This window comes from Mycobacterium sp. HUMS_12744610 (assembly GCF_041206865.1).
Lineage (GTDB): Bacteria > Actinomycetota > Actinomycetes > Mycobacteriales > Mycobacteriaceae > Mycobacterium > Mycobacterium servetii.
Genome location: NZ_JBGEDP010000001.1, coordinates 625722 through 739566 on the forward strand (window position 1 = coordinate 625722; position 113845 = coordinate 739566).

Consider the following 113845-nt stretch of genomic DNA (forward strand, 5'->3'; position numbering starts at 1 on the left):
TGGTTCCGACGGCCCCGCAGACCGGCGCCGCTCCCGGGCCGGGTCCGGGTGCGGCGCCCGGCCCGCCCTCCGCGTTCGGTCCGCTGCCGGGTCCCGCGCCCGCCGCCGGGCAGGGTGGTGGCCGATGAGGCGAATGTGGTTGCGCGGCAGTGCGCTGGCGGTCGGCGGCGCGCTGTTGGCCGGTTGCCAGTTCAACGGGCTGAACTCGCTGTCGATGCCCGGCACCGCCGGTCACGGCAGCGGCGCCTACTCCGTCACCGTCGACATGCCCGACGTCGCGACGCTGCCGCAGAACTCGCCCGTCATGGTCGACGACGTGACGGTCGGCAGCGTCTCGGGGATCTCGGCCGTGCAGCGGCCCGACGGGTCGTTCTATGCCGCGGTGAAGTTGGCGCTGGACAAGAACGTCGTGCTACCGGCCAACGCGACCGCGAAGGTGGCCCAGACGTCGCTGCTCGGTTCCATGCACGTCGACCTGGCCGCGCCGACGGACAAGCCGGCGGTCGGCAGGCTGACCGACGGCGCGAAGATCCCGGAGTCGCGCACGGGTCGCTATCCCACCACCGAGGAAGTGTTGTCGGCCCTCGGCGTGGTGGTCAACAAGGGCAACGTCGGTGCGCTGCAAGAGATCACCGACGAGACCTACCAGGCCGTCGCGGGTCGGCAGAGCCAGTTCGTCGACCTGATGCCCCGGCTGGCCGAACTGACCGCGGGACTCAACCGGCAGGTCAACGACATCATCGACGCGGTCGACGGGCTGAACCGGTTCTCGGCGATCCTGGCGCGCGACAAGGACAACCTGGGCCGGGCACTGACCACGCTGCCCGAGGCGGTCGGCGTGCTCAACAAGAACCGGGACCACATCGTCGAGGCGTTCGGTGCGCTCAAGCGGCTGGCCACGGTGACGTCGAACGTGCTGTCGAAAACCAAAGTGGACCTCGCCGAAGACCTCAAAGGCGTGTACTCGGCGGCGAAGGCGCTCAACGACAACCGCAAGAACTTCGTCACCTCGCTGCAGATCCTGCTGACGTTCCCGTTCCCCAACTTCGGCATCAAACAGGCCGTGCGCGGCGACTACCTCAACGTGTTCACCACATTCGACCTCACCCTGCGCCGCATCGGCGAAACATTCTTCACCACAGCGTATTTCGACCCGAACATGACGCACATGTCCGAAATTCTCAACCCGCCCGATTTCTTGACCGGCGAACTGGCCAACCTGTCCGGACAGGCGGCCGACCCGTTCAAGATCCCGCCCGGCACGGCGTCGGGTTCGGACGGGCACTAGCGGGAGTTTCCGGCCTTCGTTGATCGACGGCCTGATTTGCCCTGGTGGGGTTGGGTTTTTGGGCAGGGTTGGTGTATTACCCAAGTCGTTGTGTTGGGCGTTGTTGGTCAGCGGGTGGGTGCGTATTGGTGGATTGCGAACAGGTCGGCGAGTCGCTGTTGGGTGGGGCTGGTGTCGGTGAGCATGCGCTGCACGCGGGGCCGTCCCTTGCTGCCGTCGTGGTAAATCAACACGGTCTCTTGGATGCCGGAGAGTTCGTCGAGTAGTTCGCGTACCGACAGGTGCAGCCCGGCGTGCTCGGTCTGGCGGCGCATCAGGTGGGCGACGGCCAGGGCGAGCACGCAGTAGAACACGTGCACCCGGATCTTGGAGTCGGTCCAGTGGTGCATCGGGCTGAACGAGACTACGTGGGGGTCTTTGAGTTGGCGGAACCCGAATTCGGCGTCGGATTGCGATCGGTAGGCGGCCACCACGTCGGGTACCGGCCAGTCGCGGTTGGTGAATAGGATGCGCTTGCCGAACAGCCGTTCTTGCAGGCGCTTTCGGGCCTTGGTGTCGGTGCGCCAGGACAGCCTCAATTGGGCGGGCGTGTCGCCGGTGAGGGTGGTGGTGATGATGTCGGCGACCCAGCGGGGTTTGAGGATCGCGGTGATCTCGGCCTGGACCTGGTCGCGGTCGCGGCGGGTGCGGCCGCGCGCGAGGCGGGCGGCCAGCTCGGCCAGGCGGCGCCGGGCCTTGGCCAGGGTCTGGTCCAGGCCGCGGGATTGTTTGGCCGCCAGGTTCGCCGAGTGGGTGAGTACCGCTCGGCGGGTGACGCCGAGCGCGGTGACGGTGGTGTCGACATAGCTCAGCTCGGGGTAGCGGTCGTCGTCCACGGGCCGGTAGTCCCGGGTCGGGATCTGCAGCAGTTCGGGGTGATCGCTGGGCGGCAGCGAACCGACGAACCCGATCCGGTGCGCCTCCACTACCGCATGGTTGTCGCTGCTGTTTTGCCCGGCGTCATAGACCACGGTCAGCGACTCCACGTGCTCGACCAGGTCCCGGTAGCGGGTGAGCAGTTCGTCGACGACGGTGCTGAACTGGGTGACATCGGGCCGGTCCCCGGGATAGGGGTGGCTGATCACGGGCACCCCGCCGTCGCGGGTGACGACCAGGGCCAGCCCGACCAACCGCAGATCGGTGCGTTTCTGCTTGGCCTTGCCCCGCTGCGCGATCGGCGCGCGGTCGTTGCCGGTGTCGATGAAGGTGGCGAAGTTGGTCATGTCCAACGCCAGCCCGGTCAAATCCAGCCCGAACTCGGTCACCATCCGCCGTCCCAGCCGGGTCTCGATCTCACGCAGTTCGGTCTGGCCGAGGCGGTCCATCGCGTCCCAGAACCGGCGATGATCCAGCGCGGCCCGGTCCAGCTTCACCCACCGTGACCCGGCCGTGGTGGCCCACCAGTCGGCGAAGCCACGCTTGGAACATGGGTCGACAATCCGGTTCGCGCACGCCAGGGCCACATAGGTGCCCACCGGTGCGGCCGCGTTCGCGTACCGGGGCGCCACGTCGTTGACGATGCCGGCCACATCCAGCCGGGCCAGCATCGACCACACCGCAGCCAGATCCCCGAACTGCTTGTGCTGGCTACGGATCGGCTGCCCGGCCGGCGTCGCCGACAGCTTCGCCATCACCTCCTCCGCGCTGCCCAAATACTGCTGCGAAACGATGCGCGGCTTACCTTGCACGCGGGCCGATTCCACCAGGTAGTAATAGGTCTGCTTGCCGCGCCGCTTACCCACGATCGACGCCATATATGGGTAATACACTCCAGCCCCACAAACATCAAGCACCACAACGCAAGACACGCCGATCAGCTACAAAGGCTGGAAACTCCCGCTAGGGGGCGGCACGGATGCTCGACAGACTGACCAAGGTTCAGCTCGCCATATTCGCGGTGATCACGGTGATCACGCTGACCGTGATGGCGATCTTCTATCTGCGGCTGCCCGCCACCTTCGGCCTCGGAACCTACGCCGGCACGGCCGACTTCGTCGCGGGCGGCGGCCTGTACAAGAACGCCAACGTCACCTACCGCGGCGTCGCCGTCGGCCGGGTGGAGTCGGTCGGGCTGAACCCCAACGGCGTGACCGCCGAGATGCGGCTGAACAGCGGGACGCCCATCCCGTCGAACGTCACCGCCACCGTGAAGAGCGTGTCGGCGGTAGGCGAGCAGTACATCGACCTGGTGCCACCGGGACCTCCAGCATCGACCAAGTTGCACAACGGGTTCCGCATCGCCCGGCAGAACACCCGGATCGGCCAGGACGTCGCCGATCTGTTGAAGCGGGCCGAGACGCTGGTCAACAGCGTGAGCGACACCCGGCTGCGGGAGGTGCTGCACGAGACGTTCATCGCGGCCAACGGATCGGGCCCCGAGCTCGCCCGGTTGTTCGAGTCCGCGCGGCTGCTGGTCGACCAGGCCAACGCCGACTATCCGCGGGTTTCGGAGCTGATCGACCAGGCGGGCCCGTTCCTGCAGGCCCAGATCCGCGCGGGCGCCGACATCAAGTCGCTGTCGGACGGGCTGGCGCGGTTCACCGCCGAGGTGCATCAGGCGGACCCGCAACTGCGCTCCACGCTGGCCACCGCCCCGGGCGCAGCGGACGAGGCGAACACCGCCTTCTCCGGCATCCGGCCCTCCTTCCCGGCGCTGGCCGCCAGCCTGGCCAACCTGGGCCGGGTCGGCGTCATCTACCACAAGTCGATCGAGCACCTGCTGGTCGTGTTGCCGGCGTTGTTCGCCGCGATCATCACCGCCGCCGGCGGCGAGCCGCAGGACGAGGGCGCCAAGCTCGACTTCAAGCTCGACCTGAACGACCCGCCGCCGTGCTCGGTCGGCTTCCTGCCGCCGCCGCTGATGCGCACACCGGCCGACGAGACGCTGCGCGAACTCCCGCCCGACCTGTACTGCAAGGCCGCCCAGAACGATCCCACCACCGTGCGCGGCGCCCGCAACTATCCGTGCCAGGAGTTCCCCGGCAAACGCGCGCCGACGGTCCAGCTGTGCCGGGACCCGAAGGGCTACGTGCCGGTCGGCCGCAACCCCTGGCGCGGCCCGCCCGTGCCCTATGACACACCGGTGACCAACGGGCTCAACGTGTTGCCGCCCAACCACTTCCCGTACATCCCGCCAGGCGCGGATCCGGATCCTGGCACCCCGATCGTCGGGCCGCCACCGCCGGGTGTGGTGCCCGGTCCCGGGCCGGCGCCGCATCAGCCGGCCTACGACCCGCCGCCGCCCAACGACAACGGGCCGCCGCCGCCGTTCACGTCGTGGCAGCCGCCCGGGGTGCCGCCGGTTCCGCCGCAGGTTCCGTATCCGAAGTGGCTGCCGCCGCCACCACCGCCGGAGGGCACCGGCGCGGCACCCGAAGCCGCCCCGGCGCCCGGACCGCCGCCGCAGGCCAGCGGTCCGGCCTACACCACCTACGACCCGAAGACCGGCGCGTTCGCGGACCCGGCAGGCGGCACTGGTATCTTCGCGGCCGGTGCGAACGGCGCGTCGGGCGCCGAGAATTGGGTGGAGCTCATGCTCGACCCAAGACCCATGTGATGGATCCGGTAGTGACAGACGAGCAGACCAAACCGACACGCGTCCGGCGGCGGGCGTCCCGCGCGGCGGGACCCGCCAGAAGTGAGTCCGCCGACGGCGCGACGGGACGGATCGACCTCCCGGTCGAGCCGAAGCAGGCGGGGCCGCCCGTCAGGACCTTCAAACCCGTCAAGCCGCCGCCGCGGCGGCGGCCGCACCGGGTCCTGGTCGCGTGGGTCTCGGTTGCCGCCGCGGTCGTGGCGATCGGCGCGCTGGCAGCCTGCCTGACGGCGCTGGTCGTCCAGCATCGGAAGGCCAGCGCCGAGCAGGCCCGCGACCAGCGGTTCGTCGACACCGCCACCCAGACGGTGGTCAACATGTTCAGCTACAAGCAGGACAACATCGACGAGAGCGTGAACCGGTTCTACGACCAGACCAGCGGCCCCCTGCGCGGCATGCTGGGGGCCAACAACAACATCGAGAACCTCAAGGGCCTGTTCCGGTCCACCAACGCGACGTCGGAAGCCGTCGTCAACGGCGCCGCCCTCGAGGGCATCGACCCGGTCACCGACAACGCGTCGGTCCTCGTCTCGGTGCGGGTCACCGTCGCCGACATCGACGGGGTCAACAAACCGTCCATGCCGTACCGGCTGCGGGTCATCGTGCACGAGGACGAGTCCGGGCGGATGACCGGCTACGACCTGAAGTACCCCAACGGGGGCAACTGATGCGGCTGCGCCGGGGGCTGCGGTGGCTGCTGGCCGCCGCGGTCGTCCTACTCGTCGTCGGCTTCGTCGGGCTGGCCGCGGCGACCGGCTGGTTCTACTGGGACCGCGTGCAGGCCCGCGGCGAACAGGCGGCGCGGGCGGTCCTGCCCGGGCTGGCCACCAGGGAGATCCCCGAGGTTTTCGGCTATGACTACCAGACCGTCGAACGCAGCCTCGCCGACGCGTATCCGATGCTGACACCGGCGTACCGCCAGGAGTTCCGCAAGAGCGCCAACGCGCAGATCATCCCGGAGGCGAAGAAGCGTGAGGTGGTGGTGCAGGCCAACGTCGTCGGCGCCGGAGTGATGTCGGCCAAACGGGATTCGGCGTCGGTGATGGTCTATCTGAACCGCACCGTCACCGACAAGTCACGGCAGCCGCTCTACGACGGCAGCCGGCTGCGGGTGGACTTCCAGAAGATCGGCAAGCTGTGGCTGATCAACTACATCACGCCGATCTGATCAGTAGCACATCGCAATGTCGTTGCAGTACAACGGATAACGCTGGATCGGGCTCGGCGGAGGGCCGATGAGCCGCAGGGAGAACGGCTGCTTTGTCATCGCCGGCTGCAGGCCGCAGACCGCGCCGTGCAAGGTGGTGTGCGTGCCGGCCATCGTCTCGTTGTCGAAGGCGAACGTCTCGCTGGACTCCCCGGTGCCGCCGCCCGGGCAGGAGACTCCATCGGCCTTGCCCACCTGGAACGTCCAGAGCCCGCTCGTCAGCCGGGCCCTGCCGCTGTAATTCTGCAGCTTGTCCGCGCGGGTGGTCCGTTCGTTCGTGTAGCTGACCACGTTCAACGAGCAGAAGTCGGCCATGATGTCGGGGTTGGAGTAGTCCTTGTAGTACCGGCTCCCGTTGACCTGGTCGCACAGCGCCGTCACCTGCCAGGTCACGCCCGACACGCCCGCCTGGTCGAAGTTGTACAGGCCGTCCGCCGGCGGCGCGACCGCGCGCGCCGGGTCGCCGGATTCGAGTGCGATGCCCATCGCCACCACCGAGAAGACGCCGGCGCCGGCGGCCAGTCCGCGACGAATCTTCATCTTCGTCCCTTTCTGCTCACACCATCGCGCTGCTCTCGAGTATCACAGCGTTCGGGCGGTCACACCATGGCTTTCGCCGACTACGCGGTGCCGGGCGGGCGCGCCTCGGCGAGCGCGTCGAGGAACGAGCGCGCCCAGCGGTCGACGTCGTGGGCGAGCACCTGGCGCCGCATCGACCGCATCCGGCGCCGGCCGTCCTCCTCGGGCTGGTTGAGCGCCGCCTCGATGGCGTCCTTGACCCCTTCGAGGTCGTGCGGGTTGACCAGGTAGGCCAGCCGGAGCTCGGCGGAGGCTCCGGTGAACTCGCTGAGCACCAGCGCACCACCGAGATCGCTGCGGCAGGCGACGTATTCCTTTGCCACCAGGTTCATTCCGTCGCGCAGCGGGGTGACCAGCATGACGTCGGCGGCGACGAAGTACGCGATGAGCTCGTCGCGGGGAACCGGGCGATGCAGGTAGTGCACCACCGGATGCCCCACCTCGGCGTACTCGCCGTTGATGTGACCGACCTGGCGTTCGATGTCGTCGCGCAGGATGCGGTAGCTCTCCACCCGCTCACGGCTCGGGGTGGCCAGCTGGATCAGCACGGTGTCCTCGCGTTTTGCCCGGCCCTCGGCGAGCAGCTCCGAGAACGCCTTCAACCGGACGTCGATGCCTTTGGTGTAGTCCAGCCGGTCGACGCCGAGCAGGATCTTGCGGGGATTGCCCAGCTCGGCCCGGATCTCGCGGGCCCGGCGCCGGACGTTGCGGTCGCGGGCCTTGCGGTCGAGGTCGGCGGAGTCGATTGAGATGGGGAAGGCGCCCACCCGCACGGTGCGCGAATCCAGCTGGACTTCTCCGAAGCGCGACCGCACCCCGACTGACCCCCGGGAGGTCTCCACGCCGACCAGGCGGCGGGCCAGGAACAGGAAGTTCTGGGCCCCGCCGGCCAGGTGGAACCCCACCAGGTCGGCGCCCAGGAGGCCCTTGATGATCTCGGTGCGCCACGGCATCTGCATGAACAGCTCGACCGGCGGGAACGGGATGTGCAGGAAAAAGCCGATGGTCAGGTCCGGTCGCAGCGTGCGCAGCATCTGCGGCACGAGCTGCAGCTGGTAGTCCTGCACCCACACGGTGGCACCGTGCGCGGCGGCCCGTGCGGTGGCCTCGGCGAAGCGGCGGTTGACGTCGACGTAGCGCTCCCACCACTCGCGGTGGTAGATGGGCTTGACGATGACGTCGTGGTACAGCGGCCACAGCGTGGCGTTGGAAAATCCCTCGTAGTATTCGGCGACGTCGTCGGCGCTCAGGCGCACCTGATGCAGGGTGAGCTCGTCCTGCACGAACGGCCCATCTTCGGTGTCGCCGATCTCCTCGGCGGCGACGCCGGGCCAGCCGACCCATGCGCCACGCCTGCGCCGCAGGAGTGGTTCCAGGGCCGTGACCAGCCCGCCGGGGCTGCGCTTCCAGGACGTGCTGCCGTCGGGCAACCGCTCCATGTCGACCGGCAGCCGATTGGCGACCACGACGAAGTCGGAATCCCCGACGGGCGGGCCGTCGGCGTGCTCGACCCCGCTGGGAGTCATCTACGCATCGAGTTTCGAGGGTCCAATGCCGAGCATGGACAAGAAGACGCGGCACTCGTCGGCGTCGGTCGCATACGCGGCAACGACGCGCCGGGCCTGGCTGGCGGTGCTGTCGGCCAGCGGTTCCACATCGCCGAGGTCGCCAGGGTCGGATTTCGTAGGCATGGCACCACTGTATGCGACCCGCTCATCGAGCCGCAGCCGTCTTGCCTGGCCGGGGCGTCGCCGCGCTCCGGGGAGTGGTCGCGGACCGGCGCTATCGGCGGGGATCACGCACCGAAATCCGCACGAGCGCCTTCGTTGCCGCCGGCGAAGATCTGCCTGCTGCTCGCGGAGCTCGGCTTCGCGCTTGTCGAGCTGGGCTTGCCGCTATGCGAGCTTGGCTTCCTGACATTCGTACCCGGCTTCGTGTTCGCGAAGCTCGCCTTCCCACTGCCCGAGCTCGGCTTCCTGCCGCCGAAGCTGCTCCTCGTGCTGCTGGAAGCCGGGCCTCGTGCTGCGCGAGCTCGGCCTCGTGCTGGGCGATCTGGGATTCCCGCTGGGCCACCTGGGCTTCCCGATACCGCAACTGCGGCACCTGCTGGGGAAGCGGCGTGCCTTGCTTGACCAACTGGGCGGCGCGCTGGGCAAGCTGGGCTTCCTGCTGGCGGAGATGCTCCGCACGCTGGTGCGCTTCGTGCTCGTGCAGCTGGAGGGCGGCTTCGCGTGCGTTGAAAGGTATTTCGGCCCAACGCGGCGTCGCGTCACGTTTGCTGGCGGCCGGTTCTCGGGTGGTCCACGAACGGACCCGCGGGGCTGCGATCGACAGCGGTGGCCCGGCCGCGGCGTTCGACCGATCCGAGGTCGAGCTGTTGAAGGAAGAGAACGCGAACCTCAAGCGGTCGCTGGCGCTGCTCAAGTCTGCCACGGCGCTGCTGGCGGCGGCGCTGGAACAGTCCTGATCCGGCACTACGCCGCGGATCGGTGACGCGGGCAGTGCCGGTGCCGGCCGCGAATTGCCGGGAGCCGCTCAACCCACCCCGTGGCTCTCTTACACTCTGGCCGTAATGTGTAAACGGGTCGGAACCGGCCCGGAGCCGACAGGAAGCGAGGTGGGCGGATGACACTGTCTGATCAGGCCGGTGCTGCGGAGGCCGACGCCGACGCCCAGGAGCTGGTGTCCTACGAAACCCTCGACGAGGGCTGCATCGCCCGGATCTGGCTCAACCGGCCCGACGCCCACAACGCGCAGAGCCGCGGCCTGCTGGTTCAGCTCGACGAGGCGTTTCTGCGTGCCGAGGCCGACGACACCGTGCGCGTGGTGATCCTGGCGGCCCGCGGGAAGAACTTCTCCGCGGGGCACGACCTGGGTTCGGAGCTGGCGATCGCCGAGCGCGGCCAGCTTCCCAGCTTCCGCATCAACGGCGGTACCCGCGACCCGATCGCGGAGAAGCTCTACCTGCAGGAGTGGCACTACTTCTTCCAGAACACCTGCCGCTGGCGGGATTTGCGCAAAATCACCATCGCCCAGGTGCAGGGTAATGCGATCTCCGCAGGCCTGATGCTGATCTGGGCATGCGATCTGATCGTGGCCGCCGACAACGCCAAGTTCAGCGATGTGGTCGCGGTGCGCCTGGGCATGCCGGGCGTCGAATATTACGCGCACCCTTGGGAATTCGGTCCTCGCAAAGCCAAAGAGCTGCTGCTGACCGGCGATTCGCTCGACGCAGACGAGGCCTACCGGCTCGGCATGGTTTCCAAAGTCTTCCCCGCCGACGAACTGGCCGAGAAGACATTGGAATTCGCTCGGCGCATCGTCGAGCGCCCGACGATGGCGGCCCTGCTCGTCAAGGACTCGGTCAACGCCGCTTCCGACGCAATGGGTTTCACCGAGGCGCTGCGGCACGCGTTCCACATCCACGAGTTGGGGCATGCGCACTGGGCGGCCCACAACGAGAACCGGTATCCGGTCGGCCTGCCGCCCGACGTCGAGGACTGGCGCAACGCCAAGCCGACGAAGCTGGCGCGCCGCGATACACCCTAGCGGTCCGAGGGCGGACCGCTGGTGCGCGCACCCACGCTCGCATGGTTCGATAGCTAGAACCTGCTTCAGTTTCGGCGTGAGGGGCTTTGCGTGCAGCTTTCTTTCGAGGACCGGACCTATCTCGTCACCGGTGGTGGCAGCGGAATCGGCAAGGGGGTGGCCGCCGGGCTGGTCGCCGCCGGGGCCGCCGTGATGATCGTCGGACGCAACGCCGACCGGCTCGCGGCCGCGGTGAAGGAAGTCGAGGCGCTCGACGCGGACGGCGCGATCCGTTACGAGCCCACCGACATCACCAACGAGGAGGAGGCCGCGCGCGCGGTGGAGGCCGCGACGGCGTGGCGGGGCCGGCTGCACGGCGTCGTGCATTGCGCGGGCGGGTCGGAGACCATCGGCCCGATCACCCAGGTCGACTCGGAGGCGTGGCGCCGCACGGTCGACCTCAACGTCAACGGCACCATGTACGTGCTCAAGCATGCCGCCCGCGAACTGGTGCGCGGTGGCGGCGGTTCGTTCGTCGGGATCTCCTCGATCGCGGCCAGCAACACCCACCGCTGGTTCGGCGCCTACGGGGTGACCAAGTCGGCCGTGGACCACATGATGATGCTGGCCGCCGACGAGCTGGGCCCGTCCTGGGTGCGGGTCAACAGCATCCGCCCGGGCCTGATCCGCACCGATCTGGTGGCGCCGATCACCGGGTCGCCTGAGCTGAGCGAGGACTACCGGATCTGCACGCCGCTGCCCCGTCCTGGGGAGACCGAAGACGTCGCCAACCTGGCGATGTTCCTGCTGAGCGACGCCGCGAGCTGGATCACCGGCCAGTGCATCAACGTCGACGGTGGCCACATGCTGCGCCGCGGCCCGGACTTCTCGGCGATGCTGGAACCCGCGTTCGGCGCCGACGGGCTACGCGGGGTGGTCTGACCCCGTCCCGGCGTCCCGGTCGGCGAGCGTCGCCAGCGCCGACCAGTCCAGCTCGCCGCCACCGGTCGCCACCAGGGTGAGCAACCGGTCGCGCAGCAGGCTGGCCACCGGCAGCGGCACCTGCAGCTGCTCCGCGGCGGCCAGCACGAGCCGGATGTCCTTGAGGCCGAGGCGCGCGGCGAACCCCGCGGGCTCGAATTCCCGGCGCGCGATGAGCCCGCCATAGGTCTGATACGCCGGTGCGGAGAACAGCGTCGAGGTGAGGATGTCGACGTACTGCGACCTGTCGACGCCGGCTTTGGCGACCAGCGCCACGGCCTCGCCGACGCTCTCGATGACCGAGGCGATCAGGAAGTTGCCGCTCAGCTTCACCAGATTGGCGGTGTGGGGCTGCTCGGACACCACGAACGTCCGCCGGCCGATCGCCTCGAACAACGGCAGCATCGGCTCGAGGACCCGCCGGGCGCCGGCCGCGACCACGAAAAGCGTTGCGGCTGCGGCCGCCTCGGGCCGGCCGAACACCGGTGCGGCAACATAGTCCTGATCCGCCGCGGTGTGGGCCGCCGCCAGGCGCTCCGAGAGGGCGACGCTGATCGTGCTCGACGACACGTGCGTGGCCCCCGGCCGCAGCGAAGCCACCAGGCCGCCCGCGCCCAGCGTCACGTCCTCGACGGCCGGGTCGTCGGCCAGCATGGTGAACACGACGTCGGCGTCGGCGGCCTCGGCGACGGAGCCCGCCGCGTTCGCGCCGTGCCCGACCAGGGCCTCGGCCTTGCCCGGCGAGCGGTTGTAGACGGTGACGCGGTGGCCCGCCCGCAGCAGGTTCGCGGCCATGCCGCGGCCCATGTTGCCCAGGCCGATGAATCCGATTTCCATGCATCTACCTTGCCTCGTCCCGGCCCTGCGATGATGGGCACGCCTACGGACGAGACAACGGGAGCGGCAGATGAAGCGACTCGAGGGCAAACGCATCCTGGTGACGGGAGCGGGGTCGGGGATCGGCCAGGCAACCGCGCTGCGGCTGCTGGACGAGGGTGCCGCGGTGGTGGCCGCCGACATCGCCGCCGACGGCCTGGACGCTACGCGGGCCCGGGCGGCCCAGGACGGCACCGCCGAGCGGTTCGTGCCGTGCGAGATGGACGTCGCCGACGAGGGCTCGGTGACCGCCGGCGTGCGCGGGGCCGTGGATGCGCTGGGTGGCCTCGATTCGCTCGTCAACGCCGCCGGCATGCTGCGCGCCGCGCACACCCACGACACCACCCTGGAGTTGTGGAACAAGATCGTCGGTGTCAACCTGACCGGCACTTTCCTGGTGGTCCGCGAGGCGCTGCCGGCGCTGCTGGCCAACCCGCGCAGCGCGATCGTGAACTTCAGCTCCACCTCGGCGGCGTTCGCCCACCCGTACATGGCGGCCTACGCGGCCAGCAAGGGCGGGATTCAGGCCTTCACGCACTCGCTGGCGCTGGAATACGCGCGCAAGGGCCTGCGCGCGGTGTGCGTGGCGCCGGGCAGCATCAAATCGGGGATCACCGATGCCACCGGCGGGTACATCCCGCAGGACGCCGACTGGTCGCTGTTCTCCAGGCTGATGCCGATCCTGCCCACCACGGTGGAGTCCAGCGGTACGGGCATGGCCGATCCCGCGGTTGTCGCCGGGGTCATCGCCATGCTGGTTTCCGAGGACGGGGCGTTCATCACGGGCACCGAGATCCGGATCGACGGCGGCACCCACGCCTGAGCGAAGCCGCGCTCAGTTGACGCAGGGCACCCCGCCGCCGTCGATGGGCTTGCCGGGATCGGGCGAGGGGTAGGTGCTGGTGCTCCAGTATCCGTACGAACTGGCCTTGCCGGACGTCGTCGTGGTCGTGCTGTCGTCGGTGGTTTCGTCCTGGGCCGGCAGCGAGAAATTGGTGTCCAGGGTCACGCGGATGTGTCCGGGCTTGAGGTAGGGATCGGGGTTCTTCGGCGCGTCCAGGCCGAGCAGGGTGGCCACGTTGCGCGCATCGGTCTGCGCGCCGACACCGTAGTCGAGCGTCGTGGTGGTCGGCTCGCCGGACTCGCGGTCGCGGACCTGGCCCGCGGTGTAGCCCTGCTTCTTCAGTGCGTGGGAGACCTCTGTGGCCAGGCCGCTGATGCTGCCCGAGTTGATCACGTCGACGACGGTGTCGGGGCTGGGTTTGGCTGTGGTCGTGGTGGTCGGGGTCGTCGGCGGGGCGACGCCGATCGCACGGGCCACCTCGGCCTTGATCGCCGCCGGATCAACGATGTTGACGTCCAGGCCGTCGATGTTGTCGTAGCGCACCACGGGCAGGGTCCGGAATTCGACGTTACCGCCGGCCAGCTCTCCCAGACGTTGGATCAGCTCCTCGTTCCAGCCGGCCGACAGGACGACGTCTTTGCGCGCCACCGCCATCAGGCTCTTGAGCTTGTCCAGGTTGGTGAAGGTGCCCGACTCCTGCAGTTCGTGCATGACCGACGACAGGAACGCCTGCTGGCGGTGGGTGCGATCCAGGTCACCGTTTTCCAGGCCGTGACGTTGCCTGACGAACGCCAGCGCCTGGGCGGCGTCCAGTGTCTGGGGCCCGGCGGGGAAGTCGGCACCGGAATACGAGTCGTAGACCGCGTGCTTGAGGCACACCTGGACACCGCCCAGCGCCTTCGTCAAGTCGTAGAAGCCGGCCAGGTTGACCTCGGCGAAATAGTCGATGGGAACACCGGTCAGGTTTCGCACGGCGCGCAAGGTCGCCGCCCGGCCCGCTTCCCGACCCTTGGTCTCGAGTTCCTTCTGGCTGCTCACGCCCTGGTTGGCCAGCTTCTGCGCGACGTATTGCTTGGTCAGCCCGTACGCCTCTTTGATCTTGATGTGGTTGTAGCCGGGAACCCCGTTGAACCGCACCCAGTCGTCGCGGGGGATCGAGAAGGCGACGACTTTGTGGTCGGCGCCGACGTGCACCAGTATCAGCGTGTTGGTGTTGTAGCCGCCGTCGTCGGAATCACCCGCGTGCAGATGCTTCAGGATCGACCAGGGCAGGTCGTTGCCGTCCTGGTCTTTGCGCGAGTCCAGCCCGATGAGCAGGATGTTCATGCTGTCGCCGCTGGAATGCGGATCTTCCGGGCTGAGCGCCTGTGAAACGGTGATGCCGCCCAGCGCGCCGTGGGCGACGTAGTATCCCGCGCCGGTCAGCGTCACCGCGGCCACCGAGACCAGGGTCATCAAGCCACGCGTCAGCGCCTTGCGCAGCGCTGACGGCTGTTTGACCGCCCGGTGACGGTGGTGAGCGCCCGAGCGCGCCATCAGCGACCCCGAACCGTGGCCGGGGCACCGCCCGGCACCGCGTCGGCGATTTGCGGTGAGGTCACTTCTGGCACGGCTCCCAGTATGCGGTAGCTTGCTGCGAAGCCCCAAAGCAGAACGTCGCGACGGTACGGGGCTTCCCCTGGCGGATCGGCGGCCTTCGCAACCGCCGCAACTACGCTACCAGCAGGTTTCGCCGCGCACATCTCCGGAAAGTCTCACGGCGGCCACGCTATCCACGAGATCGGCGCCTGTCCGTTACCGGGCCGAGACACCGGGTCCGGCGCTGCCGGCGGCCCCGACCCGATGGGCCGTAACACGCCGGCAGGTCAGCAGTGCGGGTACTCGATGTGCCAGTGGCCGTTCACCCAGTCGGCGCGAAACTGCCCGCCCAGGCGCGGATCGGCGTCGGTGACCTTACCCGAACCCCCGACGTTCGGCTGGAAGCCCGGCGGGTCCCAGGCGACGGACTGCGGATTGGGCGACGCGTCCGGCTTGCACCCCTTCTCGTTGTCGACGTAGCCGTTCATGATCTGCCGCTCGGCGGTGCCTTGGTCCCCGCCGTCCGGGGCCGGGCCCAGCGGACACGGGGCGGTTGTGCCGCAGGCACTTTGGCGCACATCGGCCAGCGCGACGGGTGCGGGTGCGGCAAAGCCCAGCAGCGCAGCCACGCCCAGAGCCGGGCCGGCGGCGATGCGCACGCCTCGGGCGAGGTGGTGTCCCATGTGGTGCATGTTCCCTCCAGGAGCTCGAACATCGCGCGTGAACTGCGTTCGGGCGCAGCGAAACTGGAATCTCCGTGTAGCGGCGCCCGGCGGTGTGACCCCATGGTAATGGTGCGGCCCGCTGGGCGCATCCAGCATCCCGCTCACAAAGGATGCGACACTGGAGTGCGCAAACCGCACCGGCGATTCGACGCTACGCCGCAACCGGCCGGGCTGGATATGGAGGTAGCTGGGATGACCGGCGCCGCATCGCGTTACGACGTCATCGTGATCGGTCTGGGGGCATGGGCAGCGCCGCCGCCTGCCATCTCGCCGCCCGCGGGCGCCGCGTGCTCGGCCTGGAGCGCCACCAGCGCGCCCATGGCCGGGGCTCGAGCCACGGCGGGTCGTGGATCATCCGTCAGGCCTATTTCGAGGATCCCGGCTACGTGCCGCTGTTGCTACGTGCTTATGTCCATCGGCCAATCCATCACGGCAGCAGGGTTTCTGGGTACCGTCGCCGGCCTGGCCGTCGATCACCGCATCTCCGCCGCCGTCGATGCGTTCGCGGTCCTCTACGGGGTCCCGGTGTGGGGATTCGCGGTGTTGTGGATCGCGCTGGCCGCCGCGCTGACGGTGCGCCCGCTGCGGCACGGCATGCCGTTCGCCCTGACGTGGTGGAGCCTGGCCTTCCCGGTCGGAACCTTCGTCAACGGGCACGTCCCAGCTCGCCGCGCACACGCATCTGCCCGTCTTCACGGTCGCCGCGGCTATCGCCTATGCCGGCCTGCTCTTCACCTGGGCGGCAATCTGTGGCAGGCGCCGCAGAGCGCTGCGCCGGTCCGGGCGGGCAAGCAACAGGTGACTTAAGGCCATATCCGGTGCTGCCCGGACCGGCTAAAGTGCGGCGTGCACCAACAGCTTCGAGGACGGCGGTGACAGGCGATGACCAGCGCAACCCACCACACCCACGCCGGACACCAGCACGTGCACGGCGAGGGGTGCGGCCACGTCGCGATCCCGCACGGGGATCACGTCGACTACGTCCACGAGGGTCACCTCCACCGGCACCACGGGGACCACTACGACGAGTGTGAGGTGTCCGGCCACATCGTGCACGAACATCACGACCACGTCCACGGTGACGGGTGTGGCCACGTCGCGGTGCCCCACGGCGACCACGTCGACTACGTGCACGACGGTTGCCGGCACGCGGCGCACGGCGGGCACTACGACGAGCACTGACGCCGCTACGGCACCGGGCGGGTGGTCAGCGGGCCCTGGGTGGCGTTGCGGTCGACCGCGGCCAGGAACGAACGCGCGCCCAGGACCGGGCTCGCCGTCCCGTTGTTCCGGCGCCGGAAGTGGTTTGAGGACCGGGGACCGGCGGGTAGGCGGCGTCATCACGCCCAGCGTCACATAGGCCTCACAGGCCACCCTGGATTCGGGGTCGTGCGTCAAGCAGGCGTCCAATACCGCATCGGAGACTTGGTCGCAGAACTTGTCGGGATGCCCCTCGGTGACGACTCCGACGTGAAGAGCATGTTCGGCGGATGCATTCGCGTGGGTGGCATGGGTGGCTGCTCCGACTCGGAATCGTGACTGCGAATTAGTATCTCCTGATGGCCGCTGATCGGACCGGAGCTGTGCGGGCGCCAGAACCGTTCACGACGCGCGCGCCGGGCGGTGTGTGCATCGCCTGCGACCGGCTGGGGGATCCGGCGGCGCGCGCCGTGGTGTTCTTGCACGGCGGCGGACAGACCCGCCGATCGTGGGGCAAGGCGGCCGCCGCCGTCGCCGAACGCGGCTGGCAGGCCGTCACGGTCGACCTGCGCGGCCATGGGGAGTCCGACTGGTCCGGCGAGGGCGACTATCGCGTCATCAGCTTCGCCCGCGACGTGCGGGAAGTGCTGCGGGAATTGCCCCCGAAACCGGTGCTGGTGGGGGCCTCCCTTGGCGGGTTCACCTCGATGCTGCTGGCGGGAGAGCTCGCGCCGGGCATCGCCAGCGCGGTCGTGCTCGTCGACATCGTGCCGAACATGGAGCAGTCCGGGGCCAATCGGATCCATGCCTTCATGTCCGACCGGATGGAATCGGGATTCGGCTCCCTGGAAGAGGTCGCCGACGCGATCGCCGAGTACAACCCACACCGGCCCAGACCCACCGATCTGCAAGGGCTGACCACCAACCTGCGTCGCCGCGGTGACCGCTGGTACTGGCACTGGGATCCCCAGTTCATCAACGGCATCGCCGCATTGCCCCCGTTCGAGGTCACCGAGGTCGACCGCATGCACGCGGCCGTTGACACGATCCTGGCAGGCGGCGTGCCGATGCTTCTGGTCCGCGGCCAGGTGAGCGACCTCGTCAGCCAGGAGCGGGCCGACGAATTCCTCGCGCGATTCCCGCAGGTCGAGTTCGCCGACGTGCGCGGTGCGGGGCACATGGTTGCCGGGGATCGCAACGACGTCTTCGCCGGGGCGGTGTTGGATTTCCTCGGCCGCCACGTCGGCGGCGGTGGTGTCCAAAGACCCTAGGGCCTCTGCGGCGGGCGTCTTACCGTGGCTCCAGGCTCTCGACTCAAGGAGCGGCAGATGGTCCTTGACCGGGTGCGCGTGTTCAACAAACACGTGCTGAACCCGGTGATGAAGCTGGTCGCCGGCCAGAAGTATTGGTATGCAGGGGTAATCGAACACACGGGGCGCCGCTCGGGGAAGACGTACAGTACGCCGGTGGTGGTGGAGCGGGTCGGCGACGGCTTCATCATTCCGCTGCCGTACGGCACGAAAGTGGACTGGCTGCGCAACGTGCTGGCTGCCGGGCGGGCCACCGTGCGGGTCCACGGCGAAACATCCGGCGCCGTCGGGCCGGAGATCATCGACGCCGCGACGGCAGCCGGGCAGCTGTCGCCACGGCGACGACGCGAGTTCGCCCGCTTCGGGATCAAGAACTTTCTCAAGCTCGAGCGCGAACCCGTCGCGGCGCCCCGGGCGTGAACGCTTGGGGCCCGGCTGGCCGTGCCGTGCTGTCATTGGAAACGGCTGGGCCCCAGGGCATCAATTCGCGCCCCCGGGTGCGCGGTAGCGCAGAGCGCAGCCGCGGGCGCCTGTCGTTTCGCAGCCACTGGTACGGGGTATCCGCGGGAGCGGTCAGGACACCCGTGACCGGGCGGCGGGGCAGCGACACGAAGGAGAGCGGTAGTGAAGCGTGGGATCGCGATCGGGGTAACCGGAGTGGTCATGGTGGTCGCGGCCTGCACCGGCTGCTCGAGCAACAAGTCCACCAGTGGCGCGTCGAGCCCGGCGGCGGCGCCGGGCACCCAGGTCGTCGTCGGCGGTCAGAAGCAGAACGTCAGCGGACAGGTCTCGTGCACCCCGTCGGGCGCCAACGTCAACATCGGCATCGGCGACGCCTCCGACGGGGTTGGCGCGGTGGTCAGCAACGGCAATCCGCCGATCGTCCACTCGGTCGGCCTGGGCAGCGTCAACGGCGTCACGCTCGGCTTCTCCGATGCCGCGCCGAACCAGGCGGGCAACGCGGGGGCCGCCGTCAACGGCAAGTCGTACGCCATCAAGGGTACTGCCACGGGCGTCGACATGAGCAACCCACAGCACCCGAAGCCGGTGACCAAGCCGTTCGAGATGGACGTGTCCTGCCCGTAGCGCAGGCCACCAGCACGGTCGGGGCCCAAGCCCCAGAGGGGACGCAGGTATGTCTATGAAGCGTGTGGCCGGCGCGGCGGCGGTCGCGACGGGCGTCGGCATCTCGGCAATATCGCTGGCCTCTGGGCTCGCCCAGGCCGCGCCGCAGGACCCGCCCCCACCGCCGTGCCCGAACTGCCAGGGGGGCGGTCGTCCGGGCGGCCAGGGGCCGGGCGCCGGGGCGCCGGCTCCGCAGAACCCGCCACCGGGCGGGCCGCCGGGTGTGCAGGCTCCGGGTGGGCCGCCCGGTCAGCAGGCTCCGCCTCCGCCCCCGCCGGGTGTGCAGGCTCCGGGTGGGCCGCCCGGTCAGCAGGCTCCGCCTCCGCCCCCGCCGGGTGTGCAGGCTCCGGGTGGGCCGCCCGGTCAGCAGGCTCCGCCTCCGCCCCCGCCAGGTGTGCAGGCTCCGGGTGGGCCGCCCGGTCAGCAGCCGCCGCCGGGAGGCTGGCAGCCCGCTCCGGCCCTCCAAGCGCCGAGCACCCAGCCTCCCCATCCGGCTTACCGTCCGCGCGGCGCCTACGTCCGGCCGAACGAGCAAGTGGGCGGGCCCAGGGATGCGCCCCAGGGTTTCAGCGTGCCGGATCACGGGGCGCCGCCACCGCCACCGCCGCGAGGGTATGGCTGGAACGACGGACCGGCTCCCGGCCACCCGCCACCCAACTGGGGCGGCCCCCCGCCTCCGGGTGGATGGAACGGTCCGCCGCCGCCGGGCGGTTGGAACCGTCCGTGGAGCGGGCCGCCGCGCGACGTGGCCGCCGCCCGCAGTGACTTCGGGCCCTTCGCCTACAACACCTTCACCGTCACTCCCGTCTTCAACTCCCAGTTCGGGGGCTGGGGCTACTGGTTCTTCGGCGACTGGATCCCGCTCTACTGACGCCGCGGGGAGCGGCGAAAGTTACTTGCTTGCAACGCTTTCCAAGTCGCGGTTCGATGAGGGGCCAGCGCGCGGGGCGGGGCCCGGCCGTCCCCAGGTGACGAAAAGATAACGATTCCCCCGACATAGCGTCGCGATCCGGCACGCACGGCCGAACACGGCGCCTAATGACTCTATGGTGCCCATCGTGCGCCGCCGAGAGGTCCTGAAGTTGCCGCTGTTGCTGGCCGCAGGGACGGCGGTGATCCGGGTGCCCCGCGCGTCGGCGGACGCTGGCCGATGGTCACCGGACCGGGCCAACCGGTGGTATCAGGCGCAGGGCTGGCTCGTCGGGGCGAACTTCATTCCGTCGAATGCCATCAACCAATTGGAGATGTTCCAACCGGGCAGCTATGACCCGCGGCGCATCGACACCGAGCTGGGCTGGGCGCGCTCGGCCGGGTTCAACACGGTGCGGGTCTTCCTGCACGACCAGCTCTGGGCGGCCGACGCCCGCGGATTTCAGGGCCGGCTGGCGCAATTCGTCGCCATCGCCGCGCGCCACAACATCAAACCCCTGTTCGTGTTGTTCGACTCCTGCTGGGACCCGCACCCCAGACTGGGCCGGCAGCGCGCGCCCCGGCCCGGGATCCACAACTCCGGGTGGGTGCAGAGCCCGGGCGCCGAACGGCTCGATGACCGTCGCTACACGCGGGTGTTGTACGACTACGTCACCGGTGTGCTGGGCCAGTTCCGCAACGACGATCGCGTCCTGGGCTGGGACCTGTGGAACGAGCCCGACAATCCCGCGCGCGTCTACCGCTCGGTCGAGCGGAAAGACAAACTCGAGCGTGTCGCCGAGCTGCTCCCGCAGGTGTTCGGGTGGGCACGCACGGTCGACCCCAGCCAGCCGTTGACGAGTGGGGTCTGGCAGGGGCAGTGGTCGGATCCCGGGCGCCGCAGCGCCATCGCCGGCATCCAGCTCGACAACTCCGACGTGATCACCTTCCACTCCTACGCCGAGCCGGCAACCTTTGAGAGCCGCATCGCCGAACTCGCCCCGCAGGGGCGACCGATCCTGTGCACCGAGTACATGGCCCGCACCCAGGGCAGCACCGTCCAGGGCATCCTGCCGGTGGCCAAACGCCACAACGTCGGCGCCTACAACTGGGGCCTGGTCGCCGGCAAAACCCAGACCTACTTCCCCTGGGACTCCTGGGACCACCCCTACCCGGCCGTCCCGAAAGTGTGGTTCCACGACCTGCTGGGCCCGAACGGACGGGCCTTCCAGGACACCGAGATTCAAACGATCAAGGCTCTGGCCGCCCCCATGGCGTAAGCGTTGCCGGCAGCTTGCGGGTGCCGGTCGACGCGGTAACGGGGTCGCGAACCCCCGGTGCGCGCGATTTTGTCGAAACGTGCGTTTTCTTGCGGCCCCGACCCCATCATGGCTAGGTACACGCGGACTTGGGGGGAAGCGATGTCGTCTGTGCTTGTGGCGCCGGAGATGCTGGAGGGGGCCGCGGCGGATCTGGCGCGGATCGGTGCGGCGGTGCGCGCCGGCAATCTGGCCGCCGCGGTCCCGACGACGGGCATGGCGGCCGCGGGCGCCGACGAGGTATCGGTGATGGCCGCGGCGCTCTTCGGCGCGCACGCCCGCCAGTACCAGGCGGCGGCGGCGCAGGCCGCGGCGTACTACGAGCAGTTCGTCGGCACCCTGAACGCCGCCGCGGCGTCGTACGCCGATGCGGAGGTGGCGGGCAGCACGCTGCTCGGCGGTGTGCGGTCATTGGTCGCCGACGGCTTCCAGGCCTTGGTCTACGGACCGGCGCACGCCGTCGGCGAGGCCTGGATCGACAGCCCGGCCGGCCGCGTCCTGGACCCGATTATCAACGCGCCCATCGACCTGTTGCTCGGGCGCGCCCTGATCGGCAACGGTGCCGCGGGCACGGCGGCAGCCCCCATCGGCGGCGCCGGCGGCCTGTTGTTCGGCGACGGCGGCGCGGGCACGATCGATGCGGCCGGCGGGCGCGGCGGGTTGTTCGTCGGCAACGCCGGAACCGGTGTGGTCGCGCCATCCGGCGGCGGTGGGCAGCCGATCGTCATCGACTTCGTGCGCCACGGGCAGTCGATCGGCAACGCGCTGAACCTGATCGACACCGGTGTGCCCGGGACCGGGCTCACCCAGTTGGGTCAGCAGGAGGCAACGGCCGTCGCGCACCTGCTCGCGGGCCAGGGGCCCTACGCAGGGATCTTCGAGTCGCAGTTGACCAGGGTCCAGGAGACCGCGGCGCCGCTGGCTTCCCTGCTCCAGGTGACCCCGCAGGTGTTGCCCGGTCTCAACGAGGTCAATGCCGGACTCTTCGACGGCTTGCCGCAGCTGAGCCCGGCCGGTCTGCTGTACCTGCCCGGGCCGCTCGCCTGGACGCTCGGGTTGCCGCTCATGCCGATGCTGGCCCCGGGGTCCATCGACTTCAACGGGGTGGTCTTCGATCAGGGTTTCACCAACGCGCTGCAGACGATGTACGCCACGGCCATGGCCAATCCGGTGCATGCCGCCAACGGCCAGATCACCGACGTCGCGTACTCCAGCGAATTCGCCATCGAGGTCGGGACGCTGATGACCGTCAACAACCCCGATCCCTTGCTCATGCTCACCCACCCGCTGGCCAACACGGGCATGGTCGTGATGCAGGGCGATCCCCAGAGCGGCTGGACGCTGGTCAGCTGGGACGGGGTGCCCGTCCCGCCGGCGTCGTTGCCGACCGAACTCTTCGTCGACGTGCGCAACGTCATGGTGGCGCCGCAGTTCGCGGCCTTCGACGTCGTGGCGGCCCTGCCGACCGGCGATCCGGCGACCATCGTCGACGCGATCGGGAACGGTGCCGATCAGATCGGCGCGGCGGTGACGCAGTTCCCCGGTGCGGTGACCCAGGACATCGTCGACGCCGTCGGCGTGCCCGGCCCGGGCGCTCTGAGCAGCCTGCTGCCCTGACGGCCAGCGGGTTGCGCGTTTTGGCAGCGGATGTTCGCCGGGGGGTGACGCGTGGCTATGTAAGACCGCAGGAACTGCGTTCGACCGCTGTGTCACCGCCGGAGGCCATGACGATGAATCTGCAGCTGAGCGCGCTGGGGGTTGCGGCGTTCGCCGCGACCGGGGCCGGCTTCGCCGTGCCGGCATCCGCGGGCTGCGAGGCCCAGCCGTCCGCGCACTATTGCGACGGGCCGATCAGGGCCGACGGCACCTGGCAGCGCTGCCAGGTCGCGTTCGGGGGGCCGGTGTACGACGCCCAGTCGCGGCTGCAGGGCTGGAAGCCGGACACTTCGCGCCGCTATGAGATCAATCCGGCCGAGCCGTGGCCGGTGACACCGGCCGGGCAGCCGCGCTACCACATCGACCCGTAACCGGCCGCGGCCGGCGAAAAATTTCGCAAAGACGCCGGACGGTTCGGCCGGTCGCAGTACCATTTCGGTGCCATCGGGGGGAACGGCCGGTGGGAGGCACCCTTGTCCTACCTATTTGCGACCCCCGAAGTGTTGGCGTCGGCGGCGGCCGAAGTGGCCGGCATCGGCTCGTCGCTGCGGGCCGCCACTGCGGCGGCGGCGTCCTCGACGACGGCGATCGTCGCCGCGGCCGGCGACGAGGTGTCGGTGGCCGTCGCAAACGTTTTCGGCGGCTACGCCCGGGAGTTCCACGTACTGACCGCACAGACCGTCCTGTTTCACGGCCAGTTCGCCGGCGCGTTGAGCGGGGCGGCGACGGCATACATCGACGGCGAAATCCTCAATGTGTCGCTGCTGATCAAGGGGTTGGAGCAGCAGTTCTTCGACCAAGGGTTCTTCTCCCCCTTCACCTATCTGACGGGGCAACCGCTCTTCGGTAGAGATGCCGTCGGGCCCGCCGTCACCGGGACCACCGGGCCCGGTCTGCTGGGCAGGCTGCTCACCGGCTTCTTCAACGGCACCCTCAGTGCCAGCAGCAGCGGTGTGACGCAGGGAACGGGAACCCCCGGCCTGGTGACCGGGGTCAGGGAGGGGTTCTCCTATCTGCAGCTCGGGGTCGGGCCGCATGGCTATGACGCCCCGGCGCGCTGGTACTTCCCGACGCAGGCAAACGGCACGGTCGATGCGCGCGGCGTCATCTATCTGCAGCACGGCTTCCTGGGGACGGGCGGCTGGTACGGCAGCCTGGCCACCGCGCTGGCGTACGGCACCGACAGCATCGTGGTCGTCCCCACCGTGTCGTCGCTGCCGTTGCCCGGCGGCGCCTGGCTGAGCGGCACGCAGATGCAGCAGGCCGTCGGATCGTTGTTCCTGGGCAACGAGACGGCGCTGAACCTCAGCGCGAGCCAGGCCGGTTACCACGGCACCCTGCCGCAGAGTTTCATGATCACCGGGCATTCGGCCGGCGGCGGCCTCGCCACGATCGCCGCGGGCGACTACGTCGCCGACCTCGGGACGAACACCACCGCCAACCACCTTCTCGGTGTCGTGATGTTCGACGGGGTCGCCAACAGCTCCACGGCCTTCGCGTCCGCGATCGCCAACCTCAAGACGCTCAACATCCCCGACTATGTGGTGGCAGCGCAGCCCCAGGCGTGGAACGCCTATGGGGCCACCACGAATCAACTGGCCAGTCTTTACCCGCATCAGTTCGTCGGGGTCGAGCTGCTCAACGGCTCGCACGTCGACTCGCTGCTGGGCAACAAACCCGTCATCGACTTCATCTCGCAGCTGTTCACCCAGTACTCCCCGGGCGGCGACACCCAGGCCGTGTACACCCTGTCCACGGGCTGGATCAACGACATCTACACCGGGCACGGCCCGCTCAACCCGGACTACGGCCTGTACGGGACCACCGGCGGCTACGTGCCGCCCGGCGGCCAGCAGATCATCCTGGGCCCGGCCACCGGGGTTGTGTTGCCGTAATCGACCGCCGCGAACGGACGGCCCCCGCTGGGAACTACCGGCGGCGCCGGCGACGGAGTCGGAGCCAGATGCCGATTACGGCAACCAGGACCACCACGGCGACGATGCCGCCGAGTGCCAGGCGCTCGGGCTGCGTGGGGCCTCCGAACTGGTAGCCCTGTGGTCCAGGAAGAGGGTCAGGTGCGCCGGCCGGCGGGTCGCCGGGGTGCGCCCCGCTGCGCGCCGCCGCCGCGGGGGATGGTTCCGGGTTCGGCGCCGGGTCCGCTGCCGACCCGCTGACCGCCCCGGCGGGCGACGGGCGTTGCCGACGGTCACTTTCCCGACGCCGCCGCACCCAGACCGGGTCTGCCAGCGCGTCGGGCGCCAGCCACATCAGCAGCCCGAGGTTGACCACCGCCAGCACGCCGTGCAGCACGACGTCGGCGGCGTGGAATCCCAACGGCGTCGGGGTTCTGTGCGTGGCCGCGACGGCTCCCACGAACAACAAGATGGTGTAGGCCGCGGCGCTGAACCCGGTGACCGTTACCGCCGCGCGACGGTTGCCGACACTCCCGACAGCCACCACGCCGAACGCCAGCAGCATCCCGCTGTGCGCCGGAGTCGTCGCCAGGCCGAGAACCGGGGCGCCTGTGGGGCCGGCATGCGGATGCCGGGCCGCCGAGACCAGCCCGGCGACACCCAACGCGGCCACCAGCACGCCTTCGGCCAACACCCACCAACGTCCGCTGCGGAAATGCCGCGGGTCCATTTGACCATCCGCAGATCCGACGTCACGCCACGCACCGGCCCCGCCGTCACCGGCATCGCCCAACCTCCGCTTTGAGCCCGAACAAGTTCCGCTATATCGGCTACCCGATACCGGCCGGGCTACTCGGGCCGGCCGGCAACCGGGCGAGCTGCGCCGACCTGGCCGGGGACCGCTGCGCGGCATCTCGGGGCAAAGCCGCCGGTGTGCGGAGCCCCCTGTCAGGATTGAACTGACGACCGCTCGCTTACAAGGCGAGTGCTCTACCACTGAGCTAAGGAGGCCGGTGAAACCGGTGCCAGCCTAACGAATCACTCGTTGGTGTCGATGATGCGCGTGGAGCGCACCGGGCGCGTCACCGTGCGCCGCGGCAGGCGCCGGCCGGGCAGCGGGATGCGCTCGGCGATGTTGCTCAGCGGGTTGACCACCATGGTCAGCGCGACGACCGCATCCTGCAGCGTCTCGATCGCGGGCTCGAGCGCCTCCATCCCCGGCGTCAGCCGGGCCAGGGTGTCGGCGACGTCGGCGAGCTGTTCGAGCGGACCGTTCCTGGCGGTCAGCTTGTCGATCAGTCCGCCATCGGCGAGCAGCCGATCGGCCAGCCCGTCCTCGGACAGCACGCGTTCGATCAGGCCTTCCTCGGCGAGCAACTGGTCGGCCAGCCCGCCAGGCTGCAACGCGCGCTGCAGGCCGCCGCCGTCGGCGGTCAGCCGGTCGAGCAGGCCGCCCTGCGAGGTCAGCAGGTCGACAACCCCGCCCGGGCGCAGCAGCCGGTCCAGCGGCCCGTCGGGTGCCACGGCACGCCCCAGGGGGGCGTCGTCGTCCATCAGCCGCGCCAGCCGGTTGGCACGCACGATCGCGTCGTCGATCCCCAGCATGGACGCCACGCCGTTCACCCCGGCGCCGGTCCCGCCGTCCCCCACCGCGCGCTTGGCCACGCCGACGGCCACCGAGGCGACGTTCAAGCTCGCCTCCGCGGCGGCGAGGCCGGCCCGCGCGGGGGCGGTCGCCAGGGACACGACGCTTTTGACGAGGTTCATGCTTGGAGTCTATTCGCGACGCGACCTCGATGAACGACGTTCGGGTCGACGGCGGTGCGATGATGGCTGGCAGGCTATTATCAGATTGTTACCACCTGGCTCACAGCAAGTACACACTTACTGTGAAGGCAATGTTCAAGTTAGGACAGAAGGCCCCAATGACAGCGGCTATCCCGAGCGAGTCCAAACCGGAGGCTCGCATCCTCGTGGTCGACGACGAGGCCAACATCGTCGAACTGCTCTCCGTCAGCCTGAAGTTTCAGGGATTCGAGGTGCACACCGCGACCAACGGGGCCCAGGCCCTCGATAGAGCGCGCGAAACCCGTCCGGACGCGGTCATCCTCGACGTGATGATGCCCGGGATGGACGGGTTCGGGGTGCTGCGCCGGCTGCGCGCCGACGGCATCGACGCCCCGGCGCTGTTCCTGACGGCCCGCGACTCCCTGCAGGACAAGATCGCGGGCCTGACCCTGGGCGGTGACGACTACGTGACCAAGCCGTTCAGCCTGGAAGAGGTGGTCGCCCGGCTGCGGGTCATCCTGCGGCGCGCCGGCAAGGGCGGAGCGGAACCCCGCAACGCCCGGTTGACGTTCGCCGACATCGAACTCGACGAAGAGACCCACGAGGTGTGGAAGGCCGGCCAGCCGGTGTCGCTGTCGCCGACGGAGTTCACCCTGCTGCGCTACTTCGTCATCAATGCGGGCACGGTTCTGAGCAAACCCAAGATCCTCGACCACGTCTGGCGCTATGACTTCGGCGGCGACGTCAACGTCGTCGAGTCCTACGTGTCGTACCTGCGCCGCAAGATCGACACCGGCGACAAGCGGCTTTTGCACACCCTGCGCGGTGTGGGCTATGTGCTGCGTGAGCCCCGCTGAGCACCCGAGTGGCCGCCGGGCGAGGTAGGTGAGTGGTGGCCAAGAACACGGACACGCTCAAGCGGCTCCGACGCGGTGTGCCCCTTCGGGTGAGCCTGGTCGCGGCCACCCTCGTCCTGGTCGGCTGCGGCCTGTTGGTCTCGGGGGTCGCGGTCACCTCGATCCTGCGTCACGTGCTGGTCAGCCGGATCGACCAGACGCTGCTCGAGGCATCCCGCGGCTGGGCGCTGGCCCCGCGCCGGCAGTCACCGCCGCCCTACGAGAGCCCGGACCCCGGCCGGCCCCCGTCGAAGTTCTACGTGCGCGGCATCGGCACCGACGGCACGCCGTTCACCGCCATCAACGACCGCAACGCCGAACCGGCACTGCCGCCCGACAACGACGTGGGCCCCGACCCGACCACCCTGCCCTCGGTCAACGGCTCCGACATCGAGTGGCGCGCGGTCTCGGTGCGCGGCCCGCACGGCCTAACGACCGTCGCGATCGACCTCTCCGACGTCCAGCACACGGTGCGTTCGCTGGTCTGGTTGCAGATCGGCATCGGGGTGGGCGTGCTCGTCATCGTCGGGATCGCCAGCTTCGCGGTGGTCCAGCGCAGCCTGCGGCCGCTGTCCGAAGTCGAACAGACCGCCGCGGCGATCGCGGGCGGCCAACTCGACCGCCGGATTCCGCAGCGCGACCCCCGCACCGAGGTGGGCCAGCTCTCGTTGGCGCTCAACGGAATGCTCACCCAGATCCAGGAGGCGTTGGCCTCCTCGGAGTCCTCGGCCGAGAAGGCGCGCAGCTCCGAGGACCGGATGCGGCGGTTCATCACCGACGCCAGCCACGAGCTGCGCACCCCGCTGACCACCATCCGCGGCTTCGCCGAGCTGTATCGCCAGGGCGCCGCCCGCGACGTGTCGATGCTGCTGGCGCGGATAGAAAGCGAAGCCAGCCGGATGGGCCTGCTCGTCGAGGATCTGCTGCTGCTGGCCCGCCTGGACGCCCAACGCCCGCTGGAAAATCATCAGGTGGACCTGCTGGCGCTGGCCAGCGACGCAGTGCACGACGCGCAGGCCATGGGTCCCAAGCGCACGATCAGCATGGAGGTCTTCGACGGTCCCGGCACCCCGGAGGTGGTCGGTGACGAGGCCCGGATCCGCCAGGTGCTGAGCAACCTGCTGGTGAACGCCTTGCAGCACACCCCGGACAGCGCCGACGTCATCGTGCGGGTCGGCACCGAGGGCGACGACGCGGTGATCGAGGTGGCCGACAAGGGGCCGGGCATGAGCCGCGAGGACGCGGCGCGGGTGTTCGAGCGCTTCTACCGCACCGACTCCTCACGTGCCCGGGCCAGCGGCGGCACCGGCCTCGGGCTTTCTATCGTCGATTCGTTGGTGCACGCGCACGGCGGCACCGTCACCGTGACCACCGCCCCCGGTGACGGCTGCTGCTTTCGCGTCACGCTGCCGCGGGTGAGCGACGTGCCCGCGCCCGAGGAGCCGGTTCACGCCAGCTGAGCCAGGGCCGCCTTGATCTTGGCCTGCGCCTCGTCCAGCGATTCCGGCGACGGGTTGCGGTCGACGTGGGCGAAGCCGAAGTCGCCCAGGCTGCGGGTGGGGAACACGTGAACGTGCAGATGCGGCACTTCGAGCCCGGCGATGATCACGCCGGCCCGCTCGGTGTTGAACGCCTTGCACACGGCCCTGCCGATCAGCTGGCTCACCGCCATGACGCGGGCGAAGACCGCGCCGTCGACGTCCTGCCACTGGTCGATCTCGGCGCGCGGCACCACCAGCGTATGGCCCTGGGTCATCGGCTCGATCGTCAGGAACGCGACGACGTCGTCGTGCTCGTAGACGAAACGGCCGGGCAGTTCTCGGTTGATGATCTTGGTGAAGACCGACGACATGGGCCCAGCATAGGTTCGGCGATCCGACGACCCTGGGTCAGTCCTCCTGGCCGAACTCCATGACGTCGAGGTTCCAGTAGCCGCGCATGTTGGTGATCAGCCCCGCCTCATTCACCTTGTAGGTGAACACCCCACGCACCTTGCTGGTCATCCCGCCCTCGAACTTGCTCTGCAGCACCAGAATATGTGCGATCTCGTCGGGAGAGCTCGACGGGAAGGTTTCCTCGCACGTGATGGTGAGCTGATTCTGGGCGATGTTGTTGTCGAAGAACTCGCCGACGGCTGCCTTCCCGCGCACACCGTTGCCGTCGGGGTTGGTGACCGACTTGCCGATCGGGTCCTCGATGACCACGTCGTCGGTCATCAGCGCCAGCCAGCCGTCCCGGTCCTTACCTTGCGCGCAGCGCCATGACGACTGCGACGCGGCCAGTGCCGGAGATACTGCGGTTTCGGTCATCTTTTCTCCTGCCTCTAGATCGCGCACGCGGCGCGTGCGCCCTCGTCGGTGGCCTTGCGGATCAGGCCGAGGCCCGTGCAGTCACCCGCGGCGTGCACCTGCGCGCCGGGCATGGCCGCGACCAGGGCGTCGAACAGGCCGGTGTCGGGTTGCACCGTCCCCGCCAGCACGACGTTGTCGGCCGCCAACTCGCGCGTGGTACCGCCGGCGGGGGTGAATACCACCGCCCGCGGCGTGATCCGCTGCGGGGTCGCCCGCACGTGCACGGTGACGCCCAACCGGTCGAGGCGGTCCATGTGCTCGGTCTTGCGCTTGTTGCCCACCTCCGGGGCGATGTCGTTGCCGGCCTCCAGGATCGACACCAGCCGGCCGCGGCTCGCCAAAAACTCCGCCAACTCCAGGGCGACCAGGTCGCCGCCGATGACGGCGACGCGCCGGCCCAGCGGCATCCAGGCGCGGCTGGCCAGCCGGACCGCGGCCGGACGCACCAGGCGCTGCCGCCGCCCGCCCAGCAGCGACGCACCGATCCGCTGCCACACCGGATCGGTGGGCGCCGCCCGCCCCCCGAGGGAGTCCCGCAGCCCTGGCCCGGTGTGCACGTGCGGCAGTTCCGCGCCGGGCAGTTGCGGCACCGCGACCTTGCCGCCGGTGGCCACCACCACCGCGTCGGGCGCGGCCCCGATCACGTCCTGCGCCGAAACATCATGCCGGACATGGACTTCGACGGGAATGCACTCGATCTCGGTGCGCAGGTAATCCAGGAACGGCTGATTTTCCCGATGCAGGACCGACGCCCAGCGCAGCGCGCCGCCCAACTGGCCGCCGCGCTCGAACAGCGTGACGCGGTGGCCGCGTTCGGCGGCCACGCGGGCGGCCTCCAGCCCGGCGGGCCCGCCGCCGATCACCACGACCCGTTTGGTGCGGCCGGTGCGGGGCGCGGCCAGTTCGCGCTCCTTGCCGGTGCGGGGGTTGACGGCGCAGTCGACCGAGAACCGCTGTTCCAGCGCGTCGATGCAGTTCTCGCATGAGATGCACTTGCGGATCCGATGCGCCTGGCCGGTGCGCAGCTTGCGCGGCAGCTCCGGGTCGGCCAGCAGCGGACGCCCCATCGCGACGAAATCGGCGCGCCCCTCGGCCAGGATCCGCTCGGCCCGGACCGGGTCGTGGATGCGGCCCACCGCGATCACCGGCACGTCGACCACCTGTTTGACCGCGGCCGCCGCGCCGACGTTTACTGCGTCGCCGTCGTCGGCGCCGTTGACCATCTGAGTGACGAGCCGGTCGATCACCCCGCCGCTGACATGGAATGCGTCCACCCCGGCGGCCACCAGTTCCGGTGCGAGGCGGGCGGTTTCGTAGATCGGCCGCCCACCGGCGACGCGTTCGTAGCCCGAGATGCGCAACGTGATCGGCAGGGCGTCGCCGATCTCGGAGCGGATCGCGGCCAGGGCGTCCAGCACCACCCGCACCCGGCCGCGTGCCGAGTCGCCACGGTAGACGTCGGTGCGCCGATTGCGTTGCGGGGCAAGGAAAGAGCCCAGCAGCATGTAGCCGTGGGCGGCATGCAGCTCGATGCCGTCATACCCGGCTTCCGCGGCGCGGCGCACCGCCGCCCTGAACAGGTCGAGCACCTCGCGGAGTTGCCCGGCGCTGATCTCGGCCGACGGGCGCCCGGTGAGGTACGACGGGATCACCGACGGGCCTACCGAGGCGACACCGAAGATCTCCGGGCCCAGTCCGTCGGGCCCGGCGTGCACGATCTGGGGCTGGATCTTCGCGCCGTGCTCGTGCACCGCCGCCACCAGCTCCCGGTGCGCCGCCACGGCGTCGTCGGTGGCCAGGTGCAGGCCGCCGGGCGTCTCGGGGTGCCGGTGGTCGACCCCGGTGGCGCCCAACGTGATCAGGCCCACCCCGCCGGCGGCCCGGGCGGCGAAGTAGTCCCGCGTGCGCTGCGACGGCAGCCCGTCCGGGGTGCCGTACATCGTCTCCATCGGAGACATGACCACCCGGTTGCGCACCGTCATGGCGCCGATGCGCCCAGGTTCCAGCAGGTACGGGAAGCTCGCCACCCGGAGCCGGCCCTCTGAAACAGGGAGGCTTCTTACCGGTCTGCGTCGGTGTACCGGATGACCCCGCGAATGTTCTTGCCGTCCAGCATGTCCTGGTAGCCGTCGTTGATCTGCTCCAGCTTGTACCGGCGGGTGATCATGTCGTCGAGGTTGAGCTTGCCGGCCTTGTACATCGACAACAGCTGCGGGATGTCATACTGCGGGTTACCGCCGCCGAAGATGGTGCCCTGCAGGTTCTTCTGCATCAGGGTCAGCATCGCCAGGTTCAGGTTGACGTTGGTGTCCAGCAGGCTGCCGATCGCGGTCAGCACGCAGGTGCCGCCCTTCTGGGTGATGTTCAGGTAGTTGTCGACGTCGGTGCCGTGCAGCTCGCCGACGGTGACCACCACCTTGTGGGCCATCAGGCCGTAGGTGACCTCGGCCATGCCCGCCATGGCGGCGTCGATGTCGGGGTAGACGTGGGTGGCGCCGAACTTCAGGGCCTGGTCGCGCTTCCACTCCACCGGGTCGATCGCGAAGATGTAGCGCGCGCCGGCGTTGACCGCACCCTGCAGCGCGGCCATGCCTACCCCGCCCACGCCGACGATGGCGACGTCCTGCCCGGGCCGGATGTCGGCGGTGCGGACCGAGGACCCATAGCCGGTGGTGACGCCGCAGCCGACCAGGGCGGCCACCTCGAACGGCACCGACGGGTCGATCTTCACCACCGAGGCCTTGTGCACGACCATGTACGGCGAGAACGTGCCCAGCAGTGTCATCGGATAGACGTTTTGGCCGCGTGCCTGGATGCGGAAGGTGCCGTCGGACACGGCGGCGCCGCCGAGCAGGCCGCCGCCCAAGTCGCACAGGTTGCGCATGCCCGCCTGGCACGTGGGGCACTTGCCGCAGGACGGGATGAACGACAGCACGACGTGGTCGCCGGGGGCGAGGTCCTCGACGCCCGGGCCGACCTCGGTGACGATGCCGGCGCCCTCGTGCCCGCCGAGCACCGGGAAGCCCGCCATCGGGATGCCGCCGGTCACCAGGTGGTGGTCGGAGTGGCACATGCCCGACGCTTCCATCTGGATCTTGACCTCATCTTTCTGCGGGTCACCGATCTCGATTTCCTCGATCGACCACGGCTGGTTGAACTCCCAGATCAGCGCGCCTTTTGTTTTCATGAGCAACCTCCACTAGCAAGCCCTGACCCGAGTGTTCGGCGAAAGGGACCGACCGGGGCCGGACGGCAATTTAGAACGTGTTCTCGTTCTCGATGAACATTATGACGTGCGTCACCGCGGTGTAAACATGGGGGAGCGGCAATCGGCACCGGGTGCTACCAAATCGGGACCGGGCCTTGGCCCAGCGGGTAGTAGCCGGGCAGCTTCTCGCCGGCCAGGCTGCGCTCGATCCGCTTCTGCATGCCGGTGCTCAGGTCACCGGATTCGATCAGCGCCGCGAACATCTTCGCGACGTGACCGAAGTCGAAGAAGTCACGCTGCCACTCGATGAGGTTGTCGCTGTTGAGCCGGAACCAACTGCCGCCGATGCCGTAGATCTCGTCCTGGGTGCCGTCGGACTTGTTGACGATCTGCTTCCAGAAGCCGACGATCTCGCCCTGCTTCTCGTCTATGAGGACTTTCTGGTACTCGTAGACCCAGTTCTCCAGGCCCTCCATCTCCAGACCGAGGGCGATGTCGCGGATCTCGTCGACGCCGACGCACATCACGTCCTCCTTGGGCCCGATGTTCCAGCCGTAGGTGGCGTCGTCGGCGTAGAAGTCCGCCAACGGCCGCCAGTCGCCGGCCTTCTCGCAGGCCTTGTTGGCCTGCAACCAGCGGTCGACCCATGCCTCGAGCTCTGCGCGCGACGGCTTGGACATTTTCAATCAGTCTCCTTGATCGTTTTGATGAACAGTGCTTGGGTGGGGCACGCCATGACGGCCTGCTCGATCTCCCTGCGGGCCGCCTCGGGGGGCTCGGCGTCCAGAATCTCGACCTTGCCGCGCTTGGGCACCCGGAAGTAGTCCGGGGCCTCCAGCTCGCACATCGCATGGCCCTGGCATAGATCCAGGTCGGCCTCGACTCGAAAACCCACGGTCAGCTCCTATTTCCGGCGGCGGTGGTAGCGCACCTTGGCCGGCCGGGCCAGCTGCACCACCATCTTCGAATGGTCGTTTCGATAGCTCTCGGGCGGCTGGGCCATGTCGAACTCGTACTCGCGCAGCAACACCGAAAAGATCGCCTTGATCTGCATCTGGGCGAACGCCGCACCCACGCAGCGGTGTCTGCCGGCCCCGAACGGAATCCAGGTCCACCGGTTCACCAGGTCCTCCTGGCGCGGTTCCTCGTAACGCTGCGGCACGAAGTCGTCGGGGTCCGGGAAGTCCTCGGCGATCCGGTTGGAGATCGCCGGCGAGGCCGCGACGAAATCGCCCTTGTGGATGGGGAAGCCCTCGACCTCGAACTCGCCCTGGGCCACCCGCATCAGGATGATCAGCGGCGGGTGCAGCCGCAGGGTCTCCTTGAGGACGTTCTCCAGCTTCGGGATCTGGCGCAGCGCATGGAAACTCACCTCCTGCCCGTCGGCGTAGAGCTCGTCGAGTTCGGTGACCACCGCCGCGTAGGAGTCGGGGTGGCGCATCAGCTCGATGAGCGTCCACGCCGAGGTGCCCGAACTGGTGTGGTGCCCGGCGAACATCAGCGAGATGAACATCCCGGTGACCTCGTCGGCCGAGAACCGCGCGTTGCCGTGCTCGTCCTTGATCGACACCAGGACGTCGAGCATGTCGCGGTCGCTCTTGTCCGCCGGCGGGTTGGCGATTCGCTGGTTCATGATGTCCTGCACCAGCGCCACCAACCCTTTCCGGGCCTCGTCGCGGATCCGGAAGCTCTCGATCGGCAGGTACGGGTCGACGTAGCACAGCGGGTCGGTGCCGCGCTCGAGCTGGTGGTAGAAGTGCGCGAACCGGGAATCGAGCTGGTTGCGAAACTTCGTGCCGATCAGGCATGCGGTCGAGGTGTAGATGGTCAGCTCGGCGAAGAAGTCCAGCAGGTCGATCTCGCCCTCGTCGCCCCAGTTCTCGATCATCCGGTGCACTTCGCGCTCGATGGTGGTGGCGTGGCCCTTCATGTGCTCACCACGCAGCGCGGAGTTGTGCAGCATCTCCTTGCGCCGCTCGGGGCTGGCGTCGAACACGACGCCCTTACCGAAGATCGGCGTCATGAACGGATAGGCCTCGGCCTGGTCGAGATCCTCGTCGGCGGAGCGGAAGAAGAACTCGTTGGCTTCGGCGCCGGAGAGCAGGATGACGTGCTTGTCGGCCAGCTGGAACCAGCCGACGTCCCCGCACTCGTCGCGGACGCGCCGCATCAGCCCGATCGGATCGGTACGGAACTCCTCGAGGTGGCCGTGTTCCTCTTCGCCGCCGGAAACCCGCGGCACAGTCGCAGTGGTGGTCATTGTCCTGGCATCCCTTCTTCGCCCAGGGCCAGCTTCTGGCGAGTCCTGTTGTCGGCCAACGGCGCTTCGGGCTGAAGCTCCATGTTCGCGATGAAGCCACCGCGCGGTGTCTCGGCGACGAACGTGATGGCGCGCGCCAGGTCGGCCGCCCGCAGGAAGTAGTCGTGGCGGGCCTGACCCCACTTGGCCCAGTCCTCGAGCGCGGGACCGATCTTCTCGGCCGGCAGGCTCCAGCCCATCGACGTCTTCGTAGGGCCGGGGTGCACGATCGAGGCCCGCACGCCGGTGCCCTCGAGTTCCATCTGGAAGTTGGTGACCATCGCCACCAGCGCGGCCTTGGCGGCGCCGTAGGCGCCCATGTGCGGTCGCTGGCGCAGGGCCACGTCGGAGCCCACGAAGATCAGGTCGCCGCGCTGCCGCTCGAGCATGCCGGGAAGGACGGTCGAGGCCAACCGGAAGGCGCCGACCAGGTGGATCTGCAGCTGGGACTCGAACTCGTCGCCTGCGATCTCGGCGAGCTTGCCGAAGTAGGTGTCGCCCGCGCCGGCCACCAGCACCTCGATGTCCCCGAGCGCCTCGACGGACTGTGCGACAAAGGATTTCACGGATCCGGGGTCGGTGACGTCCAGGTGGAAACCGACCGCCTCGCCGCCGTCGGCGTTGATCTTGCCGACGATGTCGTTCAGCTTCTCGACGCGGCGCGCACCCAGGGCGACCGGGAATCCATGGGCCGCGAGTTCGATGGCGGTGGCCTCACCGATGCCGGAGGAGGCGCCGGCCACGATCGCCGGTCGACGGTCGGGCAGGGGATCGAAGCGGGGCATGTGCGGCCTTCAGTTGGTTTCGAGAGTCATCGGCAGATGGGCGAAACCGCGGACATTGCTGGAGTGCACGCGGACGGCGTGGGCCTCGTCGACCTCGTAGCCGCGGATTCGCTTGAACCACTCGGTGAGCGCCACCCGCGCCTCCATGCGGGCCAGGTGCGCGCCCAGGCAGAAATGCGCCCCACTGCCGAAACTCAGCAACTTGGGCCCGATTTCGCGCCCGATCAGGTACTCGTCGGGCCTGTCGAAGGCCCGCTCGTCCCGGTGCCCGGACCCCGGCAGCAGCAGCAGGACGTCGCCCTCGGGCAGCGTGGTGTCGTAGAGGTTGAGCTCGCCGGAGACGGTGCGGGCCAGGATCTGGCTGGACGTGTCGTAGCGCAGGGTCTCCTCGACCCACAGCTGCACCCTGGACAGGTCGGTGTAGACCGGCGTCAGCTGGTCGGGGTTTTTGTGGCCCCAAAAAGCTGCATTGGCAAGCAGTTTGGTGGTGGTCTCGTTGCCGGCGATCACGATCAGGAACATGAAGCCGAGGACTTCGTCGTCGGTGAGCCGATCCCCGCCGATCTCGGCCTCCAGCAGCGCGGTGGTCAGATCGTCGGTGGGCTTCTTGCGTCGCTCGGCGACCATCCCCTGGTAGTAGACGATCAGGTTGAGGGAGGCCTCGACGGCCTCCGGTGGGACGTCGGTGACGCCCTCCTCGCGGTGCATCACCCCGTCGGCCCAGGCCCGGACCCGGGCACGGTCGGGTTCGGGGACCCCCATCAGCTCGGAGATGACGTCCATCGGCAGCTTGCCGGCGAACTCGTCGACGAAGTCGACGGTGCCCGCGGGTGCGGACGTGGCCGCTTCGAGCATGGTGTCCAGATGCCGGGTCGCGATCTCGGTGACCCGGGGCTCGAGCTCGCGAATCCGGCGCGGGGTGAAGCCTTTCGACACCAGGGTGCGCAGCCGCAGGTGGGCGGGATCGTCCATCGCCAGGAACGACATCGTCTTGGACGCGTGTGGGCCGCGCGACGCCGGGTCCAGCGAGACGCCGTACTTGTTGGACAGCGTGGTGCTGTTGCGGAAGCCCTGCAGCACGTCGCTGTGCCGCGACACCGCCCAGAACTTCAGTTCCTCGTTGCGATACAGCGGCGCCTCGTCGCGCAGCCGCTGGTAGTACGGGTACGGATCTTCGTGGAAGTCGTAGTCGTAGGGATCGAGCACCAACTCGTGGTCCCCAACATGAACGGTCATTCGCTGTTTGTCTCCTGGCTTGTCTCTGCGGCGCCGGTGAGGATCAGCTTCACCACGTAGGCCAGCCGGTCGGCGATCTCGCGATAGGTGAACTCGCCGCTGCCGGCCTGGACCAGCGCACCGAAGAACGACATCTCCAGCGCCGACACGGCGGTGGGATCGGCGTTGGGGCCCATGGCGGACGTGATGCGACGGTGGATCTCCGCGCCGATCCGGTCGCGCGCGGCACGCACGGCCGGGTCGCCGCCGCCGCTGAGCAACGCCGTCGTGCAGGCGGCGCTGACCTCCGGCTCGTCGGCCACCACCAGCGCCAGGTGGCGCAACACCCCGTCCACCCGGGTGGCCATGGAGTCGTTGACGTCGGTGAAGAAGGGGACCTGCCGGACCAGGTCCAGATAGACCTCGGCGATGAGGTGGTTCTTCGAGGAGAAGTAGGTGTACGCGGTGGCCGGGGCGACCTTGGCCCGCGCCGCCACCGCGCGCACCGTCAGGTCGGCGTAGGACGTCTCGCGCAGGGTTTCGATGCCGGCGGCCAGCACCTTGCGAAACGTCTCCTCCTGGCGCCGATTTCGGGGCGCCTGACCGGCGTGCCGCCCGGCCTGAGACGACGTCGCCACCACTGCATCGCTGGACACCTGTCCAAGCTAACGGATCGACGCGGCACCTGGCAAGGTCGCGCGTGAAAAACGGTGGCCAGCGGCGGGTATATGCGGTTCGCGCCGCCGGCGTCGGCATCGGCTCTTGCACCGCCGCCAACCCGGCGGCTATGGTTCGTGGGGACAATATCGGACAAGTGTCCACTTGAAGTTGTGCGGGTCAGCCCCGCGGTCTGCCACGCGAAGACGGGAGCGCGACATGGCCTTACTGGCCGAGAGCGTGAGTGAACTTTTCATCGACGGCAAGATGTCGGCCGGCAGCGCCGGCACCTTCCCGACGATCAACCCGGCGACCGAGGAGGTGCTCGGTGTGGCCGCCGACGCCGGCCCCGACGACATGGGCCGCGCCATCGACGCCGCGCGGCGCGCCTTCGACGACACCGACTGGTCGCGCGACACCGCATTGCGGGTGCGCTGCGTGCGCCAGCTGCGCGAGGCGATGCAGCAGCATCTCGAAGAGCTGCGCGATCTGACCATCGCCGAAGTCGGGGCGCCGCGGATGCTCACCGGCATCGCCCAGCTCGAGGTCCCGGTCAACGACCTCGCGTTCGCCGCCGACACGGCCGAATCCTACGAGTACAGCCAGGATCTCGGCGAGGCGTCACCGATGGGCATCCCCACCCGGCGCACCATCGCCCGGGAGGCGGTCGGCGTCGTCGGCGCCATCACCCCGTGGAATTTTCCCCACCAGATCAACCTCGCCAAGATCGGGCCGGCGCTGGCCGCCGGCAACACCGTCGTCCTCAAGCCCGCGCCCGACACCCCGTGGTGTGCGGCGGTGCTGGGGGAACTCATCGCCGAGCACACCGACTTCCCGCCCGGCGTCATCAACATCGTCACCTCCAGCGACCACCGCGTGGGCGCGTTGCTGGCCAAAGACCCTCGGGTGGACATGATTTCGTTCACGGGGTCGACCGCCACCGGCCGCAGCGTGATGGCCGACGGCGCCGCGACCATCAAGAAGGTCTTCCTCGAGCTGGGTGGCAAGTCGGCGTTCGTCGTGCTCGACGACGCCGACCTGGGCGGTGCGGTGGGTGTGGCGGGGTTCTCGGTGTGCATGCACGCCGGGCAGGGCTGCGCGATCACCACCCGGCTGGTGGTGCCGCGGGCACGGTATGACGAAGCCGTCTCGATCGCCGCCGCCACCATGGCCGGGATCAAGGCCGGCGACCCCACCGACCCCGGAACGATTTGCGGGCCGGTGATTTCGGCCCGCCAGCGCGACCGGATTCAGGGCTACCTCGACTCCGCGATCGCCGAGGGCGGGACGTTCGCGTGCGGCGGCGGCCGGCCGGCCGACCGGGACGTCGGCTTCTTCATCGAGCCCACCGTGATCGCGGGCCTGGGCAACGACGCTCGCTGCGCGCGCGAGGAGATCTTCGGCCCGGTCCTCACGGTGATCCCGCACGACGGCGACGAGGACGCGGTTCGCATCGCCAACGACTCGCCGTACGGGCTGTCGGGCACCGTGTTCGGCGCCGACCCGCAGCGGGCGGCGCGGGCGGCCGCGCGCATCCGCGCGGGCACGATCAACGTCAATGGCGGCGTGTGGTATTCGGCCGATGCGCCGTTCGGTGGCTACAAGCAGTCCGGAAACGGTCGCGAGATGGGTCTGGCCGGTTTCGAGGAGTACCTGGAAATCAAGACCATCGCCACGGCAATCAACTAGAGGAGCCTGAAGAGCATGCGGTTCGAGAACAAAGTCGCCATCGTCACCGGGTCCGGGGGCGGGATCGGCCAGGCGTACGCCGAGGCGCTGGCCCGCGAGGGCGCCGCGGTCGTGGTGGCCGACATCAAGGCCGAGGCCGCCGAGGCGGTGGCCAAGCAGATCGTCGCCGACGGCGGCACGGCCCTGGCCGTCGGAGTCGACGTGGCCGACCCCGCCTCGGCCAAAGCCATGGCCGACCGCACGCTGGCCGAGTTCGGCGGCATCGACTACCTGGTGAACAACGCCGCGATCTTCGGCGGCATGAAACTGGACTTCCTGGTCACCGTCGACCCCGAGTACTACAAGAGGTTCATGAGCGTGAACCTCGACGGCGCGCTGTGGTGCACCCGCGCGGTGTACAAGAAGATGGCCAAGCGCGGCGGCGGGGCGATCGTCAACCAGTCGTCCACCGCCGCGTGGCTGTACTCCAACTTCTACGGCCTGGCCAAGGTCGGTATCAACGGCTTGACCCAGCAGCTCTCGCGGGAGCTGGGCGGCCAGAACATCCGGATCAACGCGATCGCGCCCGGACCGATCGACACCGAGGCCAACCGCACCACCACGCCCCAGGAGATGGTCGCCGACATCGTCAAGGGTCTTCCGTTGTCGCGCATGGGAACTCCCGAGGACCTCGTGGGGATGTGCCTGTTCCTGCTGTCGGATGAGGCCGCCTGGATCACCGGGCAGATCTTCAACGTCGACGGCGGACAGATCATCCGGTCATGAGCAACGAACTGCGACTCGGCTACATCGGCCTGGGCAACATGGGCGCGCCGATGGCCACCAAGATGACCGAATGGCCTGGCGGGGTAACGGTTTACGACATCCGGGCGGAGGCGATGACGCCGCTGGCCGAAAAGGGCGCCAGCCTGGCCGACAGCGTCGGCGACGTCGCCGCCGCCGCCGACATCGTGCACATCACCGTGCTCAACGACGAACAGGTGCGCGAGGTCGTCGGTGAGCTGGCCGGCCACGCGCAGCCCGGCACGGTCGTCGCGATCCACTCGACGATCAGCGACACCACCGCCGTCGAACTGGCCGCCGCGTACGGACCGCAGGGCATTCACGTCGTCGACGCGCCCGTGAGCGGCGGGGCCGCCGCCGCGGCCAGGGGCGAGCTCGCCACCATGGTGGGCGCCCAACGCGAGGTGTACGAGCGGATCAAGCCGGCCTTCAAACACTGGGCGGCGATGGTGATCCACGCCGGCGAGCCGGGTGCCGGCACGCGGATGAAGCTCGCCCGCAACATGTTGACGTTCACCTCCTACGTCGCGGCCTGTGAGGCGATGAAACTCGCCGAGGCGGCGGGACTGGATCTGCAGGCGCTGGGCCGGGTGGTGCGTCACACGGACGCGTTGACGGGTGGGCCCGGGGCGATCATGGTGCGGGAGAACATGAAAGACCTCGAACCGGACAACTTCCTGTACCAGCCTTTCCTGCACACCCGCGGGCTGGGCGAGAAGGACCTGAGCCTGGCGCTGGGTCTGGGCGAGGCGGTATCGGTCGACCTGCCCCTGGCCCGGATCGCCTACGAGCGGTTGGCCGCCGGACTCGGGGTACCACACACGGAGGAAGGGTCGTAATGGACGAATTGCGCCGCAAGGGCCTCGAGAAGATGAACGAGGTCTACGGCTGGGAGATGCCCAACATCGAGGGTGACCCGTACTTCGACCTGACCGTCGACCACCTGTTCGGCAGCATCTGGACGCGCCCGGGGCTGTCGATGCGCGACAAGCGGATCATGACGCTGACGGCGGTGACCGCGGTCGGAAGTCGCGACCTGGCCGAGATCCAGATCAACGCCGCGCTGCTCAACGAGGAACTCACCGAGGACGAACTCAAAGAGATGGCCGTGTTTCTCACCCACTACCTCGGCTTCCCGCTGGGCTCGGCGTTCAACGGCGCCGTCAGCACCGTGGTGGCCAAGCGCAAGAAGGCCGCCGCCAAGGGCGGCGGCGAGGACAAGAAGGCCAACGTGGACGCCGCGCTGAAGATGCACTCGGGCGAATCCGGCGGCTAGGACGGCCGGGGTAACGTCACCGCCATGACTGTCACCGACATCGCCCTGACCACCCTCGACGGGCGCCAGACATCGCTGGCCGACTACGCCGACCGCGCGGTGCTGGTGGTCAACGTCGCGTCCAAATGCGGGCTGACCCCGCAGTACAGCGCGCTGGAAAGGCTCGCGCGGGACTACGCCGAGCGCGGTCTGACGGTGATCGGGGTGCCCTGCAACCAGTTCATGGGCCAGGAGCCCGGCACCGCCGAGGAGATTCAGACCTTCTGCTCCACGAATTACGGTGTGACGTTCCCGCTGATGGCCAAGACCGAGGTCAACGGGCCGGACCGGCATCCGCTGTACGCGGAGCTGACCAAGACGCCCGACGCCGCCGGCGAAGCCGGTGACGTGCAATGGAACTTCGAGAAGTTCCTCATCGCCCCCGGCGGGGCGGTGGTGAGACGCTTCCGGCCACGCACGGAGCCCGATGCGCCGGAGCTCGTCGAGGCCATCGAGGCCGTACTGCCGAGGTAGCCGATCGCCTGCCGGCCGGCCCGCTAGAGTGACGAGTCGTGCGCGTCCTGGTGATCGGTTCCGGTGCCCGTGAACATGCGCTGCTGCTGGCGCTGCAGAGAGATCCAGAGGTCACCGGGCTGGCCGTCGCTCCGGGCAACGCCGGCACGGCCCGGATCGCCGAGCAGCACGACGTCGACGTCACCTCCAACGACGACGTCGTCGCCCTGGCGCGCGCCGTCCGCGCCGACCTGGTCGTCGTCGGCCCCGAGGTTCCGCTGGTGCTGGGGGTGGCCGACGCCCTGCGCGCCGCCGGCATCGTGTGCTTCGGGCCCAGCCGGGACGCCGCCCGCATCGAAGGCTCCAAGGCGTTCGCCAAGGACGTGATGGCCGCGGCGGGCGTGCGCACCGCGGCCAGTGAAATCGTCGATACCCCAGCGCGTCTGGATGCCGCGCTGGACAGGTTCGGACCGCCGGCCGGCGACCCCGCCTGGGTGGTCAAAGACGACCGCCTGGCCGCCGGCAAGGGTGTGGTGGTGACCGCGGACCGCGAGGTTGCGCGTGCCTACGCTGCCTCGTTGCTGGAGGCCGGCCACCCGGTGTTGCTCGAGTCGTTCCTGGACGGGCCCGAGGTGTCGCTGTTCTGCGTCGTCGACGGCCGGACCGTGGTGCCGTTGTTGCCGGCGCAGGACTTCAAGCGGGCCGGCGACGGCGACACCGGACCCAACACGGGCGGGATGGGCGCCTACGCGCCGGTGCCGTGGCTGCCCGACGACGTGTACCGGGACGTGGTCGCCAACATCGTCGAACCCGTTGCGGCGGAACTGGTCCGGCGGGGAAGCCCGTTCTGCGGGTTGCTGTACGCCGGGCTGGCGATCACCGCGAAAGGTCCTGCGGTGGTCGAATTCAATTGCCGCTTCGGCGATCCGGAAACCCAGGCCGTGCTGGCGCTGCTGGAGTCGCCGCTGGGGCAGCTGCTCTACGCCGCCGGCAGCGGCGCGCTGGCCGGCTTCGGCGAGCTGCGCTGGCGTGCCGGGGCGGCGGTCGCGGTGGTGCTGGCCGCGGAGAACTATCCCGGGCGACCGCGGGTCGGTGACGTCGTCGTCGGCTCGGAAGCCGACGGGGTGCTGCACGCCGGGACGGCACGCCGCGACGACGGCGCGATCGTCTCGTCGGGCGGGCGGGTGCTGTCGGTGGTGGGCACCGGCGCCGACCTGTCGGCCGCCCGAGCCAATGCCTACGACATCCTGCGTTCGATCCGGCTGCCGGGCAGCCACTTTCGCAGCGACATCGCGCTGCTGGCGTCCGAAGGCAAGATCCGCGTCTAGAAACCGGCGGCCTGGCCGTCGCGGCGCGGGTCGCTGGCCGCGAGATACCCGTCGCCCAGGCGCCAGATCGCTTGGCAGCTGCCGAACTGGTTGTAGTCCCCGACGGTGACCAGGTCGTGGCCGCGCCGGCGCAGCCCGTCCAGCGTGGCCGGCGGGAAACCGGGTTCGCAGCTGACCTGCATGCCGTCCACCCACCGGAACCGGGGGCCGTCGCAGGCCGCCTGCGGGTTCTGGCCGTGGTCGGCGATCCGCACCATCACCTGCACGTGGCCCTGGGGCTGCATCGTGCCGCCCATCACCCCGAAGCTCATCACCGGCGAGCCGTCCCTGGTGACAAAGCCCGGGATGATGGTGTGGTAGGGGCGCTTACGCGGCCCGACCCGGTTCGGATGCCCCGGCGTCGCAACGAAGTTCGCGCCTCGATTCTGCAGCGAGATCCCGGTGCCCGGCACCACCACGCCCGAGCCGAAGCCCATGTAGTTCGACTGGATCATCGACACCATCGCCCCGGCGGCGTCGGCGGCGGTCAGGTACACGGTGCCCCCGCCCGGGGTGCCCGCGGCCGCCGGCGCGGCCCGGTTCCGGTCGATCAGCGCGGCGCGCTGCCGCAGGTAGTCCCTGTCCAGCAGGTGCTGCGGGCCGACCGGCATGTGCTCGACGTCGGCGACGTAGGCCTGGGCGTCGGCGAAAGCCAGTTTCACCGCTTCGATCTGCAGGTGCACGCTGTCGGCGGAATCCGCCGGCAGCGAGGCCATGTCGAAATGCTCGAGGATGCCCAGCGCGATCAGCGCCACGACGCCCTGGCCGTTGGGCGGGATCTCGTGGACGGTGTACCCGCGGTAGGGGGCGTCGATCGTGCCGACCCAGTCGGCGCGGTGCGCGGCCAGATCGTCGGCGCGCAGGGCGCCGCCGTTGGCCGACGCGTGCGCCTCGAGGCGGGCGGCCAGTTCACCGCGGTAGAACGCCTCGCCGCGGGTGTCGGCGATCTTCTCCAGCGTGGCCGCGTGGGCGGGCAGCCGAAACAGCTCACCGGCGGCGGGTGCGCGCCCGCCCGGCGCGAACGTCTCGGCGAAGCCGGGCTGGTCGGCGAACAGCGGCACCTGCGCCGCCCATTGGTCGGCGATGGTCGGTGAGACCAGAAACCCGTTGCGGGCGTAGGAGATCGCGGGCCCGAAGAGGCGCTCGAACGGGAGCCTGCCGAAGCGGGCGTGCAGTTCGGCCCAGGCCGACACCGCGCCGGGGACGGTCACCGAGTTCCAGCCGAGCGCAGGAACGGCGTTGCCGCCGAAGTACTCCGGTGTCCAGGTCCCGGGTGAGCGGCCCGACGCGTTGAGCCCGTGCATCCGCTCGCCGTCCCAGACGATCGCGAAGGCGTCCGAGCCGATGCCGTTGGACACCGGCTCCACGACGGTGAGGGTGATCGCGGCGGCAACCGCGGCGTCCACCGCGCTGCCGCCCTCGGCGAGCATGCGCAGGCCCGCCTGGGCGGCCAGCGGTTGGGAGGTGCACACCACGTTGTGCGCCAGCACGGGCTTGCGCGGCCAGGCGTACGGGAAGCTCCAGTCGAAAGGCGCGGTCACCTTCGCGAGGGTAACGCTCGGGGGAGGCGTCAGCCCGTCAGCAGCGGCGCGAGCCAGGTCAGTTCGGCGGGCAGTTGCGAGCTCCAGTACGCCCCGTTGTGCCCGCCGGGGGAGAAGCCGCCCGCCGGCGGGTTGGGCAGTTGAGCGACGAACTGTTTGGTCGCGGCGTAGAAGGGGTCGCTGTCGCCGCAGTCCACCCGGATCGGGATGGACCCGAGCGCCGGCATGCCGAAGACCGAGTTGGCCGCGAAGTCGGCGGGCCCGTCGAACGCTCCGGGTGCGGCCGCCCCCGGAGACAGCCATAGGGCGGGGCTCACCGCGCAGATCGCCGCGGTGCGTGCGGGGCCCAGCCGGCCGCCGAGCAGCAAGGCGCCGTAGCCACCCATCGACCAGCCCAGGAACGCCACCCGGGAGGTGTCCAGGCTCTGGGTGCTCAGCATCGGGATCAGCTCGTCGAGCACCATGGCTCCGCTGTCCTCGCCGGACGCCCTCTTGTGCCAGTAGCCGCCCCCGCCGTCGACGGCGACCACCGCAAACGGCGGCAATCCGGCGTCGACGGCCTGGGCCAGCCCCTGCTCGACGCCGCCGGCCATCACGGTGGCCGCGTCGCTGCCCTTGCCGTGCAGCGCGATCACCGGCCGCAGCGGCCTGGTCTGGCCGGGCGGGCGGGCTATCGCCCAGTTGGTGGTGACGCCGCCGCGCGCCGCCGATACGAAGGAGCCCGTGACCATGGTGGGGGCGGGCTGGCTCGGGGGGGCGGGTTCGCGGGGCGTGGCCGGCGCCATCGGCGGGCCGGTTCTGGAGACCGAAGCGGGGACCGGCATGGCGTGGGACGGGCGGGGCTTGAGCACGATATCGAGCGCATATGCACCCACCGCGCCGACGGCGGCGCCGGCCCCGAGGCCCAGCACGGCGCGGCGGCTCAAGTCGGGCATGCGGGCCATCATGCCATGTTCGTTCGGTGGACCGTTTGGTGAAAATGGCAATGCAGTACCACTTTGACTGGCACGATGGCTACTCGTGACCGCAGCAGTTACTCCCAAAGGAGAGCGTCGACGGTATGCGCTGGTGAGCGCTGCCGCCGAGTTGCTTGCGGAGGGCGGGTTCGAGGCGGTGCGGCACCGGGCGGTCGCCAGGCGCGCCGGCCTGCCGCTGGCCTCGACCACGTACTACTTCTCCTCGCTCGACGATCTGATCGCACGCGCCGTCGAGCACATCGGGATGATCGAGGTGGCGCAGCTGCGCGCCCGGGTCGCCGCGCTGTCCCGGCGCCGCCGGGGACCCGAAACCACCGCCGAGGTGCTGGTAGACCTGCTGGTGGGGGACGTTTCCGGGCCGGGACTCACCGATCAGCTGATTTCGCGGTACGAGCGGCACATCGCCTGCACTCGGCTGTCGGCGTTGCGGGAGACCATGCGCCGCAGCCTGCGGCAGCGCGCCGAGGCCGTCGCCGAGGCGCTCGAGCGGTCGGGCCGCTCCGTCCACATCGAACTGGTGTGCACCCTGATCTGTGCCGTCGACGGGTCTGTTGTCTCGGCCCTGGTGGAAGGTCGCGACCCCCGGTCTGCGGCGCTGGACACGGTGGTCGACCTCATCGACGTCCTTGCGCCCATCGACCAGCGACCCGTCCGGATCTGACTTCGTCACAACGAGCACGGCGGCGCCGCGCGCCATATCGCGTAGTACTCGCGTAGTACTGAAGTGTGTTTAGACCGCTCTGGCAGCGTGGTAGGAACTCCAAAGCCGACTTCCGGGGAGGAACCATGGACGGGGCAGACACCGGCGAGTCTCGCCTGCATCGGGTCATGGGGCCGGGCGTGCTGCTGTTGTTCATCGTCGGTGACATGCTGGGCACCGGAATCTACGCGCTGATCGGGGACGTGGGAGCCGAGGTCGGCGGTGCGGCATGGGTTCCATTCCTGCTGGCCTTCGTCATCGCAACCGTGACCGCCTGCAGCTACCTGGAGCTGGTGACCAAATATCCCCGGGCCGCCGGCACCGCGCTGTACGTGCACAAGGCGTTCGGCAACCGGTTCGTCACCTTCATGGTCGCGTTCCTGGTGATGTGCGCCGGCATCACGGGGGCGGCGACCGCATCGAGGTTCTTCGGGTCCAACTTCATCGTCGCGTTCAAACTCTTCTGGGGGACCAAGGGCGTGGTCGTCGTCGCCATGCTGTTCATGGTGGCGCTGGCGGTGGTGAACCTGCGCGGCATGCAGGAGAGCGCGAAGCTCAACGTGGTGCTCACCCTCATCGAGATCACCGGGCTGGTAATGGTGATCGTCGTCGGGCTGTGGGCGTCGGTCAGGGGCGGCCACGCCCACTACTCGCGGGTGATCGCGTTCAACGTCGGCGACAAGAACCTGTTCGTCGCCCTGACCGCCGCGACTTCGCTGGCGTTCTTCGCGATGGCCGGATTCGAGGACTCGGTGAACATGGCCGAAGAGACCAAGGACCCGGTCAGGACGTTCCCGAAGGTGTTGTTGTCCGGCCTGAGCATCGCGGCGGTCATCTACACGCTGGTCGCGATCGTCTCCGTCGCGGTGGTGCCGGTGAAGGCGCTCGCGGCCAGCGACACGCCGCTCGTCGACGTGGTCCAGGCGGCGGCGCCCGCGTTGCCGACCAAGATCATCCTGCCGTTCATCTCGATGGTCGCGGTGTCCAACACCGCGCTGCTCGGCATGCTGATGGCCAGCCGGCTCATCTACGGGATGGCGCGCGAAGGCGTGCTGCCGTCGTTTCTGGGTGCGGTCAGTCCGACCCGCCGGTCGCCGTGGGTCGCCGTGCTGTTCACGACGGCGATCGCGTTGGGGCTGATCCTCTATGTGACCGCCTTCGCGAACAGGGACGCGATCTCGGTGCTCAGCGGCACCACGTCGTTGCTGCTGCTGGCGGTGTTCACCATGGTCAACATCGCGGTGCTGGTGCTGCGCCGCGACACCTCGACGGCCGGGCGGCCCCACTTCAGGACGCCGACCCCGCTGCCGGTCATCGGCTTCCTGTCGTCGGTGCTGCTGCTGATGCCCTTCTTCGGCCGTCCCGTGCAGCAGTACGTGCTGGCCGCGATCATGATCTCCAGCGGGGTGGTGATCGCGCTGGTCAGCCGCCTGGTCAGCCGGCGCTGGGAGAAGCGGCGCGCGGGCGCCGAGCCGTCGCCGGTGTTGTCCGACACCCGCTGACTATGGCAGCGACGGGGTGAGGATGCACCCGGTGGCGACGTCGCCGTAGATCGTGACAGCGTCCGGGCGCCGGTGGCTGTACAGCGCCACATAGGCGCACACGACGGCATCGACCGGATCCTCGGCGCGGCGCAGGTCGCTTTTGCGTCGCGCGGCGAGGACCTGCGCGCGCAGCGCGGTCCACCCGTCGTGGCCGGCCACGCGCATCGGCACCGCGGCGTCCGCGAGGCCCTCGATGCCGTCCATCAACAGCAGCAACTCGGCTTTGAGGCCATCGAGGTCGCGGCCGGGCTTAGCCTTGTACTTGAGGGTGCGCGCCAGTCGGAACAACACCACCGTCGCCGGGTGCGGGTAGACCTCGATGGCGCGCCGCCCGGCCGGCGACCACGGGTCCATGTCGAGATCGAGCGCCCCGGCCAGCCGCGCGCCGCGCGGGCCGTCGGCGAACTCCGGTTTGGCGGTGTTGGACGGATGGGCGCCGGCTTCGAACCGGCGGAAGTCGCGGTTGAGCGCCGCCTCGGCCGGCCGCTGTCCGGCGGGGTTGGTCACCACCAGCGGGGCGTCGAAGGCGACCAGGCAGTCGCCCTGCACGTACGGGTGCAACGCGGCGAGGATCGCGGCGTCGTCGCGGACGGTGCCGACGTGCACCAGGCGGCCCCGCGCGTCGACGACCGCGACGCCGGTCGGGTTGCGCCCGGCCCAGGCCAGGTCCACACCCGCGAAGTACACCCGCACAGGGTAGGGCGTGCGGGGGCGGACCGGCGGGCCTGCGCGGCACGTTCGGTGCTCGGCTCGCGGGGCAGAGCCGGCCCGCCGCCGCCGCGCCCGACCGTAAGCTGTGTGCTTGTGAGCGTTCCGAACGTGCTGGCCTCCCGCTACGCCAGCGCCGAGATGGTCGCGATCTGGTCGCCGGAGGCCAAGGTCGCCGCCGAGCGGCGGCTCTGGCTGGCCGTGCTGCGGGCCCAGGCGGAATTGGGCGTTCCCGTGCCCGCGGAGGTGATCGCCGACTACGAGCGGGTGCTCGACGACGTGGACCTCGCCTCGATCGCGGCACGGGAACGCGCCCTGCGCCACGACGTCAAAGCCCGCATCGAGGAATTCAATGCGCTGGCCGGCCACGAGCACGTGCACAAGGGGATGACCAGCCGCGACCTGACCGAGAACGTCGAGCAGCTGCAAATCCGGCGGTCGCTGGAACTGGTCTTCTCACACGGGATTGCGGTGGTGGCGCGCCTCGCCGAGCACGCGGTGACCTATCGGGACCTGGTGATGGCCGGGCGCAGCCACAACGTCGCCGCGCAGGCCACCACACTGGGCAAGCGCTTCGCCTCGGCGGCGCAGGAGACCCTGATCGCGTTGACCCGGCTGCGCGAGCTGATCGACCGGTACCCACTGCGCGGGATCAAGGGCCCGATGGGCACTGCGCAGGACATGCTCGACCTGCTCGACGGCGATGCGGCCACACTGGGCGTGCTCGAGCGCCGGGTGGCCGCGTTCCTGGGCTTCACAACGGTTTTGACGAGCGTCGGGCAGGTCTATCCCCGGTCGCTGGACCACGACGTGATCTCCGCCCTGGTGCAGCTGGGCGCCGGGCCGTCGTCGCTGGCCCACACGATCCGGCTGATGGCCGGACACGAACTGGTCACCGAGGGCTTCGCGCCGGGGCAGGTCGGCTCGTCGGCGATGCCCACAAGATGAACACCCGCAGCTGCGAGCGGGTCAACGGGCTGCAGGTGGTGCTGCGCGGCTATGCCTCGATGGCTGCCGAGCTGGCCGGGGCGCAGTGGAACGAAGGCGACGTGTTCTGCTCGGTGGTGCGGCGGGTGGCGTTGCCGGACAGCTTCTTTGCCGTCGACGGGCAGATCGAGACGTTTTTGACCGTGCTCGACGAGTTCGGCGCCTACCCGGCGGTGATCACCCGCGAGCTGGACCGCTACCTGCCGTTCCTGGCCACCACCAGGGTGCTGATCGCGGCGGTGCGCGCCGGGATGGGGCGCGAGGCCGCCCACCACGTGATCCGCGAACACGCCGTGGCCACGGCGCTGGACATGCGCGAACGCGGCGCCGAGCCCGACCTGCTGGAGCGGCTGGCCGCCGATGCGCGGCTGCCGCTGGACCGTGCGGCGCTGGACGCCGCGCTGGCCGACAAGAAGGCCTTCACCGGGGCCGCCGGTGATCAGGTCGACGAGGTCGTGGCCGCGGTGGACGCGCTGGTGGCCCGCCATCCCGACGCCGCCAAATACCGTCCGGGGGCGATCCTGTGAGTCCGGCGCTCGCGGAAATCGACTTCACCGATCTGGATAACTTCGCCCGCGGCTTTCCGCACGAGCTGTTCGCCGTGCACCGCCGCGAGGCGCCGGTCTACTGGCACGAGCCGACCGACAACACCCCCGACGGCGAGGGCTTCTGGTCCGTCGCCACGTACGCGGAAACGCTTGCGGTGCTGAAGGACCCGGTGACGTATTCGTCGGTGACCGGCGGGGAGCGGCCGTTCGGCGGCACCCTGCTGCAGGATCTGGCCATCGCAGGCCAGGTGCTCAACATGATGGACGACCCGCGGCACTCGCAGATCCGGCGCCTGGTCAGTTCCGGGCTGACGCCGCGGATGATCCGGCGCGTCGAGGACGACCTGCGCGCCCGGGCCCGCGTTCTGCTGGATGCGGTGGTGGCCGGTGAGCCGTTCGACTTCCTGGTCGACATCGCCGCCGAGCTGCCGATGCAGATGATCTGCATCCTGCTGGGTGTGCCCGAGTCCGAGCGGCATTGGCTGTTCGAGGCCATCGAGCCACAATTCGACTTCGGCGGCTCGCGCAAGGCCAAATTGTCGCAGCTGTCGGCCGAGCAGGCCGGATCGCGGATGTACGCCTACGGCCAGGAGTTGATCGCCGCCAAGCGCGCCGAGCCGACCGACGACATGCTGTCCGTCGTCGCCAACGCAATGCTGGAGGACGCCGACAACACCGATGGGGCGCCGGCCCTGTCGGACCTCGAACTCTACCTGTTCTTCAGCCTGCTTTTCAGCGCCGGTGCCGAGACGACGCGCAATGCGGTCGCCGGCGGGTTGTTGGCGCTGGCCGAGCATCCCGACCAATTGCGTTTGCTGCGTGGGGATTTCGGGATGCTGCCCACGGCCGTCGAGGAAATGGTGCGGTGGACCTCGCCGTCGCCGTCGAAGCGGCGGACCGCGACCCGCGACGTCACGCTGGGCGGCCAGCCGGTCCGGGCGGGACAGAAGGTCCAGATCTGGGAGGGCTCGGCCAATCGCGACCCCGGTGTCTTCGACCGCGCCGACGAGTTAGACGTCGCCCGAAAGCCCAATCCCCACCTGGGTTTCGGGCAGGGAGTGCACTACTGCCTGGGCGCCAACCTGGCCCGGCTCGAGCTGCGGGTACTGTTCGAGGAGCTGTTCACGCGTTTCGGTGCCGTCCACGTCGTGCGACCCGCCGAATGGACGCGCAGCAATCGGCACACCGGCATCCGGCACCTCGTCGTGGAGCTGCGCCGAACGCCATGACGAACCGGCTCGCCGTCGTCGAGCCGTCATCGGCAGCTCAAAGCGATGGCCCACAGCGTATTCGGACGGTCGCGCGCCGACGACGTCAAGCCGAGCGCAACCCGGATGCCACAGCGGCAGCGCCGAACTCCACGGCTGGTATCTGCAGCCGGCCGGTTGACGAAGAATTCCCTTGCCCATGGAAACAATGTGTCTAAGTGTGTATACACTGGAATTCTTCCAAAGATCTAGCCTGATCCGCGGCGGGGCGAGCGATGTCGTATGTGTTGGTGGTTCCGGAGGTACCAGGGACTTCGGGCGCGGCGAATGTCACTCAATGAGTGCGAAAATCCGCGTGGCCCAATCGGTCGCCGCGGCTTCCATCACGGGGATCTCGGCACCGCCCGCTGAGGAAGCGTCAGCGGTCATTGCGGCGGTATTTCCGCCCATGCGCAGATCTCTCTTCCGCAGGGCCGCACCGGCCGTCCACGCTGTGTCCTTCTCGGGTAGATGCCCCGCGGCGTGCCGTCGCTCATCCAGCGTGCACCGTCGAGTTAACGCCTTGGCCTGAACACTTCCCGCATGGCCCCCGACACCGTCGATTATCATCACCGGCCCATCCTGGAAGCGCAGGCCCGGGCGACCGGGTTGGCCAACAGGGTACGCATGACGGTCTTGTTCTCAGGTGGAACCGCCCCGCAGGCCGACCGGCACCTTCGGCCCGTCAGCGATGATGACCGGCGCGACCGCCGCACACCGTTCGGTCATGTGCTCGCCATCGCGCATGAGCGTCTTGACGTCCATTCCCGCACGTCGCGGGCCATCCTCTCGGCCAGCGCGGTCTCGGTCTGATCCAGAATCGACGCACCGTCGCCGACGCAATTCATGGATTTTCCTGTACCGCTGGTTTTCAGTGATCGGTTCGGGGTATGAGCATGTCGGCGGGCGGCCAAACCGGCCGGTATCCGTCCCATCATCACCTCAGAAAGCAGGTCCTCGACGGCAAGATGCGTGTAACTGGTCAGCGGCAACTCGTGCCCGTCGACGGTCGGTGCCCGCGACCGGGCTGGCCTGATCACCGCCAGCGCTTCACGCCCGGAACCGGCGATATCGGTCATCGCCAAATGGACCTGCCCTCGGTAGCGCGGCAGTCTCACATGTGTCAGCGGAAAAGCCGCTCGGTACGGCTTTGCTGGCGGCACCCGCCGCGCCCGCTCAGGGATCACCTCATCGGCGTAGTGAGCAACGGTTGTGTAACGGCGCACCCAGATGCAGTTCCTTGATCACCGGAAGCGTGGTAAGGTTGGTACTAGCGTTAGTTATTTCTTCCAGGCAGCGGGGGCGAAGTTGGCTGGCAACGGGTGGGCGCCCTTGGCGCCGGCGACCTCAACCTGTCTCGTTCGGGAGCGACTTCAAGTGTTGCGGCCGGTGAGGGCGACTGCAGTGGCTTGCAGCTCTGTCTCCCGGGTTTCGCCGTTCCGCCATGAGGTGCTCGTTGCCGGTGTTGGGGGGGCGCGGGTCGGCGCGCCAGGGGTGCTTGCTTCGGTGGTCGGAAACCGTGCTCAGGCCACAGCCTGTGAACCTACTCCCGCGCGATGTGCCACCGCTGCAGACGGTAGGCCAAATGGGCGCCCGGTTCGGCGAGCAGCGATCCAAGGCGACCGCGGCCCTCAACGAATCAGGGATGCCGTCGGCGCAGGGGACTGTCACGTTGACGGGCCCATTTCTGGTTATTGCCCCTCACCCGCTGGGCACAGTCTTCCAACGTCGCCTCGCCCACGGGTTGACATGGTCCGTCCCGCTTCTGGCGTGCGCCATTTTGGTAGGCGTCGGTGATGACGAGGCTCGGTTTTGAAGGAAGCGCGCCTACGAGAACTGGGATCACACTTCATCGTCGTACCGCGCGCGATCCCTCCGGCATCCCTGGCTTGGCGGTTCCCACCCTCGCACTCTTCTTCGGTTCGTTCCTCTTGTGGGTGATCGCAGCGCTCGTGGTCATCGACCGGGACTTCAGCCGCTTGTGGTTAGCCCTCACCCTCCCGGTCCAAGCGCTTGTCACCTATGGGATGTTCACCGTTTTGCATGAATCGATCCACCACACGGTTGGGCGCCCGAAATGGCTGAATGGAACGATCGGACGTTGCGCGATGCCGTTCGTGGCGTTGTGGGCGACGTACCCGACGATGAAATTCATCCACCTGGAGCATCACCGGCACGCTAACGACCATAGCGGTAAGGATCCCGACGCGTGGGCCACCGCAGGCCCGCGCTGGCTACTCCCTTTGCGCTGGTTGAGCATCGACGGCCAGTACGCCCTGTTCTATCTGCTTCACATGAAAGATCGGCCGCGCCGAGAGAAGACCTGGCTGATGGTCAACCATGTCGCAGTGGCGGCAGCGTTGATCCTCTTGGTGGCCACCGGATACGGAACGGATTTGGTGCTGCTGTATCTGATACCCCAACGCATCGGCATGGGTCTGCTCGCCTGTTGGTTTGACTGGTTGCCTCATCATGGCCTGCGCGCTACCCCGGCGAGCGACAGATTCGGTGTCGCTCGCCTACGGGTCGGGCATGAGTGGCTGCTCAACCTGCTTCTCATCGGCCAGAACTATCACCTACTGCACCACATCGATCCGAAGACCCCTTTCTATCGGTACGTGAAGCAGTGGCGTCGGAACGAAGCCGATTACCTCAATGACAGTGTGGTGATCACTACGCTGTGGGGCCGAGAATTGACGTTGTTGCAGTACCGAAGTCGTCGTTCCGTCAACCGACGGGAACGCGGCGCCGACTGTCGAGCGCTTGCGCCCGTCGACCGCTCGTCGACGGCGACGGTGACGCTAGACGGCGTCACCACGCGTTTCACGACAGGACAATACGAATCGCTGCTGGATGCCGCGCTGCGCGCAGGGGTTGCCGCGCCTTACCTGTGCATGGAGGGCGTCTGCGGCACGTGTAAGGCGAAGCTGGTGAGCGGAAGCCTGGACATGACTTCCAATCGGGCGCCCAGCGAGGCCGACCGGGCCGAGGGGTGGGTGCTCACCTGTCAGTCCAGGATTTCAAGCGGCTCGGCCCATGTGGACTTCGACGCCCAGCGCCATCCTCGTCCGGTTGGGTCCAACCTGCGGTGTGACCATGGGTGACGCATTCGATGCTGTGGTCGTGGGTTCCGGCCCGGCCGGCTGCACTGCGGCAATCCTGCTCGGTCGCGCGGGGCTGCGGGTCGCGTTGCTGGAAGCTCATCGAGACATCAACCACTACAAGCGGCTTTGCACGCACAGCGTGCGGTCGAGTGCACTGCCGACACTGCGGCGGCTGGGATTTGCCGAACTCTTCGACGGCCATCGCGCGATCCGCACCCGCGACAGGAATTGGACGAGGTACGGATGGGTCGGGGACGTCGATGACGAGCGCCTACCCGGCCACGGCTACAACATTCCCCGCCGCGTGATGGATCCATTGCTACGCAGAACCGCGGCGGCGGCGCCCGGGGTGGAGCTTATGCTCGGGACGCGCCTCAGCGAACTGACGGTCGACGAAAGCGGCCGAGTCAACGGCGTCGTTGCTTCGATCGACAATTCACCGCGGCGAATCGGGACCAGGCTCGTCATCGGGGCCGACGGAAGTGTGTCGAAGGTCGCCAAAATCGCCAACCTTCCCGGCAAGGTGTCGCACAACAACCGATTCTGTTACTTCGCTGAATACCACAATGTCGAAATGCCTTCGTGGTGCACCACCGCGATGTGGTTCCTCAACCCCGACGTTGCCTATGTGTTCCGTAATCACGGTGGCATGACGCTGTTGACTGCCATGCCGGTCAAGGAGCGCTTAGGTGAATTCCGTCGTAATCCTGAGGCCGCGCTGTTGACGACCATCCAAAGCCTGCCGGACGGCCCTGACGTGTCGAAGGCGGAGCGGGTGTCCAACGTGATCGGCACCCAGGATTACCCGTTCGTCACCCGCAAGCGCATCGTCGCTCCGGGTGTGGCGTTGCTCGGCGACGCGGCAATGGTGGGGGACCCGCTGTGGGGCACCGGATGTGGTTGGGCATTCCAATCCGCAGAATGGCTTTGCGACGCGGTGAAAGAGGCGCTCCTCGAGGGAAGTCCGCGACGGATCGACGCCGCGGCACGCCACTACCAATGGCGGCATAGACGACTGGTCCGACTGGATCAGCTCGTCAACATCGCCTTCGCCAACAGAGACGATTTCAACGCGCTGCAGCATCTGTTGTGGGCAGCCGCGCCTCACGACCGCAGAGTGGCCGAAGCGATGCTGGCAGTCGGTTGCCGCCTTCGTTCACCTGCGACGCTGGTCTCACCGACGGTCTTGCTTCGTGCGACAGCAGCAGTACTGCGGCACCCGCCCGTGCGTATACGCGACGCGAAGAACGAAGAAGGCGAACGGGTTACGCGGTGACGGAGATCGCGCAGACGTCCGTCGACGGGAATGTTCCCGGACTGCGCGACCACGCCGCGGCCGTTGTGTCGTCTCGTCGTCGCCGTGCTCTTGTTTAGCCTTCCTGCCCACTGCGTGGGGCGCAGGACTCTCACGAGCCACGGGCAACCGATCGGGATCGGGACAACGGCACCCGAGGTCGGTTTCATTACGGCGATAACCGGGAACTCGGCCCCTGGTTTTTGGTAAGTTCCGTGATGCCACGCTGTTGTTGCAGTGTTGGGTATATCCGGGGGAGGTCGCTGTGTCGTTTGTGATGGTCACGCCGGAGGTGGTGTCGGCGGCGGCGTCTGATCTGGCGAACATCGGTTCGTTGATTGATTCGGCCAATGCGGGGGCTGCTGGTAACATCACTGCTATTCCGGCGGCGGCCGCTGATGAGGTGTCGGCGGAAATCGCTGCGTTGTTTTCGGCGCACGCGCAGGGTTATCAGCAACTCAGCGCGCAGGCCGCGCTGTTTCACCAGCAATTTGTTGAAGCTATGGGTGCGGGCGCGGGGACATACGCGGCCAGCGAATTCAATGTGGTCCAGACGATGGCTGGCGCGGTTCCCGCTTTGGGTGTGGACTTCAGTGCTGGGTTGTCGGGGTTGGAGGCCAGCCTGACGGCTGGCATTAACGGGGTCGGGGCAAGCCTTGCGGGCAGTTTGTCTGGCAGTTTGTCCGGCAGCCTGTCGGGTTTGGCGCCGTTGGGTGCGGTGCTGGGCGCTGATCTCAGTGGTGGGCTGGCGGCGCTGGGGCAGACCGGTGGTGTGTTGTCGGCCGGGTTGAGTGCGGGGTTGCCCGTGTTGGCGGGCAGTGTGGGTGCGAGTTTGCAGGGTCTTGCCGGTGGTCTTTCCGGGGTGGCGGGCACTGTGGGTAGCGGTTTGTACGATGTGGCCGGCGCTTTGGGGGTGGCGTTGCCGACCGCGTTGTCGGGCAGCCTTGGTGTTGGGTTGCCGGGGTTGGTGGCGAATCTGTCTGGCGTTCTGACGGCCGGTCTTACCGGGTTGAGCGCGGACCTGGGTGCGGTGTTGTCGGGCAGTTTTGGTGGCAGCCTTGGGCCGCTGGCGTCGTTGGGTACGGTGCTGGCGTCAACGGTGGGTGGCAGCTTGACGGCGTTGGGGCAGACCGGTGAGGTGCTGTTGGGCGGGCTTGGTGCTGTGGTGCCGGGCTTGTCGACGTTGTTGGGTGCGGGTTTGCCGGGTGTGGTGGCTGCGTTGACGGCGGGTTTCCCGGCGCTGAGTGGTGAGTTGGCCGTGCTGGCCGGCTTGGTGGGTCTGAACCCGGGGTTGGGTGCGAGCATTGCTGTGGGGCTCTCGGGTCTGGGTGCTCAGCTGGGCGCCACCGTGACCGGCGCCCTGGCCGGTCTTCCTGGTCTTCCGGCGCTGCTGGTTTCGGCTGTGTCGCCGTTGCAGGCGTTGTTGACGGCGGGTTCGCCTACGGCGTTTCTTGCCGAACTGCAGGTGCTGGAGGGTGGTTTCAACACTGCTTTGCTCAACGCCGAAATTGGTTTCAACACAGTGTTGAACGCCGATCAGTTGGGGATCGAGCTGGCCTTGTTCGGCAATGTGGCCGACCCGGTGTTCAATGGTTTCTACAACGTGAGCAACATGTTGCTCGACAGCGTGGAGGCGACGTCCAACGCGCTGCTGGGTGTGACGTTCCCGGCTCCTTTCCTGGGTTTCACGGGGTTGACCGCTGGGGGCGCTCCGTTGGGTGGTGGTCCGTTCTTCGGGTTGTTGAACACACTCGACACCGGTCTGATCGGCGCCCAGACGCAGTTCAACGCGAATTTGGTGGGCAGCGAGTTGGCTTTGGAGCAGGCCGTGTTCGGCACCAACACCGCTCTCAACGGTTCGGTGAACACCGTGTTCAACCTGGCCAATGCGTCTTTGGCCACCGGTGAGCAAAGCTTCAACGGGTACTTGGGCGGCTATGTCGAGCCGCTGATCCCGTTGTTGCCCAACGGTGTGGGCACGAGTGTGGCCTTAGGCACCGGGGGCGGCATCGAAGGCCTGCTCAACCAAACCGTGCAACTGGGCATCGACCTTGGCGGCCTGCTCTAACCCGACCACCCGCCCGGCGCCCCCGCGCGCTACCGTCGCGACCTGGTTGGCGGCGAGCCTGTGGAGACCGCCGCTGGTCTATTTCACCGTGCACAGGATCAACCGGGAGCCCCGGCCCGCCGTCACTGGTCACCGTCTCGCTGGTGTCCTTTCCGGGGCGCGTTCGCGGCGTGGTCGGCCTGTTGCCGGGCTGCTGTTGCCGGTTCGCGCCCTGAGCCGACGGCCCCCCTAGCGGTTCGCGATCATTATTCCGGCCGACCGCAACTCCAGGGCGGCCAGCGCCCGGATCGTGTAGGGATCCGCGTAACGCCACCCACCGACCGGGTCCGCGCTGACGGCGGCCAGCTTGCGCGGTGAGCGGTTCGTCAACGCCCGCAGGGCCAGCAACTGTTCACCGGCCGGGGTGGCGGCCAGGGTGGTGGCCGCCAGTTTGCGGCGGAAGAACCGCAGGCGCAGGAACAGCCACGGCAGGACGGCGATCAGGATGGGCAGGGCGATGACGGCCATGGCGAGCAGCCCCGCCAGCCAGCTGCCGGCCGTGTCCAGGGTGCTTCCGGCGCCGGCGATCTCGAGTGCGGCCTGGCTGGCAGAGGTGAGCGGCGTGCTGACCGCATTGCCCAGTAGCGGGATGTGCCCGGCGCCCTGACCGGCTGACGCCAGGCTGCCGGCGACGCCGTGGGCACCGGCCTCGACCTGGCGACCGGCCTCGGCGATCGTCGAGATTGCGTCATAGACGGCCAGGCCGACGAGCAGCCAGAGGCCCGTCCAGAAAAAGACGGCGAAGTCGCTGAGCAGCTGGGCCGCCAGCCGGCCGGGGGTCGTGGCGTAGGGCAGAAAACGCGAGCGCATCCTTCGATCCCAGCACAGCTCCCGGCGCCGGGGTCCGTTTCCGGCGCCCGATAGGCTGGCCGGATGCGTCCCGCACTGTCCGACTACCGGCATCTGGCCAGCGGTAAGGTCCGTGAGCTGTATCGCGTCGACGGCGAGCACCTGCTGCTGGTCGCCACCGACCGGATCTCGGCGTACGACTACGTCCTGGACAGCACCATTCCGGACAAGGGTCGCATCCTGACCGCGATGAGCGTGTTCTTCTTCGGCTTCGTCGACGCGCCCAACCACCTCGCCGGCCCGCCCGACGATCCGCGCATCCCCGACGACGTGCTGGGCCGCGCGCTGGTGGTTCGCGAGCTGGAGATGCTGCCGGTGGAATGCGTGGCCCGCGGCTACCTGACCGGTTCGGGTCTGCTGGACTACCAGGTGAGCGGAAAGGTGTGCGGCATCTCGTTGCCGCCCGGCCTGGTCGAGGCCAGCAAGTTCGCCGCACCGCTGTTCACCCCGGCCAGCAAAGCCGCACTGGGGGACCACGACGAGAACATCTCGTTCTCACGGGTGGTAGAGCTGGTGGGCGGGGCGCGCGCCGAGCAGCTGCGCGACCGGACCCTGCAGATCTACGTCCAAGCCTCCGAACACGCGCTGACGAAGGGCATCATCATCGCCGACACCAAGTTCGAGTTCGGCACCGACCGCGAGGGCAACCTGCTGCTGGCCGACGAGATCTTCACCCCGGATTCCTCGCGGTACTGGCCGGCCGCGGATTACCGCGCCGGGGTGGTGCAGACGAGCTTCGACAAACAGTTCGTCCGCAACTGGCTCACCGGTCCCGAGTCCGGCTGGGAGCGGCACGGTTCGCAACCACCGCCGCCGTTGCCCGGCGACATCATCGAGGCCACCCGCGATCGATACATCAATGCCTACGAACGGATTTCCGGCTTGAGCTTCGATGACTGGATCGGGCCGGGCGCATGACCGCCACGTCCCGCGACACGCCCCGGCCCCCGGTGGCCAAGCGGGTGGAGACCCGGCGCGAGCACCACGGCGACGTCTTCGTCGACCCCTACGAATGGCTGCGCGACAAGGCCGACCCGGAGGTCGTCGCCCACCTCGAGGCCGAGAACGACTATGTCGATGCGATGACCGACCACCTCGAACCGCTGCGCCGGCAGATCTTCGATGAGATCAAGGCGCGCACCAAGGAAACCGACCTGTCGGTGCCCACCCGGCAGGGCGACTGGTGGTACTACTCACGGACGTTCGAGGGCAAGCAGTACCGCGTCCAGTGTCGTTGCCCGATCGCCGATCCCGGCGACTGGATCCCGCCGACGCTGGACGAGAACACCGTAGTGCCCGGTGAGCAGATCCTGCTCGACTCGAACGCCGAGGCCGAGGGCCACGAGTTCTTCGCGCTGGGCGCGGCCATGGTCAGCCTGGACGGCAACTTGCTGGCATACTCCGTCGACACGGTCGGCGACGAGCGTTATACGTTGCGGTTCCGCGATTTACGCACCGGCGAGCAGTACCCGGACGAGATCGCCGACATCGCGGGCGGAGGAACGTGGGCGGCCGACAACCGCACCGTGTACTACCTGACCCTGGATGCCGCCCACCGCCCCGACAAGGTCTGGCGGCACCGGCTCGGCTCCGGCGAGCCGGCGGAACTGGTGTATCACGAGGCCGACGAACGGTTCTGGCTCGGGGTGGGGCTGACCCGGAGCAAGGCCTACGTTCTGCTCAACGCGGCCTCGGCGATCACCTCCGAGTGGCGGTATGCGGACGCCGCCGACCCGGAAGCGGGGTTCAGCGTCGTGCTGCCACGGCACGAAGGCGTCGACTACTCGGTGGAACACGCGGTGGGGGGTCGCGACCGGTTCCTGATCCTGCACAACGACGGCGCGGTCAACTTCACCCTGGTCGAATCCCCGGTCGAGGATGCCACCCGGCAGCGCACCCTGATCGAGCACCGCGACGACGTCCGGCTCGAGGGCGTGGACGCGTTCGCCGACCATCTGGTGGTGAGCTACCGGCGCGAGGCGCTGCCCCGCGTCCAGTTGTGGCCTCTGGACGCCGACGGCGGTTACGGTGAGCCCGAGGAGATTTCGTCGGACTCCGAGCTGATGTGGGTCAGCGCGGGCGCCGACCCCAGCTGGGAGTCCCCGAAGCTGCGGATCAGGGTCGGGTCCTTCGTCACCCCGGTGCGGATCTACGACATCGACCTGGCCACCGGGCAGCGGACCCTACTGCGGGAACAACCGGTGCTCGGCGACTACCGGCCCGGCGACTACGTGGAGCGGCGCGACTGGGCGCGCGCCGACGACGGCACCCGGGTTCCCTTGTCGATCGTGTACCGCACCGGGACCGAATTCCCCGCTCCGGCGTTGCTCTACGGCTACGGCGCCTACGAGATCTGCACCGATCCGGCATTCTCTATCGCCCGGCTGTCGCTGCTGGACCGCGGCATGGTGTTCGTCATCGCCCACGTCCGCGGCGGCGGCGAGATGGGCCGGCTCTGGTACGAGCACGGCAAGCTGCTGGCCAAGAAGAACAGTTTCAGCGACTTCGTAGCGGCGGCAAGGCATCTGGTGGACTCGGGGCTAACCAGTCCGCGGCAGCTGGTGGCGTTGGGTGGCAGCGCGGGCGGCCTGCTGATGGGCGCGGTGGCCAATCTGGCGCCGGACCTGTTCGCCGGCATCCTTGCGCAGGTCCCGTTCGTCGACCCCTTGACCACGATCTTGGACCCCTCCCTGCCGCTGACCGTCACCGAGTGGGACGAATGGGGAAACCCGTTGAGCGACAAGGATGTCTACGCCTACATGAAGTCGTATTCGCCGTACGAGAACGTGGAGGAGAAGCCGTATCCGGCGATTTTGGCGATGACGTCGCTGAACGACACCCGGGTGTACTACGTGGAGCCGGCCAAGTGGGTAGCGGCGCTGCGCCACGCCAACGCCGACGGCGCCCCGGTGCTGTTGAAGACGCAGATGAACGCCGGCCATGGCGGCGTCAGCGGCCGTTACAAGGCGTGGCAGGAGACGGCGTTCCAGTATGCGTGGTTGCTGGCGGTTGCCGACCCCGGTCGCTACGGCCGCGGATGAGTGGGGTCATCTTGCCGGAGTGAGGAATTCGCGGGCGGGCTGTCTGGGCAGGAACCAGGCGGGGATGAGAGTGGACGCCACCAGCGCCGCCGCGAGCGCGAACACAGCGGTGTAGGCGTTTGAGAGGTCGTGCAGCAGGTCGCCGGCGAAGTGGTGGCTGAAGGTCTGCTCGGGGACCGCGGACTTGTCGAGGGGCACACCGAGCCTGGCCGCGCTCTGCTGCAGCAGCGCCATTTTGTTTGCGGCGCGGATGTTTTCGCTTCGGTTGAACTGGCTCGTCAGGATCACCGACATCAGCGCCGTGCCGACCGAGCCGCCCACCTGGTGCAAGACGCTGATCAGCGTCGATCCGCGGGCGATCTGGTGCGGGGCCAGCGTCTGCACCGCCGCCACCGACAGGGGCATCATGGCGCAGCCCATGCCCATGCCCATGATCACCAGCCCGGTCAGCAGTGTGGGGTGGTAGTCGGCCTGCCTGGCCACGCCGTAGGCGAACGTGCCCAGGCCGGTGGTGATGAGCGCGATGCCGGCCAGCACAACCTTGCCGGGCCCCCGGCGGTCCACGATCGGGCCGGCCAGCTGCATGGTCAGCATCGCGCCGAGGCCCTGCGGGATCATGTGGAATCCGGCTTGCGTCGGCGTCTGGTGCAACACCTGCTGGAAGTAGCTCGGGAGCAGCAGCGCCGCCCCGAAGAACGCGACCGCGAACAGCGTCATCGTCACGTTGGCGTGGGTGACCACCCGGTTCTTGAACAGCCGCAGGTCGATCAGCGGGTGATCGGCCCGATACCAGGCGTGCAGGACGAAGACCACGATCAGCGCCAGCCCGACCGCCGCCGGTATCAACACGTGCCGATCTGCGACCGTTCCGCGACCCGGGATGGAGGACACCGCGAACAGGAACGTGGCCAGGCCGGGGGAAAGCAGCAGCACGCCGACGAGGTCGAACGTCTCCGATCGCGACGGCTGGTCCCTGGCGAACACGACCGCCGCGAGGGCGGTCGTGAGCAGACCGATCGGCAGGTTGATCAAAAAGATCCACCTCCAGCCGGCGGTGTCGATGAGCCAACCGCCCAGGATCGGCCCGCAGATCGGGGCGAGCAGCATGGGGACGCTCAGGATCGACATCAGGCGGCCGAGCCGCCCGGGGCCCGCCTCGCGGGTCAAGATCATGAAGCCGAGCGGCGGCAGCATGCCACCCCCGATGCCCTGCACCGCCCGAAAGGCGATGAGCAGCAGGATGTCCGGCGCCAGCGCACACAGCAGCGAGCCCAGCGTGAACGCCAGGACCGAGCCCATGAACAGCCGTTTGGTGCCGAACCTGTCGGCAGCCCAACCCGTTACCGGGATGACCGTGGCCAGGGCCAACATGTAGCCGGTCATCGTCCAGGCGACCACGGCCTGAGTGGATGAGAACTGGGCGATGAAGGTGCGCTGGGCGACGCTGACGACGGTGACGTCCAGGATCGACATCACCGTGGCCAGGATGCACACCCCGGCGATCCGCAGCAGCGCTGCGTCCAGCTTGTCGGGATACTCGCGCTCACCGGCCGCCCGCTGCGGGGTGGTGGCGGCGGACGGCGGGACGGCTGGAGCCTTTTCCATGGCGTTGCTTAGCATATCGAACCGTCGACCCGCCGACGCCGCCAGTCGTTTGCTGGATCGGAGCGGGGGCGGGCGGTGCACGGCCCCGCATCGGACGCCGGACGCAGGAGGGGTTTGCGGGCGGCGCGGCGGCGAGGCGGCGCGATATACGCCTGCCGTCTGCGTGTCCTTCACCGTCCCGAAACTTGGAATCGGCAAACTACGTACGTGTCTGGAAACTTGATCGTCTCGATCTCGGGCATAGGTGACCGCACCTTGGCCGACGTCGAGGCGTTCTGCGCGGAAATGGATGCCCGCAACGTGCCGGTGTCGTTGCTGGTGGCTCCGAGGCTCAAAGGGGACTACCGGCTCGACCGCGACCCGCGGACCGTCGAGTGGCTGACCGCCCGGCGTGCCGGCGGCGACGCCATCGTGCTGCACGGCTACGACGACGCGGCCACCAAGAAGCGGCGCGCCGAATTCGCGATGCTGCGGGCGCACGAGGCCAGGCTGCGCCTGACGGCAGCCGACCGGGTGCTCGAGCATCTCGGGCTGCGCACCCGGCTGTTCGCCGCGCCGGGCTGGGTCGTGTCGCCGGGCGTCGTCAAGGCTCTGCCGCAGAACGGATTTCGGTTGCTCGCGGACCTGCACGGGGTCACCGACCTGGTCCGGCACACCACCGTGCGCGCCCGGGTCCTCGGTATCGGCGAAGGATTCCTGACCGAACCCTGGTGGTGCCGGATGGTGGTGCTGTCCGCGGAGCGGATCGCCCGCCGGGGCGGCATGGTGCGGGTGGCGGTCGCCGCCCGTCAGCTGCGCAAGCCGGGCCCGCACCAGGCTATGCTCGACGCCGTTGACCTGGCGCTGATGCACGGCTGCACGCCGACGGTGTACCACTGGCAACGCGACAAGGCGATCGTCGACGCCGCCTGATCCCACGGCTCGGTCGGGGCACTACCCTGGTCCGACATGAGCGATACTTCGGCCGGCGGGTTCGTCGCCGACGCGATCGTCGTCGGAGCCGGTCTGGCGGGGCTGGTGGCGGCCTGCGAACTCGTCGAACGCGGCCTGCGGGTGCTGGTCCTCGACCAGGAGAACAGCGCCAACCTGGGCGGGCAGGCCTTCTGGTCGTTCGGCGGGCTGTTCTTCGTCGACAGCCCCGAACAGCGTCGCCTGGGAATCCGCGACAGCCATGAACTCGCGTTGCAGGACTGGCTGGGGACGGCGGCTTTCGACCGGGACGAGGACTACTGGCCCCGGCAATGGGCCTACGCCTACGTCGATTTCGCGGCCGGGGAGAAGCGCAGTTGGCTGCGTGCCCGGGGCCTGAAGCTCTTCCCGCTGGTCGGCTGGGCCGAACGGGGCGGATACGATGCGCTGGGACACGGCAATTCGGTGCCGCGCTTCCACATCACCTGGGGCACGGGACCGGCCCTGGTCGAGATCTTCGCCCGCCGGCTGCGCGACCGCTCGACCGTGCGCTTCGCGCACCGCCACCAGGTCGACGAGTTGATCCTCGAAGGCGGCGCGGTCACCGGCGTCCGGGGTAGCGTGCTGGAACCCAGCACCGCCCCGCGCGGGATGCCTTCCTCGCGAAAAGCGGTGGCGCAATTCGAGTTTCGTGCCCCTGCGGTGATCGTCACCAGCGGCGGCATCGGCGGCAACCACGATCTGGTGCGCAAGAACTGGCCCGAGCGGATGGGCCGGGTCCCCGGGCAGCTGCTCAGCGGCGTCCCCGCCCACGTCGACGGCCGGATGATCGACATCGCACAGCGGGCCGGTGCGCGGGTGATCAACCCCGACCGGATGTGGCATTACACCGAGGGCATCACCAATTACGAGCCGGTCTGGCCGCTGCACGGCATCCGGATCATCCCGGGGCCGTCGTCGCTGTGGCTGGACGGGGCCGGCAAGCGGCTGCCGGTCCCGCTGTACCCGGGGTTCGACACCCTGGGCACGCTGGAATACATCACCAAGTCCGGGTACGACTACACCTGGTTCATCCTCAACGCCAGGATCATCGAGAAGGAATTCGCCTTGTCGGGCCAGGAGCAGAATCCCGACCTGACCGGGCAGAGCGTGCGCGCGCTGCTGCGTAACCGGGCCAGTTCCGGCCCGCCGGCCCCGGTGCAGGCGTTCGTCGACCGCGGTGCGGACTTCGTCAGCGCCGATTCGCTGCGTGAGCTGGTGGCCGCGATGAACAAGCTGCCCGACGTGGCGCCGTTGGATTACTCCACCGTGGCGGCCGAGGTGACCGCCCGCGATCGCGAGGTCGCCAACAGGTTCAGCAAGGACGGGCAGGTCACCGCGATCCGCGCCGCCCGCGGCTACCTGGGCGACCGCTTCACCCGGGTGGTGGCGCCCCACCGGCTCACCGACCCGAAGGCCGGGCCGCTGATCGCGGTCAAGCTGCACATCCTGACCCGAAAAACCCTGGGCGGCATCGAAACCGACCTGCAGGCGCGCGTGCTCAAGGCCGACGGCACCCGGCTCACCGGGCTGTACGCGGCCGGTGAGGTGGCGGGCTTCGGCGGCGGCGGCGTGCACGGCTACCGGGCGCTGGAGGGCACTTTCCTGGGTGGCTGCATCTTCTCCGGGCGTGCGGCCGGTCGGGGCGCGGCCGACGACATCACCTGAGTTCTGCTCGCCCTAGAAGCTGACCGCGCTTTCCTCGGGTAACACCTGGAAGTCGGTGTCGGTCATCTCGGTGAGCCGCCCGTAGTAGAGGCCCCTGGCCTCGGGTGCGACGACGCCCTGGTGGATGGGCACCGCGCGCGCGGGCGCGACCGCGCGCAGGTAGTCGACGGCCTCCGAGATGCGCATCCAGGGCGCGGCCGCCGGGGCGGCGAGCACGTCGACCGGCTCGTCGGGCACGAACAGCGCGTCACCGGGATGCATCAGCCTGGCCGGATGGTCGGCGTCGCCCACCAGATACGAAAGATTCTCTATCGCAGGGATTTCCGGGTGTATCACCGCGTGCCTGCCGCCGACGGCCCGCACGGTCACCTCCCCGATCCGCAGCTCGTCGCCGACGTGTACTTCCCGGCACGGCTCACCCAATTGGGCGGTCGTCTGCGGGTCGGCGTACAGCGCGGCGTCCGGGTTGCCCTCGAGCAGTGCGGGCAGCCGCGTGGCATCGATGTGGTCGGGGTGCTGGTGGGTGACCAGGATGGCCGTCAGGCCGGTGATCCCCTCGAAGCCGTGCGCGAAAGTACCGGGGTCGAAGAGCACGCGGGTGTGGCCGAATTCGGCGAGTAGGCACGAGTGCCCGAAATGCGTCAGCTGCATGTCTACGATTGTGCCCGGACGAAGGCGGTGCCGATGCGGGTGATCCTGGCGATGTTCGTGATCGCCGGTTGCCTGGCGGGTTCCCTGGTCGTCGTGGTGTCCGCGCAGGCGGAGCCGGAAACCTGCCCGCCCGTCTGCGACCAGGTCCCGGCCACCGCGTGGATCCCGGCGCGTGCCGTGCCGCTGGACTCCGTCTACCACTGGCCCGCACCGGCCGGTCTGGCGGTGCAGATCACCGGTATCGGCGCCGGCGCCCGGTTCCGGTTCGAGGAGGTGTGTGCCACGCCGGCGGTCCCGCACGACCCGCGCGCCGGCGCGGTCGCCGCCCGGGCGACCGTCGTGCACCCAGAAGGCCAGTGGCAACTGCAGGCTCAGATCCTGCACTGGCGCGGCGATACGGCCCGCGGCGGCCCGACCGCGACCGCGGTGTTCGGCGACGCCGTCGCCGCGCTGCGCGGCTGCCAGCGCGGGGCACCGCTGGAATCGCCGTCGGTCACCACCGACGGGCCCGACCGCGCGGCCGCGGTGATCTCCGGGCCGGTCATCGTGCACACCTACCTGCTCGCCCACCCGTCGAGCAGCACGATCGCCGAGCTCACGCTGTGGTCGTCGGCCCCGCCGCAGGTGCCCTGGCCCGCGATGGCCGACGAGCCGGTGCTCAGCGCCATGGCCGCGCCCCTGTGCGAGGCCTACATCGCCTCGTGCCTGTGACCGGTAAGGTTGGCGCCGACACGAAGAGGAGGGCGCCGGTGGCCAGGGTGATCGTCAACGTGATGCCCAAAGCGGAGATTCTCGACCCGCAGGGTCAGGCCATTGTCGGCGCGCTCGGTCGGCTGGGTCATCCCGGCATCTCGGATGTGCGGCAGGGCAAGCGATTCGAGCTCGAGGTCGACGACACCGTCGACGACTCCGTGCTCGCCGAGATCGCGGAGTCGCTGCTGGCCAACACCGTGATCGAGGACTGGACGATCACGCGGGAGGCGAGGTGACGGTGCGCGTCGGGGTCATCACGTTCCCGGGGTCGCTCGACGACGCCGACGCCGCCCGCGCGGTACGGCGTGTCGGCGCCGAACCCGTCAGCCTCTGGCACGCCGACGCCGACCTCAAGGCCGTCGACGCCGTGGTGGTACCCGGCGGGTTCTCCTACGGCGACTACCTGCGGGCGGGGGCGATCGCCCGGTTCGCCCCGGTGATGGCCGAAGTGGTCGGCGCCGCGGCACGCGGGATGCCGGTGCTGGGCATCTGCAACGGTTTTCAGGTCCTGTGCGAGGCGGGGCTGCTGCCCGGTGCGCTCACTCGCAACGTGGGCCTGCATTTCGTCTGCCGCGACGTGTGGCTGACGGTGGCGTCCACCGCGACGGCCTGGACGTCGCGGTACGAGCCGGGCGCGGACATCCTGATCCCCCTCAAATCCGGCGAGGGCCGCTACGTGGCGCCCCGGGACGTGCTCGCCGAGCTCGAGGACGAGGGCCGGGTGGTGTTCCGCTACCACGACAACGTCAACGGCTCGCTGCACGACATCGCGGGCGTCAGCTCGGCCAACGGGCGGGTGGTCGGCCTGATGCCCCATCCCGAGCATGCCATCGAGGCACTGACCGGGCCGTCCGACGACGGGCTGGGCCTGTTCTATTCGGCACTGGACGCCGTTCTCGCGGTCTGAGCCGATACCCCGGCGGCGGTACTCAGCCGGCATCGCGCAGCAGCGGCTGCTCCGGGTGCCACTCCACAACCGGGGTCAGCTCGCCGAACAGTTCGATCGCGGCCGCGATCGTGTTGTCCACGAAGCGCGAGAAATCCTCGAAGGCGATATCACCGCGAATCCACTGCGACCGGCGCGCGATCACCCCGATGCGCTGCGGGTCGCAGGAATTGTGCACGATCGCGGTGACTTCGCGATCCTGCCGATTCCAGCCGTCTGCGAGGTGGGTCAGCCACGGTCGATCGGTGGCGGGGAAGAAACACGCGGGAACCACCCGAACCACCAGCACGTCGTCGTGCGCGGGGCACACCTCGAGGTGCACGTGCAGCCGACGCGGGCGGGTGTTGGCGACGTAGAAGAAATCGCCGTCGTGCCTGCCGCGGAAATACCGGCTTCCGCGGGTACGCAGGTAACGTTCGATCAGGTCGGCGCACAGCGGCTCACTCGTCATGAATCCATGCTGCTGACAGTGGCTTTGCGCAGCCTAGGAGCCAGGCTGGCCAAAACCGAAGAATCCGTTGAGAATTGGCTGAGTGGCGGCGTCGCGCTCTGAATCGGCACGCCGACTCAGAGCGGATACAGCCCCGGCAGATTGACCACGATGGCCTCCTGCGTGCTGCGGGCGATCACGACCTCGGCCGGTGTCGTCGGGTCGGGATTTTCTTCGCGATGCGGCAGGTAGGGCGGAACGAAGACGTAGTCGCCCGGAGCGGTCGCGACACGTACCTCCCGGACGCCGTCGTGGAAGACGAACTCCGGATGACCGCTGCGCACGTAGATCGCGGTCTCGGACTCGCCGTGATGGTGGTTGGACGACACGGCCCCCGGGGCCACGTGCGTCTCGCCCATCCACAGCTTCGCCGCGCCGACCGACCGGCCGGACAGGGCGGCGAAGCGCCGCATTCCCTCCGACTGCGCGGTGTCGGAGCTGAGGTCAGACGCCCGGACGTGGTGCACCCGTGGTGCCCCTGCCGTCACGTCGTCGAAGTCGGGGTGAAAACCGTCCGAGGTCGCCATCGCTCAATTGTCGCGCGGGGCGTCCCGATACGCTTCGAGCAGTCTCAGCCACAGTTCGCTGATCGTCGGGAAGCAGGGCACCGCGTGCCACAACCGGTCGACCGGCACCCGGCCGGCGACGGCGACGGTGGCCGAGTGCAGGATCTCGGTGACGCCCGGGCCGACCAGCGTGACGCCCGGCAAATCCTGCCGCCCTCCCGCTCCTCGCATCTAATGGGATCTATATCCCAATATTACGGGCTAGAATACCCATAATTGTCCAGCTCGCGCCCACGCCGCTCGGGGCGTCCGTCGACCGGCGCGGACCGGGTCGCGAAGGAACGCACATAATCCACGGCGGCATTCACGGCGAACCGCAGCGGATCCGCGTCACCGGTGGCATGGGTGAGCATGGCGCCGCCCTGGTGCGCGACGACCAGCACCACGGCCAGGTGGCGCGGATCGGCCTCGGCGCGCAGCTCTCCGCGGTCGCGCATCGCGGCCAGGCCCGTCCGGAACAAGTCGATCCACTCGTCGTATCCGGCGGAGAGGTCGGCGTGTATCTCGTCGTCGGCGTCGATGAGTTCGCCGGCCAGCGAGCCGTAGATGCAGCCACCCACCCGGTACACGGCGTCGATGTCGGCCACGCAGGCATCGGCCCACGCCTGCAGGGCCTCGAGGGAGTCGAGGGAAGCGAACTGCGGTCGCGTATGAAAGGACTGCACGTCGGAGCGGCGCGCGGCGACCACGTGGCGCGTCAGCTCGTGTTTGTCGCGGAAGTAGTGCGAGATCTGCGATCCGCCCACTTTCGCCGCGCGCCGCACCTGATCGATGCTGGTGTTGGCGATGCCGCGCTCGAAGATGAGGCGGGCGGCCACGTCGACGATGCGCGACCGGGTCGCCAGTCCCTTGCGGGTTAAGCGCGAATCCTCAGTCACGGCTGCGCCCTCGACGTCTGGGCGGACGGGGGCTCCGTTCGGCTGGATCGGTGGCGAACATGCGGAGATAGTTGACGGCGAACCGGGTGGCGTCGGCGTGCGGCCATTCCGCCCGGTAGGTGAACGCCAACATGCCGCCCCCCTGGTGGGCGCTGACGGCGACCAGGGCGAGTCGGCGCGGGTCGGCGTCCTCGCGGAGCGCGCCGCTGTCCTTCATCCGCTGAATCGCGTTGGCCAGCAGATCGATCCAGCGCGCGTACCCTTCCGCCAACGTGGCGCGCGTGGCGTCGTCGGACTTAGCCAGCTGCGCGGCCAGGGCATGGTAGGTCGGCGTGCCGACGTACCCGATGCGGCGCAGGTGGCGGATGTTGAGATCGATCCACCGCTCGAAGTCGTCGAACGACTCCAGGCCGTGCAGCGCGGATTGTTGGTGAAAGTCCAGAACCACGCCGATCCGGTGCCGGAGGACGGCCCGGATCAGCGCGGCCTTGTCGGCGAAGTAGTGCGCGAGTTGCGACCCGCTCACCGAGGCCGCCCTGCGGACGTTCTCCATGTTGGCGGTGGCCAGGCCGTCGGCGACGATCAGCTGGGCGGCGGCCTGCACGATGCGATCGCGGGTGGCGCGCCCCTTGGCGGTCAACCGCTGTTCGTCCTGAACATCGGACTCGGCCATCGCGCCAGGGTAACGCGCAGACGCCCCGGATTATGGGATGGTGCACACCACCAACCCCGACAGCCAGGCCTTCGCCGCGGAAGTCACCACCCTGATCGGTTCCCTGCCCAATGTCCGGCAGGTTGTGGTGTACACGCAAACGCAAGGGCGCCTGGACCGGAACGCCATCGCGCAGCTGGGCCTCCCGGCGGACGCCGCGGTCTATCTGTGCGGCCCGACCCGATTCATGAGCGACATCCGCGACGCGCTCACCGCGCGGGGATCTGCTCGGCGGCACCGCAGAGCTCGTCCTGGACCTGTAGCGCCGGCGCGGTCGGCTAGCAGCCCAGGCAGACCGACGCCTCCGCGGTGTAGCACAGGAACGTCATCGTCTCCTGCAGGTACAGGTGCACCGTGTCGGTGTCGTGGCTGGTGTAACCGATCGCGACGTCGGTGCCCAACTGCAGGTCGAAGTCGCCGCCGCGCGTGGTCAGCACCATGGCGCCGTCGATGGCGGGCGCCCAGATGATGTCGCCGCCGACCAGCCGGCTGAGGTGCTCACGGATCGGATATCCGTGTTCGGTGGTCTCGCTGACCTTGGTATAGACCTCGGCGGACAGCAGCACCGAATACGGCCCGTCGACACCGGCCAGCCGCAGGGCGGTCAACGCCTGCGAGATCGCATCGGGCATGTCGCGCGGGTCCTCCGGCAACGTCACCGGGGGGTTGGAGGTGCAGCTGCGGATGCCGTCGATCGATGCGGCGGGGTAGCCCTCGAAGATCGCGCGGTCCTCGACGAACGCCAGTTTCTTGGCGGCGGCCTTGACCGGGTCCCAGTCGGCGTCCAGCGCACCACGTTCCACGTTGTCGATCTCGTAGCGGGACAGGGTAAACGGAACCCGCAGCCGCACAAGCGGTTTGCTGGCGCGCAGGTGAGCGACCACGCCGTCGGTGGGGGACTGCACGTCGACCAGCCGTCCCGTGCTGACCGCCGCGGTCGCCGGCCCGCCGGGGCCGCTGACGTCGACCACCCGCCGGCCGGCGATGTGGCGTTTGAACGTCCGCGTGGCCTCGGTTTCGATTTCTTTCCATGCCGCTTCGGTGACCGGTGCCAGCTCGCGGTAGAGGTTGTTCATCAGGAGGTTCCTTTCAGGCTGCCGATCGACAGTGAGCCGCTTTCAGAGGTGGGGTCGGACGCCGAACCGCCCCGATGTCCCGGCGCGCCGGGCAGCGCCGGTGGGCCGTCGAGGAAGTCGACGGTGGGGGAGAAGAACATCCCCCCGGTCAGCGCGGTGGAGAAATCGAGTATGCGGTCGGTATTCCCCGGCGGATCGCCGAGAAACATGTTGCGCATCATCTGCTCGGTCACCGCGGGCCGGCGCGAATAGCCGATGAAGTAGGTGCCGTACTCGCCCTTGCCCACCTCGCCGAACGGCATGTTGTGCCGCACGATCTTCAGCTCGGTGCCGTCGTCGTCGGCGATGACGTTGAGCGCGACGTGGGAGTCGGTGGGCTTGACGTCCTCGTCGAGTTCGATGTCGTCGAGCTTGGTGCGGCCCACCACGCGTTCCTGCTCGGCTACCGGCAGCGACTCCCACTCCGGCATGTCGTGCACGTACTTCTGCACGTGGACGTAGCACGACCCGGCGAAGCCGGGGTCCTCGTCGCCGATCATGGTGGCGCTCCGCGCGATTGGACCGTCCGGGTTTTCGGTGCCGTCGACGAACCCCAGCAGGTCGCGGTTGTCGAAGAACCGGAACCCGTGGACCTCGTCGACGACGGTGACCGCACCGGCCATGGCCTTGAGGACGCGCCCGGCCAACTCGAAACAGACGTCCATGCTCTCGGCCCGGATGTGGAACAGCACGTCGCCGGGGGTGGCCGGGGCCGTGTGCCGCGGTCCGGTCAGTGCGACGAACGGGTGCAGTTCGGCGGGCCGCGGACCACTGAACAACCGGTCCCAGGCGTCGGAACCGATGGAGGTGATCATCGACAGCCGCTTGGCCGGGTCGCGGAAGCCCAGCGCCCGGACCAGTCCCGAAAGGTCGGGCAGGGCGTCGTGCACGGCCGCCTCCCCGCCCTCGTCGATCGTGACCACGAGGAAAATCGCGGCGGGCGTCAGCGGTGCGAGGATGGGTTGTGGCTGAACGGGCGGCACTCTTTTGACCCTATCGTGAACGCCGCCGGGCCGGCAGCCATGATGGTGGACGTGTCCGGTGAGCGAACAGACGGGACGATGACCGCCAGCGCGCGCGGCCTCTGCGACTTCATCGACGCCTCCCCGTCGCCGTTTCACGCCTGCGCCACGGTGGCCGCGCGACTGCGCGGCGCCGGCTACACCGAACTCGCCGAGGCCGATCGCTGGCCGGATGGGCCCGGCCGCTACTTCACCGTGCGGGCCGGGTCACTGGTCGCCTGGAACTCCGCGGGCGCCGACGGCCCGTTCCGCATCGTCGGCGCCCACACCGACAGCCCCAACCTGCGGGTCAAACAGCACCCCGACCGGCTCGTCGCCGGCTGGCGGGTGGTCGCGCTGGAGCCCTACGGGGGAGCGTGGCTCAACTCCTGGCTGGACCGCGACCTCGGCATCAGCGGGCGCCTGACGTTCCGCGACGGCACTGGGCTCGGCCACCGGCTCGTCCGGATCGACGACCCACTCCTGCGGGTGCCCCAACTGGCCATCCATCTGGCCGAGGACCGCAAGTCGCTGACCCTGGACCCGCAGCGACACCTCAACGCGGTATGGGGGGTCGGCGGGCAGCCGGGAGCGTTCGTAGGCTACGTCGCCGAGCGCGCCGGGGTGGCGGCGTCCGACGTGCTGGCCGCCGACCTGATGACACACGACCCGACGCCCTCGACGGTGGTCGGCGCCGAGGCCGATCTGTTGAGCGCTCCCCGGCTGGACAACCTGGCCAGCTGCTATGCGGGCATGGAGGCGCTGCTGGCCTTCGAGCCGGGCTCGGCGCCGCGCGGCTTCCTGCCGGTGTTGGTGCTCTTCGACCACGAGGAGGTCGGTTCGACCTCGGACCACGGCGCGCAGTCCAACCTGCTGAGCACCGTCCTGGAACGGATCGTGCTCGCGGCCGGCGGCACTCGCGACGACTTTCTGCGCCGACTGCCGGCGTCGCTGCTGGCCTCGGCGGACATGGCGCATGCCACCCACCCCAACTACCCGGAACGGCACGAGCCCGGCCACCCGATCGCGGTCAACGCCGGGCCGGTCCTCAAGGTGCACCCGAACCTGCGCTATGCCACCGACGGGCGCACGGCCGCGGCCTTCGCGCTGGCCTGCCGGCAGGCCGGGGTGGGTCTGCAACGCTACGAGCACCGGGCGGACCTGCCGTGCGGTTCCACGATCGGGCCGCTGGCCTCGGCCCGGACGGGCATCCCGACCGTCGACGTCGGCGCGGCCCAGCTCGCGATGCACTCCGCGCGCGAGCTGATGGGCGCGCACGACGTGGCCGCCTACGCGGCGGCGATGCGCGCGTTCCTGTGCCCGGACTAGTGCCGGGCCTTGGTGGCGACCCCGCTGAGGACTGCCTCGAGCAGTCCATCGAATCCGCGCGGGGCTTCCTCGCCGGCGCCGGTCAGCGCCCGTAACAGCAGCATGCCGATCAAGGCCTCCGCGACGGCGTCCAGGTCGGCGTCCGCCTTGAGTTCTCCGTCCTCGACGCCCCGGCTCAGCCGCGTCGTCAACCCGTCCAGTTGCGGGGCGCTCAGCTGCCGGTAGAGGTCCTCGCCGTCGGCCGGCCGCGCTGCCGCCGCGGCGACGAGCGCCCGCACCAACGCGGCGTTCGGCGGGTCGGCCAGGAACGCGGCGTGCTCGTCGAGCCAGGCCCGCAGGTCGGCGCGGACGTCTTCGGTCTGGGCGACCGGAAACGATCCCGACCCGCCGTAGGCCTCCAGCACCGCCTCGGCGACCATCGGGGCCTTCGACGGCCACCGCCGGTAGAGCGTCTTCTTGCCCACCCCCGCGCGGGCCGCGACGCTTTCCATCGACAGATCGGCGTAGCTGCCGGTGGTCAGCAGCGCGCGGGTGGCCTCGAGTATCGCGTGGTGCAGTCGGCTGTCCCGTGGCCGGCCGGCCCGCTCCTCAGGCATATGCGCAGCCTATGCGGGCGGCCGGGTGGCTGTCCTGGGAATTTCTGGGAAACGACACGTATCGTGTCTTAATCCGGGACAGAAAGGCCACACATGAGTGCCACGTCATTGTCGGTTCCCAACGAGTTCGGCGAGATCACCCCGGCGTGGATATCGGCCGCGCTGGCCGCCGACCATCCCGGCGCCGTCGTCGACACCGTGACCGTCGAGGTGCGTGACGACGGCACCAACCGGCGCGCCCCGCCTCGGCCTGAGCTACCGGAGCGGGAGCGGGCCCGCGTCGGTGTTCGTCAAGGCCGCCGATCCCGACCACAAAGAGATGATCCGGATGACCAGCGGCATGTTCCACGAGCCCCGCCTGTTCTCCTACGGGGTGCGGCTGCCGCTGGAGCATCCCCACGTCTACACCGCCCTCATCGACGAGGCCGGCTACGACTTCGTCATGGTCATGGAAGACCTCACCGCCCGCGGCGCCGACCCCCGCGACGCGACCAGGCCGATGACCGTGGAGCAGGCGGCGGACGGCGTGCGGGGCCTGGGCCGCATGCATGGCCGGTACTGGGGCGAACGCGTACTGCGCGAACCTGCCCTGAGCTGGCTGGAACCGTTCCTGCCGTGGGACGGCATGGAGATGGCCCCGCTGCCCGCCGCGCTCGAACGCCTCAGCGCCGACACGCCCACCGCGGTGACCTCGCTGACCATCGACGGACTGATCGAATCGGTCTGGAAGCCCTACATCCGCACGCTGACCACCTCGCCGCAAACGCTGTTGCACGGCGACCCGCACATCGGCAACACCTACGTGCTGCCCGACGACCGTGTCGGCTTCCTGGACTGGCAGGTCGCCCGGCGCGGCAACTGGTCGCTCGACCTGGGCTATTTCCTGCAGGGTGCCCTGACGGTCGAGGACCGTCGCCGCAGCGAACGCGACCTGCTCGAAAAGTACCGCGACGCGCTCGGCCTGCCGGGCGAACAGCTGCCGACCCCCGACGAGATCTGGCTGCGGTACCGGGCGTCGGTGGCGCACGGCCTGACGCTGTGGCTGTGCACCGCCAGTGCCGGCGAACTGTGGCAGCGCCCCGACATCGCCATCGCTCTGGCGCAACGGTATTCGCACGCCTACGGCGACCTGGAGACGGCGTCGGCGCTGGCGGCGATCACCGGCTGACGGCCGGGGCCGGCGGCGCGTGGGCCGCTCCGGCGAGTCACCCACGCACCGCCACACCCTCGCTCTCGTGACTCAGAGCCGCTTGGCCAGCAGCTCCTCGGCGTCCTTGAGGTAGTTCTCCATCCTCGGTGCCTTTTCGGTTCCCGGGCCGCTACCCCCGCGCCGGGGGCACGAACCTTCGCCACCGCGTCCGGGCGCCCAGGGCGGCGTCACCTTAGACTGTTCGGCGTGACCGTCCCCGGGTCGATCGACACCGTCTCGCATGCCGCGACCACGCCCGACCAACCGCAACCGTTCGGTGAGCTGGGCCTCAAAGACGACGAGTACCAGCGGATCCGCGAGATCCTGGGCCGGCGGCCCACCGACACCGAGCTCGCGATGTACTCGGTGATGTGGAGCGAGCACTGCTCCTACAAGTCCTCGAAGGTGCACCTGCGCTACTTCGGCGAGACCACGACCGACGAGATGCGCGCCGGCATGCTGGCCGGCATCGGCGAGAACGCCGGTGTCGTCGACATCGGCGACGGCTGGGCGGTCACGTTCAAGGTGGAATCGCACAACCACCCGTCCTACGTCGAGCCCTACCAGGGCGCGGCCACCGGTGTCGGCGGCATCGTGCGCGACATCATGGCCATGGGCGCGCGACCCGTCGCGGTGATGGACCAGCTCCGGTTCGGCGCCGCCGACGCCCCCGACACGCGCCGCGTGCTCGACGGCGTGGTGCGCGGCATCGGGGGCTACGGCAACTCGCTGGGCCTGCCCAACATCGGCGGCGAGACCGTCTTCGACGCGTGCTACGCGGGCAACCCGTTGGTCAACGCGCTGTGCGTCGGCGTATTACGCCAGGAGGACCTGCATCTGGCGTTCGCCTCGGGTGCCGGCAACAAGATCATCCTGTTCGGCGCACGGACCGGTCTGGACGGCATCGGTGGGGTGTCGGTGCTGGCGTCGGACACGTTCGACGCCGCCGGATCTCGCAAGAAGCTGCCGTCGGTCCAGGTGGGCGACCCGTTCATGGAGAAAGTGCTCATCGAGTGCTGCCTCGAGCTCTACGCGGGGAAGCTGGTGATCGGCATCCAGGACCTCGGTGGTGCCGGATTGGCTTGTGCTACATCAGAATTAGCGTCAGCCGGCGATGGCGGGATGTCGGTGCAGCTCGACAACGTCCCGCTGCGCGCCAAGGAGATGACGCCCGCCGAGGTGCTGTGCAGCGAATCCCAGGAGCGGATGTGCGCGGTCGTCGCTCCGGAGAACGTGGACGCCTTCATGGCGGTGTGCCGCAAGTGGGACGTGCTGGCCACGGTGATCGGCGAGGTGACCGAGGGCGACCGGTTGCGGATCACCTGGTGCGGCGAGACCGTCGTCGACGTGCCCCCGCGCACCGTCGCGCACGAAGGCCCGGTGTATCAGCGGCCGGTCGCACGTCCCGATTCGCAGGACGCCCTGAACGCCGACCGCTCGGACCGGCTGCCGCGACCCGCCAGCGGGGCCGAGCTGCGGGAGACTTTGCTTGCGCTACTGGGCAGCCCGCATCTGTGCAGCCGCGGGTTCATCACCGAGCAGTACGACCGCTACGTGCGCGGCAACACCGTGCTGGCCGAGCACGCCGACGGTGGCATGTTGCGCGTCGACGAAGCCACCGGCCGCGGCATCGCGGTCTCGACCGACGCGTCGGGGCGTTACACGCTGCTCGATCCGTACACCGGAGCCCAGCTCGCGCTGGCCGAGGCCTACCGCAACGTCGCGGTGACCGGCGCCACCCCGGTCGCGGTGACCAACTGCCTCAACTTCGGGTCCCCCGAGGACCCCGGGGTGATGTGGCAGTTCGCGCAGGCGGTGCGCGGCCTGGCCGACGGCTGTGCCGCCCTTGGTATTCCGGTGACCGGGGGCAACGTCAGCTTCTACAACCAGACCGGATCCGTGGCGATCCTGCCGACGCCGGTCGTCGGGGTGCTCGGCGTCATCGACGACGTCGCCCGGCGCATCCCCACCGGGCTGGGCACCGAACCGGGGGAGATCCTGCTGCTGCTGGGCGACACGCGCGACGAGTTCGACGGATCCATCTGGGCGCAGGTGACTGCCGACCATCTCGGTGGGCTGCCGCCGGCGGTGGACCTGGCGCGGGAGAGGCTGCTGGCCGAGGTGCTGCGGGCGGGCTCACGTGACGGGCTGGTGTCGGCGGCGCACGACCTGTCCGAGGGCGGGCTGGCCCAGGCCGTCGTGGAGGCGGCGCTGGCGGGTGAAACCGGTTGTCGCATAGTGCTTCCCGAGGGCACCGATCCTTTCGTGACGCTGTTCTCCGAGTCGGCGGGCCGGGCGCTGGTCGCGGTGCCGCGCACCGAGGAGAGCCGCTTTCGGTCGATGTGCGAAGCGCGGGGTTTGCCCGCGATCCGCATCGGGGTCGTCGACCAGGGGTCGGACGCTCTGGAGGTTCAGGGCCTGTTCACGGTGACCCTGGCCGAGCTGCGCGAAACGTCCGCCTCGGTGCTGCCGCGCTTCTTCGGAGGGGCGTCACCGGCGGAAAGCGATGCGTGAGAGGCATTTTCGCTGCCCAGAGGTGTTGTTTCTGGCCGCCGCCCTGGTCGGCTGGGGCTTCCTCACCCCGCGGTTTCCGGCCGCGTGGCGGGTTGTCGTGCAGGCCGGTGTGGGCGCGCTGCTGGTTCGGCTGACCCGTGCGCCGCTGGGCCTGCGCCCGCCGCGGCTATGGACGGGGTTGCGGTGGGGATCGGCGGCGGGCGCGGCCGCGGCGGTCGCGATCGCCGGGACGACCGCGATCGCGCCGGTGCGGGATTCCATGGCCGCGCGTCGGCTGCCGGCGTCGACACCGGCCTGGCTGTTGCTGCGGATCCCCCTCGGCACGGTCTGGGCCGAGGAGGCGGCCTTCCGCGCGGCGCTGGCCCGGCTCGGGTCGCGCGGCCCCGGCGATGCCGCCGGGGGACGCCTGCTGCAGGCCGGCGCGTTCGGGCTCTTCCACATCGCGGACGCGCGCGCGACGGGCGAACCGGTGGCCGTCACCGTGCTGGCCACCGCAATCGGGGGCTGGGCCTTCGGCTGGCTCGCCGACCGGTCCGGCAGCCTGGCGGCGCCCATGCTGGCCCACCTCGCCGTCAACGAGGCGGGTGCCATCGCGGCCCTGCTCGTCCGGCGAGATCGCTGGAAACGATCATCCCGGTAGCGCGCGCTCACGGCCGTATACTCGGGTGAGGCTTGACGAGGAAACCGATACACGAGAGGGTTGGCACCCCGGTGCACAGACTCAGGGCCGCGGAACACCCGCGGCCGGATTTCATTCTCTTGCACATCAGCGACACCCATCTCATTGCGCAGGGGTCCCTGTACGGGGCGGTCGACGCGGACGGCCGGCTGGGGGAGCTGCTCGAGCAGCTGACCCAGGCGCGGCTGCGGCCCGACGCGATCGTCGTCACCGGAGACCTGACCGACAAGGGCGAGCCCGCGGCCTACCGCAAACTGCGCGACGCGGTGGAGCCCTTCGCGGCCGAGCTGGGCGCCGAGCTCGTCTGGGTGATGGGCAACCACGACGACCGGTCCGCCTTGCGCAGCGCGCTGCTCGACGAAGCGCCGTCGATGGCACCGCTGGACCGCGTCTGCATGATCGACGGGCTGCGCGTCATCACGCTGGACACGTCGGTTCCCGGCCATCACCACGGGGAGATCAGTGCCTCCCAATTGGCTTGGCTCGCAGCACAGTTGGACGCACCCGCGCCGCACGGCAGCATCCTCGCCCTGCACCACCCGCCGATTCCCAGCGTCCTGGACCTGGCGGTCACGGTGGAACTGCGCGACCAGGCCGCCCTCGGGCGGGTGCTGCGCGGAAGCGATGTCCGCGCGATCCTGGCCGGGCACCTGCACTATTCGACGAACGCGACTTTTGTGGGCATCCCGGTGTCCGTGGCTTCGGCCACCTGCTACACGCAGGACCTGACGGTCGCCGCCGGCGGAACCCGCGGCAGAGACGGCGCCCAGGCCTGCAATGTGGTGCACGTCTACCAGGACACCGTCGTGCACTCGGTGATCCCGCTCGGCGGCGGAGAGACGGTGGGCACCTTCGTCTCTCCGGCGGAGGCGCGCCGCAAGATCACCGACAGCGGCCTGTTCATCGAGCCGTCCCGGCGGGATTCGCTGTTCAGCCACCCTCCGAGGGCGTTAGCGTCATCGGCTCGGCGAACCCCGGTTGACTGACGTCGGCCGACACCTTCTCCCAGGGCGCGGGGATGGGGAAGTAGCGCTCGAGGAAGTCGACGACCCGCTCGGCCCGCTCCTCCGCCGAGACCTCGGGGAAACTGCCGTCGTTGAGGCAGAAGAAGTCGTGGTTGCGCTTCCTGCGCAGCACGGGAAGCAGGTCGAGGCCGGCCCGGCTGGTGGTGTCGACGTAGAGAACTTTGGCCTTTTCCTGCTGGACGGCGCGCCCGGTCATCAGCGCGTAGTAGTGGTAGAACGAGTTGGTCACCGAGATGTCGGTGCTGGACCGGAACTGGCTGGCCTGGGTGCGGGCGAAGTCCTCCGGGAATTCGCGTTCCATCTCCCGCAGCACGCTTTTGCGCAGCGGGACGGCGGTGTGCTCCAGATGGCGGGTGATGACCTGGCCGAATCGCTCGAAGATCAACCGCCGGTTCACCCGGGCGGCGTTCTCGAACCCGCTGCGGGTGGGGTCGTTGTCGCCGATCCCGATGCGCGTCGTGGCCTCGATGAACCTTGTGACGCCGCCCGGGGAGAAGAACATGGTCGCTTTGACCGGCCGGCCGAAGAACATGTCGTCGTTGGAGTACAGGAAGTGCTCGCTGAGCTCCGCGATGTTGTGCAGCTGGCTTTCCACCGCATGCGAGCTGTAGGTCGGTAACGCGGCGGGGTCCGAGAAATGCTCCTCGGCGCGCACGATGGAGATCTTCGGATGGTCGGCCAGCCACTCCGGCGGGCGGGAATCCGTCGCGATGAAGATCCGACGCACCCACGGCGCGAACATGTTGACCGACCGCAGCGCGTATTTCAGCTCGTCGATCTGACGAATGCGCGCTTCGGCTTCGTCGCCCTCGCCCACCAGGTACCGCGGCATCTGCGCGTCGCGTCGCGCGCGGAACTCGGGGTCGCTGCCCTCCACCCAGGAGAACACCATGTCGATGTCGAAGGTGACGTCGCTTGCGTGCGCGGCGAACATTCCCGCGATGGTCGGCCACTTGTAGCCGTAGAGTTTGACGGTCGCCGGCCGGACCTCGCTCCGTGGCAACAAGGTTCGCGTCAGGGAGTTCTCCACCGGGCAGCGGATCACGGTGTCCTCGTACACCCAGAACTGGATCTCCACGCCGAACGCGGGCCCGTACCGCAGACCCCCGGGGGCGATCCGTCGCCGATACAGCCGCACGAGACGCGGATCGGGCAGCGCGGAGAGCCGGCCTCCGGCGACGAGGACGGGCGCCAGCCCCTTTTTGTCGACCGTCTTGGCGTACATGGGCTCGGCCGCACATGACGCCACCAACGCGCGCTCGACCGCCGGGCGCTGTTCGATGTCGACCGCGAGGATCGGCCGGCCCTTGTGGTCACGGATCAGCAGGAAGCCAATGCCGGCCTTGCTCAAGACCTTTCGGATGAACACCAGATCCTCGACCTGTGCCTCGTGGGGGGTCAGGCTGGATTCGAGCCGGGCGATCTTTCCCCGCCGGGTCACCACGAGGGGCGCCGGGGCCCGGCGGGCGGTGCGACCGCCCTCGCTCGGATCGGATTTGGCCATCGGACACCCCGTTCAATCAGCCACCGCGGAAGCGGAAAGCCTCGCGCTCCGCGGCCGGTGCGGGTGCGGGCATGCCCAGTCCGTACCGGTAACGTCCATGGTGCCGTCAAGCCGAAACCACTGCAAGACAGGCGATTTAGTGAACTTTCGGACACCTGCCGGCAACACGGCCGTCGCGGCCGCGTCACGCGTCGTTGGGTTTCGCGTCGGGTCCCGCGCGGCGCCGCGCTCCGCTTTGAGAACCTTGGGTGTGCCCGCCCGTGACAAAGCAGACCCGGCCGTCGCCCGGGCCGCGGTGCTAGCCGTCGCGGACTGGTTGCGCGACGCGTCCCATCCGTCCCCCGACCGGGATGCGCTGGCGACGGCGGTGCGCCTCACCGCGCGCACCCTGGCCGCCGTGGCGCCGGGCGCCAGCGTCGAGGTCCGTATCCCGCCGTTCGTCGCGGTGCAGTGTGTCGCCGGGCCCCGCCATACCCGCGGCACCCCGCCCAACGTCGTGGAAACCGACGCGCGGACCTGGCTCCTGCTGGCCACCGGGTTGCTGGGGCTGGATGAGGCCAGGACCGCCGGGATGCTGACGTTGTCAGGTTCGCGAGCGGGTGAGATCGAGCACTGGTTGCCCCTGTTCGGTGTCGGCTGAACATAACTCTGAACTGCACGTTTAGGGTAAAGGCGGGGAATTTTCGGCGCTCAACACGCTGTGCGATTCGGCGCTGCGGGCGGTGTGCCCGTAGACTCCGTTTCGTCACCCACCGTTCTCCGGGAGCCGCCGAACGTGACCGTCGCTGGAGCAGATGCACCCGAGCAGGACTTCAACTCGCCCCGTGAAGAGTGTGGTGTATTCGGGGTCTGGGCCCCGGGCGAAGAGGTCGCCAAGCTCACCTACTACGGCCTTTACGCGCTGCAGCATCGCGGGCAGGAAGCCGCGGGCATCGCGGTCGCCGACGGATCCCAGGTGCTGGTCTTCAAAGATCTCGGCTTGGTCAGCCAGGTCTTCGACGAGCAGACGCTGGCGGCAATGCACGGCCACGTCGCCATCGGGCACTGCCGCTATTCCACCACCGGGGACACCACCTGGGAAAACGCCCAGCCGGTCTTCCGCAACACCGCGGCCGGCACGGGAGTCGCGTTGGGGCACAACGGAAACCTGGTCAACACCGCCGAGCTGGCCGCGCGGGCCCGCGACGCGGGTCTGATCGCCCGCCGCGCTCCCGCCCCGGCGACGACGGATTCCGACATCCTGGGCGCGCTCCTGGCGCACGGCGCGGCCGATTCCACCCTGGAACAGGCCGCGCTGGAGCTGCTGCCGACGGTGCGTGGCGCCTTCTGCCTGACGTTCATGGACGAGAACACCCTCTACGCGTGCCGCGACCCGCACGGGGTGCGCCCGCTTTCGCTCGGACGGTTGGATCGCGGCTGGGTGGTGGCCTCGGAGACGGCCGCGCTCGACATCGTCGGCGCCTCGTTCGTCCGTGACATCGAACCGGGGGAACTGCTGGCCATCGACGCCGACGGGGTGCGCTCGACACGGTTCGCCAACCCCACCCCCAAGGGCTGCATCTTCGAGTACGTCTACCTGGCCCGGCCCGACAGCACGCTGGCCGGCCGGTCCGTGCACGCGACCCGCGTGGAGATCGGCCGCCGACTGGCCCGGGAATGCCCCGTCGAGGCCGACCTGGTGATCGGGGTGCCCGAATCCGGCACGCCCGCCGCGGTCGGGTACGCGCAGGAGTCCGGCATTCCCTACGGTCAGGGCCTGATGAAGAACGCCTACGTCGGGCGCACCTTCATCCAGCCCTCCCAGACGATCCGTCAGCTCGGCATCCGGCTCAAGCTGAACCCGCTCAAAGAGGTGATCCGCGGCAAGCGGCTCATCGTCGTCGATGACTCGATCGTGCGGGGTAATACCCAGCGTGCGCTGCTGCGGATGCTGCGCGAGGCCGGTGCCCTCGAGGTGCACGTCCGCATCGCCTCGCCGCCGGTGAAGTGGCCCTGCTTCTACGGCATCGACTTTCCGTCGCCGGCGGAGTTGATCGCCAATGCCGTCGAGGACAAAGAGGAGATGCTCGAGGCGGTTCGGCATGCCATCGGGGCCGACACGCTGGGGTACATCTCGCTGCGTGGGCTGGTCGCGGCGTCCGAGCAGCCCGCGTCCCGGTTGTGCACCGCCTGTTTCGACGGCAGGTATCCGATCGCGCTGCCGGGCGAGACGGCGCTGGGCAAAAACGTTGTCGAGCACATGCTGGCCAACGCGGCGCGCGGGGCGGGGTTGGAGGGTACCGCCACCGGGACCGCTGCCGGGGAAGTGCCGATCGGCTGCTGACGCGGGGCTCGTCGGCGCTGCGAAGACGTTTGATACCGGCGGTCGCTGCCGCCCGGTAGCCTTTATCGCGATGACGGATCCCGGAAAAAGCCCCGGACGAGAGCCGGGCAGTCAGGGCATTACCTACGCGTCTGCGGGCGTGGACATAGAAGCCGGTGATCGCGCCGTCGACTTGTTCAAGCCGCTGGCGACCAAGGCGACCAGACCGGAGGTGCGCGGCGGCCTGGGCGGATTCGCCGGGCTGTTCGCGCTGCGCGGCGACTACCGCGAGCCCGTGCTGGCGGCGTCCACCGACGGCGTCGGCACCAAGCTGGCGGTGGCCCAGGCGATGGACAAGCACGACACCGTCGGCCTGGACCTGGTCGCGATGGTAGTCGACGACCTGGTGGTGTGTGGTGCGGAACCGCTGTTCCTGCAGGACTACATCGCCGTCGGGCGGACCGTGCCGGAGCGCCTGGCCGCGATCGTCGGCGGCATCGCCGAGGGGTGCGTCCGCGCGGGTTGCGCGTTGCTGGGAGGGGAGACGGCGGAGCATCCCGGCCTCATGGAGCCCGACCACTACGACATCTCGGCGACCGGCGTCGGCGTGGTCGAGGCCGACGACGTGCTGGGCCCCGACCGGGTCAAGCCCGGCGACGTCATCATCGCCCTGGGCTCGTCCGGCCTGCATTCCAACGGATACTCGCTGGCCCGTGCGGTGCTGCTCGAGATCGACCGAATGCCGCTCGCCGGTCACGTGGAGGAGTTCGGCCGCACGTTGGGCGAAGAACTGCTCGAGCCCACCCGCATCTACGCCAGGGACTGCCTTGCCCTGGCCGCCGAGACCCAGGTCCGCACGTTCTGTCACGTCACCGGCGGCGGGCTCGCCGGTAACCTACAGCGGGTCATCCCGCACGGGCTGGTCGCCGAGGTCGACCGGGGCACGTGGACGCCGGCTCCGGTGTTCGCGATGATCGCCCAGCGCGGCCGTGTCGACCGCGAGGAGATGGAGAAGACGTTCAACATGGGGGTCGGCATGATCGCGGTCGTGGCCCCGGAAGACACCGACCGCGCGTTGGCCATCTTGACCGCGCGGCACCTGGACTGCTGGGTCTTGGGCACCGTGTGCAAGGGCAAGGACGGTCCGCGGGCAAAACTGGTCGGTCAACACCCGAGATTCTGAAGACCGCAAGCTAGAGAAGCCTCAAAGTAGAGAAACCGTGCCGATGCGGAGCGCACCGGCACGGGGAAGTGCACGTCCTAGTGGCGCCAGTCTTCCTCGGCGTCCCACGAACTGTCGGGGCCGTCGTCCAGTTCGGCGGAGTCGATGTCGGCACCCGTTCCCGACAACTCGCGCTGAAGCCGCTGGAAGTCGGTCTGCGGAGAGCTGTACTTCAGTTCTCGAGCAACCTTGGTCTGCTTTGCCTTAGCCCGGCCGCGGCCCATGGGGGAACCCCCTCGCGCAATAACGGAGCGGCCTAACAAGTAGGCGGCTCCGATCTCTGGTGTCGTTATTGTCCTGCCGACAGTTTACCGTGCCCACTGGTCTGGCGTCGGCGCCCCCGCCCGCTGTGGCGGACGTCATCGCCCATCATCGCGCACCGCCCCGCAATCGTTCAACGGCCAGCCGGCCCGCACCGATCTGGTCGGCGGACGGCAGAGAATCGGCATCGATCGACGCAGCAACCCCGGCCTCCGGCCCCGTCGCCAACTCGATCTCGGGCGGCAGCCCGCGCTTGAGCAGGGCCAGCGCCACCGGGCCGAGGTCCACGTGCTCGACGACGGTGCCGAGGCGTCCCACGGCCCGACCGCCGGCCAGGACCGCGTCGGCGGTCGCGGGCCGGTCCACCGACCCGTCGAGGTGCAGTAACACCAGCATTCGCGGCGGCTTACCGAGGTTGTGCACCCGCGCGACGGTCTCCTGCCCGCGATAGCAACCCTTGTTCAGATGGACGGCCCCACCAATCCAGCCCACCTCGTGGGGAATGGTGCGCTCGTCGGTGTCGACCCCGAGGCGGGGCCGCAGCGCCGCGACCCGGTGCGCCTCATAGGCCCACACCCCGGCCGCGCGCACGCCCGCCCGGGCCAGGCGCTGTTGCCAGTCGGCCGCATCGCCGCGCGGCACCAGCACATCCAGTTCGACGGAGCCGGCCACGGCGCTGGGCATGCGTCGCACGAATCCGCCGCCGGCGAGCGGCGCGGCGATCATCTCGGCGGGCAGGGCATCCAGGCCCAGGGCGTCGAGCACGGCCGCGTCGGCGAGCCGCGGCCCGAGCAGCGACAGCACGGCCAGGTCCGCGCTGTCCGGTGTCACGTCGGACCAGAACACCATCCTGCGCAGGTAGCCCAGCAGCGGTTCGCCCCGCCACGGTTCGGTGTCGAGGTAGGTGGAGCCGCCCAGTTCGGTCTGAATCCAGTGGTCTTCGACGCGACCCTGACCGTCGAGGCTGAGGTTCTGCGTGCTGGCGCCCTCAGGAAGGTCGCTGACGTGCTGGGTGGAGATGCTGTGCAGCCAACTCTGCCGGTCACCGCCGGTCAGGACGAGCACGGCTCGGTGCGAGCGGTCCACCAGGACCGCGTCGGTCGCCGCCGCGCGCTGCTCGCCCAGCGGGTCACCGTAGTGCCAGGGCGCGCCCGCGTCGGGCCCACCGTCAGGTGCGGGGACCGCGGTCGGGTGCGCCGATCTTGCCCTCGCCGTGTCGCTCACACGTCAACTCTACGGACTGCGGGCTCCCCGGACGTGTCGGCGCCGCTCGTATGCGCGAGGCCCACCACACCGGTCACCACCGTGGACAAAGTCGTCGCCGACAGCCCCTGCCGCGCCGTCGTTTCGAACGCTCCGTTCGTGATCGTTACCCGCGGGACCGCGGCCCGGCGCAGTCCCGGCCGCCACGGCAGGTCGTCGTCAAACCGTGCTCGCGGTAGCCGCGGGCTCGTCGTCGCTGTGTTCGCCAACCGCCGCACCGCCCAGCTGGGCCTGTGGGCCCGTGAGCGCAGGAGTGAACTTGACCGCGTCGATCAGCTCGTCGATGGCCGCATGCCCGCGGCCGTCGCGAACGGCCGCCGAGAAGCAGGTCTCCAAATGGTTATGCAGCATCACACGGTTAGCGCGCTCCAGCGAGGACTGAACCGCCGAGATCTGTTTCATCACGTCCACGCAGTACGCGTCGGATTCCAGCATCCGGATGATGCCGTCGAGGTGCCCCCGGACCGTCTTGAGGCGGTTCAGCGCGGCGCGCTTCTTCGACGACAGTTCTTCGCTCACATCCACCACCAAGTCCCGTTGCTCCACCCCACCTGGGTGGAGCGGAGATTTAGTCGGCCGAATCCCCGCAATCGACGCGCCGACGGTCCGAAAGCTGCCTGATCATACTCACCCTAGCCCACCCCACCCGGGCGGGGTAACTTGGCGGACGTGTCCGAGGCGCCGGTGGCCGGGGTCGGCTGCCGCGCCAACATGCGTCAATCCGAAGGGCAAGATCGACATGGCTGAATCACCCCAACCGAGCGTGCCCGGTACCGCGCCCGCCGCGGAGTCTCCGCGTTACGACGCCCCATCCGGACCGAGCCGTCTCAGTCAGGCCTTGATGTGGGTGGGCATCGTCGCCGGGATCCTGTTCGTCGTCGCGGTGGTCTTCTTTTCGGGCTTCTTCCTGGGCTGGAGCTCCGGTGGTCACTATGGGTCGCACCGCGACGGCTGGGTCCGGATGGGCCCGGGGGCGCCCGGCGGGATGATGGGCCCCGGCGGTCCGATGAGCCCGGGCGGGATGATGGGGCCCGGCGGGCTGAGCGGCCCGCCGACGTCGCCCGCGACCCCTACTCCCACCTCTCGCCCATAACCCGGAGGGCGACGCCGATGACCCCCTTTCAGCCGCTGCGGAGTCCCCGATGGCGGCGGTGAGACGGCGCGCGGCGCTCGCCGCGCTGGGAGCCGGCGGCGCGGCCGTCGTCGGCTTTGCGTTGCGGGGCGCGAGCGCGTGGCCTGCACCCCGAATCCGGCTCGCCGACCACGACGGGTGCATGGCCGGCCCAGCGGACATGAGGCGCTACGCCCAGATGTTCCACCGGCACAACGAGATAACTCGTACCGTCGAGGACATACCCGGCGGCGTGCGAACCACCACGCAGTCGGCCTCCCCGGATCTCGCCGCGCAACTTCAGGCTCATGTGTCGAGCATGTACACCCAGCTCGACCAGGGCATCGAGGTCATGTGCATGAGCGACAGTCTGCCGACCCTGTTCAAGCACGCGAACGGCTATCGCCGCCGGCTGACGATCACCCCGACCGGGGTAACAGTCGAGGAAACCTCCGATGACCCCGCGCTCACCGACGCCATCCGCGCGCACGCGCAGGAGGTCACCGGCTTTGTGCGCGACGGCATGCCGGCGGCGATGCGCGGGATGATGGGCTGCGGGATGATGGGTCCCGGCATGATGGGCCCTGGCATGCACTGATCGCCGTGTCGACCCGCTGCGCCCGGCTTCGCCGCGCTTGCGATCGCCACTAGGCTGCTTCTCCATGACGGGCCAGGCGGGTGTGATCGTCACGCTGGACGGCAACGTCCATCCCCCCGGGACTCCGCTGTTGTACGCCGACGATCTCGCGGCGGTCCGCGGTGACGGCGTCTTCGAGACGCTGTTGATCCGCCACGGCAGAGCCTGTCTGATCGAATCGCACCTACAGCGGCTGACCCAGTCGGCCAGGATGCTGGACCTGCCGCCGCCGGACCTCGCGAGCTGGCGGAGCGCCATCGACGTGGCCACCCGCCGGTGGGTGGCAGACACCGACGGCGAGGGCGCGTTGCGCCTGATCTACAGCCGCGGCCGCGAGAGCGGCCCGGCGCCCACCGCCTACGTGATGGTCGACAGCGTCCCGGAACGTGTCGCGGCCGTGCGGCGCGACGGCCTGGCGGCGATCACGCTCGATCGCGGATTGCCCGCCCTCGGTGTCGACGCGATGCCCTGGCTGCTGGCCGGCGCCAAGACGCTGTCGTACGCGATCAACATGGCCGCACTGCGTCACGCGGCCCGGCAGGGCGCCGGTGACGTCGTGTTCGTCAGCTCCGACGGTTACGTCCTGGAAGGACCGCGTTCGACTGTGGTCATCGCCACGGACTCCGATGCGGAAGATCCTTGCCTGCTGACACCGCCGCCCTGGTATCCGATCCTGCGGGGCACCACCCAACAAGCACTGTTCGAGGTGGCCCGGTCCAAGGGATACGACTGCGACTACCGCGCGTTACGCATCGCCGATCTCCATGCTGCGCAGGGTATTTGGCTGGTGTCGAGCATGACTCTGGCCGCGCGGGTGCACACCCTCGACGGCCGCCCGCTGCCGCGGCCCGCGATGGCCGCGGAATTCGCCGCCCTGATCGACGCGGCCGTCACCAGCGATCGCTGAGAAGTGAATTGTGTTGTCGGCTTGCCGATTTGCAGGTACGGTCGGCCGTACACAGGAAAGGAGGTGGTCCGCGAAATTGATAGCTTCATGGACATGTGAGGTGGCTGCGCGCTAGCAGCGTTGGCTCGGCAGAGAAGAGCTGGTGGCCAATGCGCGCTGGCGAATTCCCCGCAGTCACCCGGCCCCCGAGCATCCGGTGTTGTCCAGCCAGGAGCTTTGCTCGGGGGCCGCTCCATGTCCGGACTCGGTGAGGTCCCGAAGCGCGGCGCTATCCGGCAAACCGCGACAGGCGCGCCGACAGATGCGGCACCAGCCCGCCGTCGGCGTCCACCCGTTCCTCGACGTAGGCCAAGTCGCCGCCCTCGACGATGCCGTAGAGCCGCTTGGCGCCACCGACGAGCACCCCGGACCGACTGCGTGCCAGGGCATCGGTCACCAATTCCCACGACGACTGGTTGCGCGGCCGCCCGTAGAACAGCTCGACATAACCGGCGGAATGAGCCAGCAGCAACTCGATGGCCTGCGACTCGCTGGGATCGTCGGGGTCGTTGACGAAGCGCCAGAACCCCGTCTCGCGCAATCCGCGTTCCTGGTAGGCGCCCGCCTCGCTGAGCCGCCAGGATCGGGCCTCCCAATTCAGGTAGTCGCCGCCGTCGTGCGAGACCACGATCTGCTGGCCGAACCGGTAGTCCCCGTCTTGCGCGCGGCCTTCGCCCTCCCCGCGCCACACACCGACCAGTGGCAGCAACGCCAGGAGTGCGTCGTTGAGGTTTGCGCCTTCCCGCAGGTTCGCGGTGTCGGCCGGAAGCGGCAGATCGTCGAACGCCGGGATGTTGCGCGCCGAGGTCACCTTGGCGCGTTCGGTAGCGGCCGCCATGGTGCGGTCGCCGAAGGCCGCACCGCCCGCGCCGTCAGCGTCGTCGTCAGAGGAGGTCACGACTCGTCAGTGATCAGCCGGTACAGCGTGTACAGCGCGAACCAGGAAATGACCACGACCGCCAGCACCAGCACAATCTCGAAGAACAGCACCACGCAGACGAGTCTATTCGCCGACGGCGCGGGCCGCGGCCCCTCCCGCCTCCCCTTCCCGCATCGGGGGTGAACCCTGGGCGGCGGCACGCCGAGGATGCGCGCCCTGTGTACACCCCGAAAGCCGTGAGATCACAGTCGGCGCCGACGGTGCGATCACGGCGCCGCCGACGGCCCGGCCGTCAGGCCAACAGCGGTTCCAGCGCGCAACGCAGATCGGAGGCCGTTGGCACGCCCGAGGTCCGGTATCTCTGTCGCCCTTCGGCGTCGAAGATCAACGTGGTGGGCAGCGACAGCACCGCGAAGCGGTGGGCGGCGGCCGGGTCGGCGTCCAGGTCGATCTCGAGGTGGGCGACGCCGCCCAGGTCGTCGCAAACCTGGCCGACCACCGTGCGAACCCGGTCGCACGGTCCGCACCACGGGGCGCTGAAGTGGACGACGGCCGGCCCATCGCGGGACAGACCCAGGTTGGCGAGGTCGACGGCCTCGTGCCGCGCCGAGCCCGGGCGGATCTGCCTGATCCGTCCCGCGCGCCGGGTCAGCAACCAGCCTGCCGGCGTGGCCACGACGGCCGCGGCCGCGATCGCGACGAGAACGGTGGTCACAGGCGCCGGGTCACGATTGCCTGAATTCTTCCAGGGTGATGGTCACTGAATAGCTGATGCCCTCGATGATGACGTCCGAACCGCGCGCCCCGACGGTTTGCGGCGCCACACCGAACGGCAGCCGCTGGCCGGGCAGCGTGGTGCTGAACGCGTGCAGCACCGCCTCGCGCTTGTCATCCGGAACCGGTTGATTCGCCGTGTCCGGTCCGGTGAGCACCCCGGTCGGCGTGAACACCAGGGTCGCCTGGTCGTCGGGGGCGATCGACAGATCGACCGAGACGCTGACCCGGTGATCGAAGCCGGCCGATTTCGGCGTGCCGGTGAACACCAGGCCGTGGCTGCCGGAGATACCGGATTCGGTGGTCCCACCGGTCGCATCGTTGGTTTCCCTGGGGGGCGCGTCGACCATCAGGTCGCTCATGCCCAGGTAGCGGCCCAGGTGCATGGAGTCGATGATGATGCGGCTCTCCAGCTCGCCCACGGGGAGCTTCGCATCGGGCCTGATCAGCCATGACGCGTAGGTCAGATCGATCGAGTGCATGGTGGCCTCGAGGGTGGCCTTGCCGGTCATCGCGTGGTCGACCGCGTTGGCCTTGATCTCAAGCTCGTTGTAATGCCGGTGCATCGCCTGGGGGATGAACGGGAAGGCCAGGATGGCCACGAACGGGTCCGAGCCCAGCTTGGCCACTTTGCGCACGGTCGTCGACAGCCGGTACTCGGCGTAGATGCTCGTTCCGTAGTCGACGCCGACGGCGCCAGCGGCCACCACGGCCACGGCGACCACCGCGGCCGTCGCACCGATCAGAACCTTCCGCACCCGCATATTGTGGCCGAGGCGGCGCCGCGTTTGCCGCGAGGTCCGTCCTGCGGTCCCCCGGCTGCCCCGAGCGGTTGGTCACACTGCATGTCGGCGCGCTCGATCACTAAGCCAAAGACCAGGTGGCACGTTATCGTTAGATGACCTGGCAACTAACGCGACGTTGCGTCCCGAATTGGGATCTGCCTTTCCCACGAGTCGGAGGGGCTTGTTGGAGCTACTACTGCTGACCTCGGAGCTGCATCCCGACACCGTCCTGCCGTCGTTGTCGCTGCTTCCCCACACCGTGCGGACGGCCCCACCGGAACCATCGTCCCTGCTGGAGGCCGGAACGGCGGACGCCGTGCTGGTCGACGCGCGCACCGACCTGTCCTCCGCGCGCGGGCTTTGCCGCCTCTTGAACACGGCGGGCCGATCGGCCCCCGTGGTGGCCGTGGTGACCGAAGGCGGCCTGGTGGCGGTCAGCGCCGACTGGGGGCTCGACGAGATCCTGCTGCCCGGCACCGGTCCCGCCGAGATCGACGCCCGGCTGCGGCTGGTGGTCGGGCGCCGCGGCGGCCTGGCCGAACAGGAGAGCGCGGGCAAGGTGAGCCTCGGCGAGTTGGTGATCGACGAAGGCACCTACACCGCGCGGCTGCGGGGCCGGCCGCTCGACCTCACCTACAAGGAGTTCGAGTTGCTCAAATACCTGGCCCAGCATGCCGGCCGGGTGTTCACCCGCGCACAACTGCTGCACGAGGTGTGGGGTTACGACTTCTTCGGCGGCACCCGCACCGTCGACGTGCACGTGCGCCGGCTGCGGGCCAAGCTCGGTCCCGAACACGAGGCGCTGATCGGCACCGTCCGCAACGTCGGCTACAAGGCCGTCAGGCCCGCCCGCGGCCGGACGCCCATCACCGACTCCGACGGCTCCGGGGACGCCGCGTCCGACTCCGAGGACCTGCCGGGCTCACTCGTCGACCCCGCGCGCACTCAGTGAGCCCCTCGGACTGGCGCTCCGAGCTGACCACCGACGAACAGCGGCTGGTGCGCCAATTGGTCTCGGCGGCAACAGAATTCGATGGTGTCGCACCCGTCGGCGAACAGGTGCTGCGCGAACTCGGCCACGACCGCACCGAGCACCTCCTGGTCTCCGACTCGTCCGACAATGCGATCGTCGGCTACCTCAACCTCAGTCCGCCACGCGACGGCGAGGCCGGGATGGCCGAACTCGTGGTGCACCCGCAGGCCCGCCGGGGCGGAATCGGGGCGGCGATGAGTCGGGCGGCGATGGCAAAGACCGACGCAGGCAACCGGTTCTGGGCCCACGGCACCCTGGAAGCGGCCCGGGCGACCGCGTCCGCGCTGAACCTGGTCGCCGTGCGGGAACTCGTCCAGATGCGGCGCTCGCTGCGCGACATCCCCCCGGTGGAACCCGTCGGCGGGATGCGTATCCGGACCTACGCGGGCCCGGGCGACGACGCCGAACTGCTGCGGGTCAACAACGCCGCGTTCGCCGAGCATCCCGAACAGGGGGGGTGGACCGACGCCGACCTCTCCGAGCGGCGCACCGAACCGTGGTTCGACCCGGCGGGGCTGTTCCTGGCGTTCGGCGACTCGAACAGCGACCAGGCCGGGCGTCTGGTGGGTTTCCACTGGACCAAAGTGCATCCGGACCAGCCCGGCCTGGGTGAGGTCTACGTTGTGGGCGTCGACCCGGCGGCACAGCGCCGCGGCATCGGGCAGTTGCTGACGGCCATCGGCATCGAGTCGCTGGCACACCGACTGGCAGGTGCGGCCGACCCGACCGTGATGCTCTACGTGGAGTCGGACAACGTCGCCGCGGTGCGGACCTACGAACGCCTGGGATTCACCCGGTACAGCGTCGACACCGCCTACGCGGCCCCGCCTACCGCCGGCTGAGCGGAATCGCGGGCAGCAGTGGCGTGGTGCCCGACTGTTCATTGCAGATTCACCGCGCGGTCGGTTCTTTCGGCCCGCGCCGGCGCATAGTTTCGCTTTGGCTCAGCAACCTGCGCTCGAGCATGTCCAGGCGCTTGTCCAGCACCGCCCGGATGCGCCCGCGACGGCTCAGAAAGCGAGATCGGTGAGGCTCCACGGACAGGGCAAGGCGATCGCGCTGGCGGCGGTGTTGGGTGCCGCGGTGCTGACCGGCTGCGGCGCCGACATCAACCACGGCGCCGCGGCCGCGGAGCTCTCCGGACCGGCGGGCTGCGGCGGCAAGCGCGGGCTCACGGCCGAAGGGTCCACCGCCCAGCAGAACGCAATCGGGGTTTTCAGCCAGGTCTGGGGCGAGCACTGCCCGGGCAAGAACGTGTCCTACAACGCGACCGGCTCCGGCGCCGGCCGGGCGCAGTTCATCGCCGGCCACGTCGACTTCGGGGGCGCGGACTCGCCGCTGCTCGCGGACCAGATCGGCCCGGCCACCAGGCGTTGCGGCGGAAACCCCGCGTGGGATCTGCCGCTGGTATTCGGGCCGATCGCCCTGGTCTACAACCTCCCGGGCGTGCAGAGGCTGGTCGTCAACGGTGACGCTCTGGGCGAGATCTTCAGCGGCAGGGTCACGTTGTGGAACGACCAGACACTGGCGGCGCTGAATCCGGGCGTGACCCTGCCGGACGTCAAGATCAGGCCGATCTATCGCGCGGACTCGTCGGGCACCACGGACAACATGCAGAAATACCTGACCGCCGCGGCCCCGCAGAGCTGGACCAGAGGCGTCGGCACCGAGTTCCAGGGAGGCGTCGGGGAAGGGGCCACCAAATCCGCCGGTCTGGTCCAGGCGGTGCGGGCCACGCCGGGCGCCATCGGCTACGTCGAGAAGGGATTCGCCGACCAGGCCGGGGTGCCCTACGCGGAGATCGACACCGGCAACGGTGTGGTCCCGCTGACCGAGAGCACGGCCGCCAACGCCATCAAAGCGGCCACGTTCGTGGCCGCCGGCAACGATCTCGTGCTGGATCTGAACTCGATGTACGCCTCCCAAGAGCCGGAAACCTACCCGTTGATCCTGGCCACCTACGAGATCGTGTGCTCCAAGGGGTACGACCCGAGCACCTCCCGCGCGGTCAAGTCGTTTCTCACCGTGGCCGCCACCAACGCGCAGGCCGGCCTGATTTCTGCCGGCTATGTCGCGCTGCCCGATAAAGTCAAGGAGCGACTGGTTACGGCGATCAACGCCATGCAGTGATCAATTGGGCGCAAGGAGCGACAACGCAACTGTGACGGGATCACAGTGACAATGCCTTCCGTGCCGAATCCGGCCGACGCAGGTTCGGGCGCGGTCGTGGCCGCCCCGTTCCCCGAGGCCCCGGTGGTGCCGATCAGCCCATGGGGCCGGGGCCGGCCGCGGCTCGGTGACCGGATGTTTCGCCGGCTCGCGCAGGCGTCGGGCGCCCTCATGGTCGCGTTGATCGTCGCGATCGGCGGGTTCTTGTTGCTGCGCGCCCTCCCGGCGCTCGAGCGCAACCGGGAGAACTTCTTCACCTATACGGGCGCCTGGGTCACCACCGGCACCTCGGCGCTGCATTTCGGCATGCTCGATCTGCTGCAGGTGACCGTTTTCGTGTCGCTGTTCGCGCTGCTTCTCGCGATGCCGGTCGCCCTGGGCGTGGCCCTGTTCATCACGCAGTACGCGCCGCGCCCGGTCGCCGGCCCGCTGGCATACGCGGTCGACCTGCTGGCCGCGGTTCCCTCGATCATCTACGGCGTGTGGGGCCTGCAGGTGCTGGCGCCGCGACTACGGCCCGTTGCGTCCTGGCTGAACCACACCCTGGGCTCGTGCTTCCTGTTCGCGGGCGCGAACACCTCGGTGACCGGGGGCGGCACCGTGTTCACCGGCGGCCTGGTGCTGGCGGTGATGATCCTGCCCATCACCACCGCGGTCACCCGCGAGGTATTCGTCCAGACGCCCCACGACCAGATCGAGGCCGCGTTGGCGTTGGGCGCCACCCGTTGGGAAGTGGTCAAGACGACCGTGCTGCCGTTCGGGCGGTCCGGCTACGTCAGCGGCGCGATGCTGGGTCTGGGCCGTGCCCTGGGTGAGACGATGGCGCTGCTGGTCATCCTGCGGGGAGCCCAGGCCACGTTCGGCTGGTCGTTGTTCGACGGCGGCTCCACCTTCGCGACCAAGATCGCCGGCGCCGCGTCGGAACTGGACGACCCATACCGGGCGGGTGCCTACATCGCCGCCGGGCTGGTGCTCTTCGTGCTCACATTCCTGGTCGACGCCCTGGCGCGCGGTGCGGTCGCCGGGATCGGGCGCAGAAGGGGCGGCCGGTGACCTCGATCCTGGACCGTCCGCTCAAGGCCCGGACGTTCCCCGGCCTGGGCCGGCGGCGTCGAGTGGCGAACAACGTCGCCACCGCGTTCGTGACGACGTCGATGCTGGTGGCCCTGGCGCCGCTGGCCTACGTGTTGTTCTCGGTGATCGCCAAGGGGTACAGGGCGATCGCGTCGGCCGCGTGGTGGACGCATTCGCAGGCGGGTATGACGGAGTTCGTGGCCGGTGGCGGCGCCTACCACGCGATCGTCGGCACGCTGCTGCAGGGATTGGTGTGCGCGGTGATCTCCATCCCGATCAGCATGTTGGTGGCGATCTACCTGGTCGAGTACGGGGGCGGCACGCCGCTGGGCAGGGTGGCCTCGTTCATGGTGGACATCCTGTCCGGGGTGCCCTCGATCGTGGCGGCGCTGTTCGTCTACACCGTGGGGGTGGCGACGTTCGGCATCGCCCGCTCCGAGCTCGCGGTGTCACTGGCCTTGGTGCTGCTGATGCTGCCGGTGATCGTGCGGGCCACCGAGGAGATGCTGCGCATCGTGCCGGTGGATCTGCGCGAGGCCAGCTACGCACTGGGCATCCCGAAGTGGAAGACCATCGCCCGGATTGTGATTCCGACCGGGCTGTCGGGCATCATCACGGGCATCATGCTTGCGGTGGCCAGGGTGCTGGGGGAGACTGCCCCGTTGCTGATCCTGGTCGGCTATTCGCAGTCGATCGGCTTTGACATCTTCCACGGGTTCATCGGCTCGCTGCCGGGCATGATCTACAACCAGGTGTCGGCCGGGGCGGGCGTGAACCCCGTGCCCACGGATCGGTTGTGGGGTGCCGCCCTAACCCTCATCCTGGTGATCGCCGTCATCAACATCGGAGCCAGGATGATCTCGAAAATCTTCGCCCCCGGAACGTCAAGGCAGGAGCACTAGGTGGCCAAGCGGTTGGACCTCAAGAGCGTCGACATCTACTACGGGTCGTTTCAGGCCGTCGCGGATGTGACGCTGTCGGTTCTGCCTCGCAGCGTGACGGCGTTCATCGGCCCGTCCGGGTGCGGCAAGACGACGGTGCTGCGCGCGCTGAACCGGATGCACGAGGTGGTTCCCGGTGGCCGCGTCGAGGGCGAGGTGCTGCTCGACGACGAGGACATCTACGGTCAGGGTGTCGACCCGGTCGGTGTGCGCCGCGCGATCGGGATGGTGTTCCAGCGCCCGAACCCGTTCCCCGCCATGTCGATTCGCAACAACGTGGTGGCGGGGCTGAGACTGCAGGGCGTGCGCAACCGCAAGGTGCTCGACGAGGTGGCCGAACACTCGCTGCGCGGCGCCAACCTGTGGGACGAGGTCAAGGACCGGTTGGACAAGCCCGGCGGCGGGCTGTCCGGCGGTCAGCAGCAGCGCCTGTGCATCGCGCGGGCGATCGCCGTGCAACCCGATGTGTTGCTGATGGACGAGCCGTGTTCGGCGCTGGACCCGATCTCGACGATGGCCGTGGAAGACCTGATCAGTGAGCTGAAGCAGGACTACACGATCGTCATCGTCACCCATAACATGCAGCAGGCCGCCCGGGTCAGCGACCTGACGGCGTTCTTCAACCTGGAAACCACCGGCAAGCCCGGGCGATTGATCGAGGTCGACGAGACCGAGAAGATCTTCTCCAACCCGAGCGAGAAGGCCACCGAGGACTACATCTCCGGCCGCTTCGGCTGAGGCCTACTCGGAGGAGCCTTTGTTGTCCTCTTCGGGGAGGCTGCCGGTCGCCTGGAAAATGACGCGCCGCGCCACCTCGACCGCGTGGTCGGCGAAGCGTTCGTAGAACCGGCCCAGCAGCGTCACGTCGACGGCCGAGGCCACGCCGTACTTCCATTTGCGGTCCATCAGTACGGAGAACAGGTGCCGGTGCAAATCGTCCATGGCGTCGTCTTCTTCGCGGATCCGGGCGGCTTTCTCCGGGTCGCGCGACAACACCACCTCTTGCGCGCTGTTGCCCAAATCGACTGCAAGCCTTCCCATTTCGGCGAAGTAGCCGTTGACCTCCTCGGGCAGCGCGTGCTGGGGATGCCGCCGCCGGGCGATCTTGGCGACGTGCAGGGCCAGTGCGCCCATCCGGTCGATGTCGGCGACCATCTGGATGGCGCTCACGATCGACCTGAGGTCGCCCGCCACCGGTGCCTGCAATGCCAGCAGCACGAAGGCGCTCTCCTCGGCGCGGGCGCTCATCGCCGCGATCTGCTCGTGGTCGGAGATCACCTGTTCGGCCAGCACGAGGTCGGCCTGCAGCAGGGCCTGGGTGGCGCGCTCCATCGCAATGCCCGCCAGCCCGCACATCTCGCCGAGCTGCTCGGACAGGCCCGCAAGCTGCTCATGGTAGGCGGTCCGCATGCCGCCAAGCCTACGTTCTCGATGCCGAAATCGCTTTGCGGACTCTCGCCAAATCCGGCTATTCGCAGGTGGTGTCCGCCGCATTGGTGACCGTCAGGTCTTCGGGCAGCTTGGCCGGTGTGTCGCCCGAGTTGCGTTCGATCTGCACGCCGACGGATGAGCCGCTGGGTGGCGGATCGGCGACGGCGCTGAAGTCCGGGCCGAGCACCACCTGGACGACCTGACCGTAGCCCGACACCCGGTGCACCTTGGAATTGGCGAACGCCGATGCCACCGTGGCGGCGGCGTGTTCGTTGCCCGGAGAGAAGAACACCGTCGTGGCCTTCAGTGCACTGGGGTAGTCGTCGGGTGCCATCACGTTGAACCCGTCGCGCTTGAGTTGGGTGGTGGCGGCGGCGGCGAGCCCGGATGTGGCGGTCGCGTTGGACACCCGCACCGTCACGTCGTGCGGCGAGGCAGTCGTCACCTGTTCGTGCCGCACCTCGGGGCTCGGGGCCGGGTTCTTGGCCGGGGCGGACGTGGGGGTGGAGGTGGTCGTCGCCCCCTTGGTCGAGGAGGTCCCCAGCTGCTGCGCGTTGTGGTCGTTCTCCAGGGGCAGAGGATCGTCGTCGATGATGGCGTCGAAGAGCGCCCGCATGTCGGCCGTGCGTGGCGGTTCGTCACCGTTTTCGTCCGTCACTCCGGTCGGCACCGTGACGAAGGTGATGTGCCCGGCGGCGATTCCCTGCAGCGACTGCCCGAGCTGAACAAGATCTTTGGTCTTGACGTTGTCGACGTAGCTGTCGCCGATGAAGAGGTTGACGACGTTGTTGAGTTTGTTCAGGTCCAGCAACGTGTCCTCGGAGATCAGGGAGCGCAGCAGCGACGACAGGAACAACTGCTGGCGCTTGATGCGGCCGTAGTCGCCGTTGTTCTCCGTGGTGACCTGCCGGGCGCGCACGTAGTTCAACGCCGTCGGGCCGTCGATGATCTGGCGCCCCGCGTGTTTGAGCACGGTGCCCAGTTCGTAGTCGTGTAGCGGCGCCCTGGTGCACACCTCGACGCCGCCGAGGGCCTCGACCATTTTCGCGAAGCCGGAGAAGTCTACGGCGATGAACCGGTTGATGCTCAACCCCGACAGCTTCTGGATTTCCTTCACCAGGCACTTCGGCCCGCCGAAGGAGAACGTCGAGTTCAGTTTGGTCTCGGTGTAGACCACGCGCGGACTCCAGGTGCGCGTCTTGTCGTCGTAGATGGGGCCGTACTTGCCGGTCTCGGGGTTCCAGACTTCGCATTGGATCGGGGTGATCGCCAGGTCGCGCGGGAAGGAGACCACCACCACGCGTTTGCGGTTCGCCGGAATGTTGACCAGCATCACCGTGTCCGACCGCGCGCCGCCGGCGTCGTCGGCGTCGCCGGCGCCCATGTTGGCGTTCTCGCCGAGCCGCGAATCCATGCCGACGATCAGGAAGTCCTCGTCGCCGTACTGGCCACCGGGGTCGACGATGTCGCGCGAATGCGGGTCGAGCGCGCTAACGGTGTTGAGGCGGCTGTTCTTCGATGTCGCCCACTGCCATGCCCCGCCGGTCATGGCGAGGCTCAGCACCGCGAGCAGCGCCGCCAGCGAACGGGCGGCGAACAGCAGGGGCCGGCGCCCGGGCCTGGTTTTCGGCTCGCGGGCACGCCGGCGCAGCAGCGTGCGCGGTGCGTTGGCGGGCGGTGCCTCCGCTGCGGGATCCTCGTCGTGGGGGTAGCTCGCGACCTGCAGGTCGGGGACCTCCGAGCTGAGCTCGAGCGAATAGGCCGGAGTGGCGATGACCTGTGTGTCCTGTTGGTCGATGGACGCCTCGGGAGCTGCGGTATCCGGGGCCTCCGTGTCGGGGGCGTCGTCGGCTGCGCGGTGGCGCCTGGGCCGATCGGGGGGCGGGGCGCCGAACTTGGCGATCAGGTCGGCGACGGTGATCCCGCCCCGGGTGTGGGATCCGCTCCGTGCGCCGTGACCCGGATCCTGCTCGTCCTCGTCGTCGTCGTCGTGCTCGTCCTCGGAGGCGGGCTCGACGTGGTCGACGGGGGCCGGGGCGGGCTGCCACCGGTGCAGGTTTTGGTCCGGTGTCGGCTCGGAGAACCGCTCCCAGGGCGCGGCGCGCCGGCCCTCGGGAGTGGCGTCTGCTCCGCCGTCACTCATGTCCTGCCGGCCTCCGAATCCTCGATGCGGACGTCGAGAGAGCGTCCGTGGCACCTGTCACCGCCGCACTGCGGGCCCGTGCCTGCGAGGCGCACGGAGTGGGTCGCGCTTCGGTGACGCGGCCCTCAACCGATCCGACGGCGAAGCGTAATACAGCAAGGCCCATATCTTACTGAGTTCTGGGTCCGGACGCGATCTCGCGGCCGGGTTCAGCCGCCGGAGTGCATGACGTCCGCGCCGGCCGGGACCGTGCAGTCGTCCGGATCGTTCAGCCAGCCGTCGGGCAGGGCAACGCGGGCCGGTGACCCCTGCCGGCCCCGCGGGCCCGTGGCCGCATCGGGGAACGGCACCGACCCGTCCAGCCGGTCCAGCAGCGAGTCGAGTTCGTCGAGCGTCGTGACCATGGCCAGCGACCGCCGCAATTCGGATCCGGCGGGGAAACCGTGCAGGTACCAGGCGACATGCTTGCGTATGTCGCGCATGCCCTTGTCCTCCCCGAAATGGGCGGCCAGCAGTCGGCCGTGCCGCCGGACGATGTCGGCGACCTCGCCCAGGGAGGGCGGGACGGGCGGGGCGGTGCCGGTGAACGCGGCCGAGAGCTCGGCGAAAAGCCACGGCCGGCCCAGGCAGCCGCGGCCGATGACGACGCCGTCGCAACCGGTGCTGGCCATCATCGCCAGCGCGTCGCGGGCGTCGTAGATGTCGCCGTTGCCGAGCACCGGGATCGTGCGCACCTGCTGCTTGAGGGCGGCGATCTGGTCCCAGTCGGCGGTGCCGGAGTAGCGCTGTGCCGCCGTGCGGGCGTGCAGGGCCACCGCGGCGGCGCCCTCGGCCTCGGCGATGCGGCCGGCGTCCAGGTGGGTGTGGTGCTCGTCGTCGATGCCGATGCGAAACTTGACCGTCACCGGGATGCCGGTGCCTTCGGTGGCGCGGACGGCCGCGGCGACGATCTGGCCGAACAGCCGCCGCTTGTACGGCAGCGCCGCCCCGCCGCCGCGCTTGGTCACCTTGGGCACCGGGCAGCCGAAGTTCATGTCGATGTGGTCGGCCAGACCCTCGTCGGCGATCATCCTCGCGGCGGCGTACGTGGTGGCCGGGTCCACGGTGTAGAGCTGCAGCGACCGGGGACTCGTCCGGGGCGAACGTGGTCATGTGCATGGTGACCGGATCGCGCTCGACGAGCGCGCGGGCGGTCACCATTTCACAGACGTACAGGCCGCTGACCGTGCCGGCCTTTTCCTTCTCGAGCTCACGGCAAAGCGTCCGGAAAGCAACGTTGGTCACGCCCGCCATCGGGGCCAGCACCACCGGGCTGGCGAGCGTGATCGGACCGATCCGCACGGCCGTTACCGGCGGCTCATCGCCAGCTTGCCGGCCGTCTTGTGCAGTTCCTGGGCGGTGGCGCGCTTGCCCGTGCGGGCTTCCCGGTCGAGTTGGCGCTGCTTGGACACCTCGAACTTGTCGCAGGCCTGCTCGAGCTCCTTGATCAGCAGTGCGAGGTCGTCACGCAGCTCGGCCCCCTCGCCGGTGAAGTCCTCGCGCTCGAAAATGCGCCACTTCTTCAGGATCGGCATGACGACCTCGTCGAGGTGGATGCGCGGGTCGTAGACCCCGCCGACGGCGATGAAGACGGCTTTGCGCCGGAACTCGGGCACCTGGAAGCCAGGCATCTGGAAGTTGCGCAGGATGAGGTGCAGCGACTTCATCGCCTGGTTGGGCGCGAGGTCGAACGCGGCCTCGCTGACGTCGCGGTAGAAGATCATGTGCAGGTTCTCGTCGGCCGAGATCTTGGCCATCAGCTGATCGGCGATCGGGTCGTTGCAGGCCCTGCCGGTGTTGCGGTGCGAAATCCGGGTGGCCAGTTCCTGGAAGCTGACGTAGAGGACGGAGTGGGTGAGGGTCTCGGCGAAGTACTCACCCTGGTGGTTCTGGCCCGGGCTGAAGCCCCGGTTGACCACCTCGATACGAAGCTTTTCCAGCTCCACGGGATCGACGGCGCGCGTGACCACGAGATAGTCGCGCAACGCAATCCCGTGCCGGTTCTCCTCGGCCGTCCAGCGGTTCACCCACTGCCCCCACGCGCCGTCCATGCCCATGTTCATCGCGATCTCGCGGTGATAGGACGGCAGGTTGTCCTCGGTGACCAGGTTCTGCACCATCGCCACCTGGGCGACATCCGAGAGCTTGCTCTGCTCAGGGGCCCAGTCCTGGCCACCGAGCGCGTAATAGTTCTTGCCGTCCGACCACGGGATGTAGTCGTGCGGGTTCCAGTCCTTGTGCATGCTCAGATGCCGGTTCATGTACTTCTCGACGACCGGCTCAAGCTCCCGCAACAGCTGTAAGTCCGTCAGCTCAGCGGACATCGCCCCTCCAGTTATATGTGTCGATTAGTAGCGGTCAATATATCTGTGTACCCCAGTAGCATCAAGTTTCCGCGTGCGTGGCCCGCGTGGCGAGGTCACATTTCGGCATACCGACGTGCCGAACACATTTGACCTGGGCTCGCCGGTGTGGCCCCGCGGAAACCCGCTACTCGGAATTACCCGGCTCAGGGGCCGGCACGTAGGGGGCCGCCGTGATGAACAGCATGTTCACGCAGTAGTCGATGAACTGCCTGCGGGTGGCGCCGAGCTGGCCGTTGAGGTAGGCGGTGAACAGGCTCGACAGACCGCCGACGAGGCTGGTGGCGATCATCTTCTGCACCACGGGGTCCCCGATCCGGGAAAGCTTGCGGACCAGCAGGTCGATGAAGTTGGGCATCCACTGCGCTCCCGAGCGGGTCAGGATCGGCTCCACGGCCGGAGCGAGCAGGAGCACGCGGCCTCGGACCGGGTCGTCGACCATCAGCTCGACGAAGCGTTCGACGGCCTCGCGCGGCGTTTTCGCCGAGGTGAGCGTGCTCATCGCCCGCGTGCACACGTCGTCATAGACCGCGCGCACGAACTCGTCGCGGTCGGAGAAGCTCTCGTAGAAATAGCGCTCGGTCAGCGCGGCCTCGCGGCACACGGCGCGGACGGTCAGCGCGGGCCCGCGGTCGCTGCCCAGCAGTTGCACGCCGGCGGCAACGAGGTCGTCGCGGCGCAGCGCGTGGCGACTCTCCAAGGGGACGCCGGTCCAACGGCTCCGTCGTTGACCGGACGGCACATCGCTCCTAAGCTGAAAAGTGACAACACGTGTAGTCAAAATCTACCGACAGCCACGGGGATCTCAACAGTGACTCAAGATACGTCCGCAGGCACTCCGCTGACGAGCATCGACGGCGCGACCGCCACCGACGGCTTGGCCGCCGGATGCCCGGTGGCGCCGCTGGGTTACGAGGCTCCGCCCGTCCCGCTCGGTCCCGATTCGCTGACGTGGCGGTACTTCGGGGACTGGCGCGGCATGCTGCAGGGCCCATGGGCGGGGTCGATGCAGAACATGCACCCGCAGCTGGGTGCGGCCGTCATCGACCACTCGACGTTCTTCCGGGAACGCTGGCCGCGCCTGTTGCGCTCGCTGTACCCGATCGGCGGCGTGGTATTCGACGGCGACCGCGCACCGGTCACCGGCGCGGAGGTGCGCGACTACCACACCGAGATCAAGGGCGTCGACGAACAGGGTCGCCGCTACCACGCGCTGAACCCCGACGTCTTCTACTGGGCGCACGCCACCTTCTTCGTCGGAACGATCCACGTGGCCGAGCGGTTCTGCGGCGGGCTGACCGAGGCGCAGAAACGACAGCTCTTCGACGAGCACGTCCAGTGGTATCGGATGTACGGCATGAGCATGCGACCCGTGCCGGCGTCGTGGGAGGAATTCCAGGCTTACTGGGATCACATGTGCCGCAACGTATTGGAGAACAACTACGCGGCGCGTGCGGTGCTCGACCTGACCGATCTGGCCAAACCACCTTTCGCGCAATGGGTTCCGGACTGGCTGTGGGCCGCCCAGCGCAAACTGATGGCGCCGTTCTTCGTCTGGGTGACCGTCGGCCTCTACGACCCGCCGGTGCGCGAGCTGATGGGCTACACCTGGTCGGCGCGCGACGAATGGCTGCACCGGCGGTTCGGCGACGCCGTCCGTCTGGCGTTCGCGCTGGTGCCCCGGCGGTTCCGCAAGCATCCGCGGGCCCGCGCCGGATGGGATCGCGCCAACGGGCGAATCCCGGCCGACACGCCGCTCGCGCAGACCCCGGCGCGCAACCTGCCGCCGGTGGACGAGCGCGACAACCCCAAGCACTACTGCCCGAACGTGTCGTAATTCTTTCCCGCGCAGCGCGTCTCACGTGCGCGTGCTGTCGTTGCCAGGTCGGGTGTCAGCGCGCCGGGACGACGGTCGACGTGCGCCGGCCGCCGTTCCGCTCGTTCCAGAACCGGTAGACACCCACCGCGGCGTCCCGGGGCTCGTAACGCATCGGCAGTCGCCGGCGCTCCCAGCTCTTCGCGAATTCGTCGTAGAACGTGGCGAGTTCGAAGTACTTGCGGTCATCGAGGTAGTACGGCGCATAGGCCTCGCGGGTGGTCAGGAAGACCACTTCCCGCGGTGAGCAGTAATACAGCGAGCCCAGGCACATCGGGCACGGGTGGGCGAGCACGTAGATGGTGCTGTCGACCAGGTGCTCGGTGCCCAGCTTCCGGCACGCCTCGCGGATGGCCAGGATTTCCGCGTGGGCGGTCGGGTCGTTGGTCTGGGCGGCCTGGTTGGCGCTCTCGGCCAGGACTTCGCCGTCGTTGACGATCACGGTCGCGAACGGGCGGCCGCCCTCGGCGACGTTACGGCGGGCCAGGTCGATCGTGCGCTGCGCGAAGTCGGTCATGGTCGCAGGCTAGCGCCGACGACTGGGCATGCCGGGCCTGTGGTAGTAACTAGATTGTCTATATTTCTTCGTTTCTGGCACAGGAGCAAAATGGCGCGCACCGAGAGCGATCGTTGGGATCTGGCGACGAGCGTCGGGGCGACGGCGACCATGGTCGCCGCTCAGCGGGCGCTGGCTTCCGAGGAGGGGTTCATCGACGACCCCTATGCCGCGCCGTTGGTGCGCGCCGTCGGCATCGACGTCTACGTCCGCTTGGTCAACGGCCAGATCCCGGTCGGCGGGGAGTCGGAGTTCGATCCGCGCCGGATGGCCGAGGGGATGGCCTGCCGCACCCGGTTCTACGACGACTTCTTTCTCGACGCGGCGCGCAGCGGCGTCGGCCAGGCGGTGATCCTCGCGGCGGGCCTGGACGCGCGGGCCTACCGCCTGCCGTGGCCCGCCGGCACCGTCGTCTACGAGGTCGACATGCCCGAGGTGATCGAGTTCAAGACGCTGACCCTCGCCGAGCTCGGTGCGCAGCCGACCGCGGAGCGCCGCACGGTCGCCGTCGACCTGCGCGACGACTGGGCCGCGGCGTTGCGGGACGCGGGATTCGATCCGCAGGCCCCCACGGCGTGGAGCGCCGAAGGTCTGCTGGTCTACCTGCCGGATGCCGCGCAGGACGCACTGTTCGACAACATCACCGCGCTGAGCGCTCCCGGCAGCCGCCTGGCGTTCGAATTCGTCCCCGACACCGCGATTTTCGCCGACGAGCGCTGGCGCGCCCACCACGACCGGATGAGCGAGCTCGGGTTCGAGATCGACTTCAACGATCTCGTCTACCACGGGCAGCGCAGCCACGTCGTGGACTACCTGAACCAGCGCCGCTGGCGGACGTCGACGAAAAGCGTCAAGGAACTGCACGCGGCCAACGGGTTCGCCTACCCCGACGACAACGTCGCCGCGGCCTTCGCCGACGTCACCTACACCAGCGCGGTGCTCGAGCGCTGACGTCGGCGCGCGCTGCGGCTACGAACTCAGCAGGTCGTCCTTCAGGCGGCTGGTGAGCATCTCCTGGAACACGGTGCGTGCCGGGTCGTAGAGGTCCTGAAAGGTCGTCAGCACCGCGTTGCGGTCGTATTCGGGAATGGATCCCGTCGGGGTCCAGAAGCTGTCGATGTCCAGCAGGAAGAACGGTCCCTGCTGGGCCGGCATGGTCCGGCGCAGGTGGTAGCTCTGGTCGAGTGCCTGACCCACCCCGGGGCCGTAGCGCACGATCATCGACTTGCCCGGGTTCGCCTCGCGGTAGACCGCGGCGCCCTGCCATTCGGTCAGCGTCAGGCCGGCCGGGGCGATGCGCTGCGGCCCGAGCAGCGGCTCGGCGATCCAGTTGGCCCACTCGACCCGGCCGTCGACGCCCACCGGGACCCGGACCTCGAGCACGTAGCGCAGGCCGATGCGCTCCACCCCGACGAGCGAGGAGACCTGCGAGCGCGCGTCGACGACGCGCATCACGATCTCGAGCAGCGACTCGAAGTTGGAGTATGCGGTGGTCTCGATGACGACGGCCTGGTTCTTCATCGAGGCGGCCAGCGTGTTGTCCCGGTTGACGTAGCGGGTGAAGCGCTCGGCGGTCGGCTGGGGGCTTCCGCCGGCGCCCATGCCCCACGCCACATCCTGGGCCTGGCGCTCGATGGGCAGATGGTCGGCGAGCAGATGTTTGAGCTGTCCGCTCGATGATTCGTTGAGGGAATCCGTTGCTGGGTGACGGACTTCCATCGTTACCAGGGCTACGGGCGCGTTCGGGGAGGAGGCTGCATCAACAGTCATCCTCGGAAGCATAGCCAAGCCGTTTTGACGCGGAACCGGGGCCATCCCGCGTGGCGACCGACGCCCGCCGGACGACTGCGCCCGGCTGCGTCCGACGCAGCCACAAGATCCGTCAGCAGCGGCGATTCATCCCCACCGATGCTCATTCGGCGTGTCATGCCGTCGGGCGAGCGGACGCGATCGCCGCGAACCGCCGGCCCGGCACGCGCGCGGCCGGTGCGTGCGGCCGCAACGGCCCGCGCGGTGCTCGTTAACGGCGCGTCGATTGCTGCTGACGATCGGCTGAAGCTCCGGTGCCGGGCGTCTTGCGAGGTGACAGCCGGTGTCCGGCGCTCATGAACCGCTTGTTGGTGCCCCCACTAGGACTCGAACCTAGGACCTGCGGATTAAAAGTCCGTAGCTCTACCAACTGAGCTATAGGGGCCGAAAAAACAGGATACTGGGTACCGCGGAGGCGCTCGTTTGAGGATTGGGGCCGCGGTGACCTAAGCTGGCGTGGCTCCCAACGTAACCATGTTGCGGGTACCCCGGAGAGATTCGGATCTGGCCCCCTTCGTCTAGCGGCCTAGGACGCCGCCCTTTCAAGGCGGTAGCGCGGGTTCGAATCCCGTAGGGGGTACGGCGACGCGGCGACGCGGAGCGGTAGCAAGGCCCTGTGGCGCAGTTGGTTAGCGCGCCGCCCTGTCACGGCGGAGGTCGCGGGTTCGAGTCCCGTCAGGGTCGCCAGCACGGCGAGGCACTCCGTTGCCTTCCGGCCAGGTAGCTCAGTCGGTATGAGCGTCCGCCTGAAAAGCGGAAGGTCGGCGGTTCGATCCCGCCCCTGGCCACCAAGTATCTGTGCATTTCAGCGCCCCTTTTCGCTCTGTCTACGAACTCGTCATCACCGATTCGGACTCGGCGATGGGGCCAATATGGGGCCAAAAACGAGGTGCCGTCGCTGCCAACTCTGTCTCGGATCCGTCCCCCTCGACTCTCCGCTGTCTTCGAGCGGAGCCCTACGCGACATGCGCGTGGCCAGTGGCGATTGCACTAGCACCTGCGAGGCACAATTGCGTCGTGCCCGTTCGCTGGTCAGTCGTGGCTGCCGACGACTGGGCTGTCGCTGGCCTCGAGAGCCAGGGCCAGCATCCGCACGACTGGCTCAAACATCCGTCGAGAGAGCGTACCTGGCTGTTCAAACCCGCACGGCCAGAGCGCGATCGTTCCCTCGGGGAAGACACTGTGGAGAAGCTCGGAAGCGAGATGGCTCGGCTGGTCGGAGTGCCGGCGGCCACGGTCGAACTAGCCACTCGGGGCGGGGTGCGTGGCGCATTGGTTGAAGACGTGCGATTGCCAGAGTGGGAATTGCAGGCAGGGCAGGCGCTAATGCCAGAGGTGGTTATCGATTACGACCCGACTGATCCTGAAGGGCGCGGATACAATCTCGGCTCTATCAGGCAGGCACTCACACGGTTTGGATCACCGCCAGCCTGGATTTTTCATCGAATGTGGAGCTCAGGGGTGTCGTTAACGTGAAAGGTGCACTGCCGCAAGGATAATCGGAGTATTCGAGGCTCGGTTATCCAGGATGGGAGTGCACCTGTCAGATGCAGGCTACTACGGATTGGTCGAAGAATGTCCGAGTTGAGGTCCGTGGCGACGACGTGGTCGGGCACGCCGGTAACGTGATACCCCGGTTGCTGGCCGACAATCTGGGTTTGACCAGCGGTTTGTCGTCGGTGCTGTCGCGCCCAGAAGTCACCCACGACCGAGGCGCGGTGTTGCGCGATGTGGCGGTATCGATCGCCGGCGGCGCGCAGAACCTGGCCGGCACCGCGGTGCTGCGCGATCAGCACCGGTTGTTTCAGGCGGTGGCGTCGGTTCCGACGATGTGGCGGTCCCTGGGCGAGATCGACGAGCAGAGCATCACCGAGGTCACGGCCGTGCGCAACAAGGTCCGCTCTCGGGTGTGGGAGGCGATCGAGGCCCGCCACGGTGCGATCCCGGCTTCGCAGACCTGCTATGGGGACCTCGGGGACACGATCGTGATCCGCATCGACGCGTCGCTGATTCAGTCGCACAGCGATAAGCAGCACGCCGCAGGCAATTTCAAAGGCGGGTTTGGCTTCCACCCGCTGTTGGCGTGGTGTGACAACACCGGCGAACTGCTGGCGGTGATCGCCCGTGCAGGCAACGCCGGCTCGAACACCGCGGCCGATCATATCGCGATCATCGACGCCGCGATCGCGGCGATCCCGGCCAAGTGGCGCCGCAAGTTGCTGGTCACCATCGACGGCGCGGGTTCAAGCCACGCCGTCGTCGAACACCTGGAGAAACTCAATGCCCGGCCGGGGATGTCAGTGGGCTACTCGGTCGGATTCGACCTCGATGAGCGGGTCCGGGTCGCGATCGGCCAGATGCCCGATGCGGGATGGCAAGCCGCACTGGATGCCACCGGAGCGGCCCGTGACGACGCCCAGGTCGCCGAGTTGACCGGGCTGCTGCGCCACAGCACCGGAGGGGATCGGCTGGTCGGCTGGCCGGCCGGCATGCGCATCCTGGTGCGGCGCGAAGAAATCGAACACGGCACCCAGTTGTCATTGTTCGAGCAGCTGGCCGGCTACCGCTACCAGGTCCTCGCCACCTCGACTGCCGGTGGACAACCCCAGCGACTGGAAGCCCGCCACCGCGTCCACGCCCGGGTGGAGGGCTTCATCCGCACCGGCAAAGACACCGGCCTGGCCCGCTGGCCCTCACACTCGTTCGCCATCAACACCGCTTGGGTCACCGCCGTCGCGATCGCCATCGACCTGCTGTGCTGGATGCGACTGCTACTCCTGGACGGCCCACTGGCCAAAGCCGAACCCGCCACCCTGCGCTACCGGCTGCTGCACGCCGCGGCCCGGCTGATCAAACGATCCCGCTACCTGATCCTGCGGATCCCCCAAACCTGGCCCTGGGCACAAGAATTCGCCGACGCCCTCAACAGGGTCCGCGCCATACCCTGACCCACAGGCCCCTATGCCCTCTCGACCCCAAGAAAGGAGTAACCACCCCCGGGATAAAGGACCCGGCGTCACCGCACGACACGCGGCGCCGCCGCCTACCCCCAGCCTCAAAACCTCGACAAAGCTGCCGCCCCGCAGACCGCCACAGCAGAACCCGGGCCACCGTGAAATTCTGAGGCCAGGCTCATCGATGCCTACGTCGTTTCGGGCTTTCGATGCGTTCGCAGGATATCTCCTGTTTGACGCGTTGATCGCGCAAGGAGATCGCCACGACCGCAACTGGGCCGTCCTTGTGCCGCCGCCGGACGTATCCGAGCCTGAGGCGTTGTGCCCCTCTTTCGACCACGCAGCTAGCCTCGGCTTTACGTTGAGCGACGAACTGCGCGCCGAGCACTTACGCGACGGAACAGTGATGAAATGGGCAGAACGTGGGCACGCGAGCCGATTTGAGCATCGCAAGGGCACGCGTTGGCAGACACTCGTGGACCTGGCAGGCGACGCCATCAGACTCTGTGGACCGAGCACCCGCGACTGGCGTGAACGGATACTGTCGCTTGAACGGCGGGACCGTTGAGGACCTATTTGCTTCTGCCCCAGGGATGACGGAGACTGCGCACCGTTTCACGGTCGAACTCGTCAAGATTAATCGAGAGAGGTTGCTCGATGTCCTCGCCTGAATTGCTGTTATCGCGGACGTCAATGGCCACGCGACGCTTCGCTGTCGCATGGCGGAACCGGCGGCGACGCTTAATTACGCCGGTGGCCGTACTAGACCACGGTGCCAAAGGCTATCGATTCCAGTACCTTGCGGACCTTAAGAAATCCGTCCCCGGCTTTCGTCCATTTGTTGGGTTCCCGGATCTCGACCGCGTATACGAATCTGCCCGACTGTGGCCTTTCTTTGACCTGCGAGTGATGGATCGCAAGCGATCCGACTTCCCACAGTATGTTCGTTGGCTAGGTCTCCCGCTCGAGGTCTCGCGGCTTGACATCCTTAGCCGTAGCGGTGGAGAACAAAAAGGCGACAGCGTCTACCTCGCAGAGGCGCCGATCGTCGCGGATGACGGTGCCACCAAGACTGTTTTCTTGGCGCGCGGAACCAGCTACGCGACACGGCAATTTGGTACCGCGGCCGTTGCGAACGCACTCGCCGGAGGCAACAGGCTGACGCTGGCCGATGACGACAGCAATGAGGCGAACCCGCGGGCATTGCTGCTCACGACGTCAGAAGGCGCAGCCATCGGATGGGTACCAGACCTCCTTGTTGACTATGCCCGACAAGTGCGAGCCGGAGGCGGCGGCGCGCAGCTGCTTCAGAACAATGGACCCCTCGCTCCGTGGCACCTGCGAGTCCTTGTGCAAATCTCGGGTCGCATAACCCCGGGGTCGGCTGTGTTCAGCGGGGGCGTGTGGCCTCCGCTCAATTGGGTTTGAGTCCTTTACACTTGATGAAGTGCGCTCCGATGCGGCCGGTTAAACAAACGGCTTCGGGACCAGCGTTGGGGATGACCTCCCGGTCTGCGCTCTAGTCGAATGGCCCCGGCCTCGCCAACCTGGCTTGAGGCCGGGGTCTAACGATTGGGTCTCCCTTCCCGTGCGATTGCCAGACAGCCTTGCCGCCGCCTCGATCCCTGAGAAATGGGACGAAACAGGGCCAAACCGGATCAGCTGCGGCCCGCACGAAAAGTATCGTCGAGCGAGTCAAGCGCGGTTGCGATGTCGTCAAGCTCGTCGTCGAAGAGATCCGCGTAGGTGTGTGCGGTCACGGTGATTGATGGGTCACGTCCCGTGGAGTGGTGTAAGAGCATTCGCGTGTTCGCGTGAGGCTCTGCGGTTGTTCACTATGCCGTGAGAGCTGCTGTGGGGGCAATCGTTTCGGCGTTCTTGTCGCTGGCGTTGAGGAGGGCGAGGCTGGTTTCGGAGAGGTAGCGCTTGTCGGCGACTTGCCATTCGTCGTGGGCTTCGACAAGCACGGAGCCGGCCAGCCGGAGCAGGGCGGCGGGGTTGGGGAACACCCCGACGACATCGGTGCGGCGTTTGATCTCCTTGTTGAGCCGCTCCAGTGGGTTGGTGGACCAGATTTTCTTCCAGTGCGCCGCCGGGAAATCGGCGAACGCGGTGATGTCGTCGGCGGCCTGGCGCAGCATGGTCTCGACCTTGGGGAATTGCCGGCCGAGCATGCCGGCGATGGTGTCGAGCTGCTCGCGGACATGTTCAGCGTCGGGTTGGGCGAAGATGGTGCGGATCGCCGCGGCGACCATTTCCGCGGAGCCCTTGGGGATCTGGGCGAGCACGTTGCGCAGGAAATGCACCCGGCATCGTTGCCAACTGGCTCCGATCAGTACCGCGTCGATCGCGGCGCGTAGTCCAGCGTGGGCATCGGAGATGACCAGCTGCACCCCGGCCAGGCCGCGGGATTTCAGCGACCGCAAAAACGCCGTCCAGAATGCCCCGTCCTCGCTGTCGCCGACCTCGAAGCCCAGCACTTCGCGGCGCCCGTCGGCGGCCACTCCGGTGGCGATGACCACCGCCTGGGATACCACCCGGTGATTCACGCGGGCCTTGCAGTAGGTGGCGTCGAGGAAGACGTAGGGGAAGGGTTGCTCGGCCAGGGGCCGGTCGCGGAAGGCGGCGACTTCGGTGTCGAGGTCCTTGCAGATCCGCGAGACCTCGCTTTTGGAGATCCCGGTATCAGCGCCCAGCGCCTTGACCAGATCATCGACCTTGCGGGTGGAGGTGCCGTGCAGGTAGGCCTCCATCACCACCGCGAACAGGCATTGATCGACGCGGCGGCGGCGTTCCAGCAGTGCCGGGAAGAACGACCCCGACCGCAACTTGGGGATGCGTAATTCCAGGTCCCCGGCGATCGTGGTCAGCGTGCGTGGGCGTGAGCCATTGCGCTGATTGGTGCGGGTCTCGGTGCGCTCGTGCGGGCCGGCGCCGATCACCGCGGTCAACTCCGCATCGATCAGCGCCTGATAGATGACC

General features: G+C 68.7%; 107 protein-coding genes, 5 tRNA genes and 7 pseudogenes (2 of these 119 only partly in view). 66 read left to right on the forward strand and 53 right to left on the reverse strand.

The annotated features are described in order from the left end of the window. Window positions 1-128 carry the 3' portion of a virulence factor Mce family protein gene (locus AB8998_RS03175; RefSeq protein ID WP_369736786.1) on the forward strand. It extends 1282 nt beyond the left edge of the window, so only the last 128 of its 1410 coding nucleotides appear in the window; the start codon falls outside the window, past its left edge; its stop codon occupies window positions 126-128. Continuing rightward, on the forward strand, window positions 125-1288 hold the full coding sequence (locus AB8998_RS03180) for a virulence factor Mce family protein (protein WP_369736787.1): 1164 nt from the start codon (window positions 125-127) through the stop codon (window positions 1286-1288). Before AB8998_RS03175 ends, AB8998_RS03180 begins: the two co-directional genes overlap by 4 nt. A gap of 107 nt (window positions 1289-1395) precedes the next feature. On the opposite strand, the gene AB8998_RS03185 is transcribed toward AB8998_RS03180, so the two are convergent. Beyond that, window positions 1396-3081: an IS1634 family transposase gene (locus AB8998_RS03185; RefSeq protein WP_369736745.1), complete on the reverse strand. Its 1686-nt coding sequence runs from the start codon at window positions 3079-3081 to the stop codon at window positions 1396-1398. 101 nt (window positions 3082-3182) lie between these two features. Between AB8998_RS03185 and AB8998_RS03190 the strand changes: the two genes are divergently transcribed. The 3 genes from AB8998_RS03190 to AB8998_RS03200 are packed head-to-tail and all read left to right on the forward strand — an operon-like array spanning window position 3183 to window position 6090. Continuing rightward, entirely contained in the window at window positions 3183-4883 is a 1701-nt protein-coding gene (locus AB8998_RS03190) for a virulence factor Mce family protein (RefSeq protein ID WP_369736788.1), read from the forward strand. Beyond that, complete coding sequence (locus tag AB8998_RS03195; protein ID WP_369736789.1) at window positions 4883-5590, forward strand: mammalian cell entry protein; 708 nt, start codon at window positions 4883-4885, stop codon at window positions 5588-5590. The genes AB8998_RS03190 and AB8998_RS03195 overlap by 1 nt, the downstream gene beginning before the upstream one ends. Further along, window positions 5590-6090 carry a mammalian cell entry protein gene (locus AB8998_RS03200; RefSeq protein ID WP_369736790.1) on the forward strand — a complete coding sequence of 167 codons (501 nt, stop codon included), beginning with the start codon at window positions 5590-5592 and terminating at the stop codon, window positions 6088-6090. The genes AB8998_RS03195 and AB8998_RS03200 overlap by 1 nt, the downstream gene beginning before the upstream one ends. Here AB8998_RS03200 and AB8998_RS03205 read toward each other — a convergent pair whose 3' ends face one another. The 3 genes from AB8998_RS03205 to AB8998_RS03215 all read right to left on the reverse strand — a co-directional run bounded on the left by AB8998_RS03205 (window position 6091) and on the right by AB8998_RS03215 (window position 8399). Continuing rightward, window positions 6091-6669 carry a hypothetical protein gene (locus tag AB8998_RS03205; RefSeq protein WP_369736791.1) on the reverse strand — a complete coding sequence of 193 codons (579 nt, stop codon included), beginning with the start codon at window positions 6667-6669 and terminating at the stop codon, window positions 6091-6093. Between the two features lie 80 nt (window positions 6670-6749). Beyond that, entirely contained in the window at window positions 6750-8234 is a 1485-nt protein-coding gene (locus AB8998_RS03210) for an alpha,alpha-trehalose-phosphate synthase (UDP-forming) (RefSeq protein ID WP_369736792.1), read from the reverse strand. Further along, complete coding sequence (locus AB8998_RS03215; RefSeq protein WP_369736793.1) at window positions 8235-8399, reverse strand: hypothetical protein; 165 nt, start codon at window positions 8397-8399, stop codon at window positions 8235-8237. Between the two features lie 605 nt (window positions 8400-9004). On the opposite strand from AB8998_RS03215, the gene AB8998_RS03220 reads away from it, so the two are divergent. From AB8998_RS03220 to AB8998_RS03230, 3 genes are all read left to right on the forward strand, one after another. Then, a complete protein-coding gene (locus AB8998_RS03220; protein WP_369736794.1) occupies window positions 9005-9175 on the forward strand; it encodes a hypothetical protein in 171 nt (56 codons plus the stop codon). A gap of 158 nt (window positions 9176-9333) precedes the next feature. Then, on the forward strand, window positions 9334-10257 hold the full coding sequence (locus tag AB8998_RS03225; protein ID WP_369736795.1) for an enoyl-CoA hydratase: 924 nt from the start codon (window positions 9334-9336) through the stop codon (window positions 10255-10257). A 90-nt stretch (window positions 10258-10347) separates the two neighbouring features. Next, entirely contained in the window at window positions 10348-11178 is an 831-nt protein-coding gene (locus AB8998_RS03230) for an SDR family oxidoreductase (RefSeq protein ID WP_369736796.1), read from the forward strand. Here AB8998_RS03230 and AB8998_RS03235 read toward each other — a convergent pair. Beyond that, the gene (locus tag AB8998_RS03235; protein ID WP_369736797.1) at window positions 11161-12054 is read right to left on the reverse strand and encodes an NAD(P)-dependent oxidoreductase; all 894 of its coding nucleotides are present in this window, start codon (window positions 12052-12054) and stop codon (window positions 11161-11163) included. The two genes, AB8998_RS03230 and AB8998_RS03235, sit on opposite strands and share 18 nt — an antisense overlap. A 70-nt stretch (window positions 12055-12124) precedes the next feature. Between AB8998_RS03235 and AB8998_RS03240 the strand changes: the two genes are divergently transcribed. Beyond that, on the forward strand, window positions 12125-12916 hold the full coding sequence (locus tag AB8998_RS03240; protein ID WP_369736798.1) for an SDR family NAD(P)-dependent oxidoreductase: 792 nt from the start codon (window positions 12125-12127) through the stop codon (window positions 12914-12916). Between the two features lie 12 nt (window positions 12917-12928). On the opposite strand, the gene AB8998_RS03245 is transcribed toward AB8998_RS03240, so the two are convergent. Together AB8998_RS03245 and AB8998_RS03250 are read right to left on the reverse strand one after the other, a co-directional pair. After that, on the reverse strand, window positions 12929-14473 hold the full coding sequence (locus AB8998_RS03245) for an LCP family protein (protein WP_369736799.1): 1545 nt from the start codon (window positions 14471-14473) through the stop codon (window positions 12929-12931). A 329-nt stretch (window positions 14474-14802) separates the two neighbouring features. Then, entirely contained in the window at window positions 14803-15198 is a 396-nt protein-coding gene (locus AB8998_RS03250; protein ID WP_369736800.1) for an integrase, read from the reverse strand. A gap of 234 nt (window positions 15199-15432) precedes the next feature. Between AB8998_RS03250 and AB8998_RS03255 the strand changes: the two are divergent. The 3 genes and pseudogenes from AB8998_RS03255 to AB8998_RS03265 form a co-directional block, all read left to right on the forward strand. Beyond that, window positions 15433-15650: pseudogene (locus AB8998_RS03255) on the forward strand (FAD-dependent oxidoreductase); the annotation flags it as partial. Then, window positions 15643-16042: pseudogene (locus tag AB8998_RS03260) on the forward strand (SLAC1 family transporter); the annotation flags it as partial. The pseudogenes AB8998_RS03255 and AB8998_RS03260, both read left to right, overlap by 8 nt. Before the next feature lie 80 nt (window positions 16043-16122). Next, window positions 16123-16422 carry a hypothetical protein gene (locus tag AB8998_RS03265; RefSeq protein WP_369736801.1) on the forward strand — a complete coding sequence of 100 codons (300 nt, stop codon included), beginning with the start codon at window positions 16123-16125 and terminating at the stop codon, window positions 16420-16422. A gap of 171 nt (window positions 16423-16593) precedes the next feature. Here AB8998_RS03265 and AB8998_RS31660 read toward each other — a convergent pair. Continuing rightward, window positions 16594-16836: pseudogene (locus AB8998_RS31660) on the reverse strand (S-adenosylmethionine synthetase N-terminal domain-containing protein); the annotation flags it as partial. On the opposite strand from AB8998_RS31660, the gene AB8998_RS03275 reads away from it, so the two are divergent. From AB8998_RS03275 to AB8998_RS03310, 8 genes are all read left to right on the forward strand, one after another. Then, the gene (locus AB8998_RS03275) at window positions 16800-17711 is read left to right on the forward strand and encodes an alpha/beta fold hydrolase (protein WP_369736802.1); all 912 of its coding nucleotides are present in this window, start codon (window positions 16800-16802) and stop codon (window positions 17709-17711) included. The pseudogene AB8998_RS31660 and the gene AB8998_RS03275 overlap by 37 nt on opposite strands. Before the next feature lie 57 nt (window positions 17712-17768). Continuing rightward, window positions 17769-18170 carry a nitroreductase family deazaflavin-dependent oxidoreductase gene (locus AB8998_RS03280; protein ID WP_369736803.1) on the forward strand — a complete coding sequence of 134 codons (402 nt, stop codon included), beginning with the start codon at window positions 17769-17771 and terminating at the stop codon, window positions 18168-18170. Window positions 18171-18374: 204 nt separating this feature from the next. Further along, on the forward strand, window positions 18375-18836 hold the full coding sequence (locus tag AB8998_RS03285; RefSeq protein ID WP_369736804.1) for a lipoprotein LpqH: 462 nt from the start codon (window positions 18375-18377) through the stop codon (window positions 18834-18836). Between the two features lie 55 nt (window positions 18837-18891). After that, complete coding sequence (locus tag AB8998_RS03290) at window positions 18892-19746, forward strand: MAP_0585 family protein (RefSeq protein WP_369736805.1); 855 nt, start codon at window positions 18892-18894, stop codon at window positions 19744-19746. A gap of 187 nt (window positions 19747-19933) precedes the next feature. Beyond that, window positions 19934-21064, forward strand: coding sequence for a glycoside hydrolase 5 family protein (locus AB8998_RS03295; RefSeq protein WP_369736806.1), 1131 nt, complete (start codon window positions 19934-19936; stop codon window positions 21062-21064). A 141-nt stretch (window positions 21065-21205) separates the two neighbouring features. Then, on the forward strand, window positions 21206-22720 hold the full coding sequence (locus AB8998_RS03300; RefSeq protein ID WP_369736808.1) for a PE domain-containing protein: 1515 nt from the start codon (window positions 21206-21208) through the stop codon (window positions 22718-22720). A gap of 107 nt (window positions 22721-22827) precedes the next feature. Continuing rightward, a complete protein-coding gene (locus tag AB8998_RS03305) occupies window positions 22828-23130 on the forward strand; it encodes a CDGP domain-containing protein (protein ID WP_369736809.1) in 303 nt (100 codons plus the stop codon). A gap of 102 nt (window positions 23131-23232) precedes the next feature. Then, complete coding sequence (locus AB8998_RS03310; RefSeq protein ID WP_369736810.1) at window positions 23233-24654, forward strand: PE family protein; 1422 nt, start codon at window positions 23233-23235, stop codon at window positions 24652-24654. Window positions 24655-24688: 34 nt separating this feature from the next. Here AB8998_RS03310 and AB8998_RS03315 read toward each other — a convergent pair whose 3' ends face one another. The 3 genes from AB8998_RS03315 to AB8998_RS03325 all read right to left on the reverse strand — a co-directional run bounded on the left by AB8998_RS03315 (window position 24689) and on the right by AB8998_RS03325 (window position 26439). Further along, a complete protein-coding gene (locus tag AB8998_RS03315) occupies window positions 24689-25402 on the reverse strand; it encodes a DUF4383 domain-containing protein (protein ID WP_369736811.1) in 714 nt (237 codons plus the stop codon). A 209-nt stretch (window positions 25403-25611) separates the two neighbouring features. Further along, window positions 25612-25683: transfer RNA gene (locus AB8998_RS03320), tRNA-Thr, on the reverse strand. A gap of 27 nt (window positions 25684-25710) precedes the next feature. After that, on the reverse strand, window positions 25711-26439 hold the full coding sequence (locus AB8998_RS03325) for a hypothetical protein (protein WP_369736812.1): 729 nt from the start codon (window positions 26437-26439) through the stop codon (window positions 25711-25713). Window positions 26440-26597: 158 nt separating this feature from the next. Between AB8998_RS03325 and phoP the strand changes: the two genes are divergently transcribed. After that, the gene (gene phoP / locus AB8998_RS03330; protein WP_369736813.1) at window positions 26598-27317 is read left to right on the forward strand and encodes a two-component system response regulator PhoP; all 720 of its coding nucleotides are present in this window, start codon (window positions 26598-26600) and stop codon (window positions 27315-27317) included. Window positions 27318-27352: 35 nt separating this feature from the next. Then, window positions 27353-28816, forward strand: coding sequence for a sensor histidine kinase (locus AB8998_RS03335; RefSeq protein WP_369736814.1), 1464 nt, complete (start codon window positions 27353-27355; stop codon window positions 28814-28816). Here AB8998_RS03335 and AB8998_RS03340 read toward each other — a convergent pair. The 10 genes from AB8998_RS03340 to AB8998_RS03385 form a co-directional block, all read right to left on the reverse strand. Next, complete coding sequence (locus AB8998_RS03340) at window positions 28804-29208, reverse strand: HIT family protein (RefSeq protein WP_369736815.1); 405 nt, start codon at window positions 29206-29208, stop codon at window positions 28804-28806. The two genes, AB8998_RS03335 and AB8998_RS03340, sit on opposite strands and share 13 nt — an antisense overlap. A gap of 37 nt (window positions 29209-29245) precedes the next feature. Next, window positions 29246-29665: a ketosteroid isomerase family protein gene (locus tag AB8998_RS03345; protein WP_369736816.1), complete on the reverse strand. Its 420-nt coding sequence runs from the start codon at window positions 29663-29665 to the stop codon at window positions 29246-29248. A 14-nt stretch (window positions 29666-29679) separates the two neighbouring features. Further along, on the reverse strand, window positions 29680-31734 hold the full coding sequence (locus AB8998_RS03350; RefSeq protein ID WP_369736817.1) for an oxidoreductase: 2055 nt from the start codon (window positions 31732-31734) through the stop codon (window positions 29680-29682). Window positions 31735-31766: 32 nt separating this feature from the next. Then, complete coding sequence (locus AB8998_RS03355) at window positions 31767-32894, reverse strand: NDMA-dependent alcohol dehydrogenase (RefSeq protein ID WP_369736818.1); 1128 nt, start codon at window positions 32892-32894, stop codon at window positions 31767-31769. A 155-nt stretch (window positions 32895-33049) separates the two neighbouring features. Then, entirely contained in the window at window positions 33050-33595 is a 546-nt protein-coding gene (locus tag AB8998_RS03360) for a nuclear transport factor 2-like protein (RefSeq protein ID WP_369736819.1), read from the reverse strand. A 2-nt stretch (window positions 33596-33597) separates the two neighbouring features. After that, complete coding sequence (locus AB8998_RS03365; protein WP_369736820.1) at window positions 33598-33810, reverse strand: ferredoxin; 213 nt, start codon at window positions 33808-33810, stop codon at window positions 33598-33600. 9 nt (window positions 33811-33819) lie between these two features. Next, window positions 33820-35175, reverse strand: coding sequence for a cytochrome P450 (locus tag AB8998_RS03370; RefSeq protein WP_369736821.1), 1356 nt, complete (start codon window positions 35173-35175; stop codon window positions 33820-33822). Then, window positions 35172-35999, reverse strand: a complete 828-nt coding sequence (locus AB8998_RS03375) for an SDR family oxidoreductase (protein ID WP_369736822.1) — start codon at window positions 35997-35999, stop codon at window positions 35172-35174. The genes AB8998_RS03370 and AB8998_RS03375 overlap by 4 nt, the downstream gene beginning before the upstream one ends. A 9-nt stretch (window positions 36000-36008) precedes the next feature. Further along, complete coding sequence (locus AB8998_RS03380) at window positions 36009-37235, reverse strand: cytochrome P450 (RefSeq protein WP_369736823.1); 1227 nt, start codon at window positions 37233-37235, stop codon at window positions 36009-36011. Then, window positions 37232-37870, reverse strand: a complete 639-nt coding sequence (locus AB8998_RS03385) for a TetR family transcriptional regulator (protein ID WP_369736824.1) — start codon at window positions 37868-37870, stop codon at window positions 37232-37234. Before AB8998_RS03385 ends, AB8998_RS03380 begins: the two co-directional genes overlap by 4 nt. A gap of 220 nt (window positions 37871-38090) precedes the next feature. Here AB8998_RS03385 and AB8998_RS03390 point away from each other — a divergent pair, with 220 nt between their 5' ends. Genes AB8998_RS03390 through purD form a run of 6 tightly spaced genes read left to right on the forward strand, consistent with a single transcriptional unit; the run spans window position 38091 to window position 43439 of the window. Beyond that, window positions 38091-39560 (forward strand): aldehyde dehydrogenase, encoded by a 1470-nt coding sequence (locus AB8998_RS03390; protein WP_369736825.1) that lies wholly within the window; start codon window positions 38091-38093, stop codon window positions 39558-39560. A gap of 15 nt (window positions 39561-39575) precedes the next feature. Beyond that, on the forward strand, window positions 39576-40325 hold the full coding sequence (locus AB8998_RS03395) for an SDR family oxidoreductase (RefSeq protein WP_369736826.1): 750 nt from the start codon (window positions 39576-39578) through the stop codon (window positions 40323-40325). Beyond that, window positions 40322-41182 carry an NAD(P)-dependent oxidoreductase gene (locus AB8998_RS03400; protein ID WP_369736827.1) on the forward strand — a complete coding sequence of 287 codons (861 nt, stop codon included), beginning with the start codon at window positions 40322-40324 and terminating at the stop codon, window positions 41180-41182. Before AB8998_RS03395 ends, AB8998_RS03400 begins: the two co-directional genes overlap by 4 nt. Then, window positions 41182-41619 (forward strand): carboxymuconolactone decarboxylase family protein, encoded by a 438-nt coding sequence (locus AB8998_RS03405; RefSeq protein ID WP_369736828.1) that lies wholly within the window; start codon window positions 41182-41184, stop codon window positions 41617-41619. Before AB8998_RS03400 ends, AB8998_RS03405 begins: the two co-directional genes overlap by 1 nt. 24 nt (window positions 41620-41643) lie before the next feature. Next, window positions 41644-42132 (forward strand): glutathione peroxidase, encoded by a 489-nt coding sequence (locus tag AB8998_RS03410; protein ID WP_369736829.1) that lies wholly within the window; start codon window positions 41644-41646, stop codon window positions 42130-42132. A gap of 38 nt (window positions 42133-42170) precedes the next feature. After that, the gene (purD, locus tag AB8998_RS03415) at window positions 42171-43439 is read left to right on the forward strand and encodes a phosphoribosylamine--glycine ligase (RefSeq protein ID WP_369736830.1); all 1269 of its coding nucleotides are present in this window, start codon (window positions 42171-42173) and stop codon (window positions 43437-43439) included. On the opposite strand, the gene AB8998_RS03420 is transcribed toward purD, so the two are convergent. Continuing rightward, a complete protein-coding gene (locus tag AB8998_RS03420) occupies window positions 43436-45019 on the reverse strand; it encodes a gamma-glutamyltransferase family protein (RefSeq protein WP_369736831.1) in 1584 nt (527 codons plus the stop codon). The two genes, purD and AB8998_RS03420, sit on opposite strands and share 4 nt — an antisense overlap. A 29-nt stretch (window positions 45020-45048) precedes the next feature. Next, window positions 45049-45966, reverse strand: a complete 918-nt coding sequence (locus AB8998_RS03425) for an alpha/beta hydrolase-fold protein (RefSeq protein ID WP_369736832.1) — start codon at window positions 45964-45966, stop codon at window positions 45049-45051. Window positions 45967-46039: 73 nt separating this feature from the next. On the opposite strand from AB8998_RS03425, the gene AB8998_RS03430 reads away from it, so the two are divergent. Both AB8998_RS03430 and AB8998_RS03435 read left to right on the forward strand, forming a co-directional pair. Then, window positions 46040-46657, forward strand: a complete 618-nt coding sequence (locus AB8998_RS03430) for a TetR/AcrR family transcriptional regulator (RefSeq protein WP_369736833.1) — start codon at window positions 46040-46042, stop codon at window positions 46655-46657. 125 nt (window positions 46658-46782) lie between these two features. Continuing rightward, complete coding sequence (locus AB8998_RS03435; RefSeq protein WP_369736834.1) at window positions 46783-48198, forward strand: APC family permease; 1416 nt, start codon at window positions 46783-46785, stop codon at window positions 48196-48198. Here the strand turns inward: AB8998_RS03435 and AB8998_RS03440 are convergent, their stop codons facing one another. Then, the gene (locus tag AB8998_RS03440) at window positions 48199-48927 is read right to left on the reverse strand and encodes a DUF429 domain-containing protein (protein ID WP_369736835.1); all 729 of its coding nucleotides are present in this window, start codon (window positions 48925-48927) and stop codon (window positions 48199-48201) included. Window positions 48928-49044: 117 nt separating this feature from the next. Here AB8998_RS03440 and purB point away from each other — a divergent pair. Beyond that, a pseudogene (gene purB / locus AB8998_RS03445) lies at window positions 49045-50462 on the forward strand (adenylosuccinate lyase). Then, window positions 50459-51712: a cytochrome P450 gene (locus AB8998_RS03450; protein WP_369736836.1), complete on the forward strand. Its 1254-nt coding sequence runs from the start codon at window positions 50459-50461 to the stop codon at window positions 51710-51712. The pseudogene purB and the gene AB8998_RS03450 overlap by 4 nt, the downstream one beginning before the upstream one ends. A 743-nt stretch (window positions 51713-52455) precedes the next feature. Here the strand turns inward: AB8998_RS03450 and AB8998_RS03455 are convergent. After that, window positions 52456-52809 carry a hypothetical protein gene (locus AB8998_RS03455; protein WP_369736837.1) on the reverse strand — a complete coding sequence of 118 codons (354 nt, stop codon included), beginning with the start codon at window positions 52807-52809 and terminating at the stop codon, window positions 52456-52458. A gap of 810 nt (window positions 52810-53619) precedes the next feature. Here AB8998_RS03455 and AB8998_RS03460 point away from each other — a divergent pair. From AB8998_RS03460 to AB8998_RS03470, 3 genes are all read left to right on the forward strand, one after another. Continuing rightward, window positions 53620-54834: a fatty acid desaturase gene (locus tag AB8998_RS03460; RefSeq protein WP_369736838.1), complete on the forward strand. Its 1215-nt coding sequence runs from the start codon at window positions 53620-53622 to the stop codon at window positions 54832-54834. Then, a complete protein-coding gene (locus tag AB8998_RS03465) occupies window positions 54827-56110 on the forward strand; it encodes an NAD(P)/FAD-dependent oxidoreductase (protein ID WP_369736839.1) in 1284 nt (427 codons plus the stop codon). The genes AB8998_RS03460 and AB8998_RS03465 overlap by 8 nt, the downstream gene beginning before the upstream one ends. A 283-nt stretch (window positions 56111-56393) precedes the next feature. Then, the gene (locus AB8998_RS03470; protein WP_369736840.1) at window positions 56394-58196 is read left to right on the forward strand and encodes a PE domain-containing protein; all 1803 of its coding nucleotides are present in this window, start codon (window positions 56394-56396) and stop codon (window positions 58194-58196) included. Window positions 58197-58424: 228 nt separating this feature from the next. On the opposite strand, the gene AB8998_RS03475 is transcribed toward AB8998_RS03470, so the two are convergent. After that, window positions 58425-59045 carry a hypothetical protein gene (locus AB8998_RS03475; RefSeq protein WP_369736841.1) on the reverse strand — a complete coding sequence of 207 codons (621 nt, stop codon included), beginning with the start codon at window positions 59043-59045 and terminating at the stop codon, window positions 58425-58427. Window positions 59046-59108: 63 nt separating this feature from the next. Between AB8998_RS03475 and AB8998_RS03480 the strand changes: the two genes are divergently transcribed. Both AB8998_RS03480 and AB8998_RS03485 read left to right on the forward strand, forming a co-directional pair. After that, window positions 59109-60002, forward strand: a complete 894-nt coding sequence (locus tag AB8998_RS03480) for a phosphoribosylaminoimidazolesuccinocarboxamide synthase (RefSeq protein ID WP_369736842.1) — start codon at window positions 59109-59111, stop codon at window positions 60000-60002. After that, window positions 59999-62125, forward strand: a complete 2127-nt coding sequence (locus tag AB8998_RS03485; RefSeq protein WP_369736843.1) for a S9 family peptidase — start codon at window positions 59999-60001, stop codon at window positions 62123-62125. The genes AB8998_RS03480 and AB8998_RS03485 overlap by 4 nt, the downstream gene beginning before the upstream one ends. Before the next feature lie 6 nt (window positions 62126-62131). Here AB8998_RS03485 and AB8998_RS03490 read toward each other — a convergent pair whose 3' ends face one another. Next, window positions 62132-63745, reverse strand: coding sequence for a DHA2 family efflux MFS transporter permease subunit (locus AB8998_RS03490; protein ID WP_369736844.1), 1614 nt, complete (start codon window positions 63743-63745; stop codon window positions 62132-62134). 192 nt (window positions 63746-63937) lie between these two features. On the opposite strand from AB8998_RS03490, the gene AB8998_RS03495 reads away from it, so the two are divergent. Together AB8998_RS03495 and AB8998_RS03500 are read left to right on the forward strand one after the other, a co-directional pair. Next, entirely contained in the window at window positions 63938-64642 is a 705-nt protein-coding gene (locus AB8998_RS03495) for a DUF2334 domain-containing protein (protein WP_369736845.1), read from the forward strand. A 36-nt stretch (window positions 64643-64678) separates the two neighbouring features. After that, entirely contained in the window at window positions 64679-66346 is a 1668-nt protein-coding gene (locus tag AB8998_RS03500) for an FAD-binding dehydrogenase (RefSeq protein WP_369736846.1), read from the forward strand. A 12-nt stretch (window positions 66347-66358) separates the two neighbouring features. Here the strand turns inward: AB8998_RS03500 and AB8998_RS03505 are convergent, their stop codons facing one another. Further along, a complete protein-coding gene (locus AB8998_RS03505) occupies window positions 66359-66997 on the reverse strand; it encodes an MBL fold metallo-hydrolase (RefSeq protein ID WP_369736847.1) in 639 nt (212 codons plus the stop codon). Between AB8998_RS03505 and AB8998_RS03510 the strand changes: the two genes are divergently transcribed. Genes AB8998_RS03510 through purQ form a run of 3 tightly spaced genes read left to right on the forward strand, consistent with a single transcriptional unit; the run spans window position 66974 to window position 68657 of the window. Next, window positions 66974-67708: an ATPase gene (locus AB8998_RS03510; protein ID WP_369736848.1), complete on the forward strand. Its 735-nt coding sequence runs from the start codon at window positions 66974-66976 to the stop codon at window positions 67706-67708. The two genes, AB8998_RS03505 and AB8998_RS03510, sit on opposite strands and share 24 nt — an antisense overlap. Before the next feature lie 38 nt (window positions 67709-67746). After that, complete coding sequence (gene purS / locus AB8998_RS03515; RefSeq protein WP_369736849.1) at window positions 67747-67986, forward strand: phosphoribosylformylglycinamidine synthase subunit PurS; 240 nt, start codon at window positions 67747-67749, stop codon at window positions 67984-67986. Continuing rightward, window positions 67983-68657, forward strand: coding sequence for a phosphoribosylformylglycinamidine synthase subunit PurQ (gene purQ / locus AB8998_RS03520; protein WP_369736850.1), 675 nt, complete (start codon window positions 67983-67985; stop codon window positions 68655-68657). Before purS ends, purQ begins: the two co-directional genes overlap by 4 nt. Window positions 68658-68679: 22 nt before the next feature. On the opposite strand, the gene AB8998_RS03525 is transcribed toward purQ, so the two are convergent. The 7 genes and pseudogenes from AB8998_RS03525 to AB8998_RS03555 form a co-directional block, all read right to left on the reverse strand. Further along, window positions 68680-69147 (reverse strand): YbjN domain-containing protein, encoded by a 468-nt coding sequence (locus AB8998_RS03525; protein ID WP_369736851.1) that lies wholly within the window; start codon window positions 69145-69147, stop codon window positions 68680-68682. A gap of 116 nt (window positions 69148-69263) precedes the next feature. Continuing rightward, the gene (locus tag AB8998_RS03530; RefSeq protein ID WP_369736852.1) at window positions 69264-69713 is read right to left on the reverse strand and encodes a cupin domain-containing protein; all 450 of its coding nucleotides are present in this window, start codon (window positions 69711-69713) and stop codon (window positions 69264-69266) included. Window positions 69714-69716: 3 nt separating this feature from the next. After that, window positions 69717-69905: pseudogene (locus AB8998_RS03535) on the reverse strand (pyridine nucleotide-disulfide oxidoreductase); the annotation flags it as partial. Between the two features lie 41 nt (window positions 69906-69946). Further along, window positions 69947-70630 (reverse strand): TetR/AcrR family transcriptional regulator, encoded by a 684-nt coding sequence (locus tag AB8998_RS03540; RefSeq protein WP_369736853.1) that lies wholly within the window; start codon window positions 70628-70630, stop codon window positions 69947-69949. Continuing rightward, window positions 70623-71303 carry a TetR/AcrR family transcriptional regulator gene (locus tag AB8998_RS03545; protein WP_369736854.1) on the reverse strand — a complete coding sequence of 227 codons (681 nt, stop codon included), beginning with the start codon at window positions 71301-71303 and terminating at the stop codon, window positions 70623-70625. Before AB8998_RS03545 ends, AB8998_RS03540 begins: the two co-directional genes overlap by 8 nt. A gap of 317 nt (window positions 71304-71620) precedes the next feature. After that, window positions 71621-72418: a family 1 encapsulin nanocompartment shell protein gene (locus tag AB8998_RS03550; RefSeq protein ID WP_369736855.1), complete on the reverse strand. Its 798-nt coding sequence runs from the start codon at window positions 72416-72418 to the stop codon at window positions 71621-71623. Continuing rightward, window positions 72418-73440, reverse strand: a complete 1023-nt coding sequence (locus tag AB8998_RS03555) for a Dyp-type peroxidase (RefSeq protein WP_369736856.1) — start codon at window positions 73438-73440, stop codon at window positions 72418-72420. Before AB8998_RS03555 ends, AB8998_RS03550 begins: the two co-directional genes overlap by 1 nt. Before the next feature lie 78 nt (window positions 73441-73518). On the opposite strand from AB8998_RS03555, the gene AB8998_RS03560 reads away from it, so the two are divergent. Beyond that, complete coding sequence (locus AB8998_RS03560; protein WP_369736857.1) at window positions 73519-74787, forward strand: M18 family aminopeptidase; 1269 nt, start codon at window positions 73519-73521, stop codon at window positions 74785-74787. Here the strand turns inward: AB8998_RS03560 and AB8998_RS03565 are convergent. Continuing rightward, on the reverse strand, window positions 74784-75383 hold the full coding sequence (locus tag AB8998_RS03565) for a TetR/AcrR family transcriptional regulator (protein ID WP_369736858.1): 600 nt from the start codon (window positions 75381-75383) through the stop codon (window positions 74784-74786). The genes AB8998_RS03560 and AB8998_RS03565 overlap by 4 nt on opposite strands. Before the next feature lie 93 nt (window positions 75384-75476). Between AB8998_RS03565 and AB8998_RS03570 the strand changes: the two are divergent. Further along, window positions 75477-76551, forward strand: a pseudogene (locus tag AB8998_RS03570) (phosphotransferase). Window positions 76552-76623: 72 nt separating this feature from the next. On the opposite strand, the gene AB8998_RS03575 reads toward AB8998_RS03570, so the two are convergent. Next, complete coding sequence (locus tag AB8998_RS03575; RefSeq protein ID WP_369736859.1) at window positions 76624-76764, reverse strand: hypothetical protein; 141 nt, start codon at window positions 76762-76764, stop codon at window positions 76624-76626. Window positions 76765-76779: 15 nt separating this feature from the next. Here AB8998_RS03575 and purL point away from each other — a divergent pair, with 15 nt between their 5' ends. From purL to AB8998_RS03590, 3 genes are all read left to right on the forward strand, one after another. After that, a complete protein-coding gene (gene purL, locus AB8998_RS03580; RefSeq protein WP_369736860.1) occupies window positions 76780-79086 on the forward strand; it encodes a phosphoribosylformylglycinamidine synthase subunit PurL in 2307 nt (768 codons plus the stop codon). Beyond that, a complete protein-coding gene (locus AB8998_RS03585; protein WP_369736861.1) occupies window positions 79079-79726 on the forward strand; it encodes an Rv0804 family intramembrane glutamic endopeptidase in 648 nt (215 codons plus the stop codon). Before purL ends, AB8998_RS03585 begins: the two co-directional genes overlap by 8 nt. A 71-nt stretch (window positions 79727-79797) precedes the next feature. Then, a complete protein-coding gene (locus AB8998_RS03590; RefSeq protein WP_369736862.1) occupies window positions 79798-80751 on the forward strand; it encodes a 3',5'-cyclic adenosine monophosphate phosphodiesterase CpdA in 954 nt (317 codons plus the stop codon). Here AB8998_RS03590 and AB8998_RS03595 read toward each other — a convergent pair. After that, entirely contained in the window at window positions 80696-82294 is a 1599-nt protein-coding gene (locus AB8998_RS03595; RefSeq protein ID WP_369736863.1) for a stealth family protein, read from the reverse strand. The two genes, AB8998_RS03590 and AB8998_RS03595, sit on opposite strands and share 56 nt — an antisense overlap. A 250-nt stretch (window positions 82295-82544) precedes the next feature. On the opposite strand from AB8998_RS03595, the gene AB8998_RS03600 reads away from it, so the two are divergent. From AB8998_RS03600 to purM, 3 genes are all read left to right on the forward strand, one after another. Beyond that, window positions 82545-82934: a sterol carrier family protein gene (locus tag AB8998_RS03600; RefSeq protein WP_369736864.1), complete on the forward strand. Its 390-nt coding sequence runs from the start codon at window positions 82545-82547 to the stop codon at window positions 82932-82934. Between the two features lie 135 nt (window positions 82935-83069). Then, window positions 83070-84617: an amidophosphoribosyltransferase gene (purF, locus tag AB8998_RS03605; RefSeq protein ID WP_369736865.1), complete on the forward strand. Its 1548-nt coding sequence runs from the start codon at window positions 83070-83072 to the stop codon at window positions 84615-84617. A gap of 70 nt (window positions 84618-84687) precedes the next feature. Next, a complete protein-coding gene (gene purM / locus AB8998_RS03610; protein ID WP_369736866.1) occupies window positions 84688-85779 on the forward strand; it encodes a phosphoribosylformylglycinamidine cyclo-ligase in 1092 nt (363 codons plus the stop codon). Between the two features lie 77 nt (window positions 85780-85856). Here purM and AB8998_RS03615 read toward each other — a convergent pair whose 3' ends face one another. The 3 genes from AB8998_RS03615 to csoR all read right to left on the reverse strand — a co-directional run bounded on the left by AB8998_RS03615 (window position 85857) and on the right by csoR (window position 87861). After that, entirely contained in the window at window positions 85857-86042 is a 186-nt protein-coding gene (locus tag AB8998_RS03615) for a DUF3073 domain-containing protein (protein WP_369736867.1), read from the reverse strand. A 145-nt stretch (window positions 86043-86187) separates the two neighbouring features. Then, on the reverse strand, window positions 86188-87303 hold the full coding sequence (gene ygfZ, locus AB8998_RS03620) for a CAF17-like 4Fe-4S cluster assembly/insertion protein YgfZ (RefSeq protein WP_369736868.1): 1116 nt from the start codon (window positions 87301-87303) through the stop codon (window positions 86188-86190). Between the two features lie 198 nt (window positions 87304-87501). Continuing rightward, window positions 87502-87861, reverse strand: a complete 360-nt coding sequence (csoR, locus tag AB8998_RS03625) for a copper-sensing transcriptional repressor CsoR (RefSeq protein ID WP_369741413.1) — start codon at window positions 87859-87861, stop codon at window positions 87502-87504. Window positions 87862-88081: 220 nt separating this feature from the next. On the opposite strand from csoR, the gene AB8998_RS03630 reads away from it, so the two are divergent. The 3 genes from AB8998_RS03630 to AB8998_RS03640 all read left to right on the forward strand — a co-directional run bounded on the left by AB8998_RS03630 (window position 88082) and on the right by AB8998_RS03640 (window position 89997). After that, window positions 88082-88435, forward strand: a complete 354-nt coding sequence (locus AB8998_RS03630; RefSeq protein WP_369736869.1) for a hypothetical protein — start codon at window positions 88082-88084, stop codon at window positions 88433-88435. 49 nt (window positions 88436-88484) lie between these two features. Then, entirely contained in the window at window positions 88485-89051 is a 567-nt protein-coding gene (locus tag AB8998_RS03635) for a hypothetical protein (protein ID WP_369736870.1), read from the forward strand. 82 nt (window positions 89052-89133) lie between these two features. Next, window positions 89134-89997: an aminodeoxychorismate lyase gene (locus AB8998_RS03640; RefSeq protein WP_369741414.1), complete on the forward strand. Its 864-nt coding sequence runs from the start codon at window positions 89134-89136 to the stop codon at window positions 89995-89997. Window positions 89998-90265: 268 nt separating this feature from the next. Here AB8998_RS03640 and AB8998_RS03645 read toward each other — a convergent pair whose 3' ends face one another. The 3 genes from AB8998_RS03645 to lmeA form a co-directional block, all read right to left on the reverse strand. Beyond that, on the reverse strand, window positions 90266-90874 hold the full coding sequence (locus AB8998_RS03645; RefSeq protein WP_369741415.1) for a heme-binding beta-barrel domain-containing protein: 609 nt from the start codon (window positions 90872-90874) through the stop codon (window positions 90266-90268). 334 nt (window positions 90875-91208) lie between these two features. Next, entirely contained in the window at window positions 91209-91631 is a 423-nt protein-coding gene (locus AB8998_RS03650) for a TlpA family protein disulfide reductase (RefSeq protein WP_369736871.1), read from the reverse strand. 10 nt (window positions 91632-91641) lie between these two features. Beyond that, window positions 91642-92454: a mannan chain length control protein LmeA gene (lmeA, locus tag AB8998_RS03655; RefSeq protein ID WP_369736872.1), complete on the reverse strand. Its 813-nt coding sequence runs from the start codon at window positions 92452-92454 to the stop codon at window positions 91642-91644. 202 nt (window positions 92455-92656) lie between these two features. Here lmeA and AB8998_RS03660 point away from each other — a divergent pair, with 202 nt between their 5' ends. From AB8998_RS03660 to pstB, 6 genes are all read left to right on the forward strand, one after another. Further along, window positions 92657-93427, forward strand: coding sequence for a winged helix-turn-helix transcriptional regulator (locus AB8998_RS03660; protein WP_369736873.1), 771 nt, complete (start codon window positions 92657-92659; stop codon window positions 93425-93427). Next, window positions 93424-94350 carry a mycothiol synthase gene (gene mshD / locus AB8998_RS03665; protein ID WP_369736874.1) on the forward strand — a complete coding sequence of 309 codons (927 nt, stop codon included), beginning with the start codon at window positions 93424-93426 and terminating at the stop codon, window positions 94348-94350. The genes AB8998_RS03660 and mshD overlap by 4 nt, the downstream gene beginning before the upstream one ends. A 184-nt stretch (window positions 94351-94534) precedes the next feature. Continuing rightward, window positions 94535-95638, forward strand: coding sequence for a phosphate ABC transporter substrate-binding protein PstS (pstS, locus tag AB8998_RS03670; protein WP_369736875.1), 1104 nt, complete (start codon window positions 94535-94537; stop codon window positions 95636-95638). Between the two features lie 45 nt (window positions 95639-95683). Beyond that, a complete protein-coding gene (gene pstC / locus AB8998_RS03675) occupies window positions 95684-96730 on the forward strand; it encodes a phosphate ABC transporter permease subunit PstC (RefSeq protein WP_369736876.1) in 1047 nt (348 codons plus the stop codon). After that, window positions 96727-97653: a phosphate ABC transporter permease PstA gene (gene pstA / locus AB8998_RS03680; protein WP_369736877.1), complete on the forward strand. Its 927-nt coding sequence runs from the start codon at window positions 96727-96729 to the stop codon at window positions 97651-97653. Before pstC ends, pstA begins: the two co-directional genes overlap by 4 nt. After that, complete coding sequence (pstB, locus tag AB8998_RS03685) at window positions 97654-98430, forward strand: phosphate ABC transporter ATP-binding protein PstB (protein WP_369736878.1); 777 nt, start codon at window positions 97654-97656, stop codon at window positions 98428-98430. 3 nt (window positions 98431-98433) lie between these two features. On the opposite strand, the gene phoU is transcribed toward pstB, so the two are convergent. From phoU to AB8998_RS03710, 5 genes and pseudogenes are all read right to left on the reverse strand, one after another. Continuing rightward, entirely contained in the window at window positions 98434-99102 is a 669-nt protein-coding gene (gene phoU, locus AB8998_RS03690; protein WP_369736879.1) for a phosphate signaling complex protein PhoU, read from the reverse strand. Window positions 99103-99160: 58 nt separating this feature from the next. Then, a complete protein-coding gene (locus AB8998_RS03695; protein ID WP_369736880.1) occupies window positions 99161-101266 on the reverse strand; it encodes an LCP family protein in 2106 nt (701 codons plus the stop codon). A gap of 209 nt (window positions 101267-101475) precedes the next feature. Further along, window positions 101476-102559 (reverse strand): annotated as a pseudogene (gene dusB, locus AB8998_RS03700) (tRNA dihydrouridine synthase DusB). A 53-nt stretch (window positions 102560-102612) separates the two neighbouring features. Beyond that, on the reverse strand, window positions 102613-103629 hold the full coding sequence (locus tag AB8998_RS03705) for an acyl-ACP desaturase (RefSeq protein ID WP_369736881.1): 1017 nt from the start codon (window positions 103627-103629) through the stop codon (window positions 102613-102615). A 166-nt stretch (window positions 103630-103795) separates the two neighbouring features. Next, window positions 103796-104410: a TetR/AcrR family transcriptional regulator gene (locus tag AB8998_RS03710; RefSeq protein ID WP_369736882.1), complete on the reverse strand. Its 615-nt coding sequence runs from the start codon at window positions 104408-104410 to the stop codon at window positions 103796-103798. 69 nt (window positions 104411-104479) lie between these two features. Here AB8998_RS03710 and AB8998_RS03715 point away from each other — a divergent pair, with 69 nt between their 5' ends. After that, window positions 104480-105505, forward strand: coding sequence for an oxygenase MpaB family protein (locus tag AB8998_RS03715; RefSeq protein WP_369736883.1), 1026 nt, complete (start codon window positions 104480-104482; stop codon window positions 105503-105505). Between the two features lie 55 nt (window positions 105506-105560). On the opposite strand, the gene AB8998_RS03720 is transcribed toward AB8998_RS03715, so the two are convergent. Further along, window positions 105561-106061, reverse strand: coding sequence for a nucleoside deaminase (locus tag AB8998_RS03720; protein WP_369736884.1), 501 nt, complete (start codon window positions 106059-106061; stop codon window positions 105561-105563). Between the two features lie 90 nt (window positions 106062-106151). Here AB8998_RS03720 and AB8998_RS03725 point away from each other — a divergent pair, with 90 nt between their 5' ends. Next, entirely contained in the window at window positions 106152-107051 is a 900-nt protein-coding gene (locus AB8998_RS03725) for a class I SAM-dependent methyltransferase (protein ID WP_369736885.1), read from the forward strand. 18 nt (window positions 107052-107069) lie between these two features. Here AB8998_RS03725 and AB8998_RS03730 read toward each other — a convergent pair whose 3' ends face one another. Beyond that, complete coding sequence (locus tag AB8998_RS03730; protein WP_369736886.1) at window positions 107070-107882, reverse strand: TIGR04255 family protein; 813 nt, start codon at window positions 107880-107882, stop codon at window positions 107070-107072. 336 nt (window positions 107883-108218) lie between these two features. Then, a tRNA-Lys gene (locus tag AB8998_RS03735) sits at window positions 108219-108294 on the reverse strand. 122 nt (window positions 108295-108416) lie between these two features. Here AB8998_RS03735 and AB8998_RS03740 point away from each other — a divergent pair. The 5 genes from AB8998_RS03740 (at window position 108417) to AB8998_RS03760 (ending at window position 111431) form a co-directional block, all read left to right on the forward strand. After that, a tRNA-Glu gene (locus tag AB8998_RS03740) sits at window positions 108417-108489 on the forward strand. A gap of 30 nt (window positions 108490-108519) precedes the next feature. Continuing rightward, window positions 108520-108596 (forward strand) — tRNA-Asp (locus AB8998_RS03745). Between the two features lie 27 nt (window positions 108597-108623). Beyond that, window positions 108624-108700, forward strand: a tRNA-Phe gene (locus tag AB8998_RS03750). 756 nt (window positions 108701-109456) lie between these two features. After that, a complete protein-coding gene (locus AB8998_RS03755) occupies window positions 109457-110857 on the forward strand; it encodes an IS1380 family transposase (protein WP_369736302.1) in 1401 nt (466 codons plus the stop codon). A gap of 367 nt (window positions 110858-111224) precedes the next feature. Continuing rightward, complete coding sequence (locus AB8998_RS03760) at window positions 111225-111431, forward strand: hypothetical protein (protein WP_369736887.1); 207 nt, start codon at window positions 111225-111227, stop codon at window positions 111429-111431. A gap of 1267 nt (window positions 111432-112698) precedes the next feature. On the opposite strand, the gene AB8998_RS03765 is transcribed toward AB8998_RS03760, so the two are convergent. Then, window positions 112699-113845, reverse strand: partial view of an IS256 family transposase gene (locus AB8998_RS03765; RefSeq protein ID WP_073881228.1) — the 3' portion only. It continues 86 nt past the right edge of the window; 1147 of the gene's 1233 nt are visible here — the last part of the coding sequence; the start codon falls outside the window, past its right edge; the stop codon is at window positions 112699-112701.

Bases quoted from the DNA above. Each gene is read 5' to 3' on its own strand.
- AB8998_RS03180 (WP_369736787.1), top strand. From the start codon at position 125: ATGAGGCGAATGTGGTTGCGCGGCAGTGCGCTGGCGGTCGGCGGCGCG.
- AB8998_RS03185 (WP_369736745.1), bottom strand. From the start codon at position 3,081: ATGGCGTCGATCGTGGGTAAGCGGCGCGGCAAGCAGACCTATTACTAC.
- AB8998_RS03190 (WP_369736788.1), top strand. From the start codon at position 3,183: ATGCTCGACAGACTGACCAAGGTTCAGCTCGCCATATTCGCGGTGATC.
- AB8998_RS03195 (WP_369736789.1), top strand. From the start codon at position 4,883: ATGGATCCGGTAGTGACAGACGAGCAGACCAAACCGACACGCGTCCGG.
- AB8998_RS03200 (WP_369736790.1), top strand. From the start codon at position 5,590: ATGCGGCTGCGCCGGGGGCTGCGGTGGCTGCTGGCCGCCGCGGTCGTC.
- AB8998_RS03205 (WP_369736791.1), bottom strand. From the start codon at position 6,669: ATGAAGATTCGTCGCGGACTGGCCGCCGGCGCCGGCGTCTTCTCGGTG.
- AB8998_RS03210 (WP_369736792.1), bottom strand. From the start codon at position 8,234: ATGACTCCCAGCGGGGTCGAGCACGCCGACGGCCCGCCCGTCGGGGAT.
- AB8998_RS03215 (WP_369736793.1), bottom strand. From the start codon at position 8,399: ATGCCTACGAAATCCGACCCTGGCGACCTCGGCGATGTGGAACCGCTG.
- AB8998_RS03225 (WP_369736795.1), top strand. From the start codon at position 9,334: ATGACACTGTCTGATCAGGCCGGTGCTGCGGAGGCCGACGCCGACGCC.
- AB8998_RS03235 (WP_369736797.1), bottom strand. From the start codon at position 12,054: ATGGAAATCGGATTCATCGGCCTGGGCAACATGGGCCGCGGCATGGCC.
- AB8998_RS03240 (WP_369736798.1), top strand. From the start codon at position 12,125: ATGAAGCGACTCGAGGGCAAACGCATCCTGGTGACGGGAGCGGGGTCG.
- AB8998_RS03245 (WP_369736799.1), bottom strand. From the start codon at position 14,473: ATGGCGCGCTCGGGCGCTCACCACCGTCACCGGGCGGTCAAACAGCCG.
- AB8998_RS03250 (WP_369736800.1), bottom strand. From the start codon at position 15,198: ATGGGACACCACCTCGCCCGAGGCGTGCGCATCGCCGCCGGCCCGGCT.
- AB8998_RS03265 (WP_369736801.1), top strand. From the start codon at position 16,123: ATGACCAGCGCAACCCACCACACCCACGCCGGACACCAGCACGTGCAC.
- AB8998_RS03275 (WP_369736802.1), top strand. From the start codon at position 16,800: ATGGCCGCTGATCGGACCGGAGCTGTGCGGGCGCCAGAACCGTTCACG.
- AB8998_RS03280 (WP_369736803.1), top strand. From the start codon at position 17,769: ATGGTCCTTGACCGGGTGCGCGTGTTCAACAAACACGTGCTGAACCCG.
- AB8998_RS03290 (WP_369736805.1), top strand. From the start codon at position 18,892: ATGAAGCGTGTGGCCGGCGCGGCGGCGGTCGCGACGGGCGTCGGCATC.
- AB8998_RS03300 (WP_369736808.1), top strand. From the start codon at position 21,206: ATGTCGTCTGTGCTTGTGGCGCCGGAGATGCTGGAGGGGGCCGCGGCG.
- AB8998_RS03305 (WP_369736809.1), top strand. From the start codon at position 22,828: ATGACGATGAATCTGCAGCTGAGCGCGCTGGGGGTTGCGGCGTTCGCC.
- AB8998_RS03315 (WP_369736811.1), bottom strand. From the start codon at position 25,402: ATGGACCCGCGGCATTTCCGCAGCGGACGTTGGTGGGTGTTGGCCGAA.
- AB8998_RS03325 (WP_369736812.1), bottom strand. From the start codon at position 26,439: ATGAACCTCGTCAAAAGCGTCGTGTCCCTGGCGACCGCCCCCGCGCGG.
- phoP (WP_369736813.1), top strand. From the start codon at position 26,598: ATGACAGCGGCTATCCCGAGCGAGTCCAAACCGGAGGCTCGCATCCTC.
- AB8998_RS03340 (WP_369736815.1), bottom strand. From the start codon at position 29,208: ATGTCGTCGGTCTTCACCAAGATCATCAACCGAGAACTGCCCGGCCGT.
- AB8998_RS03345 (WP_369736816.1), bottom strand. From the start codon at position 29,665: ATGACCGAAACCGCAGTATCTCCGGCACTGGCCGCGTCGCAGTCGTCA.
- AB8998_RS03355 (WP_369736818.1), bottom strand. From the start codon at position 32,894: ATGAAAACAAAAGGCGCGCTGATCTGGGAGTTCAACCAGCCGTGGTCG.
- AB8998_RS03360 (WP_369736819.1), bottom strand. From the start codon at position 33,595: ATGTCCAAGCCGTCGCGCGCAGAGCTCGAGGCATGGGTCGACCGCTGG.
- AB8998_RS03370 (WP_369736821.1), bottom strand. From the start codon at position 35,175: ATGACCACCACTGCGACTGTGCCGCGGGTTTCCGGCGGCGAAGAGGAA.
- AB8998_RS03375 (WP_369736822.1), bottom strand. From the start codon at position 35,999: ATGCCCCGCTTCGATCCCCTGCCCGACCGTCGACCGGCGATCGTGGCC.
- AB8998_RS03380 (WP_369736823.1), bottom strand. From the start codon at position 37,235: ATGACCGTTCATGTTGGGGACCACGAGTTGGTGCTCGATCCCTACGAC.
- AB8998_RS03390 (WP_369736825.1), top strand. From the start codon at position 38,091: ATGGCCTTACTGGCCGAGAGCGTGAGTGAACTTTTCATCGACGGCAAG.
- AB8998_RS03395 (WP_369736826.1), top strand. From the start codon at position 39,576: ATGCGGTTCGAGAACAAAGTCGCCATCGTCACCGGGTCCGGGGGCGGG.
- AB8998_RS03400 (WP_369736827.1), top strand. From the start codon at position 40,322: ATGAGCAACGAACTGCGACTCGGCTACATCGGCCTGGGCAACATGGGC.
- AB8998_RS03405 (WP_369736828.1), top strand. From the start codon at position 41,182: ATGGACGAATTGCGCCGCAAGGGCCTCGAGAAGATGAACGAGGTCTAC.
- AB8998_RS03410 (WP_369736829.1), top strand. From the start codon at position 41,644: ATGACTGTCACCGACATCGCCCTGACCACCCTCGACGGGCGCCAGACA.
- AB8998_RS03425 (WP_369736832.1), bottom strand. From the start codon at position 45,966: ATGATGGCCCGCATGCCCGACTTGAGCCGCCGCGCCGTGCTGGGCCTC.
- AB8998_RS03435 (WP_369736834.1), top strand. From the start codon at position 46,783: ATGGACGGGGCAGACACCGGCGAGTCTCGCCTGCATCGGGTCATGGGG.
- AB8998_RS03455 (WP_369736837.1), bottom strand. From the start codon at position 52,809: ATGACCGATATCGCCGGTTCCGGGCGTGAAGCGCTGGCGGTGATCAGG.
- AB8998_RS03465 (WP_369736839.1), top strand. From the start codon at position 54,827: ATGGGTGACGCATTCGATGCTGTGGTCGTGGGTTCCGGCCCGGCCGGC.
- AB8998_RS03475 (WP_369736841.1), bottom strand. From the start codon at position 59,045: ATGCGCTCGCGTTTTCTGCCCTACGCCACGACCCCCGGCCGGCTGGCG.
- AB8998_RS03480 (WP_369736842.1), top strand. From the start codon at position 59,109: ATGCGTCCCGCACTGTCCGACTACCGGCATCTGGCCAGCGGTAAGGTC.
- AB8998_RS03485 (WP_369736843.1), top strand. From the start codon at position 59,999: ATGACCGCCACGTCCCGCGACACGCCCCGGCCCCCGGTGGCCAAGCGG.
- AB8998_RS03490 (WP_369736844.1), bottom strand. From the start codon at position 63,745: ATGCTAAGCAACGCCATGGAAAAGGCTCCAGCCGTCCCGCCGTCCGCC.
- AB8998_RS03500 (WP_369736846.1), top strand. From the start codon at position 64,679: ATGAGCGATACTTCGGCCGGCGGGTTCGTCGCCGACGCGATCGTCGTC.
- AB8998_RS03505 (WP_369736847.1), bottom strand. From the start codon at position 66,997: ATGCAGCTGACGCATTTCGGGCACTCGTGCCTACTCGCCGAATTCGGC.
- AB8998_RS03525 (WP_369736851.1), bottom strand. From the start codon at position 69,147: ATGACGAGTGAGCCGCTGTGCGCCGACCTGATCGAACGTTACCTGCGT.
- AB8998_RS03530 (WP_369736852.1), bottom strand. From the start codon at position 69,713: ATGGCGACCTCGGACGGTTTTCACCCCGACTTCGACGACGTGACGGCA.
- AB8998_RS03545 (WP_369736854.1), bottom strand. From the start codon at position 71,303: ATGGCCGAGTCCGATGTTCAGGACGAACAGCGGTTGACCGCCAAGGGG.
- AB8998_RS03550 (WP_369736855.1), bottom strand. From the start codon at position 72,418: ATGAACAACCTCTACCGCGAGCTGGCACCGGTCACCGAAGCGGCATGG.
- AB8998_RS03560 (WP_369736857.1), top strand. From the start codon at position 73,519: ATGACCGCCAGCGCGCGCGGCCTCTGCGACTTCATCGACGCCTCCCCG.
- AB8998_RS03565 (WP_369736858.1), bottom strand. From the start codon at position 75,383: ATGCCTGAGGAGCGGGCCGGCCGGCCACGGGACAGCCGACTGCACCAC.
- AB8998_RS03585 (WP_369736861.1), top strand. From the start codon at position 79,079: ATGCGTGAGAGGCATTTTCGCTGCCCAGAGGTGTTGTTTCTGGCCGCC.
- AB8998_RS03595 (WP_369736863.1), bottom strand. From the start codon at position 82,294: ATGGCCAAATCCGATCCGAGCGAGGGCGGTCGCACCGCCCGCCGGGCC.
- purM (WP_369736866.1), top strand. From the start codon at position 84,688: ATGACGGATCCCGGAAAAAGCCCCGGACGAGAGCCGGGCAGTCAGGGC.
- AB8998_RS03615 (WP_369736867.1), bottom strand. From the start codon at position 86,042: ATGGGCCGCGGCCGGGCTAAGGCAAAGCAGACCAAGGTTGCTCGAGAA.
- AB8998_RS03630 (WP_369736869.1), top strand. From the start codon at position 88,082: ATGGCTGAATCACCCCAACCGAGCGTGCCCGGTACCGCGCCCGCCGCG.
- AB8998_RS03635 (WP_369736870.1), top strand. From the start codon at position 88,485: ATGGCGGCGGTGAGACGGCGCGCGGCGCTCGCCGCGCTGGGAGCCGGC.
- AB8998_RS03645 (WP_369741415.1), bottom strand. From the start codon at position 90,874: ATGGCGGCCGCTACCGAACGCGCCAAGGTGACCTCGGCGCGCAACATC.
- lmeA (WP_369736872.1), bottom strand. From the start codon at position 92,454: ATGCGGGTGCGGAAGGTTCTGATCGGTGCGACGGCCGCGGTGGTCGCC.
- phoU (WP_369736879.1), bottom strand. From the start codon at position 99,102: ATGCGGACCGCCTACCATGAGCAGCTTGCGGGCCTGTCCGAGCAGCTC.
- AB8998_RS03695 (WP_369736880.1), bottom strand. From the start codon at position 101,266: ATGAGTGACGGCGGAGCAGACGCCACTCCCGAGGGCCGGCGCGCCGCG.
- AB8998_RS03705 (WP_369736881.1), bottom strand. From the start codon at position 103,629: ATGTCCGCTGAGCTGACGGACTTACAGCTGTTGCGGGAGCTTGAGCCG.
- AB8998_RS03720 (WP_369736884.1), bottom strand. From the start codon at position 106,061: ATGACCGACTTCGCGCAGCGCACGATCGACCTGGCCCGCCGTAACGTC.
- AB8998_RS03725 (WP_369736885.1), top strand. From the start codon at position 106,152: ATGGCGCGCACCGAGAGCGATCGTTGGGATCTGGCGACGAGCGTCGGG.
- AB8998_RS03730 (WP_369736886.1), bottom strand. From the start codon at position 107,882: ATGCTTCCGAGGATGACTGTTGATGCAGCCTCCTCCCCGAACGCGCCC.
- AB8998_RS03755 (WP_369736302.1), top strand. From the start codon at position 109,457: ATGCAGGCTACTACGGATTGGTCGAAGAATGTCCGAGTTGAGGTCCGT.